Here is a 110,951-nt window from a genome sequence, read left to right as displayed (position 1 = left end):
GATCGGATGCCCGTCCTCCGCACCTGTCCGGTGTCAGCCGGAGATCTCCTTGTGGCCGGATGATCCGACGCCGATGGAGATCTTGCGGGGCTTGGCGCGCTCCGCGATCGGGATGAGCAGGGTCAGCACGCCCGCGTCGTAGTCGGCCTTGATGTGCTCCGTGTCGAGGGTGTCGGCGAGCACGACCTGGCGGGAGAACACGCCCAGCGGCCGCTCGGACAGCTCCATCTGCACGTCGTCGCCCTTCGCCACCGGCCTGCGCTCGGCCTTGACGGTGAGCATGTTCCGCTCGACGTCGATGTCGATCGCGTCCGCGCTCACGCCGGGCAGGTCGAAGGCCACCACGAACTCGTCGCCCTCGCGGTAGGCGTCCATCGGCATCGCCGACGGCTTCGACCAGGTACCCGGCCCCATCAGCTGCTGAGCGATCCGGTCCATCTCACGGAAGGGGTCAGTGCGCATCAACATCGTGAAACACCTCCAGCGGGTTCGGGCAGTTGCTGCCAATGCGCTGCACTGACACTGTTGTAGCATGTCATCCAATGGATGACAAACATGAAGTCGTCCATTGGATGACAAGGAGGAGGAGGTGTCGTGACCACAGCCGACCAGCCGTCCACGCCCAGCACCGGCGCCCACCGCCCGGCGACATTCCTCGCCGCCGCGGCCGCCCTGAAAGCCATAGAAGACGCCCTGCACACCGCCCGGGACGAGGCTCCCGACACCACCGGCTCTCCCGTTCCCGGACCGGAGGCGGCCCTGGCCTCCCTGATGCTGCTCCGGCAGGTCCGCGAGCAGCTCGCCGGATGGGAGACCGGGCTGATCGAAACGGCCCGCGACGCGGGCGCCAGCTGGGCCGACCTCGCCCAACCCCTGGGCGTAGCCAGCCGCCAGGCCGCCGAACGCCGCTACCTGCGCGGCCGCCCCGGACCCGTCGGCACCACCGGCGAACAACGCGTCCAGGCCACCCGCGAACGCCGCGCCGCCGACCGCACCGTCGCCGCCTGGGCCCGCCACAACGTGGCCGACCTGCGCCGCCTCGCCGGCCAGATCACCGCCCTCACCGACCTTCCGCCCGCCGCCCGCCGCCCGCTCGGCGCGCTTCACGCCGCCCTCGCCCACGACGACCCCGCCGACCTCATCGCTCCCCTTGCCGCCACCCGCCCGTACCTGGCCGCCGCCCACCCCGACCTCACTGCCCGGCTCGACACCCTCACACCCCCCTGACCCCACCCCACGCACCGCGACAGCAGCCCGGTCACGTCCGCCCCTGGGAAGACGAGGAGAGACCTGAAGACCGACGCGGCCGGCCTGCGGGCCAACCTGCGTGGTCAGCCCCTCCCGGCCCGACACCTCACCAACGATTCCGCCGCCCCACGGCGAGGCCGGGGGATGGGTCCTCAGACTCCTGAACCGGCCGCGCTCACCGCGGGACTGTCAAACGTTCGGTGTAACTCCCGATCATGGAAGATGCATCGATGAACAGCGACAACGTGACCGAGGGCAAGTCTGATGAGCCGTCTGAGGCGGTGCCGTCGAAGCTTGTGGACGACCGGCTGATTGACGAGTTGGTGGGCCGGGCTCAGGCCGAGGGCTTGCAGCTGACCGGTGAGGGCGGGCTGCTCCAGCTGCTGACCAAGCGGCTGCTGGAGTCCGCTCTCGAGGGCGAGATCACTGACCACCTCGGCTATGACAAACATGATCCCGCCGGGAAGAACGGCGGGAACTCACGCAACGGCACCCGGGCCAAGACCGTGCTCACCGATGTCGGCCCGGTGGAGATAACCGTGCCTCGCGACCGCGAAGGCTCCTTCGAGCCGAAGATCGTCAAGAAGCGGCAGAAGCGCCTGACCGGCGTGGACGAGATGGTCATCTCCCTGTCTGCGAAGGGCCTGGCCACCGGCGAGGTCCAGGCTCACCTCGCCGAGGTCTACGGCGCCGACGTGTCCCGCCAGACCATCTCCACGATCACCGACAAGGTCCTCGAGGGCATGGCCGAATGGCAGAACCGGCCCCTGGACGCCGTCTACCCGGTGGTCTTCATCGACGCCATCCACGTGAAGATCCGCGACGGCGCGGTCGCCAACCGGCCCATCTACGTGGCCTTGGCGGTCACGACCGAGGGCCGGCGCGACATCCTCGGGCTGTGGGCCGGCGACGGCGGCGAGGGCGCCAAGCACTGGATGCACATCCTCACCGAGATCAAGAACCGCGGCGTGAACGACGTCCTCATGCTGGTCTGCGACGGACTCAGGGGCCTGCCCGACGCGGTCGAGGCCGTCTGGCCGAAGACGATCGTCCAGACCTGCGTGGTGCACCTGCTGCGGAACTCCTTCCGCTATGCCGCCCGCCAGGACTGGGACAAGATCGCGAAGGTGCTCAAGCCCGTCTACACCGCTGCGACCGAGGAGGCCGCACTCGAGCGGTTCGCCGAGTTCGCCGGGGCATGGGGCCGGAAGTATCCGGCGATCGTGAAGCTGTGGGAGAACGCCTGGGTGGGGGTACCCCCGGACGGAGTCTGGGGGAGAGTTCACCCCGTTCCTGCGGTTCGACACCGAGATCCGCCGCATCGTCTGCACGACGAACGCGATCGAGTCGGTGAACGCGCGGATCCGTCGGGCGGTCAAGGCCCGCGGACACTTCCCCAACGAGCAGGCCGCCCTGAAGTGCGTCTACATGGCGGTCATGTCCCTCGACCCCACGGGCAATGGACAGGCCCGCTGGACCATGCGCTGGAAAACAGCGCTGAACGCGTTCGACATCACCTTCGACGGCCGCCTGTCAGCCGCCCACCAGTAACCTCAACAACCCTAGTTACACCACTCGTTTGACAGTCCCGGATCGGATCGATCCGAACAACGCTCCAGCGAGACTCCGTCGGCTCTCGTACTCATGGGAAGTCGTCTATACGATCCGACCAGCGGAAGGTTCTTGCAGCCCGGCCCGGTGATTGACGGTTCGCCGAATCATTACGGATACCCTGTGGACTCGCTGGCCGCGTACGATCTGGACGGCCACAGCTGGCTCAGCAAGCTCCGAAAAGCATGGAAGATTGCGAAGTGCGCGGCTGCGATCGTCCAGGTGGTTGCATCCCTCTGGCTTCCAGCATCCAAGCTTCTGCGCATCAGACGTGAAATTCGTGAACTCGGAGGCTTCAAAGATGCGGCGCGCTTGGTCGTTGGCGCGACCAACAGAAGCGAGAAACTCACGCGCTAGCTAAGATGGGACTCACGCTGTCACTCAGTGTGTCGGGCGTTGACCAGATTCTTGGCAACTGCAAGTAGTCCCTGAGCGGGTGGGTGGGGCGATAAGCTCGCCCCATCCACCCGTCCATCCACCATGAAAAGGGGAAATATATGGCCAAAACTAAGCCCGGATTCGTTGTCATCGACAACCTCGCCATGGCGCTCGCGGCGATAGAGCGACTCGCCGCTATGGCGGACGGAGCCGACCTTCCCGGCCTGCAGAAGGCATGCCGCAAGATTTCCGAAATGGTGGCTGCGTCTCCCGATCCGCGAGTCCAATGGGCATTGGAGACTCTAAAAGAAGAAAAAGTCAACGCTCAATCGGACAAGATTGCTGCTGTCCGAGCGCTACGGTCGCGTGCTTCTGGACTGGGAGTCCTGGAAGCTGGAATCATAGTCAACAAGGTAGTCGAATCGTATGCAGTGGGCGATAATTCAGAGATGTGATCTGCCCTGGTTCGATGCGTAGAACGATTCTACTTTCCCTGGGGGTCGAGAGCCCTGAGCGGGCGAGGCGCCGGGCGCTCTACGCTGGTCGAGGTCATATTCGCGTGTGGCGGCTTGGAATGATTATCCGGCTCATGTCGCGGAAATTCCCAGCGATTCGAACCGGATCGGCTCCCGGGTGCCGCTTTTCCGCCGGCCCGGGGGACCCGCCAGAACATGCTCTTCGAGCCGGTTCGGGACTGTAAGACGTTTGGCAGACCCGCTCGAAGTTGGGAGGTCCGCCGTCGGGTCCTGTGGACCAAGGCGGCAAACACGGTCCGGAACTCAGGGCACCGAGTATGATCTCCATTGATTTTCCCTCCGTGAGTTCAGCGGGATGAGCGCCTTGGCATCCATGAACTCACGGACCTTTGTCTCCATTGCCGCGAGTTCGTAGCGCGCAAGCACGTCCCGCTGACCTACGTCCAGCTCGGACGGGGTTCACTCGGCTTGATGAAGATTCTGGTGTTTCGTCGGGATTCTCGAAGCCGTGGCGGTATCCCTGACGCATGCGCCAGTTGTGTGAACCGAGCGGCCGATGACGCTGGTGTGGTCCGCAATCTGTCGTCTGCGCGGGCGTTGCGGACGGCGGAGGAGGTCGAGGACTTCGAGCAGGAGATCGTCGACCAGTACGCCTTGTCGATGGCTGCTGCCGGGCTGACGGACGGGCACATCGGGAACGCCCGTACCTCGGTCGTGGAGTTTCTGCGGTCGTTTCCGGGCCCGTTGTGGACGGCGTCGTGTGATGATGCGGACCGGTTCCTGGCCGAACTGCGCCGCTTGGGCCGGTCTACCAGGACCCGTGCGGGCAAGGCCGGCATGGTGGCTCAGTTCTACGACTTCGTGATCAGCCGCTATCAGGGCGACGTCCATGCGCTGGTCGGCTGTGTCGTCGACCAGCCGATCGACGAGTACAACCGGCCGTCGGGGACGGCGCCTGGAGATGTGCGGGTGCCCCCGTCCGACGCGGAGGTGGGCCGGCTCTTCGACCAGTGGCGCGGGACGATCCCCGGGGCGCGCAAGTACCTGCCTGCAGCGCGGAACTACTTCGCCGCATCGTTGTGGCGTCGGCTGGGCCTGCGGATCAACGAGACGGGCATGCTTGATATTCGCGACTGGCGGCCTGACCTGGGCACGTTCGGGAAACTGCACGTCCGCCACGGCAAGGGCAGCAGGGGACGCGGGGCGAAACCGCGACTGGTGCCGGCGATCAACGGCGCCGACCGGCTGATCGACTGGTGGCTCGCCGAGGTCCGTCACCAGTTCGAACCTGACTGGGCTGACCCGGATGCTCCGATGCTGCCCAGCGAGCGGCACGTCTGGTGATGAACCGCTGCGGCCGGGTCGGTGACGATTCCCTGCGGCAGGCCCTGAAAGACCAGGCCGGCCTTTGGTTGCCGGCCTGGTCGGGGCGGCTGACTCCGCACGTGCTGCGGCACTACTGCGCCTCCTCGCTGTACGGCGACGGGATGGACCTCAAGGCCCTGCAGGAACTGCTCGGGCACGAGTGGCTGTCGACCACGACCCGCTACATCCACGTCCGCAGCGACCACGTCGAACGGGCCTGGACCCAGGCCAACCAGCGCCTTACCTCGCGCTTCGGACTGGAGGGATGACCCGGTGCGCTGGAACCTGCGCATGACGGCCGCCGAGCACGGCATCTGGAAGTCCACCGAGATGCGCCGCCAACTCGCGGCCGCGGGACTGGAGATCAGCGCCGGGAAGATGTCGGCACTGTGGACCGGCACCCCGACCACGATCCGCCTGGACGACCTGGACGTGATCTGCGCGGTCCTCGATTGCGATCCCACCGCGCTGCTGATCCGCGAACCCGACAAGGTCGAGGCCCGCAGGCCCACCGTGCAACAGGCCGCCTCCGCCACGTCCGACGCGGCGGTGATCGTCACGCCCCGGTTCGGACAACACCGATCGGAGCCACCGCTGTGACCAGCCCACCTCCCAAGTGCCTGCGCTGCCAGATCAACCGCATCGCCTGGAGCAAGCCGCGCGTGGAGGTCTGCTACCAGTGCCTGCCCGGCGGCCCATTCACGCCGCCGCCGTGCGCGGGCTGCGGCTCCACCGACGACTACTTCAGCCAGGGCCTGTGCTCCTCCTGCCACCCGGGCGGACCGACCCATCCGGGGTCCTGCCGCGGATGCCTTGCCTGGGGCGTTCAACGCTCCAACAGCTGGAACTGCTGGAGCTGCCGCTGGTGGGCACAGCACTATCCGGCCGCCGCATGCATGGTCTGCGGCCAGACAACGCCGATCGGCGAGGGCGGCGCCTGCCGTCTGTGCAGTGTGGAAGGCCGCCGGCTCAAAGAGCTCGGTCGGGCCGTCGACTACGCCGCGGTCAGCCGGAGTGGCCAACAGCTCTACCTGGCCAACCTGCACCACGCCTACGCGCCGCGGCGCCAACGTGACGCCCTCAAAGGAACTCCGGTGCCCGCCCAGCACGACCCACAACCCGGCCGAGGAGGGGAGTTCACTCTGGCGCGTCACCGGCAGCTGCTCCTGTTCCGCATGCCGCCCCACCAGGGCGCGCTCAAACGCCGTATCGCCGTCCCCGACACCGAGATGCTGGTCTACTGCGACGGCATCCTCCGCGAGCACGCCGCCCGGCACGGCTGGAGCAAGAAGGTCACCAACGAGGTCAAACGCTCGCTGAAACTCCTCCAGGCCCTCCAGGACACCCCCGGCGCCAAGATCCACGCCAGCGACGTCCTCGAACTGCCTCGGATCGGCGGGACCGCCCTGTCGACCCTGGAGATCCTCGCCGCGGCCGATCTCCTCATCGACGACCGCACGCTGGCCGTACGCCACTACTTCACCAAGCACACCGTCGAACTCCCGCAGCCCATGACCGACCAGCTGCAGGTATGGCTCGACATCATGATTGAGGGAAGCCGGCAGGTACCTCGCCGGCGCCCCCGGCACCCGCAGACCGCACACCTGCACATCCTGGGAATGGCCCCCATCCTGCGCAGCTGGGCCGAAGCCGGCCACCATTCCCTTGCCGAGATCAGCCGAGAACAACTCACCGACTCGCTGCCCGCGCGAGGCGCCCATCGCCACTTCGCCGAGCACGGCTTCCGGTCCCTGTTCTCCCTCCTCAAATCCCGGAAGCTCATCTTCACCAACCCCACCCGGGGCATGCCCATCACCCCGGTCAACGCCACCATCCCCGTCCCCCTGGACACCGAAGCGATCCGCAAAGCCCTCAACTCGCCCGACCCGGCAATCGCGCTCGCCGTCGCCCTCGTCGGCTTCCACGCACTGACCAGCCCACAACTCGCAGCCATGCAGCACACCGACATCCACGACGGCCGCCTCACCTTGGCCGAGCGGACCATCCCCCTGGGCGGCCCCGTCCGAACCCGGCTGACCGCCTACCTCGACCACCGGCAGCGCACGTGGCCCACCACCGGCAACACCCACCTGTTCATCAATCGCAAGACCGCGCCGCGCACCACCCCGGTCAGCCGGAACTTCCCCTGGTCCGCAGCCGACCTCAAACCCCAAGCCCTGCGGGAGGACCGAATCCTTCAGGAAATCCACGCCACCGGCGGAGACGTACGCCGCATCTGCGACCTGTTCGGCCTGTCCCTCGACGCCGCACTGTGCTACGCCAACACCCTTGAACACCCAGACCTGACCGCTCCACGCGGGAAGCTGAACGCCGAAAAAGGTGGAGACAAGCACGCGGTTGAAACGTAGGGTGCGGGCGTGGATCCAGCTGATTTTTACACCGGCATAGTCGCCGAGATATACGGGCCACTGAAGGCGGTCACCCAAGACCCGGAACCCTACGCGGCCTTTGTGCAAGAGGCCGGTTCTCCAGCCCTGGAACTCGGGTGCGGGGACGGCGATCCGCTGCTCGACCTGCGTCGGCGCGGCTTGGACGTCGAGGGCGTCGACTCCTCGGCGGACATGCTGGACCGGTGCCTGCAACGGGCACGGCAGCAAGGCGTCGACGTCGTCGTCCATCATCAGCGTATGGAGACGCTCGATCTGGCACGCCGCTATAGTGCGATCTTCCTTGCCGGGCCGACTTTCAACCTCCTTCCCGACGACTCCACCGCGCTGGCAGCCCTCCGCGGCGTCCGCGATCACTTTGGGGAGGGAGGCACCGCCCTGGTTCCTCTGTTCGTCCCCTCTCCTACACCTGCTGAACAGATCGGTCGAGTGCGCACCGCTACGACAGACGACGGCGCCGAGTTGCGTGTGTCGGTAGTGTCCGAGGAACGGAGCGACGCCGCGCGGACGCAGACGACGTTGTTGCGGTACGAGCGGCTCCGTGACGGTGAGAGCACTGTCGCCGACCGCCCCTGGGTGATCCACTGGTACACCCGCGCCGGGTTCGAGAGCCTCGCCGCGAGGGCTGGCCTGAGCGTGGTCTCCGTCCAGAACACGCCAGGCTCCGCCCTTCAGCACTTCCGGCTGCAGAACACTGGTTGAGTCGAAACGACGACTTACGCACCCAAGTAGGTTCGTCACAGGGCTTTCCCCCGTGAGTTCATCGGGATCAGCACGTCGGTATTCGTGAACTCACGGACCTTTCAGCGCATCCGGGCGTCGGTGTCGAACAGCGCCCGTTCGGCCGGGTGGAGCAGGTGCTGCGTGATAAAGCTGCGGCCTGCGACTTTCCATAGGCCCCGGCCCTTGGTGAGGGCGGAGACGGCCTGGGTTTCGACGCCGGTCAGCCCGAGCAGGGAGGCTGCGGCGGCGAGCTGGTCGGGTTCCTGGCGGTAGATGATGCGTGTGGAGCAGTCGGCGAGCAGCCCCTCGGCGAGCACCCGGCCGCGCGAGCCGGCATCACCCGCGGAGAGCAAGTCGGACAGCCGGTGGATGACCATGAGGTTGGCGATGCCGAGCCCCCGGGAGAGTTTCCACTGGGACTGCATCCGCTCCAGCAGGCCGACGTGCCGCATCACGCGCCATGCCTCGTCGTAGATCACCCAGCGCCTGCCGCCGTCCGGATCTGCCAACGCGGCCTCCATCCACGCCGAGGCGCAGGTCATGGCGAGGACGAGGGCGGTGTCGTCGCCGGAGCCGCCGAGGCGCGACAGGTCGATCGACAGCATCGGTGTGGCTGGGTCGAAGGCCACCGTTGAGGGCGCGTCGAACATGCCGCTGAGGTCGCCGTGGACGAGTCGGCGCAGGGCGTGGGCGAGGTCCTGGGCTGCGGTGCCCATGTGTCCGGCTTGGTCGCCGAGCGCGTGGTTGAGGCGGTCCGGGGAGCCGAGGGCGTGGGCGATTTCGCCGAGCAGCGGCACTGTGCCGGTCGCCTCGGCCTGGGCGACGACCAGGTCGAGGGCGAGGTCGAGGGCGGTGTGCTCCATCGGCTGCAGATCGCGGGCCAGGCCCGCCAGCAGGAGCAGACGGCGTTTGCGGGTCTCGGTGGCCCAGTCCGCCTCGCTCACCGCAGTAGGCCGGGCCGGGGCGTCCAGCGGGTTCAACCGGCCGGGCAGACCGGGTCCGAGGGCGATGGTGTAGCCGCCCAATGCCTCGGCGACGGGGCTCCATTCGCCCTTGGGGTCGCAGGGGACGTAGACCTTGTATCCGTGGGCGACGGCCCGGGTGGCGATGGACTTGGCCAGCGCACTCTTGCCCATGCCGATGATCCCGGCGAGCACCGCGTTGGGGTTGGTGAAGCCCTCGATTCGGCCGCTGGAGTACAGCGAGAACGGGTCGTAGCAGAACGCGGCCTCGGCGTGGACGTCCCGGCCGATGAAGATCCCTTCCGCCCCGAGTCCGCCCTCGGCGAGGAAGGGGTAGGCGCCGGAGACGGTGGCGGTGGTCATGCGGTGGGCGGGCAGGCGGAGTTTCCCGCCGCGGGCGGATGCCGGACCGGGGCGCCCCGAGGGCGGGTAGGTCGGCCGCAGCTCCGGATCGAGGCCGTCCTCGCCCTGTTGCCGGGGCGGGGTTTGGGCGCGGCGGGCTTGGCGACGGGCTTCGGCGTATCCGGCGCGGGCGGCGCGCTGCTGGGCGCGGGAGGCTTTGCGGGGGACGAACAGGTGGGAGGCGCTGGCGCGGGTGCGGGGCATGAACGGTTCTCCAGACAGACGGCGGAATCAGTGGCGGACGAGGCCGGTGAACGGCGCGTGCAGGTCGGCCGGGGTGCTGCGGCGCCGGACCTGCCGGGCGGCGAGCTGGTGCCGGTGGCAGACGGTCAGCTCGGGGGCGCCTTCGGGCAGCCCGGCCCTGCACGCCTCGCGGTCGGGAACCTCCCCGGTGCCTGGCCGGGGAGCTGCGTGGTAGGCGGCGTGCACGTGGTCGGCGGCCTGCCAGATCCGGGTGCGCGCGGCGCTCAGGAAGTCGCCTTCGACGGGGACGAGCGTTCCGGTGCGCAGGGCGTGCGCGTCGAGCAGTTCGTAGAGGGCGACCAGGTGCTCGTGCAGCGCGTCGAGTTCCACCCGGGAGGCGGCGAGCGGGGCGGCGGGGAGGTTGAGGGCGCGGTGGAAGTCGAGGGCGGCGGTGGCGAAGGGCACGAAGTCCTGCGCGGTCGGCGTGCTGGCGGTGCGGGACATGGGGGTGCTCTTTCGACGGGAAGGGGCGGGGCCGGCATCAGGAAGCGAGGGCGAGAGGCAGGGCCGCGGCGGTGAACGCCTCGGCCTGCTGCCAACTCAGGGCCCGCAGGTCGAGCTGAGCGCCGACGGCCGCGGTCTCCACGACCGCGCACGCGGAGCGCAGCTCGTCCTCGGTGTCCGCGCTGACGGTCAGCAGGCCGGTCAGGGCGACATCGGCGTGTCCGGCGATGAGCTGGCGCTCGCGGGCCTTGATGTCCTGGTACTCGATCGAGTCGGCTTCGGACGTTCCCCGGCGAGAACCGCGACCAGCGCAGCTACCGCTCCTGGCTGACCGAACTGCTCACCGAGGCGTACCGGGCCGCGGTCGAGCACGCGGTGGCCGTGGTGTTCTCCGACTGGCGGCAGGAACCGACCACCAGTGACGCGTTGCAGATAGCGGGCTGGACCTGGTCGGGCACGATCCCGTGGATCAAGCCCGCCAGCCGGCCGAGGAAGGGCGGCTTCAAACAGGCGTCGGAGTTCATCACCTGGGGTGTGAAGGGCAGCCTCGACCGCAGCCGGGACCTGTACCTTCCCGGCTACTTCATCGCCTCCCAGCCCCGCAAGGACCGGGTCCACATCACCCAGAAGCCGGTCGAGGTCATGCGGCAGCTCGTGCGCATCTGCCCCGCCGGCGGCACCGTCCTCGACCCGTTCACCGGCAGCGGCTCCACCGGAGTCGCCGCCCTGCGCGAAGGCCGCCACTTCATCGGCGTCGAACTGTCCGACCACTACGCCGTTGTCGCTGAGCGCAGGCTCCAGGCCGAGCTGACGCAGGACGACTTCGTCCTGGCCGGACCCGAGGAGTGACCGAAGCGAGAACGCCGCTGAGACCGACGAAGCACTTCAGCCTCCCAATGGCGGCCGGGGCCCCGCACTTCCCGCGCGCCGGCCGCCCGTCGGATTGGCTGATGCGTAGCGCCCTTCATCGGAGCGATGCGGACCCTGTGGGGTCCTGGACCAAGCCCCGATCGAGGCGTTGATCCCCCGTAGGGGCGATGAGGACGCCGGTTTTCTGTCGGCCTGCCACCGACCAACATCAAGTTGTCACCCATCGGAGGGCCGGTAAGGACCGCCGGCGTCCTTGTGCTGGACGAAGCGGCGATGGTGTTGTTACTCCTCGCACGAGCGACAAGGACCCGGTATCAAGCCCGCCGCCGGCGGCCTGCCCGGCCTGTTGCTACCCCTCGCAGGGGCGATGAGGCCCCTGTGGACGGTCACGTAATTCCCCATGGGCCGTGGTCACGTAATTCCCCAGGTCCTCGGACCTTGCGTCCGTATCCTGTGATTCCGATGCCGCCCTTCGGCCGGCACTCGGGTTCGTCGGCGCCGAGGAGGGATGAGACTGCTGTGACCGGTCTGGAGGCCACTCGTGCCGCGTTGCGCGAGCTGGAGGGACGGCCGTTTACGGCCATCGGCCGGGCCGCGACGCTTGTGTGGCTCACGTTCGGTGACGACGTGCCATGGGTGGACCACCGTGGCGAGCACACAGTCCACCCGGAGATGTCACTGCACTTGCAGTGCCGCTGGCGGCTGCTCAACGGCGTCTCCACGATGGTCCAGGAGGGCGATCTCTATGTTCCGGGCGCGCGGGCCGGAGCTGGGTTCGAGGCTGGGGGCGAGATCGGGACGAGCCGGTTCGACGACCGCGTCGAAACCGTCACGCAGCTCGTCGCAGCAGATGCTCCCGTCGTCGACCATGTGTGCGTCGGCGACGAGTTCGACCTTCAGCTGATGCTCTCGTCCGGCATGTCCTTGGAGGTGTTCCCGGCAGGGCGCCCGGAGTGGGAAGACTGGCGGTTCCTCAGCTCGGGCGAAGGGCGTCCGCACTATGTGGTGGAGAGCGGTTCGGTGTTCAAGGCGTGAGCTCGGCGCGTGCGGGCCCCGTCGCCGGGACCCGCGATGGCCAACGGGAACTACTTGGTCAGGACGTTCTCATCCTTCGTGGCAGATCCCTTCGGGCGCTTGTTGGGTCGGTAGCTGGGTCCGTTCATGATGACCTGGTGGCTGGTGTTGATCAGTCGGTTCAGGAGCGACTCGGCGACGACGGGGTTGGGGAAGAGCGGATACCAGTCGCTGGGAGCCCGGTTGCTGGTGATGATCAGCGAGCGTCCCTGCCTCTCGGAGACCAGTTCGTAGAGGTCGTCGGCCTGGGCCGCGCTGAGCTGCCGCATGGCGAAGTCGTCCATGATGAGGACGTCGGGTCGGATCAGCTCGCGGATGCGCTTGTCCCAGGTGCGGTCCGCGTGGCCGCCGGCGAGTTCGGCCAGGACCCGGCTGGTTTTCGTGAAGCGGACGTTCGTGCCCTGGCGGACGGCGAGTGTCGGCGTACTCCTGTGAGTGCTCCACAAAGTACGCAGATCTGTGCACCAGTCTTGGGAGTTGAGGCGGGTGGTTGGTGGTGTGGGGATGGGGCCGGGCTGACAGGCTGCACTCGTGGCCCTCAACATGCCTGGACGCCGGTTGGGCCGAAACCACCCCCGCGCAGACCAGGGAGGCTGCCGTTCTCCGGTGCTGGCGGCCTCGGAACCGGCCCCATCCAGTTCGACCCTATGCGCCGGGTCTGACAGCGTGGCGGAACACTCAGGCCACGTCGGTGTCCCTCTCGATGGCTTGAAGGCGGTTCTTGAGTCGGTAGCTGTTGCCGTTGATCGAGACGACCTCGCAGTGGTGTAGGAGGCGGTCGAGGATCGCCGTGGCCAGGACCTCGTCGCCGAAGACCTGGCCCCATTCATCTGGGGCTGGTACTTGTTCCCTCGCGGGAGTTGCCGCTGCCACCTGGCCGTTTCCTCCTCCTGCGGTCCTCGTTGGATCTCGTGGTGGTGCTCAGGTTTTCCAGGTGCTGCCTTGAGAGTTCAGGCGCGAGGAAGGTGTGCCGGTGGCCGAGGCGAGGTTGCAGGTCATCGCGGGCGGTGGTGTTCCGAAGGGGCCGCTGGTCACGGACCCTTGGCTCTTCCAGGCGGCGTGCGTGGACGCGTTCGTCGCCTCCTGGCGGGCCCGCGGGTTCAGCCCGGTGACCGTCGAGAACGACATCGGCCTGCTGGAGCGGACGCTCGCCGCGCTGGGGCGGCCGGCGTGGGATGTGAGGCCCGAGGACGTCGACCGGGTGGTCGGCGACCTCGCGGTGAAGGGCAGGGCGAGGTCGACGCGCCGCGAGTATGTGCAGATCTTCAAGGGGTTCCACCGGTTCCTGCAGGCCCGCAAGGCCGCTGAGATCGAGGCCGCGTTCGGCGTCCGGTTGGTCTGCTCGGTCGATGAGTTCAACGCCTCCCGGCATGTCGGTGACGACTCCCCGGCCTTGGTGCCGCCGCCGACCCCGGAGCGGGTGGCGGAGTTCTTCGACTTCATGAAGCAGCGGATCGCGACCGCGAGGAAGTACGGCCCGGCCGCCCGGGACTATGCGATGTTCCGGACCCTGTATCACGCCGGCCTCCGCTCGGAGGAGGCATCGCTGTTGGAGAAGCCGGATGTGCACTTCAGCCGCGGCCCGTTCGGCAAGCCCCACGTCCGCTTCGGCAAAGGTGCTCACACCTCCGGGCCCCGGCCCCGCTGGGTACCCATGCTCGACGGCCTGGACCTGGTGCTGCGATGGTTCCTGAACGACGTGCGCCCCACCAGCAGATGCTCGGTCACTGGACGGTCAGCTCGACCATGCGTTATGTCCGGCCCTCCGCGACGTTCATCGAGGACGCCTATCAGCGGGCGGTCGCTGGCACTCTGGCCGAGCTGACCGGGAAGGACACCACGGCATGAAGATCCGATGGCGGCTGCGGATGGCCGCCGCCCAGCGCGAGGTGTGGACCGGGACCGAACTGCGGCGGCTGCTGGCCGAGAAGGCCGGCCTGGAGCTTTCCTCGGCGTCGGTGTCCGCGCTGTTCACCAAGGAACCCTCGCAGGTGAAGATGGCCACCCTGGCCGCGTTGTGCACCGCGCTGGAGTGCACCCCCAACGACCTGATCGAGATCGACACCACCCCCGTCGAGCGGCCTGTGGCTTCGCTCCGGCCCGTCGCCGACGTCCCGAAGGTCGCCGGCTCCGCCCGGGGCCGGTCGATGCCGCCTCTGTGACCTGCGGACCTCTCCATGAGCAAGAAACAGCGGGACTGCGTCACCTGCGGCGGGCCGGTCGGCTATCGCGACCGCCAACACTGCTGCCGGTGCTGGAGCCGGATGAAAGAACACGCAGCGAAGGCGGTATGTCCGTCCTGCGGCAAGGACCGTGCCCTCCAGGAGGACACCGGCCGGTGCATCACCTGCTCGCGCGTCTGCGACCAGTGCGGCCAACCCGTCCGCGCGGCCCATAACCGGCTCTGCGGAGCCTGCCGGCGAAGGGCCGACCGGCTCGCGGGCCAGCAGCCCTGCCCACGCTGCGGCAAGCACGGATATTTCCGCGAGGAGACCGGCTGGTGCGGACATTGCTCCCGGCCCCGACAGGACAAGCAGCCCCCGCGGACCTGCCGCGAGTGCGGGCAACTGCGACGGCATGCCGGCCTTGGCCTGTGTTCAGCCTGCTGGCAGAAACATCCGGGCCGGCCCTTCATCCGCGGCGAACACCTCCGCGACCAACTCGTTAACCCGCCGGCGTGGCTGGACGACTTCGTCGGGCATGTCGCGTCCCGTTTCTGCGTCTCCCGGGCCTGCGGTCTGATCACCGGCCTCGGCCGCCTCCTGCAGGACGAGCACCCCAACTCGCCTCAGGCACTTCTGGAACGGTCCCGACGACCTGGACGATCGATGGGCACCTTCGCCCGCGTGCTTGAGGACATCTTCACCCATCGCGGCATGGCCCTGCCCACCGATCAGGCCGAACGGCTCGCCGCCGGGCGGCGCAAGCGCCGCATCGATGCAGTCCCCGGGCCCCTCACGCCAGCCGTTGTCGCCTTCGACGCCTCCCGCATGTGGGCCCAGGACCGGGCCCGCCGGGCTGGCACTCGCCCCCGCAGCAACCACACCCTGGAAACCGCCCTGTCCATCCTGCGGGACCTGGCCGGCTTCCTCACCGAGCACTGTGGCAAGGACGACTGGGCCCTGGTCGACGTGCACGACATCGAAGCCTTCCTGGCCACCTCACCCAAGGCCCGCAAGCGCCGACTGGTGGTGCTGCGGCAGTTCTTCCGCTTCGCTCGCTCCCAGCACATCGTGCTGATCGACCCGACCCGCACTCTGATCGTGAAGGAACGCAGCAGCTTCCGCGGCCACGCCCTCACCCTCGACCAGCAGCGCGAGCTCTTCCGTCGATGGACGACCGACGACCAGGTTCACCGGCATGAGGCCCTGCTCGGCATCCTCGCTCTGCTGCACGGAGCCTCCAGCGCAGAGGTCCGGACATTGAAGATCACCGGCATCGACGCTGCGGCCCAGACTGTCCGGCTCGGCAAGCGACCTCATCCCGTCCCGCTGGATCCCGCCTCCTGGACCGTGCTGGAACGCTGCCTGGACCACCGCGCAAAGTGGCCGACGGCCAACCCGCATGTGATGGTCACCAAAGGAACCAAGGCCGGGCGGAGCCCGGCCTCAACTGCCTACGTTTCCCATGTACTTGACGACTGCGGATACCCACCCCGGATGATCCGCAGCACCCGCCTCATCGACCTGGTGAACACCATGGACCCCAAGCTCGTCGCCGCCGCCTTCGGCATGGACCCACAGGCCACCCTCATCTACCTTGCTGATCACATCGACTCAGGACGCCTGTCCGACCAGCACCAGTAGAGGAACTTGCATGCGGCACCTCATTCCCTCTTTCGCTCTCGCCGCCCTCCAGCGCGGACGGCAGATCGAGCAGTTCCTCGGCAGAGTCGAACACGACGGTTACCAAGGGCTTCGCTGGATCGCCCTCAGCCCCGGCCCTTCCGGCGTGACGATCTATGTGAGTGACGTCGAAGACGTCGGCACTGACAACTTCTTCGATATCACCGAGTTCCCGCCCCTGGACCCCGAGGAGGAGACGTGGGGACGGGAGATCGCGGTCCTGCCCACCCCCGAGGAAGCCTTGCACCTTGCCGAGCGTGGCTTCGCCGCAGACCCCGAACGCTGGGTCAACCAGGGCATCGTCTGTGACGAGTACCAGGACTTCCGCAAGATGAACCGGTGATGTTTCGGCACCGACTGGCACGTGTTCGCCGGAACATGTGCGCTTTGCTGAAGGTCTTGTTGGAGGTCAGGATGATGGAGCCCTTCTCGTAGCGCTTGGAGATGACCTGGAAGACCAGGTTGGCTTCCGCGCGTTCGAGGGGCTGGTAGCCGACCTCATCGACGACCAGGACGCTGGGCCGCAGGTAGGTGCCGAGCTTGCTGATCAGCCGGCCTTGCTCCTCGGCGGCTTTGAGGTGGCGGACCATGTCGTCGAGGCTCGTGGAGTAGATCGAGTGGCCGGCCCGGCAGGCGGCGGCCGCGAGGGCGACCGCGATGTGGGTCTTGCCGACTTCGGGCGGCCCGAGCAGGGCGACGTTGGCCTTGTCCTCAAGGAAGGACAAGGTGGCCAGGTCCTTGATCTTGCGCGGGTCGAGGTCGGGTTGGAAGGAGAAGTCGTAGTCGTCCAGCGTCTTGTATTGCCGGGCTGCCGTCAGTACGCGTAGTACCCCGTGCCCGTCTTCCGGCCGAGGCGGCCGGCGTCGACCATGCGCTGGAGGTTCGGAGGGGCCGCGTGCAGAGGCTCCTTGTGCTGCGCGTACATGACGGCTGGCTCCTTGACGCGGTGAGGTGTTGTGGCAGGGGTGGTGGGGTGGAGAGCCGGCTGCCGGAAGGGGCGAGCGGATTGTTATCACCGATGTGCGGATGCTCCAAGCAGGGGAGCGGGGTGATCGTGGTGGGTCGCTGTCCGTGAGCTGATGGGCGAGGTGATTCGCGGTGCGTAGGTGTCAAAGGGATGAAAGCGTCGGGGCCGTGGACGGGTCCGGGGCCAACCCGGAGGCGGGGGAGGCCCTGGATGCAGGTGAGCAGGAGTGGGTGCAGGAGTTCTTGCGGGAAGCTCCGGTGGTGGGGGAGTCCGAGGTGGTGTGGTTGTGCAAGGTGCTGTTCCGGTTGACGGCGTGAGGTTGATGCGTGTGGGCTCCCGGGAGGGCTCGGGAGCTCACCCGTTCACGTTCAGGTGGTGAGTTTCTCGGCGGTCCGCCAGTGGGGTTGGAGGCGTTCGCGGACGAGGTGGGTGCGGTTGAAGACGTGGGCTTTACCGGCTGGTTGGACGGTGATGCCGTGGAGGTGGCGGCGGATGAGGGTCCGGCGCTGGTTGATCGTTCCGTGCAGCCAGGTGGCTGCGTCGGGGACGGGGGCTGTTGTGTGGGTGGCTGCTTCTGCTGCGGCGAGGGTGTCCTGGAGCGTGGAGATCTTCGTGTTGATGGCGTGGACGAGGGTGAAGAAGTCGTCCTCGGTAAGAGCGGTTTGGGCGAGAGCGTCGTCGGCCCACCGTCGCATCAGGTCGTTCTTGCGGGCTTGCTCGGTGGCGAGGGCGTTGCGCGTGTCCATGAGGCGCGCGTCGTCGTGAGCACCGTTTCCGTGCTGGCGTATGGCCGCGACAAGCCGTTCGAAGTACGTGGTGAGGGCTTGCTCGACGGCCCTCTCGGCGGTGTCGGCGGCGATGTGGATGCCGCCGCAGCCGCCGTGGGCGGAGGGAGGGCAGCGGTAGGTGCGGTAGTTCTTCCTGCGCTCCTGGTTGCCGACGAGCCCGCGGCCGCACTTGCCGCAGCGCAGGATGCCGGACAGCAGGTACTTGGGGGTGACGGGTGGGCGGCTGGTGCGGGTGGGGATGCCGGAGGCTTGGCGGCGGAGTTGGAGTTCGAATTGGACGCGGGACCAGTCCTTGGGGTCGATGATCGGGTCCCAGGTGCCGAGCAGGGGGTGGCCGTCGTCGTCGAAGAGGACGTGTGACCAGCCGTCCCAGTCGAGGCGGGTTCGATGCGGTGTTTGCCGCCGTAGGAGGCCATGCCGGCGTAGCGGGGGTTGCGGAGCATCTTGTTGACGGTGGTGGAGGACCAGCGGGCGGCCTGTGGGGCGAGGATGCCGCGTGAGTTGAGTCCGGTGGCGAGGGAGTAGGCGGTCTCCCCGAGGAGGCAGCCGGTGAAGAGGGCCCGCACGACGGCGGCTTCGTCGGGGAGGTGCCGGCCCTTGTGAGGGCCGGAGCGGACCCATCCGTAGGCGATTCGGCCTTGGATCTTGCCTTGTTGGGCGGCGGCGAGGTGCATGCGGGCGACGCGGCGAGCGGTGTCCTCGGAGGATTTCAGCGCCATCACGCACATCATGCGCGCCATGTGGCGGTCGCTGTCGTTGATCAGGTTCATGCGGCCGCCGGTGGCGCCTATGACCGGGTGCTGGACGTACTCGACGATGTCGATGAGGTCTTCGAGGTCGCGGGGCTGGCGCACGAGGCGGTCGAGGTCGTAGAAGATGACGCCGTCGATGACTCCGGTGGACAGGTCGGCCAGGAGTTGGCGGAACTTCGGGCGCATGACGACCCAGTCGATGGTCCCGTCGGGGCGGATGACCTTGCGCTTCTTGAAGGCCGAGGTGTCGTTCTCGCGGTAGGTCTTCGCGAACGGCGCCCAGCCGAGGCGGGGCGGGTGTCTTCGGCGTCGTCGTTCTGGCGTTCCACGCCTGTTTCCGGGCTGAGGCGGTGGCTGGAGATCCGCAGGCAGGCGCCGGGGCGTTGGGGGGGTGGATGATGCCGCGCGTGCGGGCGTGCGGGGGGATGGTGAGGTCGTCCCACGGGGAGTGGTCGGTGGTGGTCTTGGGGCTTGGCTTTCGGTGCGCGGTCGTCCGATACCGGGCGCCTTCCGGAGAAGCGCAGGTTGGGTCAGGCCGCGATCCCCAGACATGGGGGAGGGCGGGCGCGTGGATACTGGCCCCATGCGTATCGACTTCGATCCCGCCCAGCAGGACCGCAACGCGTTCTACCGGCTTCTGACCTCGGTGGTCGTGCCCCGGCCGATCGCCTGGGTGTCGACGACGAACAAGGACGGCTCGGCGGACAATCTGGCGCCGCACAGCTTCTTCACGGTGTCGTGTGTGAGCCCGCCGATCGTGCAGTTCACGTCGGTGGGGCGGAAGGACTCGGTGCGGAATGTGGAGGAGACCGGGCAGTTCGTGGTGAACCTGGCGCCGGAGCACCTGTTCGAGCAGATCAACGCGACGGCGACGGACTTTCCGCACGGGGTGAGCGAGTTCGACGAGGTGGGGATCGCCCGGGAGCCCAGTGCGCGGGTGAAGCCGCCGCGGGTGGCGGCGTCGCCGGTGGCGCTGGAGTGCGAGCTGCACAGCACGCTCCGGCTGGGGGACTCGACCGTGGTGTTCGGGCGGGTGGTGTACGCGGTGGTGTCGGGGGCCGTGATGGTGGACGGGCTGCCGGACGTCCACGCGCTGCGGCCGTTGGCGCGGCTGGGGAAGGACGAGTGGGGCACGCTCGGCGAGGTGCTGGAGATCAAGCGGATTCCGCTGGCGGAGTGGCCGAACCCGCTGGGTCGTTGACGGCGGAGGGCGTGCCGGCCGCACCGGTCGTATCGGCCGCACCGGTCGTATCGGGCGCGGGAGGTACACCGGCCCCGCCGCCTTCGGCGCGTACGACCGCCGCGCCGGGGCCGGCCGCCGCCCTGCGGGTACGGCGCCGGGCGTAGGCCGTCGCCGCCACCCCGGTCACCCCGAGGAACCCGAGCGCCAGCAGGAACGTCGGCGAGGTCGGCGACGCGGCGCGGGCGCCCGCGACCACGTACGCGGCGGTGTTGGCGGCGCTGCCCGCGGCCGTGGCGGTCAGGAAGGGCGTCAGGCGGATACGGGACAGCGCCGCCGCGTAGTTCGCGGCGGCGAACGGCACGCCAGGGAAGAGCCGCAGCGCGAGAGTGCTCCGGAAACCGTGCTTGCTGAGCTGGCGGTCCAGCGACAGCACGAACCGCCCGCGCAGCAACGGCCGTACGGCGTCGCGCCCGAGGAAACGGCCGAGCAGGAAGGCCAGTCCGGCGCCGAGCACGGTGCCGCCGATCGCCGCGGGCAGCCCGGCGTGGATGCCGTAGAGCGCGCCTGCGGCGGCGTTGAGCAAAGGGCGCGGGACGAAGACGACCGTGGCGACACCGTAGGCCAGCGCGAAGACCAGCACCGCGGAGGTGCCCGAGGTCTGAGGCGGCCAGCCCCTGGTCAGCAGCCGCTGCGGCTGCCACGCGACGGCCAGCGCGATCCCGACGGCCAGCACCGCGACCAGCACGCCGAACCGCGCCCAGGGCGAGAGCATCAGCCGCGAGCAGCGCACCACGGCCCGCGCCGCGGCTCTCCGTACACCCCGCCCACCCCGCCCACCCCGCACATCGCGGGCGTCGCGGACCCCTGGTCCGGACGGTGCGGGCGTGAAGTCCGGCTCGGCTTCTGCCATTTGCCGAGCCTAACCGAGGTGGGGGCCGGCCATCGCCCCCGGAGTGCCGGGTCACGCCGGCTCCTCCACCTCCCGCAGCGCCCGCGGCCCCCCTTCCGCGATCACCTCCGACGCCGTCACCTGCGCACGGCGGTCCAGCAGACCCGCGGTCACGGCGATACCGAGCCCGGCCACCGCGAGGACGGCGCCGACCAGGGTGGGCGACGTCCAGCCCCAGCCGGCCGAGATGGCCACGCCGCCGAGCCAGGCGCCGCCGGCGTTCGCGAGGTTGAACGCGGAGTGGTTGGAGGCGGACGCGATGGTCGGGGCGTGCCGGGCCTTGTTCATGACCAGCATCTGCAGCGGCGTGGTGGTCATGAAGCCGACCGCGCCGAGGACGACGACCGCGATCGGCGCGGCGACCTTGGAGTGCGCCGCGAAGTGGAAGCCGACCAGGACGACGGCGAGGGCGGCGAGCGAACCGTAGAGGGTGGGGCGCAGCGCGCGGTCGGTGAGCGGGCCTGCGGCGAGGGCACCGAGCGTCATGCCTATGCCGAACAGCGCGAGCAGGAGGGTGACGGAGGAGTCGGCGAACCCGGTGACCTCGGTCATCATCGAGGCGAGGTAGCTGTAGACGGCGAACACCCCGGCGAACCCGAACACCGCGGTGAGCAGGCCGAGTACGACCTGGGGTTCGCGCAGCGCCCGGATCTCCTGGCCCACGCCGACGTGCTCCTCGGCGGGCAGCCGCGGGACCAGCAGCGCGAGCGAGGCGAGCCCGACAAGGCCGATGGCGGAGACCACGACGAAGGTCGCGCGCCAGCCGAGGTGCTGGCCGAGCGCGGTCGCGGCGGGCACGCCGACGATGTTGGCGACGGTCAGCCCGAGGAACATCGCGGCCACCGCGCGGGCCCGGCGCTCCTCGGCGACCATCCGCGAGGCGACGACCGCGCCGACCCCGAAGAACGCGCCGTGCGGCAGCCCGGCGAGGAACCGGCCGCCGAGCAGCGTCCAGTAGCCCGGCGCGACGGCGGAGGCGAGGTTGCCGACGGTGAACAGCCCCATCAGCAGGAGCAGCATGCGCTTGCGCGGGATACGGGAGCCGAGCGCGGTGAGCAGCGGGGCGCCGACGACGACGCCGAGCGCGTAGGCGGAGACGAGGTAACCGGCGGTGGGCACGGAGGTACCGAGGTCGCCCGCGACGTTGGGCAGCAGGCCCATCATCACGAACTCCGTGGTGCCGATGCCGAAGGCGCTCACCGCGAGGGCGAGGATGGCCAGGGGCATGGAGGGGTCCTTTACGGGAGCGGAACGGTGTGGGGCAGGACGGGGCTCGACGGAACGGGGTGGAGCGGGGACGGGTGGAGCGGGGACGCACGTTAAGTTCATCAACGGAACAAAGTGTCCCACGCCGCGAATTCCCGTACGTCACCAGCGGATGAAGAACCGTTGACGGTTGCGTCACCCGGCGGTTCACGCAGGTGGGAGGAGGCTCAGCCGTCGGCGCCGGGACGGGCGGCCCAACAGGCGGGCGCGGGGCGGAAAACCGTTCGACGGAGGGCGGTCCCGCGGCGCATGATCGTCGCATGTTCCGGCCCGCCTTCCTCGCAGACGCCACCGCAGCAGCGGTCGCGCTGGAGGCTGCCCGGAACGCATCGGTCGCAGCGGTCGCACAGGCCGCGGTCGCCGCACGGCCGGCACTCCTCGACGGCGCATTCGACGGCGCACGAAGCTGACCCTCCCCGGTACGACGTATCCGGCGGACCCCGCAGGGGGAGGGTCGGTACGGCCCGGGGTCCGTGAGGCGGCTCACCGCCTTCCCCCTTCCGGTCACCGCGTGGCACGCGGCGACCGTCGAGGAAGAGTCTTCCCATGCCCAAGCAGGCGTACATCCGCACCAAGCCGCACCTGAACATCGGCACCATGGGTCATGTCGACCACGGCAAGACCACGCTGACCGCCGCCATCACCAAGGTGCTCGCCGACGACGGCAACGGCACCTTCGTGCCGTTCGACCGGATCGACCGGGCCCCGGAGGAGGCGCGGCGCGGCATCACCATCACCATCGCGCACGTCGAGTACGAGACCGGCACGCGGCACTACGCGCACGTCGACATGCCGGGTCACGCCGACTACGTCAAGAACATGATCACCGGCGCGGCCCAGCTGGACGGGGCGATCCTCGTCGTCTCGGCGCTCGACGGCGTCATGCCGCAGACCGCCGAGCACGTGCTGCTCGCCCGCCAGGTGGGCGTGCGGCACATCGTGGTGGCCCTCAACAAGGCCGACGCGGCCGACGACGAGCTGGCCGACCTGGTCGAGCTGGAGGTGCGCGAACTGCTCAGCGCGCACGGCTTCCCGGGCGACACGCTCCCGGTGGTCCGCGTCTCCGGGCTGGGCGCGCTGGCCGGCGAGCCGCGCTGGACCGCCGCGATCCGCGCGCTGCTCGACGCCGTCGACACCTACGTGCCGGTGCCCGAGCGGTACGTCGACGCGCCGTTCCTGCTCTCGGTGGAGAACGTGCTCACCATCACCGGGCGCGGCACCGTCGTCACCGGCGCGGTCGAGCGCGGGGTGGTACGGCCCGGCGACCGGGTCGGCGTGCACGGCGTCGACGACGAGGCGCTCACCAGCGTCGTCACCGGCCTGGAGACGTTCGGCAAGCCGATGGAGTCCGCGCAGGCGGGTGACAACGTGGCGTTGCTGCTGCGCGGGGTGCAGCGCGGTCAGGTGCGGCGCGGCGACATCGTCGCGGCGCCGGACAGCGTGACGACGCACCGCCGCTTCACCGCGCACGTGTACTTCGTGCCGGCGGCGGAGGGCGGGCGGCACACGCCGGTGGCCACCGGGTACCGGCCGCAGTTCTACATCCGCACCGCGGACGTGGTCGGCGACGTGTCCCTCGGGTCCGAGGGGATGGCGCTGCCGGGCGACACCGCCGACATCGCCGTCGAGTTGGGGCGTGCGCTGCCGCTGGAGCCCGGGCTCGGCTTCGCGATCCGCGAGGGCGGTCGCACGGTCGGTGCGGGCACGGTGACGTCCCTGGGTTGACCGGTCCCCGGACGGGGCCGGGCGGGTCCGCCCGCCCGGCCCTGTCCTGCCCTGTCCGGTCGGCGGGGGCTGCCGCGCGCTTCCCCGCGTCCCCGCGCGTCCCGGGGGTGGGGGAGGATGGGCCGGTGGAAGGTGAAGCGATTCCGGTGCTGCGGGCCGTGGACTTCGGGGAGGCGAAGCTGCTGCCGGATGTGGACCGCGCGCGGGCGTGGCTGCTGACGGTGGACGGCGCGCCGCAGTCGTACGTCGACCTGGCGGACCCGGAGCACCTGGAGTTCGAGTACGTACGGCGTGTCGCGTATGTCGTGGAGGCGGTGTGCGACACGCGGGAGGCGCCGGTGGGGATCGTGCACCTCGGCGGTGGGGCGCTGACGCTGCCGCGCAGGTTCGCGCGGACCGTGCCGGGGGCGGTGCAGGACGTGGTGGAGGCGGACCGCGGCCTTGCCGGGCTGGTCGCGGAGTACCTGCCGTGGGACGCGCCGGAGATCCGTACCCATGTCGCGGACGCCCGGGAGTGGCTGACCGGGCGGGCGGACGCGAGCGCCGACGTGCTGGTGGTGGACGTGTTCGGCGGGTCGCGGGTCCCCGCGCACCTGACCACCGTCGAGTGCGCGACGGAGGCGGCACGGGTGCTGCGCCCGGGCGGCCTGTACGTGGCGAACCTCGCCGACGCCGCGCCGTTCGCCTTCCTCGGCTCGCAACTGGCCACCGTTCGCGCGGCGTTCGGCCCGGACGCGGAGGTGTGCGTGCTGGTCGAGCCGGGGGTGCTGCGCGGGCGCCGGTACGGCAACGCGGTGCTCGCGGTCTCCCGCGGCCCGCTGCCGGCGGACGTGGTCGCACGGCGCTGCGCCGCGGACCCGTTCCCGGCACGGGTGCTGGGGACGGCGGAGGCGGTACGGGCGTTTCCGGGCGCGCCGGTGCATGACGCGGAGGCGGCCGACTCGCCCGAGCCGCCCCGCGGCGCCTTCACGATCGGCTGACCCGGGAGCGTGTTCCGCCCGCGAAGGCCGGCTCGGGCGTGGCGGGGCGGGAGGGCCGCACGGCGCGGTGCGCGGTGCTGTCGTGGACGGATCAGGTCGCGTCGGGGAGCCCGTCCACGCTCTCCGCGACGGGCTTGGCGCCGGCCGGAAGCGGGAGCGGAAGCGGCTCGGCTGCGGGCAGGTCGTCGACGGAATGGTCGGCCGGTGCCGGCGCGACCTTCGTACGCCGTTCCAGCCGACGTACGTCCGGCAGCAGCAGGACCGCGCCGGTGAGCAGCACGATCAGCGCGGAGGAGCCCCACAGCGACTGGGTCCGGCCGAAGGTGATCGCGGCCGGGCCGGCGAGCGCGGTGGCGACGGGGGTCAGGGAGACCGAGCCGAGCCAGTCGTAGGCCGACACGCGCGACATCTTGTCCTCGGGGATCTCCTGGTGCAGGGCCAGCATCCAGCCGACCGCGAAGACCTCCACCGCGAGACCGGCAGTGAAGGTGGCGGCCGACAGCAGCGGGAGCGGTGCGGCGATCGCGAGGGCGGCGGCGGGCAGCGCCAGCGGGAAGACGCCGAGGGTACCGGCGAGCAGCATCCGGCGCGGGCGCCAGCGGATCATCAGCACGCCGCCGCAGACCGTGCCGACACCGCCCGCGGCGATCGCGAGTCCCCAGGGTCCGGCGCCGCCGAGGTGCTCGCGGGCGACCAGCGGACCGTAGACCGACTCGGCGGCGGTTTCCAAGCCGTTGACGACCCCGAACTGGATCACGATGCCCCACAGCCAGGGGCGGGAGGCGAACTCGTGCCAGCCCTCGCGCAGTTCACGGACGATGCCGCCGGACGCGGCGGGCCGTTCCACCACGGGGGTGCGCAGCTTCGCGCGCATGGCCGCGGCGATCGCGAAGCCGGTGGCATCGACGGCGAGCACCCAGCCGGGGCCGACCGCCGCCACCAGCGCGCCGCCGAGGGCCGCGCCGCCGATGCTCGCGCCGTTCATCGACAGCCGGAAGACCGAGAACGCCTTGCCCGCGTGCGCGGGGTCCACCGTGGACAGGAGCATGCCCTCGGAAGCCGGCGAGAAGAACGCCTGGCCGGTGCCGCCCACGGCGGCCAGCGCGGCCATCACCCACAGCGACGGCGACCCGGTGAGCACCAGTACCGCGAACGCGGCCTGGGACGTGGCGTTGACCAGGTTCGCGCTGACCATCACCCGGTGCCGGGGCAGCCGGTCCGCGATGGCGCCGCCGACCAGCAGGAAGACGACCAGGGCCAGCGTGCGGGCGGCGATCACCAGGCCGACGTCGGTGGCGCTGCCGCCCTGCACGATGACCGCGTAGGCGGCGGCGATGGTGGCGCCGGAGTTGCCGAGGTTGGCGATGAACGACGCGCCGACCAGCAGCCGGAAGTCCCGGCCGGCCCAGGAGGGCGGTTGCGGGAGTGCCGGCAGCCTGCCGAGCAGGGCACGGGGAGTGCCGGGGCGGGGGCGGGGGCCGGTGCGCTTCACCCGGGCACTATCCAGGAACGCCCGGGTGGCGCGCCAGCGGTTATCGCCGGCGGGCGCTCCCGTGCCGCGCCCGCCCCGGAGGCCGTGCCGCCGCGGCTCCTCCGCCCCTGGTGCCGCTCCACCCTGCCGCTGCCGCTGCCGCTGCCGCTGCCGCTGCCGCTGCCGCTGCCGCGCCGGGCCGATTTCGCCTGCTCCCGTCTCCTCCGTCTTCTCCGTCTTCTCTTGCTTCTACTGCTTCAGCGGGCGGATGGTGCTCTTGATCTTGTCCACGATGGACTGCGAGAGCTGGTCGGGGACGCCGGTGTCCGCGTAGAGCACCCACACCACCGGTGTCGGGGTCTTCTGCGAGGGGTCCAGCCAGGCGACGGTGTAGGCGATGCCGCTGGGCGGCGTGCACTTGTCGGCCTTGACCACGTTGGTGGCCGTGGCCTCGGACTGCCAGCCGGTGATGCCGTGGTCGTTCTTGAACGCCTTGCTGTCCTTCGCCTTGGAGAAGGTGCCCTTGCCCTTGGTCTGGTAGACCCAGTACGCCCACGCCTCGGCCTCGTTGTCGGCGGCGTTCTTCAGGCTCTTCGCACCGTTGCCGCCCTTGGTGCCGACGGTCGCGCGGTCGGCGTGGTCGTGGCCCGAGGTGCACCACTCGTACTTGTAGTGGGCGGGCGCCCCCATCGCTTCCTGCGCGGCGCCCTTGTCGTCGGTGAAGATCAGGCTCATGCCCTGGGTGTCGACCTTCCAGTCCGGCGGCACGTCGAAGGCGACGTTGCGCTGGTCGCGGCGGACCACCTTCCAGCCGGGTATGACGGGCTTCACCTCGGCGCCGCCGTTGCGCGGGTTGTCCTCGTCGGTGCCGTCGGTCGCGCTGCCGGAGGGGCTGGGGGTGGCGGTGGGTTTCGCCGGCGTCGTCGCGGTGGGCGTGGCGGGCCCCTTCGCGTCGTCCTTCTTGTCGTGCTTGTTGGTGAGGTAGACGGCGCCGACCGTCACGGCCGCGATGACCGCGAGCGAGGCGGTGATGGCGATGCCTATGGTCAGCTTCCGGTTGTCCTTCTCCGGCGGCTGCCCGCCGGGCCCGCCCGGGCCTCCGGGGCCGGCCGGGCCCCACGTCTGCGGCGTCGGGTAGCCGCCGGCCGGCGGCTGTCCGGGCTGCTGGGGCTGCGGGTAGCCGGGCTGCGCATACGGGTTCGGGGGAGTGGGCTGACCGTACGGCGGGGCCGGCGGCGGCTGCTGGTAGCCGGGCTGCGGGGGTTGCTGGGAGGGCTGCTGCGGAGGTTGCTGGGGCTGCTGGTAACCCGGCTGCTGGTACCCGGGCTGCGCGTACGGGTTGGGTGGTTGCCCGTACGGTCCCTGCGAGGGCTGCTGGGGCTGCGGTTGCTGCGGATTCTGAGGGGGGTTGCCCTGCGGGTACTGCTGTCCCCCGTGCTGCTGGTCTCCTGGCCACATGGCTGGAAACACTAGGGGAGCGGGCCCGCGGGTTCCACGGCGGACCGCGATACTGGCTGGTAACATCGGTCCATGTCCGACACGTTGCCCAACATAGGCGAACTCCTCACGTCCACCGTGCCGATGGTCCGCACCCTGGACCTCCGGTACATCGAGACCACGGCCGAGCGCGCCGTCGTGTCGCTGCCCGACCACCCCGACTACCGCAACCACGTCGGCGGGCCGCACGCGGGCGCGATGTTCACCGTCGGCGAGTCCGCGTCCGGCGCCGTCGTGATCGGCGCGTTCGGCGACCAACTCGGCCGCGCCGTCCCGCTCCCGGTGCGGGTCGAGGTCACCTACGCCAAGATCGCCCGGGGCGAGGTGCGCGCGACCGCCACGCTCGGCCGGCCCGCCGCCGAGGTCGTCGCCGAACTCGACGCCGGACAGCGCCCCGAGTTCCCGGTCGAGGTCGTGCTCACCCGCGAGGACGGCGCCGAGACCGGCCGGATGACCGTCATCTGGACCCTGCGCCCCAACCGCTGAGAGCCGCCGGCCCGGGGGCCGGTGGGGTGGCCCGGGCCCGGCGGAGGCGGTTCGCCGAGGAGTACGTCCACGGGTCCGGGGGTCGGAGTACGGGTTCGGCCACGGGGCCGGCGGTGCGGAGCACGGGTGTTCGGTGGCCCGGGGGCGGGGCCGGCGGGGCCGAGCGGCCGGTGATCGGTGGCCGGGGGCACACCGCTGAGCGGACAGCATGTCCTTTCGGTCGGTTACGCTTCACAGGAGCGCGCTGCGGGCGCGCGTTCGACCGTCACCCCGGGGAGGGACCTGCTGTGCACGTGCAGGACTGGCTGGACGGCATTCCGCCGATCGCCGTCTATCTGATGGTCGGTCTCGTGGTGGGGGTGGAGAGCCTCGGCATCCCGCTGCCCGGCGAGATCGTACTGATGACGGCGGCGCTGCTGTCCTCGCAGGGCCACGTCAGCCCCTGGGTGGTCGGCGCCTGCGCGATCTTCGGCGCGGTCGTCGGCGACTCCATCGGCTACGCCATCGGGCACAAGGGCGGCAGACCGCTGCTGGACTGGCTCGGCCGCCGCTTCCCGAGCCATTTCTCGCCGGCCAACATCGCCACCGCCGAACGCTCCTTCCACCGCTGGGGTATGTGGGCGGTCTTCTTCGGCCGTTTCGTGGCCCTGCTGCGGATCTTCGCCGGGCCGCTCGCCGGCGTCCTGAAGATGCCGTACCACAAGTTCCTCATCGCCAACGCCCTCGGCGGCATCGTCTGGGCCGGCGGCATCACCGCGATCATCTACTACGTCGGCGTGGTCGCGGAGCCCTGGCTCACCCGCTTCGGCTACGTCGGCCTCGGCATCGCGGTCCTCTTCGGCATCGGCTCCTTCCTCTACGTCCGGCGCCGCGCCGCCAAGGCGCACGCCGAGCAGGAGACGGACACCGAACGCGAGGTCGCCGTCGCCCAGTCCGGCGAGTAGCCGCCTGCGCGGTGGGCGGCGCCATACGGGGAGCGCCGGGTCCCGACCGGGAGCCGAGCGGCTCCGACCGGGACCCGACCGGGACCCGCGTCCGGGGGCGCCGCTCAGCCCAGGGCCTCGCGATGCGCCTCGGCGAGCGCCACATAGTGCTCCGCGCTCATCCGCAGCGCCTCCTGCTCCTCCCCGGTCAGCTCCCGCTTGACCCTCGCGGGCACCCCGGCCACCAGCGAGTGCGGCGGCACCTGCATGCCCTGCGGTACCAGAGCGGCAGCCGCCACCAGCGAACCCGTGCCGATCCGCGCCCCGTTGAGCACTGTCGCGCCCATCCCCACCAGTACGCCGTCCTCGACCACGCACCCGTGCAGCACCGCGTTGTGCCCCACCGTGACCCCCTCGCCGACGACCGCCGGGAAGCCGGGATCGGCGTGCACCGTGCAGTTGTCCTGGATGTTGGAGCCGGCGCCGATCCGGATCTCCTCGGCGTCGCCACGCAGCACCGCGTGGTACCAGATGCTCGCCCGCGCGCCCAGCGTCACATCGCCCAGCACCACCGAGGTCGGCGCGGTGTACGCGGTCGGGTCCAGCCGCGGCTCCCGGCCGAGAACGCCCGCGACCAGCGCTCCGGCACCGCCGGCCGGCCCGCCCTCGCCCGGCCCGCCGGCCGTTCCACCCTTACCGCCCGCCGCACCGCCTGAATCCGCCGCGCCCGCCTGCTCCACCGTCTCGCTCATCCCCGCTCCGTCCGATCCCGCGCCGCTCCACCACTGTCCAGCGGCACCGTATACGGTGGCCGTGTGCCCGAGAACGAGAACGTGTTCTTCTCCCTGCTGTCCGGTGCCGCCGCCTGGCGCCGGCGCGCCACCACACGGCTGGTGCACCGTGCCTGGCACCGCGTGCAGAACGCGGGCGCGGTCACCGCGGAGCGCCCCGGGCTGCTGCGCTTCGGCCGGATCGGCTGGGGCACCCGGCTCGCCTTTCCGCAGGGCACCGTCTTCGGCGAACCCTGGATTCACCTCGGCGCGTGCTGCATCATCGGCGAGCAGGTCACCCTCACCGTCGGCCTGGCCCCCGCCGACATCGACTACGGCCCGGACCCGGTCATCCGCATCGGCGACGGTGTCGTCATCGGCCGTGACAGCCACATCGTCGCGATGGCCCCGATCGTCATCGGCGACAAGGTCTACTGCGGCCCCAACGTCTACGTGACCAGCACCAACCACTCCTACCACGACCCCGACCAGGCGATCGGCGAGCAGTGGCCCAGCTCCGCGCCGGTCGAGATCGGCTCCGGCAGCTGGCTCGGCGTGGACAGCGTGGTGCTGCCCGGCGCCCGGCTCGGCCGCAACGTCGTCGTGGCCGCCGGCTCCGTCGTCCGCGGCGAGATCCCCGACCACGCGGTGGTGGCAGGCGCCCCGGCCAGGATCGTCCGGCGCTGGGCACCCGACACGGGCTGGCAACCGCCCTTGCGCACCCCCGCACCGTCACCGCTCCCGGACGGGGTGCCGCCCGAGCAACGCCTCGACCTCCCCGGCCTCGAAGCCCCCGCCGGTACCTGAACGTCAGCTCGGCGACCGGCCGGCACGTACCGTCGCCCAGCGGCCGGCCGGCCCCCGAGCCCTCGCCCGCGCCTGACCGCCTGCCCACGCACCCACTGGACCCGACACATCGGAACGCACCGCCACCCGTTGCCCGCCGGTAGCCGGTAGCCGACGCTGCCGCCCGCCGCCTGCCCATGGCCGACGGCACCGCTTGCCGCCGCCCACGGTCTGCCCGCTCGCAACGCCCGCGGCCCGCCCATCGGCGACCGCACCGCCCGAGGCCCGTTGCGCACCGCCCGAGCCGTGGCCGACCCCACCGCCCGCCGCTACCGCCCGCCCTCCGCCCGTGAACACGCGCCCACGACCGTCGCGCGGACCTTGCTAGATTGCCCGTATGCGCGCACCGATCGGCTCATTCGAGGACGCCCACCCCGCCACGGAGCGACGGGAGTTGCTGCCCCCGCCGGTCGCCGCGGCGGTGACCGCGGAGATGGTGCACGTGGACACCGACCCCGACAAGGCCGACACCGCGGACTTCGTCGCCGCCTATGGACAGGACCTGCTGGACCAGTCCGCCAACTGCGTGGTGGTCGCGGGCAAGCGCGGCACCGAGCTGACGCTGGCCGCGTGCGTGGTGCTCTCCACCACCAGGGTCGATGTCAACGGCACGGTCCGCCGCCACCTTGGCGCCCGCAAGGCGTCCTTCGCCCCGATGGACACCGCCGTGAGCGAGACGGGCATGGAGTACGGCGGGATCACCCCGGTCGGGCTGCCCGCGCACTGGCCGCTGCTGATCGACTCCGCCGTCGCGGAGGCGCCCTATCTGGTGATCGGCAGCGGGGCCAGGCGCGGCAAGCTCATCGTGCCCGGCAAGGTGCTGGCGTCGCTGCCCGGCGCGGTGGTGCTCGACGGCCTGGGCGGCTGAACCGGGCCAGGGGTCGCGGTCTCAGGTCCTCTCACCGAGGGCCTGTCACAACTGCGGTATCTCGATCGCCGGGCATCGGTCCATGACCATGTCGAGGCCCGCGGCCCGCACCCGTTCGTACGCCTTCTCGTCGATCACGTCGAGCTGGAACCAGACCGCCTTCGCGCCGACCGCCACCGCCTCGTCGGCCACCGCACCGGCCCACGCGGAGTGCACGAAGACGTCCACCACGTCGACGGGGAAGGGGATGTCCGCCAGCTTGGCGTACCCCTGCTCGCCGTGCACCGTCTCGGCCTTCGGATGCACCGGCACCACCCGCTTGCCGAACCGCTGCAGCACCGCCGCCACGCCGTACGCCGCGCGCGACGTGTTGTTCGACAGCCCGACCACCGCCCAGGTGTCACCGCTGTCGGTCAGGATCTTCCGCACCGTCTCCGCGTCCCCGTACATCCCCGCTCACCAACCCCTCGCCTCAGCCCGCCCGCACGCTTCCCCGCGCGTTCTGCCAGATCAACGCCCCACCCGGCGCCATGATTCCCCCCGCACTAGGCTGAACGGGTGGTAGATCGGTATCTGACGGTGGCGCGCCCGGGCGTGTACGAAAGTGAGATCAAACGCTCGCGGTTCCGCTGCGCGCTGGCCCCGGCCGGCAGCCAGGAGGCCGCCGAGGAGTTCGTCCGGGCCGTCCGCAAGGAGCACCCGGGCGCCACGCACAACTGCTTCGCGTACGTCATCGGCCCCGACGGCCGCCTGCACCGGGCGAGCGACGACGGAGAGCCCGGCGGCACCGCGGGCACCCCGATGCTCCAGGTGCTGCTCGGCCGCGAGGTCCGCGACACCGTCGCGGTCGTGACCCGCTACTACGGCGGCGTCCAGCTCGGCGCCGGCGGCCTGGCCCGGGCGTACGGCGGCGCGGTCTCCGCGGCGCTGGACGCGACCGGCACCGTCGAACGGCGCCTGCTCGCGCTGCTCACCGTCACCGCCGACCACCAGCGTGCCGGGCGGCTGGAGAACGAGCTGCGCGCCGCCGGCCACGCGGTGCGCGAGGTCGTCTACGGCGCCGCCGTCACCTTCCACCTCGGCGTCCCCGAACCCGACGTCGCCGCCTTCCGCTCCTGGCTGGCCGACGCCACGTCCGGCACCGCCACCTGCGCCACCGAGGGCAGCGCCTACGTGGACGTCCGCTGACCGGAGGGGCGGAAGCAGGCGGGGCGAAGCGTCGGCGCGGCGCGATCCGGGCCGTTCGGGGTGTGCCGTCCGGGGGCGGGAGTGATCGGTAGTACGGTGCTGGTCTGCGGGCGGACGCCCGGGACGGTGAGGGGGACGGGTGCGGTTCGGAGCGGTGGCGTGAGATTCCTGCACACCTCGGACTGGCACCTCGGCCGGTCCTTCCACCGGGTGAGCATGCTCGACGCTCAGCGGACCTTCCTCGACCACCTGGTGGCCACCGCGCGCGCCGAGCAGGTCGACGCCGTGATCGTGGCCGGTGACGTCTACGACCGGGCCGTGCCGCCGCTGGCCGCGATCGAGCTGTACGACGAGGCCCTGCACGCCCTCGCCGACCTGGGCGTGCCGACGGTACTGACCTCGGGCAACCACGACTCGGCCCGGCGTCTCGGCGTCGGCGCCGGGCTGATCGACCGCGCCGGCGTCCACCTGCGCACCGACCCCGCGACCTGCCACCACCCGGTGCTGCTGCCCGACCCGCCACACGGCGACGTGGCGGTCTACGGCCTGCCCTACCTCGAACCCGCCCTGGTCCGTGCCGAGTTCGGCGCCGAGCGGGCCGACCACACCGCGGTGCTCGGCGCCGCCATGGACCGGGTGCGGGCCGACCTCGCCACCCGCCCGGCCGGCACCCGCGCCGTCGTCGTCGCGCACGCCTTCGTCACCGGCGCCGCCCCCTGCGACAGCGAGCGCGACATCACCGCCGGCGGCGTCGAGGCGGTGCCCGCCGAGCTGTTCGACGGCGCGCACTACGTCGCCCTCGGCCACCTGCACGGCTGCCAGACGATCAACGACCGCGTGCGGTACTCCGGTTCGCCGCTCGCCTACTCCTTCTCCGAGCAGCACCACCGCAAGAGCATGTGGCTGGTCGACCTCGATCCCGACGGCGCCGTCACCGCGCGGCGCCTCGACACTCCGGTGCCGCGCCCGCTCGCCCGCCTGCGCGGCCGCCTGGACGACCTGCTCGCGGACCCCGCGCTCGAACCGCACACCGGGTCCTGGGTCGAGGCCACCCTCACCGACGCGTACCGCCCGCACGAGCCGATGGCCGCGCTCGCCAAGCGCTTCCCGCACATCCTCGCGCTCGCCTTCGACCCCGACCGCGACACCGAAGACCCGCTCGCCTCCTACGCCCGCAGGCTGCGCGGGCGCACCGACCAGCAGATCGCCCAGGACTTCGTCGCACATGTCCGCGGCACCGCCCCCGACCGGGCCGAACGCGGCGTGCTGCGGGCCGCGTTCGACGCGGTACGGGCCGACGCCGTACAGACGGAGCGCGACTGATGCGCCTGCACCGCCTCGAACTGACCGCGTTCGGCCCCTTCGCCGGCACCCAGCGGGTCGACTTCGACGAACTGTCCGCCGCCGGGCTGTTCCTGCTGCACGGCCCCACCGGCGCGGGCAAGACCTCCGTCCTGGACGCCGTCTGCTACGCGCTGTACGGGCAGGTGCCTGGTGCCCGGCCCGCGAACCGGCTGCGCAGCGACCACGCCGCTTCCGGCACCGCGACCGAGGTGGTGCTCGAACTCACGCTCGGCGAACGCCGGTTGGAGATCACCCGGCGACCGGAGCAGGCGCGGGCGAAGAAGCGCGGCACCGGCACCACCGTCGACAAGGCGGTCACGCTGCTGCGCGAGCACATCGGCGGCGCGTGGCAGGGCGTCTCCAAGTCGCACCAGGAGATCGGCGAGGAGGTGCGCCAACTCGTCGGGATGAGCTGCGAGCAGTTCTGCCAGGTGGTGCTGCTGCCGCAGGGCGAGTTCGCGACGTTCCTGCGGGCGGGCGCGGTGGAGCGGGCCGCGCTGCTCGGACGGCTCTTCGACACCCGCCGGTTCAAGGCGGTCGAGCAGTGGCTGCGCGACCGCAGGAACGAAGCGGACCGGCGGCTCGCCGCCGGCGACGACGGACTGCGGGAACTCGCCGCGCGGATGCGGCAGGCGGCGGGGTACGGCGACGCCGAACCCGGGCCCGGTGCGGACCTCGGCTCCGAACCCGATCTCGACGCGGGGGTGTTGACCGACGCCGCCCTCGCGCGGTGCGACGCCCGCGAGCGGCACGCCATCGCGCGCACGGCCGTACTCCTCAGCGAGGACGCGCACCGCTCCGCCGCCGAAGCGGCCACCGCGGCACGTGAGTTGGCCGCCCTGCAACGCCGCCACCGGGAAGCCCTCGACAACGCGTCGGCCGCCGCCAGTCAGCGGCCGGTCCGCACCGCTGTCCGCGGCCGCCTCGACCGCGCCCGGCGCGCCCTCACCGTCGACCCCGCACTCGGGCTCCACGACAAGGCCGCCGCCCAGTACGACGAGGCCCTCGCGGCGGAACGCGTGGCCGCCGCCGAACTCGCCGCCGCGGGTGAGCTCCTGGCCGGGCCCGTGGACGCCTCGTCGGCGGAGCCGGACGCTGAGCTGCCCCGGGCCGGCGGCTCGGACGCCTTTCCGGCCCAGCGGGGCGGTGCCGCGCCCGTTCGGCCCGGTGGCCCGGGGGAGTCGGGGCCGGGCGTCGATCGGGTCGGTGCGGGGGCGCGAGGCAGCTCGGGGACAAGTGGGCGGACATCGGCCGCTGATGAGGGGTTCAGGTCCGAGCCGGTCCGGCACGGCGGCGGCGTGGGGGAGCAGCGGCCTGGCGGGACGCTTGGCGCCCAGGCCGCGCCGGCGGGCGCACGGCTTTCGGTCGAGGTCATGACCCGCAGGGTGGGGGAGTTGCGGGAGGAGCTGGGCGGGCTGGCCGGAGCGGGGGAGGCCGAGACCCGTTTGGAGGAGATCGGGCGGCGCCGGGAGGTGCTGGCGCGGGAGGAGCGGGCGGACGAGGGGGCCGTGCGCGAGGCGCAGGCATGGCTGGAGCGTTGGGCGGCGGAGCGTGGCGGGCTCCAGGCGCGGGTGGAGACGGCGGCGGAGGCGGCCGCGCGGGCGGAAGGGCTGGCGGGGAGGGTCGAGGCGGCGCGGGTGCGCCGGGACGCCGCATCCGAACGGGACCGGCTGGCACGGGAGTCGGCCCTTGCCGAGGAGGCCGCGCGCGAGGCACGGGACCGGGCCGCCGAGGCCCGCGAGGCGTGGCAGGACGCGCGGGAGGCGCGGATCGCCGGTATCGCGGCCGAGTTGGCCGACAGCCTGGTCGACGGGGAGCCCTGCCGGGTGTGCGGCGCCCAGGAGCACCCCGCCCCGGCGCGGCCCGAAGCGGGGTCGCGGGTCACCTCGGCCGACGAGGACGCCGCGAACGCGGCCTACGAGCGGCGCCGTTCGGCGTATGCGGCGGCCGGCGAGGCAACGGCCCGGCTGCGTGCGGCACTCGACGCGGCCGACGCCGCCGCCGGAGCCGCGCCGTACGCCGAACTCGCCGCAGCCTACGCGGAGTCGGCGGCCGAGCACGCCGCGGCGGTGCGCGCTGCCGGTGACCTCGCGGAGGCGCGACGCGCGCTCGCCCGCGCGGAGGAGGAGCGCGACCGGCGGACCGCGCAGCGCGAGGAGGCGCTCAGCCGCACCGCGGCCCGCACCTCCCGGCGCGAGGAACTCGACGAGCAGCACCGGCGGTTGACCGCCGAGCTGGCCAAGGCCCGGGCCGGCCACGCCACCGTACGGGCCCGGCACGCGCGGCTGAGCGCGCGGATCGCCGTACTGGACCGGGCCGTCGACGCGGCGAGGGAGCGCGCCGACGGCGAGCGGCGGCTGGCCGAGGCGCAGTCCGCGGTGGCCGAGGCCGCTGCCGCGGCCGGGTTCGGGTCGCCCGCGGAGGCCGCCTCGGCGCTCCTCGCGCCGGCCGAACTGGCCCGTACCGAGCGGGATGTGGCCGCCTGGCAGCGGGAGGAGGCCGCGATCGAGGCGGCCCTGGCGGCGCCCGAACCGGCCGCGGCCGCGGCACTGCCGGCCGCCGACCCCGAGCGCGCGCAGCGGATCGCGGACGAGGCACACAGCCGGCTGCGGGACGCCTCGTCCGCGGAGTCCGCCGCCGCCACCCGGTGCCGGGAGCTCGACCGGCTGACCGGGATCGTCACCGCGCGGGTCCGCGAACTCGCCCCGGCCCGGGCGGAGTTCGACCGGCTCAAGCGGTTGGCGGACCTCGCGGCGGGCAACTCGGCGGAGAACCGGTACCGGATGGAGCTGGAGACCTACGTCCTGGCGGCGCGGCTGGAGCAGGTCGCCGCCGCCGCGGGCGTACGGCTCCAGCGGATGTCGGCGGGCCGCTACACGCTCGCGCACAGCGACGCCCGCGCGGGCAACCGGGCCAAGTCCGGCCTCGGGCTGATGGTGGTGGACGCCTGGACCGGCACCGAGCGGGACACCGCGACGCTCTCCGGCGGCGAGACCTTCTTCGCGTCGCTGGCGCTGGCGCTGGGCCTGGCCGACGTCGTCACCGACGAGGCGGGCGGCATGCGGCTGGACACCCTCTTCATCGACGAGGGATTCGGCAGCCTCGACGAGCAGACCCTCGACGAGGTCCTGGACGTGCTGGACGGGCTGCGCGAACGGGACCGGGCCGTCGGCATCGTCAGCCATGTGGCCGACCTGCGGCACCGAATCCCCGTCCAGCTCCGGGTGGTCAAGGACCGCGACGGCTCCAGCGTCCGGCTGCGCACCACCGCGAGCTGACCCGGGCCGCCGGGCCGCCCGTGTGAACGCCCAGCGGGCCGACGGCAGCGATGGCAGGCCGCCTTGGTCGCGTGGCCTACCGGGCCGGCCGTGCGGTCAGCCGGCCCCTCCCTCATCCGGCCCGTCCCGGCGGTTGAGGAGGAGATGCCGTGCGACGGTGCCGAGGCGCGGGCCTGGGCGGGCGGCCCGCCGCGCGGAGCGGGCGGGCCGCCTGGGGGTGCGCCGGGTGCGGGCTACGCGAGGAACCCGCCGTCGACCGCGAGGTGGGCGCCGGTGATGTAGGACGCGTCGTCGGAGAGCAGGAAGGCGACGGCGGTGGCGATCTCCTCGCCGCGCCCTACGCGCCGCATGGGGATGCCGCGCTCGGCCACCTGCTGGGTGCCGTCCGGGTCGGCCTGGGTCATCTCGGTGTCGATGACGCCGGGCTGGAGTTCGTTGATGCGTACTCCCCGGGCCGCGTACTCCTGGGCCGCGGTGCGGGTCAGGCCACGGATGGCGTGCTTGGCGGCGGAGTACTCGACGGTCGGGCCGCCGCGGTCGGCGAACACGCTGGAGACGTTGACGATCGCGCCGCCGCCGGCGTCGAGGATCGCCGGAATCTGGTACTTGAGGCCGTAGAAGAGGCCGTCCAGGTTGATCGCGACGACCTTGTGCCAGGCGTCCAGGGGCATGTCGGCGGTGGGGGTGAAATTGCCGGTCACCCCGGCGTTGTTGACGGCGTAGTGCAGCGCGCCGAACGAGTCCACGGTCCGGGCGACCGCGCGCTCGACGTCCTCGGCGTCGCTGACGTCGCCGGTGACGGGGAGCGCCTGTCCGCCGTCCTCCTTGATCTGCCGGGCGACGTCCTCGAGCTTGTCGGCGCGCCGGCCGACGAGGGTGACGGCCGCGCCGCGGGCGGCGAGCAGCCGTGCCGTCGCCGCGCCCATGCCGGTTCCGGCGCCGGTGACGAGTGCGACCTTGCCCGGGAACCGCGTCATGACCGGTTCTCCGTCTCCTGGGCGGGGGCGGGCAGTTCGACCGGGTCCTGGTCGAAGTCGGCCGACCGGCTCGCCGCTTCCCACGTGGCGACCTCCTCCAACTGCCCGCGGGAGTAGGCCTGTGCCATCTGGACGGCAGTGGCGCCGAGGACGAGGTGGGAGGGCGGGGTGGGGTGCTTGACGACGCGGACCAGGAGCTCGCCGGCGCGCTTGGGGTCGCCCTGCTGGGCCACGGGACCGCTGAACAGGCGCACCATCTCGCCCACGGTCGCGTCGTACTCCGGTGGGACGTCCGGGACCTGCATCGAGGCCCCGGCCCAGTCGGTCGCGAACCCGCCGGGCTCCACCACGAGGTACCTGATGCCGAACGGCGCGGTCTCCGCCGCGAGCACCCGGGTGAAGCCGTCCACGGCGAACTTGGCCGCCTGGTAGGACCCGAGGCCGGGCGTGCTGCCGACCCGGCCGCCGATGGAGGAGAACTGCACGACCGTGCCGCCTCCTTGCGCCCGCAGCAGCGGCAGCGCGGCGGTGGAGACGTTGTAGACGCCCCAGAAGTTGGTGTCGAACTGACGGCGGAAGTCGTCCTCGGGCGTGGTCTCGACCGCCGAGGTGTTGGCGTATCCGGCGTTGTTCACGACGACGTCGACCCTGCCGAACCGGTCGACCGCCGCCCGCAGGCCGGCCACGGCGGCCGACCGGTCGGTGACGTCGAGCGCGACGGGCAGCACGCGGTCGCCGTACTGCCGTACGAGATCGTCCAGTTGCTCCGGCCTGCGGGCCGTGGCGACGACATTGTCGCCGGCGGCCAGCGCGGCGAGCGCGAGCTGACGGCCGAAGCCGCGCGAGGAGCCGGTGATGAACCAGGTGTCGGTGTGTGTATCCATACCTCTACCGAAACACGGTTGCGCTATTAGTGCAACTTGGTTGTGGTAATTCTCCCGAGGTCGTCGTCCAGGCCGCCCGGTCTCGGAAGTGTGATATTACTGAAACCTGGTTTCGTTACGATGGGGCCATGGCCACGAGGAGGGATTCATGACCAGAGCCGACTTCCTGCGCGCGCGCAGCCCCGAGGCCAAGGCCGCCCGCGAGACCGAGATCCTGGCCGCTGCGTCGCGCCTCGCCCTGCTCAAGGGCGTCAGGGAGGTGACCATGACCGCCATCGCCGACGAGGTCGGCATGCACAAGTCCGCGATGCTCCGCTACTTCGAGACGCGCGAGGACATCTTCCTGCGGCTGGCGGGCACCGCCTGGCGCGACTGGTCGGCCGCGGTGCGCGACCTCCTCGACGCCATCGCGCCCTGTCCCGACGCCGGCGCGCCGCAGTGGGACGAGACGGCCCGCTCGATCGCCGGCACGCTGGCCGGTTCGCTGGTGGCCCGCCCGCTCTTCTGCGACCTGCTGGCCCACACCCCGCTCAACCTGGAGCGCAACGTCTCCACCGACACCGTCCGGACGTTCAAGACGCGTGCCGTGGCGGAGGTCGAGAACGTCGGCGCCGGGCTCCGCGCCCTCGCACCGCTCGACGCGGACCAGGCGCGCGGCGTGGTGACGACCGCCACCTCGATGGCCGGAGCCCTGTGGCAGATGGCCGCCCCCGGCACCCGGCTGCGCGCCTTCTACGAGACCGACCCCGAGCTGTCCCACTCCATCGTCGACGTCGAACCGAGGCTGACCGACATCCTGACCGCCCTGCTCACCGGCTACGCCCTCCGCCCGTCCGGACCCGGCGGACCCGACCACGGGTGAGCCGAACCCCTCGGACCCGACCACGGGTGAGCCGAACACAGATGAGCCCACCACGGGTTGAGCCGCGCCGCCCCGCACGGACCCGGCGCCGTCACAGCACCAGTGGACGGCGGGCCAGCGGCGAGGAGTACACCACGCTCGTGGTGATCGCGCCGAGCCCGGAGATCCGCCCGGTCACCTCCTCCAGGTGACGCATCGACCGCGCCGCGACCTTCATCACGAAGCAGTCGTCGCCGGTGACGTGGTGCGCCTCCAGCACCTCGGGGGTGGTGTCGAGCAGGTCGTGGAACGGCTTGTAGTTGCCGGTCGGGTAGCGCAGCCGGACCAACGCCAGCACCGGCAGCCCGACCCGCTCGGGGTCGACGACCGCGGCGTACCCGGAGATCACCCCGACCTCCTCCAGCCGCCGCACCCGCTCGGTGACCGCGCTCGGCGACATCGAGACGATACGGGCCAGCTCCGCGTAAGTCGCCCGGCCGTCCTGCTGCAGGGCCGCCAGCAGCCGCCAGTCCGTCGCGTCCAGGGAAATCGTGGCCATGCCCCCAGAAGTACCAGGGAAAGCCCGGCCGATCAACGAGAGCGCCGGGGAATCCGCCTTCAGCGGGCAGGCCGCGGACCGTAGATTTCCCGGCATGACCGCAACCACGGACCCCACCGCTCCCGCCACCGCCCCTGCCCTCGCCCCCGCCGCAAGTCCTGTGCTGGGTGTGACCCCGGCCGCGCCCGCGGACGCCGCCGCCCACTTCGCCGCGAGCCTCGCCTTCCACACGGACGTCTCCGACGTCGCCGCCGCGCTCACCGCCGGCGGCGACCCCGGCTTCACCCTCGTCGACACCCGCGGCACCGAGGCATGGGACCAGGGCCGTGTACCCGGCGCCGTGCACCTGCCTACCGCGCAGATCCCGCGGCTCGCCGCGGACCTCCTCGACCCGGCCCGGCCCGTCGTCGTGTACTGCTGGGGCCCGGGCTGCAACGGCGCCGCCCGCGCCGCGCTCGCGCTGGCCCGACTCGGCTACCAGGTCAAGGAGATGCTCGGCGGCATGGAGTACTGGACCCGCGAGGGCCTTGGCTACGAGACCGCCGCCGGCCCCGCCCGCCGCGACGCCGATCCGCTCACCGCGCCCTTGGCCGCCGGCGCCTGCGGCTGCTGAGCCCGTCCGGCCGCACCGGCCCCGTCACATTGGCGCCGTCACGCCAGCGCCGTCACACCGGCATCAACCTGAGTTCGTACGCCCACAGGTCCCCGCGGTTCGCGACCCGGACGAACCCGATGCGTTCCAGGACCGCCTGCGAGGCCCGGTTGCCGGGCTCGGTGGTGGCCACCACGAGCACCACGTCCGGCTGTCCGAGCGCCCACTGGCACAGGGCGCGGGCCGCGTCCGTGGCCCATCCCTGGCCCCGGCCGGACTCCGACAGGTCGTAGCCGATCTCGACCGAGCCGCGGTCCGGCGGGCCGTGGAAGCCGACACCGCCGACCGCGATCAGGTCGTCGGCGCGCTGGATCGCGAACAGCCCCCAGCCGGGCCGGTAGACCCCCGCGCTCGCCGCGGCGACCGTCATCGAGGCCGCGCTCATCGTGCCCTCGCCCGGCACCCCGTCGATCCAGGTGAGCGTGCCGGGCTTGCCGTCGGCCAGCAGCGCGGCCTCCCCGGGAAGCTGCTCGCGCAGGATGAGCCGGCCCTGGGTGAGCACCAGGCTGCCGGCGTCGTGGGAAGCGTGCAAAGTCATCGGGCCGAACCGCCTTGTCGCCAACGGAAGGAAGCGGGAGCCGGCACCCGCGCACACGGACCGCGGAAGGTGTGCGCGAGGAACGTGATGACCCCCTCCAGGCACCCTACGCCCTGGTCACCCGCCCCGGCAGGGCCTCCCGCGCAACTGTGCCGGCACCCCGGCGGGGCGGGTGCGGCGGGCCCGCCGATCATGGACCGCCGCACCCGCCCGCACCTGCCCGCACCTGCCCCCGCCGTACGGGCTCAGAGCACGGACAGCTCCGCGAGGAGGTCGTCCAGGCCCAGCGAACCGAGCGAAAGCGCGGCCATGTGCCATGCCTTGAGGTCGAACGCGTCGCCGCGGGCGGCCCGGGCGGCGGCCCGTCCGGCCAGCCAGGTGCGCTCGCCCATCTTGTAGCCGATCGCCTGCGCGGGCATGCCGAGGTAGCGGATCACCTCGCTGTCGATCATCTCCGCGGGGCTGCCGTTGTGGGCGGCGAAGAAGGCGTGGCCGAGCTCCGGCGTCCAGCGCCCGCCGGGGTGGAAGGGCGAGTCGTCGGGGATGGCCAGCTCCAGGTGCATGCCGATGTCGATGATCACCCGCACCGCCCGCATCATCTGCTTGTCGAGGTAGCCCAGCCGCCGCTCCGGGTCGGTGAGGAAGCCGAGTTCGTCCATCAGCCGCTCCGCGTACAGCGCCCAGCCCTCGGCGTTCGCGCTGACGATGCCGATGGTGGCCTGGTAGCGGGAGAGGCTGTCGGCGATGTGCGCCCACTGGGCCAGCTGGAGATGGTGGCCCGGCACGCCCTCGTGGTACCAGGTGGAGACCAGGTCGTAGATCGGGAAGCGGGTGTGGCCCATCGTCGGCAGCCAGGTGCGGCCCGGGCGGCTGAAGTCCTCGGTGGGCGCGGTGTAGTAGGGCGCCGAGGCGCCGCCGGGCGGGGCGATGTGCGCCTCCACCCGCTTGACCCGCTCGGCGAGTTCGAAGTGGGTGCCGTCCAGCGCGCGGATCGCCTCGTCCATCAGGCCCTGAAGCCACTCGCGCACCTCCTCCACGCCCTCGATGACGGTGCCGTGCGTGTCGAGGTGGCGCATCACCTGCCACGGGTCGGTGTCCGGCAGGATCTTGCCCGCCTCCGCGCGCATCTCGGCGATCAGCCGGTGGAACTCCGACCAGCCGTACGCGTACGCCTCTTCCAGGTCCAGGTCGGCGCCGTTCCAGTAGCGGGACCAGCGGGCGTAGCGCTCGCGGCCCACCGTGTCGGAGGCGCCCTGGACGGCCGGCGCGTACGTGTCGCGCAGCCAGTCGCGGATCTGCGTGAAGGCGGCCGTGGCCTCGCCCGCCGCGGCGTCCGACTCGGCCCGCAGTTCGGCCGGGCTGTCGGCGGTGAGCTGGGCGAACCAGCTTCCCGCCGCGCCGTCGCCGACCCACGTGCCGAGCTGCTCGATGACGGTCTCCACCTGCTTGGGACCGCCGTGCAGGCCGCGGGCCAGCCCCTCCTCCAGCGAGGCGCGGTAGCCGGCCACCGAGGCGGGCACCGCGCGCAGCCGCGCGGCGAGGTCGGCGTGGTCCTCCGCCGTCGCGGTCGGCATCAAGGTGAAGGTCTCGCGGATGGAGTGCAGCGGGGAGTTGATGTTGCTGACCGCGCGCAGGTGCTCACCGGCCTCGTGGATCTCGATGTCGGCGGAGAGCCGGTCCCGGAGCAGGCGCGCGCAGCGCCGCTCCTGCGGGCTGTCGCCGCCGGGCCGCGCCTCGGCCTCGGCCAGCCGGGCCAGCGTCTCCCGCGCCAGGTCGGCCAGCGCCTGCGAGCCGGCGGGCGAGTGGTCGGGCAGCCGGCGGGCGCTGCCCGGCGCGCCGATGTACGTACCGAGGGACGGGTCGAGGGCGACCAGGTCGTCGACGTAGGCGTCGGCGACCTGGCGGGGCAGTGGGCTGCTGGTGAGAGTCGACATGCGGCCATCTTCGTATGACGGGTGGCGCGGCGTCACCTCGGTTGATCGCGCGGTGCCGGGGCGCCGTCGCTTCGCCCGCTCATGGCGGCAGGTGATCCGCCCGGCGGCAGGTCGGATTCACCGACTCCCCGCCGCCCGGCGGCTCCTGGCGCGCGCACGGTCTCGCCGCGGCCACCGGCCGCCTCGTACGCGGGTGTCCGCTCTCGCGGTACGCCGTCACACCGGGCGGTCGATCGCCGTCCAGGGCAGCGGCGCGGGCGTGCCGTCGGGCGAGGCGGGCAGCGTGGCGGTGATCACGAGGGTGCCGTCCTCGACCTGGTAGTCCAGCGGCAGGTCCAGCTCCCGCATCGCCGCGGTCATCCCGGTGTTGGTGGAGCGGGTGACCGCGTAGACGCTCTCGCGGCCCGCGTGCGCGGCGAGTTCGACGAGCCTGCGCAGCAGCGCGGCGCCGATGCCGCGGCGCTGCCAGGTGTCCTCGACGAGCAGCGCCACCTCGCTCTCGTCGCCGTCCCACAGCAGATGGCCGAGGGCGACCAGCCGGCCGGCGGCGGTCTCGACCGCGAGCGACTGGCCGAAGCGCGGGCTGAGCAGGTGGGTGAGATAGCGGTCCGCGTCGCCGACGGGGCCGTGGTAGCGCTGGGTGAGGGTGCCGGGCGAGCAGCGTTCGTGCATCGCGAGCGCCGCGTCCAGGTCCTCGGGGTGGGCCCGGCGCAGGCTGATCTCCTGGCCCGCGGGGAGGGTGAGGACGTCGCGGTGGTGCGGCACGCGCACGCCGAGCCGGGCGTCCAGCTCCACCAGGGCGCGCGCCCGGGCGAATTCGGTGGGCGTGAACGGCAGGTGCTCGCGGCGCACGGTGATCACGCCACCGGACGGGTCGCGCAGCCGCATCACCGTCGGCGCGTCCGCACCGGAGCGGGCGGCCGCGGTCCGTCCGTCCTGCTCCACCGGCTCCTCGCGCCCTTCCTGCCAGCCGATGCGCGCGTCGATGCTCGCGTCGATGTCCTCGTCGAGCTGCCCGGCGGGCGTCGAGCTGATCGTGCAGCGGCCGAAGAGCTGGCGCAGCGCCAGCGGCAGTTCGGCCGCGTCCAGCGCGGTGCGGGTGGCCAGGGTGAGCATCCGGGTCGGCGTGTCCACCAGGTCGTGGGCGTCGGCCCGCTCCAGCCAGGTGTCGGTGCCGCCGGCGTCCGCGACGGATGCGGCGAGGGCGGCCGCCGGGAGCGCGGCCGGCGCCCGCAGCAGGAACTCGTCCACGGTGCCGTCGGCCAGCGGGTGTGTCTGGAGGGTGACGATGTCCACCCGGTGGCCGGCCAGGGCCGTGCACACCGCGCCGAGCGTGCCGGGGGTGTCGCGTACGGTCGTGCGCATCCGCCACAGCGTGGTCGCGGCCGGGGCGGAGTCCGAGGCAGGGTCCGACGCTGTGTCCGGGACGGGGGAGGCGCCGGCCGGGGCGGGCGCGCCGGGCGCGAGCCGTACGGAGCCGCGGCCGCGCCACCACGTGCCCAGACCGGCGGCGACCAGCAGCCCGCCCGCCGAGACGATCGCCAGCGCTCTCCCCTCCGGGTCGGCGCCCACCATGTCGGCCACGGGGCCCGAGGCGGCAGTCACGGCCGACAACGCGGCCACGAAAGCGAGTTCACGGCCCCTGTGACGGCGCCGTGCGGAGGCAGAGGAGGTCGGATGCGGCATACGGCAACCATGCCGAACGCGTGTTGCGCGATCACGAACACACCGTGACCGGACGGTAAAGGGGTGCTCTTTTCGGTTAACTCATCGTATGAGCCGCTTCGCCGCCTTCGGGTTCCCGCGCCGGGCGCCGTCGCCCCGGTTGCCGGCGCCCCGGCCGCCGTCGCAGGCGCCCAGCGCCCGCACCGCCCGGCCGATCGCCTCCGGTGCCAGGTGCGCGTAGCCGACCACGAGGGCGACCTCGTCCGGGGCCGGCGCGTCCGCCGTGGCCGCGTCCCGGGCGGGCGCCGCGCGGTAGTCCGACAGCGGGCGCAGCCGGATACCGGCCGCCGCGGCCCGCGCGAGGAAGCTCTCCTGCGGCCCGTAAACGGCCGGCAGCGTGACGATCGCGTGCAGCCCGGCGGCGATGCCGCTGACCCGGGCGCCCGGCAGGTGCTCGGCCAGGGCGGTGACGAGGGCGTCCCGCCGCAGCCGGTAGAGCCGCTGGCAGCGGCGCAACTGCCGGTCGTACTGCCCGGTGGTGAGGAAGTGCGCGAGGACGGCCTGCTCGGTGACGGGGTTGCCCAGGTCCATGGTCCGCTTGCGCGCCGCGGCCTCCGCGACCACGTCCGGCGGTGCCACCAGCCACCCCAACCGCAGCCCCGGCGCGAGGGACTTGCTCACCGACCCGGTGTACGCGACACGGCCGGGCGCGAGTCCCTGGAGCGCGCCGACCGGCGCCCGGTCGTAGCGGAAGTCCCCGTCGTAGTCGTCCTCGACCACCAGGCCGTCCACCGACCGCGCCCAGCCGGCCAGTTCGGCGCGCCGGGGCGCGGAGTACGCCACCCCGGAGGGGAACTGGTGGCAGGGCGTCACGATCGCGGCGCGCACACCCGTGGCGGCCAGCGCGTCGACCCGCAGCCCGTCGGGATCGACCGGTACCGGCACCGCCGACAGGCCGACCGCGGCCAGCAGTTCGCGCAGTTCCGGGCTGCCCGGGTCCTCCACCGCGACCGCCCGGTGGCCACGGGCCCGCAGCACCATGCCGAGCAGGGTGTGCGCCTGCGCCACCCCGGAGACCACCATCACCTGGTCCGGCTCCGCGGCCACGCACCGGCGCCGTACGAGCAGTTCGGCCAGCGCCTGGCGCAGCTCCGGCAGGCCGCGCGGGTCGGGGTAGCCGAACGCGGTGTGCGGCAGCCGGGCCACGATCCTGCGGTGCGCGGCCGACCACGCCGCCCGCGGGAAGAGCGAGAGGTCCGGCAGGCCCGGCCGCAGGTCCGCGGGGCCGCCCCGGTCGTCCTCGGCGAAGCCGCTCGCCACGGGCACCGCGGGGCCGGCGGAGGTCCGCGCCACCCAGGTGCCCGACCCCTGCCGGCCGGTCAGATAGCCCTCGGCGGTCAACTGCTCGTAGGCGTCGGTCACCACGCCCCGCGACACGCCCAGATCGGCGGCCAGCGCCCGGCTCGACGGCATCCGCACCCCGGCCGCCAGGCGCCCGGAGCGCACCTCCTCCCGCAGCGCCGACCGGAGCGCCCGGCCGCGCCCGCGCGGGGCGACGTCCAGCGACGGCAGCAGCACCTCCCACGCGGCCATGCCCCCGGGACGCGCGCCCGGCGGATCGGCCGGCGCGTCGCCCGACTCGCCGCCCGCCGCTGAAGTGGTTCCCCTACTTCCCATGAAAGTGGACCTTAAAGCAGACCGCCTCGCGTCCGTACGGTCCGGGTATGAACTCCTCCTCCCGCAGCGGCGCGCTCTTCGCCGCGGTCGCCTGCGTCCTGGTGGGCGCGTCCTTCACCGCCGGCGGCGCGCTCGTCCACTACCCGCACGCCGGCGGCCAGGCACTGCGCTACGGCGCCGCGTTCCTGCTGCTGGCCGGTCCGGCGTGCCGCGGTGGGAGCGGCCGGCTGCGCGCGCTCGGCGTACGGCGGTGGGCGCTGGTCGCGGCCGTCGCCGCGGTCGGCATGGTCGGCTTCAACCTGTCGGTGCTCGCGGCGGAGCGCACCGCGCAACCCGCGGTGCCCGGCGTGCTGGTGGGCTGCGCGCCCGTGGTGGTGGCCGTGCTGGTCCCGCTGGCCGCGGGACGCCGGCCGGGCAGGGCCGTCACCGGGGGAGCGGTGCTGGTGGCGGCGGGCGCGTTCGCCGTGCAGGGCTGGGGCGGCACGGACAGCCGGGGCCTGACCTGGTCGGTGGCGGCGCTGGGCGGCGAGGTGGGCTTCGCGTTGCTGGCTGCGCCGCTGGTACGGCCGCTGGGCCCGCTGCTGCTGTCCACCTGCGTCTGCGGGTTCGCCGCGGTGGAGGCCGCGGTGCTCGCCGCGGTCGGCGACGGGTTCCGTACCCCGACCGGACCCGAGGCGCTGGCGCTGGGCTGGCAGGCGGTCGTCGCGACCGTGATCGGGTTCGTGTGCTGGTATGCCGGGTTCCAGCGGCTGGGCACCGAGCGGGCCACGCTCTTCTCCGGGCTGATCCCGGTCTCGGCGGCGCTGACCGCGCCGGTGGTCTCGGTCGGGACGCTGGGGGCGGGCCAGTTGGCCGGCAGCGCGCTGGTCGCGGCGGGCGTGGCGGTCGGCTCGGGCGCGCTGCGCGGGGTACGCGGGCGGGCGTACGGTTCCGGCGGCGGCTCGGCGCTGCGGGAGGCCCCCGGTACGGCGGTGGGCGGCCCGGCGGGCGGGGAGGAACCGGTGCCGGCGGCGCGTCGGCGCTGAGCGGGGGCGGGCCGGGGCGGCTCGGGAGGGCCGGTCGCGGGTGCGGCGGAGCGGTGCGGGAACGGCGGGGGAGCGGTGCGGGAACGGCGGGGGAGCGGTGCGGGAACGGCGGGGGAACGGCAGGGCGCACAGGTCGGAAACCCCGTTCGCATTTATGCGCGCGGGGCGGGAACTCCGCCGGGATGGGGGGAGTTGTCTCAGTACGGGCCGGTGCGCGCACCGGCTCGGCCAGCGGCTCCGACCGGGCGCCCCCGTCCCGGTCGGAGCTTCGAAGCCCGTCCGCGTGTCTGCCGGCCCCCTCCTCCGGCGGACCGCGGACGGCGCGGGGGAGGGCACGGGCCCGGCGGGCACGCCGGTTCCGTACGGCCGTCGGGCCGCTCGTCCGCGGGACCGCGGTCCCGGCCGGACCGCCCGCCGGGGCCGGGCTACTTGACGCCGAACGCCTGCTGGAGCGGGTCGATCGCGAAGTAGGCGAGGAAGAAGAGCGACACGCACCACACCAGCGGGTGCACCTCGCGGATCTTGCCGAGCGCCGTCTTGAGCACGACGTAGGACAGGAAGCCGGCGCCGATGCCGTTGGTGATGCTGTAGGTGAAGGGCATCACCGCGATGGTCAGGAACGCCGGGATGGCGGTGTCGTACTCGGTCCAGTCGATGGTGCGCACCTGCGCCATCAGCAGGAAGCCGACCGCGACCAGCGCCGGCGCCGCCGCCTGCGAGGGCACCACCCCGGCCAGCGGCGACAGGAAGAGCGCCAGCGCGAACAGCACGCCGGTCACCACGCTCGCCAGCCCGGTGCGGGCCCCCTCGCCGACGCCCGCCGCCGACTCCACGTACGCGGTGTTGGAGGACGACGACGCCATGCCCCCGGCGACCGCCGCCGCGCCGTCGATGAACAGCACCCGGCCGATGTTCGGCACCCGGCCCTCCTCGTCGAGCAGGCCCGCCTCGCTGGAGATGCCGACGATCGTGCCCATCGCGTCGAAGAAGTCCGACAGCACCAGCGTGAACACCGACAGGACGCAGGTCACCACACCGGCGTCGCGGAACCCGCCGAACAGGCTGAACTGGCCGACCAGTCCGAAGTCCGGGGTGGAGACGGCCTTGTGCGGAACGCTCGGCGGGTTGAGCCCCCAGGCCAGGTCGGGGATGTCCGCGATCTTGTTGACGACGAGCGCCACGATCGTCATGACCACGATGCTGATCAGGATCGCGCCGCGCATCCGGCGCGCGACCAGGGAGATGGTGAGCAGGACGCCGACGCAGAAGACCAGGACCGGCCAGCCGGTGAGGGTGCCGGTCCCGCCGAGCTGCACCGGGGTGGTGGTATTGGCCGCGTCCGGGATACGGCTGACGAACCCGGCGTCGACCAGGCCGATGAAGGCGATGAACATGCCGATGCCGACGGCGATCGCCTTCTTGATCGCCTGCGGGATGGCTTCCATGATCGCCTGCCGCAGGCCGGTGACGACCAGCACGCAGATCAGCAGGCCCTCCAGGACGACCAGGCCCATCGCGTCCGGCCAGCTCATCTTGGGCGCCAGCTGGTAGGCGACCACGGCGTTGAGGCCGAGCCCGGTGGCGATGGCCAGCGGCAGGTTGCCGCCCACGCCCATGATCACCGTCATCACCGCGGCCACGAGCGCGGTGACGGTCAGCACCTGCGCCGGGGAGAGGCTGGTGCCGTACTTGTCCAGCACCGGGTGGGCTTTGCTGCCGCTGAGGATGAGCGGGTTGAGCACCAGGATGTAGGCCATCGCGAAGAAGGTCGCGAGCCCGCCCCGCACCTCCCGCCCGGGCGTGGAACCCCGCTGGGATATCCGGAACCAGCGTTCCAGCAGGTGGCCGGCCGGCGGCGGCGCGGGTGCGGGCTTCACGGCGTCGTCGGCGACGGAACCGGGCATGGTGCTCCTCTGAAGTTGTCCGAAGTCGGTTGCGGGGCAACCGGATTGTGCCCCCGCAAGGCGCCGCGCGGGTTACCCCCGGGTTACCCCGTATCACCGTCGGGTTTCGGCCATGCTCAGGTCAACACTTGTGCCGCGGAAAGATCACCGCGGATGCGGCTCGACGCGGTGGGGGAGGCGTGCGGAGCGGGTGGGCTGCCCCGCCGCCCGGTCCGTACGCCGCCCGATACGCCGCCGCCCGGTCCGCCCGGTCCGCCTGGGACGCCCGCCGCCGGTGCCGCCCGCCCGGTCCGCCGCCCGCCGGTGGCTACAGCCCGCCGGTCACCCGCAGGACCGCACCCGTGGTGTACGACGCGTCGGGCGAGAGCAGCCACGCCACCGCGCCGGCCACCTCCTCCGGCTGCCCGGGGCGCCGCATCGGGATGCGGTCGCTCTTGCGCCACGGCCGCTGCGCGTCACCCATCGCCGCGTGGATGTCGGTCACGATCATCCCGGGCTGCACGGAGTTGACCCGCACGCCCTCCTCGGCCAGTTCCTTCGACAGGCCGACCGTCATCGCGTCGACCGCCGACTTGCTCGCCGCGTAGTGCACGTACTCGCCGGGGCTGCCCAGCGTGGCCCCGCCCGAGGAGATGTTCACGATCGCGCCGCCCTCCCCGCCGTACCGCGTGGACATGTCCAGCACCGCGCGGCGGGCGCAGATCAGCGCGCCCATCACGTTGACGTCGACGACCCGGCGCATCACCTCGACCGGGGTCTCCGCGAACCGGCCGAGCGGGCCGGTGATGCCCGCGTTGTTCACCAGGCCGGTGGCGGGGCCGAGTTCGTCGCGCACCGCGCCGAAGAACGTGTCGACCTGCTGCTCGTCGCTGGTGTCGACCTGGTGCACCGGGCAGGTGCCGCCGCCCGCGCGGATCTGCCGGGCCACGTCCTCCGCGGCGTCCTTCGCCCGCTCGTAGCCGATCGCGACCTGGTGGCCGGCGGCGGCCAGCCGCAGCGCCACCGCCGCCCCGATGCCGCGGCTGCCGCCCGTGACCACGGTGACCTGCTCCATCGCCCTGCTCCTCGCTGTGCCGTTCGCCATGTCGCGCTGTGTTCGTGCCGTGTCCGTGCCGTGCGGCGTGGTGCCCTCGGCGCCTGCTCGGCCCGGCCGTGCTCCGTCCCCGCTCTGTCCCGCGGAGATCACGAACGCTATTGCAGCACACCGTCAACATCGTATGAACGTCACATGTATCCGGTTCCGCCACGCATGGGTGGGTTCGAGGATTGGTCTTGACCAAGTTTGCGACGCGCCTCTATCGTCCTAGTAGTGCAAGGACCTTTAATAAACACTGGTTCGGAAACAAGGCTTAACAAGGTGTGACCCCGGCAGGGTCCGGCGGCCACGACCACGGCGATTGCGAGGACAGGGTGGGGACCACGCAGCTCGAAGCGGTGCAGGAGCCGAAGTACTGGCACCTCAAGACCGTGCTGAACGACGCCCTCGACTCGGAGTTCGAGGTCGGCGAGATCCTGCCCAACGAGCGTGACCTCGCCGCGCGCTTCGGCGTCGCGCGGGCCACGCTCCGCCAGGCGCTCGAACAGCTCGAGCTGGAAGGCCGGCTCCAGCGCAGGCGCGGCGTGGGCACCACCGTGGCGCCGCCCAGGATCGGCGTGGCCGTCGGCCCGTCGGCGAACGTGTGGCCAGGTGCCGTGCGCGACGCCTGGAACACCGTGGGCTGCGTCGAGGCCGCCGCCCCCGCCCCGATCGCCGCGCTGCTCGGCACCGACCGCGAGGAGGCGGTGCACACCGTCCGGCGCGAGCGGGTCACCCAGGGCCAGCCGGTCGCCACCGAACTGCTCTACGTGCCGGCCGCGTCCGTGCCCGGGCTGTCGACGCTGCTCACCCCGGCCGAGCACGGCCCCGCGGTGCTGCGCGAACTGCACGTCCTGGAGCTGGAGGGCGAGGACCGCTCCGTCGAGCTGGGCTCGGCCCGCGCCGAGGACGCCAAGCAGCTCGACCGGCTGCCCGGCGCGCCCGTCCTGGTGGTCACCACCCGCTACTACGCGGCCGGCCGCGTCGCCGCCGCCTCCGTCGCGACGTACCGCGCCGACACCTGCCGGCTCACCTTCGGCGACTCCGGCGCGCTGGAAGTGCTGCACGACCAGCCCGGCAGCCGCCGCCAGGCGTCCTGACGGCCGGGCCCGAACCCGGCCCGCCCGCGCTCCACCCCCGGCCCGCTTCCGTGAACCACGGGAGCGGGCCGCGGTCGTGCGCGTACGGCGCCGCGCGTCCCGGGCCGGTACCGGCGCCGTGCGCGGTACGCCGCACGCGGTACGCCGTACCCGACCGCCCCGACCGGCCGAGTCCGCTCAGTGCCGGGGCAGCGATGTCTGCTCGACCGCGAACAACTGCTCCTCCACGTGGTCCAGCGCCAGCCGCAGCGCCCCCGTGGCGATCGCCTCCTGGCCCAGCGCGGACAGCACCACGTTCGGCGGCCGCAGGCAGTAACGCGCCAACTCCGCGCGTAGCGGCTCCAGTACGCCGTCGAGACCCGCCGCCCAGCCGCCGACCACCACCAGTTCCGGGTCGATCGCCAGCACCAGCGCGGCCACGTCGTGCACCAGCCGGCGCAGGAACCGGTCCAGCGCGTCCTTCGCCTGCACGTCGCCCTCGCGGGCCAGCGCGAACACCCGCTCCACGGCGGGCTCGTCCAGCGGGTGCAGCGGGGTCCCGGTGGTCGACAGCAGGTGCTCGGGGGTCACCTCGCGCCCCAGCAGGTGCAGCGCGCCGATCTCCCCGGCCGCGCCGCCGAAACCGCGGTGCAGCCGCCCCCCGATCAGCGAACCGGCGCCCGGGCTCAGCCCGGCCAGCACGAACACCACGTCGTCCGTGCCGACCGCGGCGCCCTTCCAGTGCTCGGCGACCGCGGCCAGGTTCGCGTCGTTCTCCACCAGCACCGGGCAGCGGAAGGAGCGTTGCAGCCGCTCGCCGAGCGCCAGCCCGGTCCAGCCCGGCAGCGCCGTGCCCAGCCGCACCTCGCCGCCCGCCTCCACGATGCCGGGGCTGCCCACCCCCACCGCCCACAGCGTGCTGCGCGCCACGCCGGCCTTGCGCAGCAGGTCGGCGACGGTGCCGCGGACCCGGTCGATCCGGTCGTCGGCGCCGGCCGCCTCCGCCACGTCGTGGCCGAGCGTGTCCAGCACCTGGCCGCTGAGGTCGGACAGGACCGCCCGTACCTGGTGCGCGCCGATCTCGACGCCCAGCAGGTGCCCGGCCTCGGCGTGGAAGCGGAACCGGCGGGCCGGCCGGCCCTGCTTGCGGGTGTCGCCCGGCTCCGGGGCGACCTCGACCACCAGGTCCGACTCGGTCAGTCCCTCGATGACGCCCTCGACCGTCGGGCGGGACAGCCCGGTGGTGTGCACCAGCTCGGTGAGCGTGGGGGTCTGCGCTCCGCGCAACGCGTGGAGGACGACCGCGGAGTTGATCCGCCGGAGCAGGGACGGGTCCCCACCGGTGAGGCGCTCCAAGGTGTGTCCTCCCAGCCTGTACCTGTGTGTGGCGGATCGTACCCGGCGCGGAGCCACCCGGCGAGTGCCACCGGGCACCCTTCCGCCCGACTGCGCCCGACCACGCCCGGCGAGCCCCGCAGCGGCCTGCCGCGTGCCACCGCCGCACACCGTACGACCTGCTGGGACGCCGGCGCAGCGGAGCCCGGATGCCGGCCGGCATCGGGTCGCGTCGGTGTCCGCGCGGCGAAGTTATCAGGGTTGCGACGAGGCGCGCGCGGGGCGGGGTCCGCTGGACCACCGCAGGAGGAAGTCCAGCGCGTCGCGGGACTTCGCGTCGTGGGCGGTGTACGCGGCCAGCAACTGGTCGGCGTCGGTGTCGACGGACAACTGCTGGACGTCCAGGGTCAGCTCGCCGGCGGTGGGGTGGCGCATGCGCTTGGTCAACTGCCGGGGACCGGCCACGCGGTAGTCGGCCCACCAGGCGCGGAAGTCCGCGTCCTTCTCGTTCAGCTCGGCGATCAGGGCGCCGAGGTCCGGGTCGTCGGGATGCCGGCCGGACTCCATGCGCAGCACCGCGACGCACTCGCGGGCCACCACCGGCCAGTCCACGTACTGCGCGCGGAAGGCGTCGTCGAGGAAGGTCAGGCGGATGATGTTGCGCCGGGCCGGGGGCAGCGCGGCGAAGTCGGTGAGCAGGGCGGCCGCCGCGCGGTTCCAGGCCAGGACGTCCATCCGCCGGTGGACGACCATCGCCGGGACGTCGTGCATGTCGTCCAGGAGCTGCCGCAGGCGCGGTGCCACGTCCGGCAGCCCCGGGGCGCGGGCGGCCTTGCGCGGGGAGAGGTCGGCGAGGCCGAAGAGGTAGTCGCGCTCGTCCGGCGTCATCCGCAGCGCGTCCGCCAGGGCGTCCAGGACGGCGCGGGAGACCTTGCGGGTACGCCCCTGTTCGAGCCGGACGACGTAGTCGAAGCTCACGTGGGCGAGCTGCGCCAGCTCCTCCCGGCGCAGCCCCGGCACGCGGCGCAGCCCGCCGTGGTGCGGCAGCCCGGCCCGGCGCGGATCGAGGGCGGCACGGCGGGCGCGCAGGAACTCGCCCAGCTCGTTGCCGTCTCCGCGTTCGTGGTGGCGGTCCATACCGCCAGTCTCCTCCCGGACGCGGCGGGGTGCCTGGTACCGGATTCCCTAGGCACACCCCTCCCTGGCACCGGGCATCCCGCGGCGTGACGGTGGAGCGTGTGGCCACGACGGCCACCGGGCTCCGCGGTCGCCGCGGTCCCGTTGCGCCGAGGGATGCGGAGCACCACCCCATGCGTATCGATGTGACGTTCGACAGCGCCGGTCTCACCCTGGCCGGACATCTCCACACACCCGACACCCCCGCCGCCGGGCCGCGTCCGGCGATCGTCGTGTCGCACCCGATGACCGGCGTGAAGGAGCAGACCGCCGGCCTCTACGCGGCGCGGCTGGCCCGGGCCGGCTTCGTGGCCCTCGCCTTCGACGCGGCCCACTGGGGCGACAGCCAGGGCCTGCCCCGCTTCCTGGAGGACCCCGCGCAGCGGGTCGAGGACATCAAGAGCGCCGTCACCTTCCTCAGCGTCCGCGACGAGGTCGACCCCGAGCGGATCGGCGCGCTCGGCATCTGCGCCTCGGGCGGGTACGTCGCCGCGGCGGCCGCGACCGATCACCGGATCAGGGCCGTCGGCACGGTCAGCGCGGCCGACGAGGGGAGCTGGTTCCGCGACGGACTCGGCGGCACCCAGACGCCCGGCGAACTCGCGGCGATGCTGGACCTGTCCGCCGCCGCCCGTACCGGCGAGGCACGCGACGGCGAGGTCCGCAGGCAGCAGATCCACCCCGAGGACGAGCCCGAGCGCGGCGCGGTGAAGAAGAGCATCACCCGCCACATCCACGAGGGCTGGGACTACTACCGCACCGGGCGGGCCCATCACCCCCGCACCGAGAACTGGTTCGCGGCGCGCAGCCTGGACCTGCTCACCCAGTTCGACGCGTTCCGGCTGATCGCGCTCATCGCGCCGCGCCCGCTGCTGATGATCGCCGGCACCGAGGCCGTCTCCGACTACTTCACCGTCGGAGCGATCGAGAAGGCGCGCGAGCCCAAGGAGCTGTTCTGGATCGACGGCGCCGACCACGTCGACCTCTACGACCGCGACGAGTACGTCACCCCGGCCGTCGAGAAGCTCACCGGGTTCTTCGCCGAGGCGCTCAAGGCGCCGGGGACCGTGGCGGCGTGACGGCGCCCCCGGAAGGCGGCGGGGTGCGGGCGTGGAGATCGGTGTGGTGGTCGTGGACGGCGCGGTGTTCGTGCGCGCCTCCCGGGGGCCCTCGTCCCGCTGGTTCCGGGCCACCCAGGAACGGCACCGCGGCGCCGTCCGCGTGGACGGCACCGTACGGCAGGTCGCCTTCGACGTCCCCGCGCGGACGGACGCGCGGCTGACGCGGGCGATCGACGACGCGTACGCGCGCAAGTACGGGGACGTCGGCGCGATGAGCGACCGGATGCGGGCGGCCACCGTCCGGATCGCGCCCCTGGGGGACGGGCGGGCCGGCGCGGACGCGGTAGCCGCGGGCTGACGGGCTGACGGGCTGACGGGCGGTCGGGCGGGAGCGGGCATCGGTCCGCTCCCGCCCGTGGCACGGGCCTCAGAGCTGGGAGCCGCCGCCGTCCACCGCGAGTTCGGCGCCGGTGGTGTACGTGGCGTCGAAGGCGAGGAAGGCGACCGCCCTGGCGACCTCCGCCGGGGTGCCCACGCGCAGCATCGGGATGTCCGCGGCCATCTGGGCCACGGTCGCCTCCACCGCTTCCTTGGGCATCGTCTTCTCCAGGATGCCGGTGTCGATCGGGCCGGGGCTCACCGCGTTGACCCGGACCTTCCGCGGCAGCAGCTCACGGGCCAGGCTGCGGGTCATCGAGCGCAGCGCCGCCTTGCTCGCCGCGTAGGCGCTCAGCGCGGGAAGTCCCAGCACGTTGGCGACGGAGGTGGTCAGCACCACGCCGCTCCCCTCGGCCAGCAGCGGGGCGAGCTTCTGCACCGTGAAGTACGGCCCCTTGGCGTTGATCGTCAGCAACTCGTCGAAGAGCTGCTCGCTCGTCGCCTCGAACGGTGCGAAGCCGCTGACCCCGGCATTGGCGAACAGCGCGTCCACCGTGCCGAGTTCGGCCTTCACGCGGTCGGCCAGCGCGTCGATGTCGGACAGCGACGACGCGTCGCTGCGCACCGCGACCGCGTCGCCGCCGAGCTGCTCGCGGGCCGCGTCCAGGGCGTCCTGGCCGCGTCCGGTGACGAGGACCCGGGCGCCCTCGCCCACCAGGAGGCGGGCGGTGGCCAGCCCCAGCCCGCTGCTGCCCCCGGTGATCACGACGTTCTTTCCTTCGTACCTGCCCATGGCGGACACCCTCTGTTCCAGGAGTCGGTTTCCGGTTCACGTCCCTCCGGGCCGGCCTCGGTGGGGACACGTTCGAGTCAACAGCCGCCCGGGCAGGGGCGTCCAAGACCCGTTTCGCACCACGTCATGCGGAATCCGCATCACGAGTAGGCTGGCGGCATGCCCGACGACGCCCCGCCCGCGGCGGCACCCGGTCCGGACGCCGCCTCCGACCCCGGACCGGACCTCGACCTGCGGCTGGTGCGGTACTTCGTGGTCGTCGCCGAGCATCTGCACTTCGCCAGGGCCGCGCAGGCGCTGCACGTCGCCCAGCCCTCGCTGAGCCGGCAGATCCAGCGGCTGGAGGACACCCTCGGCGTGCGGCTGCTGGACCGCACCACCCAGGGCAGCGCCCTCACCCCGGCCGGAGCGGCCTTCCTGCCGCAGGCGCAGGGGCTCCTCCAGGCCGCGGGCCAGGCGACGCGCACCGCCCGCTCCGCCGCGCGGGCCCACACCATCACCGTCGGATACGTCGAGGACCTCGTCGTCACCGCCGCGGTGCGCGAACTGCGCCGCCGCTACCCCGAGGCCCACGTCCGCACCCGGCACCTGGACTGGAACGAGACGCGAGCCCTGCCCGACCGCAAGGTCGACGTGCTCGTCGCCCGCACCCCGCTGCCCATCCCGGACGACGGCCTGCGCGTGAGCGTGCTCTACGACGAGCCGCGCGCGCTGCTGGTGCCCGCGGACCACCGCCTGGCCGGCAAGGAGTCGGTCGGCCCGGACGACTTCGCGGGAGAGCCCCTCATCGCCTGCGCCGGAATGGCCGCGGTCTGGACCGCGTTCTGGCGGCTGAACCCGCATCCGGACGGCGGTTCCGCCCCGCTCGGCCCGCTGCTCGCCGAGACCTTCGAGGACAAGCTCGAAGGCGTCGCGGACGGGCGCTCCATCGCCCTGGTGCCCGCCTACGACCGCCGCTGCGCCGACCGGGACGACCTCGCCGTGGTGCCGGTCGACGGGATCGAGCCGTGCCAGGTGGTCGTCGCCACCCGGGCCGGCGACCGTAACCCGCTGGTGGCCGGGTTCCGGGAGGCGGCGGGCCGCCTGCTGCGGCCTCCGCGGGGGGAGTTCAGCCGCTCCTGAGCCGGGCGCCGGGCGCCACCGCCGCAGCGGAGCCCGCGTCCGGGTCCGGGGCCGGGTCAGGGGCCGTGCCCGTCCGGTTCTCGGCGAAGGCCGCCACGCGCAGCCGGGCGAACTCCTCGGCCAGGGCCGCCGGCGTCCAGTGCGCGTTCAGGCCGCTGGGGCTGGGCAGCACCCAGACCCGGGTGGTGCCCAGCGTGCGCTCCTGCGGCCCGACCACGGCGCGCTTGTCGGCGAACGCGACCCGGTACGCGGTGACGCCGAGCACCGCGAGCCACCGCGGCCGGTGCCGGGCCACCTTCGCGGTCAGCGCCCGGCCGCCCGCGACCAGTTCCTCCGCGGTCAGCTCGTCGGCCCGCGCGGTCGCCCGCGGCGCCACGTTCGTGAGCCCGAAGCCGAGCGCGAGCACGTCCTCCTGCTCGGCGGGCGCGTACCGGCGCGGGGTGAAACCCGAGGCGTGCAGCGCCGGCCAGAACCGGTTGCCCGGCCGGGCGAAGTGCTCGCCCCGGTACGCCGACATCAACCCCGGGTTGATCCCGCAGAACAGCACGTTGAGCCCCGGCCCGACCACGTCCCGCAGGGTGCGGGTGCGGGCCTGCGCCAGTTCCTCCGGCGTCAGAGGATCGCCCCCGGCCGGTACGCCGCCGCGCGCGGGTACGCCTTGACGACCTCCTCGACCCGGCGCGTGACCTCCGCGACCTGATCGCCCGCGGCGCCGGTGAACGACAGCCGGTCGGCCATCAGCGCGTCCAGCGCGGCCCGGTCCAGCGGGATTCGCGGGTCGGCGGCGAGCCGGTCCAGCAGTTCGTTGCGCTCGGTGCCCTGCTCGCGCATGGCCAGCGCCGACGCGACCGCGTTCTCCTTGATCGCCTCGTGTGCGGCCTCCCGGCCCACCCCGGCCCGCACCGCGCCCATCAGCACCTTCGTGGTGGCCAGGAACGGCAGGTAGCGGTCCAGCTCGCGCGAGACGACCGCCGGGAACGCCCCGAACTCGTCGAGCACCGTCAAGAACGTCTCCAGCAGCCCGTCGAACGCGAAGAACGCGTCCGGCAGCGCCACCCGGCGCACCACCGAGCAGGACACGTCGCCTTCGTTCCACTGGTCGCCGGAGAGCTCACCGGTCATCGAGGCGTAGCCGCGCAGCACCACCATCAGGCCGTTGACCCGCTCGCAGGAGCGGGTGTTCATCTTGTGCGGCATCGCCGAGGAGCCGACCTGCCCGGGCTTGAAGCCCTCGGTGACCAGTTCGTGCCCGGCCATCAGCCGGATCGTCTTGGCCAGCGACGAGGGCGCCGCGGCCAGTTGCACCAGCGCGGTCACCGCCTCGTAGTCCAGCGAGCGCGGGTAGACCTGGCCGACGGAGCTGAACGTCCGCGAGAAGCCCAGGTGTTCGGCGACCCGGTGCTCCAGCTCGGCGAGCTGGCCGCTGTCCCCGCCGAGCAGGTCCAGCATGTCCTGCGCGGTGCCGACCGGGCCCTTCACGCCGCGCAGCGGATACCGCGCCAGCAGCTCCTCGACCCGCCCGAACGCCACCAGCAGCTCGTCGGCCGCGGTGGCGAACCGCTTGCCGAGCGTGGTCGCCTGCGCCGCGACGTTGTGCGAGCGGCCCGCCATCACCAGCTCGCCGTACTGCCCGGCGAGCTGGCCGAGCCGGGCGAGCACCGCGACCGTGCGGTCCCGCGCGTGCTCAAGGGACAGCCGGATCTGCAACTGCTCGACGTTCTCGGTCAGGTCGCGCGAGGTCATGCCCTTGTGCACCTGCTCGTGCCCGGCAAGCGCGTTGAACTCCTCGATCCGGGCCTTCACGTCGTGCCGGGTGACCTTCTCGCGCTCCGCGATCGAGTCGAGGTCGACCTGCTCCAGCACCCGCTCGTAGTCCTCGACGGCCCCCGCCGGCACCTCGATGCCCAGGTCCGCCTGGGCGCGCAGCACCGCCAGCCACAGCCGGCGCTCCAGCACCACTTTCTGCTCGGGCGACCACAGCGCGGCCAGCTCCGCGGAGGCATAGCGACCGGCGAGGACATTCGGGATACGCGGCTTGGCTGTCACGTGGGGAGATTCTACTGGTCGCGCGGGGTGTCCCGTACGGTCAGCCCTCGCCGCTCGGGACCGTGCGCGCGGCACCCCGCGCGTAGGACGGGGTGGACGGCAGGTCGCCGGGCAGGTCGTACGGCAGCAACTCGGCGCGCTTGGGGCTGCGGCCGTCGCCGCTGGACCGCCCGGTCAGGCGGCGGCCGATCCACGGCAGCAGGTGGGCGCGGGTGAAGCGCAGGTCGGACACGCGGCGGGCGGCCCAGCCGGCGCGCACCTCCGGCGGCAGCGGGCTGGTCCACTCCGCCTGCTCGGGCAGGCCGAGCGCCTGCCAGACCGCCTCGGCGACCCGTTCGTGGCCCTCCGCGGTCAGATGCAGCCGGTCCTCAGCCCACATCCGTGCGTCGCCCAGCACCTGTGCCCCGTACAGGTCGACGACGACCGCGCCGTGCGCGGCCGCCAGCGACTCCACGAAGTCGAACAGCTCCACCATCCGCGGCAGGAACCGCGTCGCCACCGGGCCCCGCCTGATCGGGCTGCGCATCAGCACCAGGCGGTCGCAGGCCGGGGCGAGGCGCTGCACGCAGCTCTCCAGCACCTCGCACACCGCCGCCACGTCGCAGCCGGGCCGCAGGACGTCGTTGAGCCCGCCGACCAGCGTGATCACGTCCGGGCGCATCGCGGCCGCCGCGTCCACCTGCTCGTCGGAGATCTGCCGGATCAGCTTGCCGCGCACCGCGAGGTTGGCGTACCGCACGCCCTCGCCGCCCGCTTCCCGGGACGCGGCCGCCAGCCGCGCCGCGAGCAGGTCCGCCCACCCGCGGTACGAACCGTCGGGCAGCAGGTCCGACATGCCCTCGGTGAAGGAGTCCCCGACGGCGACGAGGCTGGAGTACGTGGCTGGCGTCTGCATGGCACGCAGATCCTACCGGCGGGAAACGCGGTGGTGGCGGCGCCCCCGGCGCCGCCGGTGTGTGCCGTCAGCGGGTCAGGTACGCGGCGGCGCCCAGCGCGCCGGCCGTCGCCCCGGCGCCGACCACGGCGGCCGCCACGCAGCGCCTTCTGAGGTACTCGTAGCGCTCGCTGTACTCGCCGCGCAGCTCCGCGGCGCGGTCGATGACGCGCCGCAGCGTCTCGCGGGACAGCCGCACCCGGTCGGCGACATAGACCCGTTCGACCTCCTCGCGCTGCGCGGTGGTCAGCCAGGGCAGATGAGCGGTGAAACCGGCAGCCTCGCGGCGCGCCTGCGCCAGCTCCGCGTTCCACAGCAGGTAGCCCTCGATCCGGTCGAGCCCTGAGTGGTCGTTCCTGTCCGCGCCCACGCGTGGGTCCCGTCCGGTCGTCGGCAGCTACTGGTGGGTGTCGCCCCGCGGCACGGTGATGGAGCGGTCGGGCCGGTGCGAGGCGTCGTCGAGGGTCGAGATCTCCGGGTGGTGCAGGTCGAACGCCGGGGACTCGGACCGAATCCGGGGCAGCGTCACGAAGTTGTGCCGCGGCGGCGGGCAGGAGGTCGCCCACTCCAGCGAACGGCCGTAGCCCCACGGGTCGTCGACCCCGACCTTCTTGCCGTACTTCGCGGTCTTCCACACGTTGTAGAGGAACGGCAGCATCGACATGCCGAGCAGGAAGGAACTGATGGTGGAGACCGTGTTGAGCGTGGTGAAGCCGTCGGCCGCGAGGTAGTCCGGGTAGCGGCGCGGCATTCCGATGACGCCCAGCCAGTGCTGGACCAGGAAAGTCCCGTGGAAGCCGAAGAACAGCGTCCAGAAGGTGATTTTGCCGAGCCGCTCGTCGAGCATCTTGCCGGTCATCTTCGGCCACCAGAAATGGAATCCGGCGAACATCGAGAACACCACGGTGCCGAAGACCACGTAGTGGAAGTGCGCGACCACGAAATAGGAGTCCGAGACGTGGAAGTCCAGCGGTGGCGACGCCAGGATGACACCGGTCAGCCCGCCGAAGAGAAACGTGATCAGGAAGCCGATGGACCACAGCATCGGCGTCTCGAAACTCAGTGAGCCCTTCCACATCGTGCCGATCCAGTTGAAGAACTTCACCCCGGTCGGTACCGCGATCAGGAAGGTCATGAACGAGAAGAACGGCAGCAGCACCGAGTCGGTGACGTACATGTGGTGCGCCCACACCGTCACCGAGAGGCCGGCGATGGCGATCGTCGCCGCGACCAGCCCCAGATATCCGAAGATCGGCTTGCGGGAGAAGACCGGGATGATCTCGGTGATGATCCCGAAGAACGGCAACGCGATGATGTAGACCTCGGGGTGGCCGAAGAACCAGAACAGGTGTTGCCACAGGATCGCGCCGCCGTTGGCCGCGTCGAAGACGTGTGCCCCGAACTTCCGGTCGGCCTCCAGGCACAGCAGCGCGGCGGCCAGCACCGGGAAGGCGAAGAGGACCAGCAGCGAGGTGAGCACCACGTTCCAGCAGAAGATCGGCATCCGGAACATGGTCATGCCGGGGGCGCGCATGCAGATGATCGTGGTGATGAAGTTGACGGCGCCGAAGATCGTGCTGAAGCCCGTCATCACCAGGCCCATGATCCACATGTCGGCGCCGATGCCGGGCGAGTTGATCGCGTTGTTCAGCGGCGAGTACGCGAACCAGCCGAAGTCGGCCGCGCCCTGCGGGGTGAGGAATCCGCCGATCGCGATCAGCGAGCCGAAGAGATAGAGCCAGTAGGCGAGCATGTTCAGCCGCGGGAACGCCACATCGGGCGCGCCGATCTGCAGCGGCATGATCCAGTTGGTGAATCCCGAGAACAGCGGTGTCGCGAACAGCAGCAGCATCACGGTGCCGTGCATCGTGAACGCCTGGTTGTACTGTTCCGCGGACAGGAACTGAAGGCCGGGGCGGGCGAGTTCGGCCCGCATCAGCAGCGCCATGATGCCGCCGATGAGGAAGAAGGCGAACGTCGTCACCAGGTACATCGTGCCGATGGTCTTGTGATCGGTGGTGGTCGCCCAGCTCACGAACACGCTGCCCGGGCGCTTCCGCCTGGCCGGCACCTCGTCCTCGTACGAATCGTCGACGCCGACCGGCTCCGCGGTGCTGCCAGCCGTCACTTCATCACTCCCCGAAATCGACGCCGGCCGGTCATCGGCCGTAGTGGAAGAATGGCAATCCACCAGGTCTTTTCCGAAGCGGCCTCGCCGAGAGGTCAGCCGGGTTGATCAATAATCGGGTAGATCGAAAGTCGGGAATGCGCATTGCGCGGCACGACGGAATTGCCGTGCGCGCCGGTCGGGTGCCCGAGGGTCAGGGCCGGCCCCGCCCCACCAGCTCCTTGAGGACGTCCTCCATGGTGACCAGGCCGACCCCGTGCCCGTCGGCGTCCACGACGGCGGCGAGGTGGGCGCGGCCGGCACGCATCGCGGTGAGGACGTCGTCGAGCGGGGTGGCCGCGCCGACGCGGGTGATCCGGCGCAGCGCCGACCGGGGGAAGGGCGCGTCGCGCGGCTCGGCGTCGAGCGCGTCCTTGACGTGGAGGTAGCCGAGGACGCGCCCGTCGTCGTCGGCGACCGGGAAGCGGGAGAAGCCGGACCGGGCGCTCAGGGCCTCCAGCCCCTCCGCGGTGATGCCGAGCCGGGCGCGTACCACCCGCTCCGGCGGCACCACGATCTCGCCGACCGGCCGCCGCCCCAGCTCCAGCGCGTCCCGCAGCCGCTCGGCGGCCCGTTCGTCCAGCAGCCCGGCGGCGCCCGCGTCCACCACCATCCGCGACAGCTCGTCGTCGGAGAACACCGCGGCGATCTCGGTACGCGGCTCCACCCGTGCCAGCTTCAGCCCCGCGTTGGCGAGCGCGTTGATCGCGAAGATCAGCGGACGCAGCGCCCGGGTGAGCGCGACCAGGGGCGGCCCCAGCAGCAGAGCGGACCGCACCGGGTCGGCGAGCGTGATGTTCTTCGGCACCATCTCCCCGAAGAGCATGTGCAGATAGGTCGCCACCGCCAGCGCGATCACGAACGACACCGGGCGCGCCGCGCCGTCCGGCACGTGCGCGGCATGGAAGAGCGGTTCCAGCAGGTGCTCGATGGCCGGCTCCGCGACGATGCCGAGCACCAGCGTGCAGGCGGTGACGCCGAGCTGGGCGGCGGCCAGCAGCGGCGAGACGTGTTCGAGGCCCCACAGCACCCGCCGCGCCCGCCGGTCGCCCGCCTCGGCGCGCGGCTCGATCTGGTCGCGGCGCACCGAGATCATCGAGAACTCGGCGCCGACGAAGAAGGCGTTCACCACGATGGTGAGCAGGCCCACCACCAGCTGGACGGCGGTCACCGCGCGGCCCCCGTCCCGTCGGCGGCCGTACTGGCGGCGTCGGTGCCGGGCCCGCTCGGCGGGGACACCAGCCGGGCCCGCGCCGCGCGCCGCCCGCTCGCGTCGGTCACCTCGATCCGCCAGCCCTCCACCTCGACCACGTCACCGCGCTCCGGAATCCGCCCGAGCCGCTGCGCGACCAGCCCGGCCAGCGTCTCGTACGGCCCGTCGGGCGCGTGCAGCCCGATCCGCTCCAGCCGGTCCTCGGTGCGGGCCGCGCCGTCCGCGTCGTAGATCCGGCGGCCCAGCGGGTCCTCGCGCAGGAAGAGCAGGTCGGGCGCTTCGAGCGGGTCGTGCTCGTCCCGCACCTCGCCGACCACCTCCTCCACGATGTCCTCCAGCGTGGCGACGCCCGCGGTGCCGCCGTACTCGTCGATCACCACGGCCATCGAGCGGCGGGCGGAGAACCGGTCGAGCAGCCGGTCCACGGCCAGGGAGTGCGGGACCAGCAGCGGCTCGCGGAGTAGCTCGGTGACCGGCACCCGGGGCCTGCGGTCGGCGGGGACCGCCAGCACGTCCTTGATGTGCACGGTGCCGATCACCGCGTCGAGGGTGCCGCGGTAGACCGGGAAGCGGGACAGTCCGGTGGCGCGGGTGGCGTTCGCGACGTCCTCGGCGGTGGCGCGCGCCTCCAGGGCGGTCACCTGGACCCGGGGCGTCATCACGTTCTGGGCGGTCAGGTCGGCCAGGCCGATGGTCCGGACGAACAGCTCGGCGGTGTCCGGCTCCAGCGCGCCCGCCTTCGCGGAGTGCCGGGCCAGCGCGCGCAGCTCCTGCGGGCCGCGTGCGGAGGCCAGCTCCTCGGCCGGCTCCAGGCCCATCCGGCGCAGCACCTGGTTGGCGGTGTTGTTCAGGTGCCGGATCAGCGGCCCGAACGCCGTGCTGAACGCGCGCTGCGGGGTCGCGACCGCCTTCGCCACTTCCAGCGGCCGCGAGATCGCCCAGTTCTTCGGCACCAGCTCGCCGATGACCATCAGCGCCACCGTGGACAGCGCGGTGCCCAGCACCAGCGCCAGCGACGCCGCCCCGGACGCGGGCAGCCCCGCGGCCCGCAGCGGCCCGCGCAGCAGCTTCGCGACCGACGACTCGGCCAGCATGCCGATGATCAGCCCGGTGACGGTGATCCCGAGCTGCGCGCCGGACAGCTGCACGGTCAGCGAACGGACCGCGGCCAGCGCGGCCGCCGCCCCGCGCTCCCCGCCCGCCGCCGCGCGCTCCAGCTCGCCGCGCTCGACGGTCGTCAACGAGAACTCCGCCGCGACGAACACACCGCACACGAACGTGAGCAGCAGCGCCACCGCCACCAGGAGCGTTTCGATCATCGGAACACCTCACCCCCCATGATCAACCAGCCCCCGCCCACCCGCACCCACACGAACCCGGCGAAGTGCGCCCGGGTGCCCGATCAAGGAGCGCGGGGAACCGCGCGACAAGCCCCCCATCGGGGGATCGGTCCGGAACCGACAGTACGGGGCACCCTGGGGGGCCCGCCCACGCCGGGCGCTAGCCCAACCACTTCGTCCAGCGCCGCCACTGCTCCTCCGGCAGGTAGCCGCCGGCCCGCCACGCGTGCTGCGCCCGTTCGTTCGCCTCCAGCACCATCGCGTCGCCGCGCCGCCCCCCGAGCGCGAGGAACCGTTCCTCTGCTGCCTCCAGGAGCGCCCGGGCCACACCCTGCCGGCGGGCATCCGGGTGAACGGCCAGCCGGTACAGATGGCACCGCCACCCGTCGAACCCCGCGATCACCGTCCCCACCAGGGCCCCGTCACGCTCGGCGAGCAGCAGGGCCTCGGGGTCCCGCGTGACCAGCCCGGCCACGCCTGTCTCGTCGTCACTGATGCTGGTGCCCTCCGCGGCCACCTGCCAGAAGGCCAGTACGGCGCCGGCGTCCGCGACCGCTGCCGGCCGTATCCGAAGATCGCTCATGCGCCCCAGCCAACCAGCCCCGCTCGCCGCGCCCCGGAGGATTTCGCGATCCGAGACACGCGGGGGACACGCCGACGACGCGCCACGGGCCGCGCGGCCCGGGCGATCCCGCAGAGCGCTCTTGCCGCTACTAGCACCCGAGCGCTAGCGTGGACGCATGGCGAAAACCCAGTTGAACGTGCGGGTGGAAGAAGCCACCGCGGAGACGGCGCGGGAACGCGCCTCGCAGCGCGGCATCAGCGTGAACCGCTACATCGAGGAACTCGTCCAGCAGGACGAGGGGGAGAACGGCCGGGCCTTCGTCCAGGCCGCGGCCGACTTCATGAAGCGGTACGAAGCGGTCTTCGACGAGGAGTTCGGCAGCACGCCCCCCACCGGTGAAGGCGCCCGTTGACCCTGCGGATCGACCTCGCCTGGCTGCTGATGGTCGCCGAACACAACACGCCGGGGGACCCGCAGGTCACCGACTGGGGCGCGCTCGTCGCCGCCGTGAGCCGGCACCGCGCCGAGATATTCGGCCGCCCCGTCTACGGAGACGAGCACCTGCGGGCGGCCGCGCTGCTCCAGTTGCTGCTGCACGTCCCGGCCCTGGAGCGGTCCAACGCGCTGTTCGCCACCGCCGTGGCCTACGCCTACCTCGTCGCGGAGGGGCTGAAGGTCACCACCTCGCCCGAGCAGGTCCGCGATCTGGCCCGCCTGGTCAAGGACGGCGGGGTCGGCGTCGACCGGATCGCCCGCGAGCTGCGCGCCTGGACCGGCTGAGGGTGTCGCCGGGGGCCGATCCGGACCGGGCCACCAACCCCCGCCCCACCCCTTCCCCTACCCCTGCGCGGCGGGCTGCGGAGGCCCGTAGACGTGCGCGAAGGCGGCAGGGTCCCACACGCCGCCCAGCTGCGGCGCGAGCCAGTCACGGGCCGCGGCGCGGAACGCCGTCGGCGACAGGGACGCGGCAGCCTGCGGCAACGCACCCAGCAGCGGTGCCCCCGCCGACTCCGGCAGGTCCAGCACGTTGCAGCGCTCGGCCAGGCCCGGCTCGCTCGCCCAACTGCCGATGATCACACCGAGGCAGGTGAGCTTGCGGGCCCGCATCGCCTCCGCGGTCAGCGCCGTCGCGTTCAACGTGCCCAGCCCCGCGGGTGCGACCAGCAGCACGCCCGCGTGCAGCAGCGACGCCGTGTCCGCCAGCGTGGAGCCCTTCTCGTCGTACCGCACCAGCAACCCCCCGGCGCCCTCCACCAGCACCACGTCGTGCACGGCCGAGAGCTTCGCCGCGGCCTCGGCGATCTCCTCCGGGGTCACCGCCGGCCGCCCCGACCGCCGCGCCGCCGTGGCCGGCGCCAACGGCTCCGGGTAGCGCGCCAGTTCCACCGCCGTCACCTCACCGGCCAGCCGCGCGACCTCCGCGGCGTCCCCGGGCTCGCCCTCAAGCACCCCCGTCTGCGCGGGTTTCAGCACCGCCACGCTCAGCCCCTGCGCCAGCGAAGCAGCCGCGACCGCCGCCGTCGCCACCGTCTTGCCCACCTCGGTGCCCGTCCCGGTCACCACAACGATCGCCATACCCGCACTCCCCTCGGAAAGCCCCCAGCATGCCCGCCCACCCCCCACCTCGCACAAACCGAGCCCCCGTCCCGGGCCCTGGCGACCGGCGCGACGGCGGCGCGCGCCGGCCCGTAAGCAGCCGGGTGGAGCCGGTCGAGCGGGCCGCGCGCGCTGCTTGCCCGGCAGTTGCGGCTCGTGTTGGATGGCGGCGGTGCGATTCCAAGGTGCGGCGGTGAGAGCCCGCCGGTTCCACCCGTCGCGGTGGGACGAGCCGGTGTGATTCCGGCGCCAAGCGGTGACACCCCGCCACCTCTCGGGCCCGACGCGGGCCCCTGCGCGGTTCTCCCCGCGGCCGGTTGTCGTCCGGCCGCTGACGAGAGGTGGTACGAGTTGTTCACCGGACACATTCACGAGGTCGGCACCGTGGTGGCCGAGGGCCCGGACTTCATCATGGTGCGGGCGCCCGAAGCGGCCAGGTCCGCGACCTGTTCGATCTGCGTGAACGGCGTGGGGCTGACGGTGGCGCCGGTCGCCGGGCAGGACGGTGTCCTGGCGGCGGCCGTGTCGGCCGACACCCGGCGCAGGTCGACGCTCGGCCGTATCCCGCCCCAGACGCGCGTCAACGTCGAGACGCCGTTGCGGCTCGGCGATCCCAGCGGCGGGCACCTGGTCCAGGGCGACGTCGAGGCCGTCGGCAAGGTCGTACGGATCGACGAGGACGGCCCGATGCGGCGGATGTGGATCAAGCCGCCCGAGCGGTTCCACGCGCTGGTCACGGCCAAGGTCCAGGTGGCGGTCGACGGGGTCAGCCTCACCGTCGCCGAGGTGGCCCGGGACCGGTTCGCGGTGGCGCTGGTCCCGTTGACGCTCCAGGCCACCACGCTGGCCGACCTGTCCGTGGGGGACCAGGTCAACCTGGAGCCCGACCTGGTCACCCGACTGGCGCGGCGCTGGCCGCAGGACCCGCATCGGGCGGTGTCCGAGGTGGTCGCGGCGCTGCCGTGGGCGGGGCGGGTCACCGGCGCCCGGGGCGTGCAGCAGGCGGTGGCGCAACTCGCGGCCGGCGGCGGCGTGGTGATCTGGGACCCGGAGCGGGAGTGCGAGGGCGACGTGGTGTTCGCGGGGGCGCGGCTGCGCCCCGAGGCGTTCACCTTCCTGCTCACCCAGGTCTGCGGCCACTCCACGGTGCCGTGCGCGCCCGAGGTGCTCGAACGGCTGGAGCTCGGCCCGGTGCCGGGCCCCGGCGACCGGCACGGCACCCGGCCGCACGTCCCGGTGGACCTGGCGGCGGCGACCGGCACCGGTGTCTCGGCGGCGGAACGTGCCGCGACCGTACGGCGGTTGGCCGATCCGGACGCCCGGCCGGCGGACTTCCTGCGGCCCGGGCACGTCTTCCCCCTGGCCGCTCGCCCGGGCGGCCTCGCGGAGCGTGCCGGCCACACGGAAGCCACCGTCGCGCTGTGCACGGCGGCCGGACTGCCACCGGTGGGCGTCTGCTGCGAGGTCATGAACCACGACGGCACCATGGCCAAGGCGGCCGATCTGGAGATCGCCGCGCTGCGCTGGGGCCTGCCGCTGGTGGACATGGCCGACCTGGCCCGGCACCTGTGAGGCCGGTCAGCGGCCGTGGACTCCACGACGACCCGCGCTTCTTCGCCGGGTGCCGCTCCCTGCGGGAGGCCGGCGCGGGGGCACCCCGGGCGGCCGGGGTGCCCCGGGTTCAGCCGGCGGCGGACGCCGCGACGATGGCCGCACTGATCCGGGCGACGTCCTCGTCCCCGGTGACGTAAGGGGGCATCGCGTAGACGAGGTCGCGGAAGGGCCGCAGCCATACACCCGAGCCGACCGCGGCGCGGGTGGCCGCGTCGATGTCGACGGGGTGGTCGAGCTGGACCACCCCGATCGCGCCGAGCACGCGGACATCGCGCACTCCGGGCAGCTCTGCGGCGGGCGCGAGCCCTTCCCGCAGCCCGGCCTCGATCCGTTTGACCTCGGTCGCCCAGTCCTGGGTGAGCAGGACGTCCAGCGACGCGTTCGCCACGGCCGCGGCGAACGGGTTCCCCATGAACGTGGGGCCGTGCGCGAGCACGGGCACCTCGCCGCGCGAGATCCCCTCGGCCACCCGGGAGGTGCACAGGGCCGCGGCGAGGGAGACGTACCCCCCGGTGAGCGCCTTGCCGACGCACATCACGTCGGGCGCGATCCCCGCGTGCTCGGCCGCGAACAGCCGTCCGGTGCGGCCGAACCCGGTGGCGATCTCGTCGAGGACGAGCAGGACGTCGTACTCGTCGCACGCCTCCCGCAGCACCCGCAGGTACGCGGGGGAGTGGAACGCCATCCCGCCCGCGCCCTGGACGACGGGTTCCACCACGACCGCGGCCAGCTCGTCGGCGTGACGCCCGATCAGCTCGCGCAGGTGGGTGGCGTACGCGGCCGACGGCTCCGCGTCGAACCCGGGCGGCGGCGCGTCCGCGAAGACCTGCTCCTGTAGCACACCGGACCATAGATGGTGCATACCGCCATCCGGGTCACATACCGACATCGGCTGCCAGGTGTCGCCGTGGTACCCGCCGCGCCAGGTGAGCAGCCGCCGCTTGCCCGGCCGCCCCAGCGAACGCCAGTACTGCAGGCACATCTTGAGCGCCACCTCGACCGACACCGAGCCGGAGTCCGCGAGGAAGACGTGCCGCAACGGCTCCGGAGTGATCTCGACCAGCCGCGCGGCCAGCCGCACCGCAGGCTCGTGGGTGAGCCCGCCGAACATGACGTGGCTCATCCGGTCCAGTTGGGCGTGGGCGGCCTCGTCGAGCACCGGGTGCCGGTAGCCGTGGATCGCCGACCACCAGGACGACATGCCGTCCACGAGCTCGGTCCTGCCCTGAGCGGGCGCGGCGAGCCGCAGTCGTACGCCCGAGGCAGACTCCACCACCAGGGGTTCCTGGCGGCCGGGCATCGGGCCGTAAGGGTGCCAGACGTGCCGCCGGTCCAGGTCCAGCAGCACGTCCACCGGCAGCGGTTCAGGCATTGGGCGGCAGGTCCGTCCCCGCGCCTCGCCGGCGCACGGCGACCAGGTCCGTACGGGGACCCGTGCCCGAACCCGACGCCGTGCCGGCAGGCTGGCCCGTAGCCGTAGCCGTAGCCGTAGCCGTAGCCGTAGCCGTAGCCGTAGCCGTAGCCGGCTCGCCGTGCTCGCACGATCCGCACGCCGTGTCGTGGGACCCGCAGCCCGAACCGGCCGCCGTGCGCGCCTCGTCGGACCGCCGGTGCGCGGGCAGCGTGGTGGTGTCGGCGCCCTCCACCTCGAAGCCGGCGTCCGCGATCATGTCGAGGTCGGTCTGCCCGGCCTGCCCCTCGCTCGTCAGGTAGTCGCCGAGGAAGATCGAGTTGACCAGGTGCAGCGCGAGCGGCTGCATGCTGCGCAGGTGCACCTCGCGCCCGCCGGCCAGCCGTACCTCCACGTCCGGGCAGACGAACCGCACCATCGCCAGAATCCGCAGGCACCGCTGCGGGGTGAGGTTCCACTCCTTGGCCAGCGGGGTGCCCTCGAACGGGATCAGGAAGTTGACCGGCACCGAGTCCGGGTCCAGCGCCCGCAGCGAGAACACCACGTCCACCAGGTCCGCGTCGCTCTCGCCCATCCCCGCGATCAGCCCCGAACACGCCGACAGCCCCGCCGCCTGCGCCTGCCGCACCGTGTCCACCCGGTCGGCGTAGGTGTGCGTCGTGGTGATGTCCGCGTAGGTGCCCTCGGACGTGTTGAGGTTGTGGTTGTACGCGTCCGCGCCCGCGGCCCGCAGCCGCTCCGCCTGGTCGCCGGAGAGCAGCCCGAGGCAGGCGCAGACCTCCACGCCCTCGTTGCCGTCCTTGATCGCCTCGATGGTCTTCGAGACCCGGTCCACGTCCCGGTCGGTCGGCCCGCGCCCGCTGGCCACCAGGCACACCCGCTTCGCGCCCCCGGACACCCCCGCCGTGGCCGCCGCGACCGCCTCGTCCGGCTTCAGCCAGGTGTACTTGAGGATGTCGGCCTGCGAGCCGAGCCGCTGCGAGCAGTACGAGCAGTCCTCCGGGCAGAGACCGGACTTGAGGTTCACCAGGTAGTTGAGCTTGACCCGGCGACCGAACCACTGCCGGCGCACCCGGCCCGCCGCGGCCACCACGTCCAGCAGTTCGTCGTCGGAGGTCGCGAGCACCGCCAGCGCCTCGTCCCGCGTCGGCGGCTCGCGCCGCAGACCCTTGCCCACCAGTGCCGTCAGCAGATCCATGCCCGCAATCCTCGCGTACGGCGGCGGGCCCGGCCAATGGCGCACCGCACAACATCAGCGGCCGGGTATGTGTGCATCACCACACCCGGTATCGGGCCGCTCACCCAGTACGTTGCTGGCGTGGACAGCACTTCTCAGCAGCACGGACGCGCCGACGGCCCCTTCGGATGGCTCACCGCCCAGGACCGGGTGCGGCGGGCCGCCGGCCTGCGCCGCGAACTGCGGCCCCGGGCGGCCGACTCGCCGCTGCTGGACCTGGCCGGCAACGACTACCTCGGCCTGACCCGGCACCCGGAGGTGGTCCGGGCCGGCGCCGACGCCTGCCTGCGCTGGGGCGCCGGCTCCACCGGCTCCCGGCTGGTCACCGGCAGCACCGCGCTGCACGCCGAACTCGAGGCGGAGCTCGCCGCGTTCACCGGGTTCGAGGCCGCCCTGGTCTTCGCCTCCGGCTACGCCGCCAACCTCGCCGCCATCACCGCGCTCACCGGCCCCGGCACCCTGCTGGTCTCCGACGCGGCCAACCACGCCTCCCTGATCGACGGCTGCCGGCTGTCCAAGGCCAGGACCGAGGTGGTCCGCCACGCCGACCCCGAAGCGGTCCGCAAGGCGCTCGGCGCGCGCGACAGCGGCGAGCCGCCCGCCGGCGGCGCGGGCGGGAACGCGTTCGTCGTCAGCGACGCGGTCTTCTCCGTCGACGGCGACGCGGCGCCGCTGCCCGAACTGGCCGCCGCCTGCCGCGCGTACGGCGCGGCGCTGCTGCTCGACGACGCGCACGGCCTGGGCGTCATGGGTGACGGCGGCCGGGGCAGCGCCCACGCCGCCGGGCTGGCCGGATCGCCCGACGTGGTGTGCACCGCCACCCTCTCGAAGTCCTTCGGTGCCCAGGGCGGGGTGGTGCTCGGGCCGGCCGCCGTGATCGAGCACCTCGTCAACGCCGCCCGCACCTTCATCTTCGACACCGGACTGGCCCCCGCCGCCGCGGGCGCCGCGCTGGCCGCGCTGCGGCTGCTGCGACGCGAGCCGGACCGGGCCGCCCGCGCCCGCCAGGTGGCCCGGGACTTCCACCGGTTGCTGACCGGGCGCGGCCTGGACGCCACCGCGCCCGACGCGTGCGTGGTGTCCGTGCGCGCGCCCTCGCCCGACGACGCCCTCGCCTGGGCCGCGCGCTGCCGGGAGGAGGGCCTGGCGGTCGGCTGCTTCCGCCCGCCGTCCGTGCCGGACGGGGTCTCCCGGCTGCGGCTGACCGCGCGGTGTGACCTGACCGGCCCTCAGGTCCACCGCGCGGTCGACGTCATCGCCCGGGCCGCTCCACCGCGCTGAGCGGCCCGCCGTCGGCCAGATCCCGGACGAAGTCGCTCCACGCCTGCGGGGCGAAGAGCAGCGCGGGCCCGCGTACGTCCTTGGAGTCACGGACCGCGGTCAGACCCGAGGGGAGCCTGGCGGCCTCCACGCAGTTGTTCGCCGCGGTGCTGTGACTGCTGCGCCGCCAACTAGCGCCGCCGAGCGTCTCGCTGGAGGAAATAAAACGGGGCAGCGTTGTCATGAAACCTCCTTACGAATGCTGTTGATCATTTCAGCCGACTCCTCCCGGTGAAGAGCGCGGCCACTCAATCGGGCGAACGCTGCTCCGTACGCCGCGATGTCCTCTTTCCGATCGACGTAGAGACTACTCGTCAAATGGTCGACAACCACCACGTCGAGATCGGCAATGCGCGGAAATGAGAAGATGACGAAAGAATTCGTCACTCCTTGGTGTCCGCCGGCCGCGAACGGGAGCACTTGCAGACGCACCTGGGGCAGCTCCATCGCCTCGCGCAGCCGCAGCAGTTGCTCGGCCATCACCTCCGGGCCGCCCACCCACCGCCGCAGCACCGACTCGTCGAGCACCGCCCACAGCTCCAGTGGCCGGTCCTGGCGCAGGACCGCCTGCCTGGCTATCCGGACGTCAACGAGCGCGTCCACCTCGCGCTCGGTGAGTTGCGGCATCACGTCGCGGGTCAGCGCGCGGGCGTACGCCGGGGTCTGGAGCAGTCCGGGCACCACGCTGTTCTCCATCGAGCGGGCCCGGCTGGCGCCTGTCTCCAGGGTGATGAAGTCGCGGTACTCCGGCGGCAGCACGTCGCGGAAGTCGTGCCACCAGCCGCGCTGGTAGCCGCGGCCGGCGAGCGTCGCCAGCAGGTCGCGCAGGTCGCCGTCGCGTACCGCGTACACGCTCAGCAGCACCTCCACGTCCTCGGGGCGCACGCTGCTGCGGCCGGTCTCGATCCGGCTGACCTTCGACTGGTGCCAGCCGGCCAGCCGGGCCGCTTCCCCGCTGGTCAGTCCGGCCAGATCGCGCAGCCGGCGCAGCTCCTCGCCGAGCCGGCGCCGGCGTACGGCCGGGACTCGTTCCATGATGTTTCGTGCCTCCTGGGCTGAAGTGGTGCAGTCGTCGTCCGTCGCGAACACTGCGATACGACAGTGTGCCGACCAAATGCGTTCTCACGTAGCAGAGTTCACCGTTTTGAGCGACAGATATATGCATAGCGCGCTCTCCGGTCCTAATGGCGGCACGATGGATGACACTCTGGCGCGAATCAGCCGCATCCGGACCCGGCACGTACGGACTCCTCCGTGCGCGCCGGCGTCCGGACCCGGCGAGAAAGGGAACAGCGTCACCATGGCTGACCTTCAGGAAGCATCCGTCACCCTGCCGAGTGACCCCGTAGCGGTGTCCGCGGCGCGGGCCTACGTGTGCGCACGGCTCGCCGAGTGGGGGCTGCCGCCCGACGCGCCGACCCTGGACTCCGTACGTCTGGTCGTCTCCGAACTCGCCACCAACGCGGTGCTGCACACCTCCGGCCTGTCACCCAACTTCACCGTGGACATCCGTTTGGAGCACAGCGAGCACTTGCACATCGGCGTCACCGATTCGCACCCGCGCTGGCCGCAGCGCCTGCCCGGCGCCGTCCAGCAGGACAACGGGCGCGGCATGGCGATCGTCCGCCACCTCGTCGCCGAGTCCGGCGGCACGCTGCGGATCATCCCGACCTGTGACGGCGGCAAGACGGTCTGGATCATGATCCCCTGGGCGATCCCCGTGCTCTGACCAGCCGCCCCGGGCCGTCGGCGCGCGCCTCACGCGCCGTTCCGGTCCGCGGCCGGCGGGGCCTGCGGGTACGGGTGTGGGTACGGGTTCGGCGGCAGCGGGTCCGGGGCCGGCAGCAGCAGGGCCTCGGCGCCGACCGGGGTGAAACCCGCGGCCAGGAAGGCGCGCAGGCTCGCCGCGTTGCCCGGGGCGATCTGCGCCCACACCGGGGCGCCGTCCGGCACCAGATGGCGCGCGGCCACGGCCAGCGACCGCCCGAGACCCCTGCCGCGGGCCCGGGGTTCGACCTCCACGGCCGCCTCCCAGCGGCCGGCCACACCGCGGCCCAGCAGCAGCGTCGCGCCGGGGACGGTCCAGGCGCGCACGCCGTCACGGTGCCGCAGCGCGCGCACGATCCGGGGGTGCGAGCGGTCGTTGGTCTCCACGAGCGCGGGGCCGGGCGGCGGCCCCGGCAGCGGACCCGCCACGGCGAGGACGTCGATGTTGTTGACCTGGCGGCCGGTGCGGGCCGTGAGCGCGCTCAGGAACGGCGGGTTGAGCGGCGCGGACAGGTCACCGGCCGGCAGCAGTTCCCGCAGGGCAACCCCGGGGTCCTCCCGGTCGTCCGGCTCGGCGTCCACGTCCGCGAACACCACGCTGTGCGCGGTGAACGCGATCACCCCGGCATCCCGGAGCGACGGCTGCGGCACGAACGCGACGGTGCCGTCGGGCGGCGGGAAGGCGCCGCGCGCGACATCGGCGAGCAGGCGGGCGAGTTCGGTGGGGCGGGCCATCCCCGCATTCTCGCCCCCGGCGGGGGAGCGGTCCCCGGCAGGTCCCCGGGCAGGTCCTGGCAGGTCCCTGGCAGGTCCCCGGCGGGGACCGCTCCCGCGCGGCGAGGCGCCGGGGCGTCAATGCCGAGCTGACTTCACGTCAACTCCGTTCTGAAACAGCACCGGTACGGGTTCGCCGACGTGCGGACGCGCCTACGATCGGGTGACGTTCAGCGGTCCCGGCTTCCGTGACCGGCACGCTACGTCCATGATCATGAACCGAGTCCGGTCGCTCGCCGCGGCCGGCGCGCTGACCCTCACCGCCGTTCTCGCCACCCAGACGTCCTCCGGTGCGGCGACGGCGGCTCCGACCCGGGCTCCCGAAGCGCCCGCGGCCGCCGCGGACTTCTGCCCCGTCGTCCACGACCCGCTCTTCGCCGCCGCCGACCGCAGCGTCGACGTCCACCGCATCGTCCCCGACCCGCCGAGCTACCGCCGCACCTGCGGCGAGCTGTACCGCGCGGACGGGCGGGCGCCGGCCGTGGTCTTCCACGAGGGCTTCCAGCCGAAGGCCCCGCAGGACGGGCAGTACGACCTGGCCGCCTACGTCGAGGTCAACCAGCCGTCGCCGTACGTCAGCACCAGCTACGACCACGACCTCTACAAGCAGTGGAAGTCCGCGTACAACTACTACATCGACGCACCCGGCGGGATCGACGTCAACGCCACGATCGGTGACACCCACAAGTGGGCCGGCCAGCACGAAGTGGCCTTCGCCGGCGGCATCGACCGCCGCTTCGTCGTCGGTGCCTGCCCGGTGGACAAGGCGACCAAGAGCGAGGTCCTCTCCGGCTGCGTGCGCAACCCCTTCTACACCCCCTGGCGTCTCGTCCCGGCCCCCGAGCCCCAGGGCCCGGAGCTCCTCCCGGCGAACTGACCGGGGCGCCCGCGCCGTATACCCCGTGTGGGTATACGGTCGGGGTGGCCGCGGCGCGGCGGCCGGGTGGTCCGGCGGCTGCGTGGCGCAGGACGTCGAGCGGGAAGGGAACGGGTGATGGCAGGCGTGGGGGTGGCCGGACGGCGGGATATCGCCCGTCTCCTGCTGGCCTGCGCCGTTCTGGCCGGCCTGTTCCTCATGCACGGCGCCCCGTCAACCGCCGCCGAAGGGTGCCACGGTGACGTGACGTCGCTTGCCGCCATGCACGCGGATGATGGCGGGCCGATGGCGGTTCGCGGACCCGCGACGGCGCCGCGCTCCGGCGGTGCCGTCGACCACGGCGCGCGGGCGGCGGCGCCGGTCGCGGCACACGGGGAGAAGTGCGTGTCCACCCCGGCCCGCGCGCGCGGCCCGCTGCCGGTGAACGCTTCCGCGGCCGTTGGCACGGTGGCCGCCGTACCGGTGTTGGTCGGTCGTGCCGCACCGGTCGGCCGCAGGTGGCGGCGCGGGCCGCCGACGGGCGGGCGCGACCTGCTGCTTCGGGTGGGCGTCGCGCGGACCTGAGCAGGCCGTGCCGGAACGGCGGTTGTGCCGGTTCCGGCGACGCGTCCTGCTCGCTCCGCGCGCCCGTCGTGGCGCGCCCCTCCGGAAAGAACCTCCCGATGTCCTCCTTCCTCCGTCCCTTCGCACACCACCGCGCCCTCTTCGCGGCCGGCGCGGCCGCCGTACTCGCGCTGGCGCTCGCCGGGTGCGGCTCCTCCGGCGACGCCGCCTCGGCCCCGGCCGGATCGACGGCCCCGTCCACGGCTGCCGCGACGCCCTCGTCCGTCGGTTCCGCCCACGACGGCCCGACCATGCCCGGCATGGACCACATGGCCGGCGGCGACGGCCTGTCCGCCGCCATGGACGGCTACCAGCTGACCAGCGCGACCAGGACGCTCCCGGCGGGCCGGCCGGGCGCCTACCGGTTCACGGTCACCGGGCCCGACGGCAGGCCGGTCACCGACTTCGCGGTCGACCAGACCAAGCGCCTGCACTTCTACACCGTCCGCTCGGACCTGACGGGCTTCCAGCACCTCCATCCGGTCATGGCGGCCGACGGGACGTGGACCGCGGACCTGGCCGAGTTGAAGCCCGGCGCCTGGCGGATGTTCGCGTCCTTCACGCCCGGCAGCGGCCCGGGCAAGGGCACGGCGTTCGTCCTGTCCCGCACTGTCGCCGTGCCGGGGCCGGCCACCATGGCGGCGCTGCCCGCGCCCGCGCCGTCGGTACGGGTGGACGGCTACACCGTCGGCGTCGCCGGCGGGTTGATGGCCGGGATGGAGCACCCGCTCACCGTCACGATCACCAAGGCGGGCAAGCCCGTCACCGACCTGCAGCCGTATCTGGACTCGTACGCCCACCTGACCGCCTTCCACCAGGGCGACGGCGCGTTCGCGCACCTGCACCCGACCGCGCGGGTGGACGGTGACCACGGCGGGCCGCAGCTCTCCTTCCACGCGGAACTTCCCTCGGCCGGCGACTGGCGGCTCTTCCTGCAGTTCCGGACCGCCGGCACCCTGCACACCGCCGCACTGACGCTCGACGTCGGCTGAACCGGTGGGGGCCGCCCGGGTGGCGGCCCCCACCCGCGCCTCCGGGCCGCCCCGCGACCTCGCACCGGCCCGCCCTCCAAGGAGCACCCGGCAGGGAAGGTTTCGTCCATGCACGCCGTACTGCACGCGCTGTCCATCACGGGCTCCATGACGTGGGAGATCACCTGGGCACTGATCCTGGGCTTCGCCCTGTCCGCCGTCGTCCAGGCGATCATCCGCAAGTCCACGGTGGTCGCGCTGCTCGGCGACGACCGCCCCCGCACCCTCGCCGTCGCCACCGGCCTGGGAGTCGCCTCCTCGTCCTGCTCCTACGCGGCGGTGGCGCTGGCGCGCTCGCTGTTCCGCAAGGGCGCCGACTTCACCGCCGCGATGGCCTTCGAGATCGCCTCCACCAACCTCGTCGTCGAACTCGGCGTGATCCTCGCGCTGCTGATGGGCTGGCAGTTCACGCTGGCCGAGTTCATCGGCGGCCCCGTCATGATCATCCTGCTCGCCGTGCTGTTCCGGCTGTTCCTGCGCGACCGGCTGCTGCGCCAGGCCCGCGAGCAGGCCGAGCGCGGCGTGGCCGGGTCGATGGAGGGCCACGCCGCGATGGACATGTCCGTACGGACGGAGGGCTCGTTCGCCCGCCGGCTGCTGTCCCGCGAGGGGGTCACCGCCACCGCCCACGTGTTCGTCATGGAATGGGCGGCGATCCTGCGCGACCTGGTCGTGGGGCTGCTCATCGCCGGCGCGATCGCGGCCTGGGTGCCGGACTCCTTCTGGCGGGCCTTCTTCTTCTCCGGCCACCCGCTGGCGTCCAAGCTGTGGGGACCGCTGATCGGGCCGCTCGTCGCGGTCGCGTCGTTCGTCTGCTCCATCGGCAACGTGCCGTTGGCGGTGGTGCTGTGGAAGGGCGGCATCAGCTTCGGCGGGGTGGTCGCGTTCATCTTCGCCGACCTGCTGATCCTGCCGATCCTGAACATCTACCGGAAGTACTACGGCGCACGCATGGCCCTGTTCATCCTCGGCACCTTCTACCTCGCCATGGCCGTCGCGGGATACGTCGTCGAACTCCTCTTCGGCGGCCTCGGCCTGATCCCCGACCAGGCCGACGCGAAGATCCCCACGCAGGGCGTCAGATGGAACTACACCTCCTTCCTCAACATCGCCTTCCTCGTCCTGGCCGCCGCCCTCCTGGTGCGCTTCTTCCGGACCGGCGGCGCCGGGATGCTCCGCATGATGGGCGGCGCCCCCGACGCCGATGACGCCGAGCACGCGGATCACGCCGGGCACGGGTGACGGGGAAGGCGCTCAGAGCGGGTCCGGGCACCCTGCCCGGGTGGGTGCGCGCGTCCGGCCCCGCCTCGCCGGGCTACTGGGGGGCCGACTGCCCGCGGCACGCCGCCGTCGGCGACACCGGCCGTACCCTCACCGGCATTGCGGCCCTCCTCGCCGTGGCCGTGGCCGTGGCCGGGGGAGCGACGCCGGCCTGGCGGGTGTCCCGCGAGTGGGGCCGGGCCACGGCGATGTGACGAGGCGTCAGCGGGTGGAGCCTTAGGCGCGCGGCGGGCAGGGGCGGGCGCGTGGTTCTGGCCTGAGCGCGGACCTGAGCGCGGACCTGGGCTCGGACGGAGCCTCGCGCCGCCGTGGAGGGTGCCCGGGGCCCGGCCCGCGTCGACCGTCGGGGGCGCGGTGCGCGTGCGGTCGAGTGCCCGGCCGCCGGGCGGCGTCAGTTCACCCGTCCGTACCAGACGCCGCTGGTCCAGATGTGTTCGAGCCGGACCGTGCTGCCGGTCTTCGGCGCGTGCCAGATGTTGCCGTCGCCCGCGTAGATCCCCACGTGGTAGACCGAGGCGCCGGACGAGCCGCTGTGGAAGAAGACCAGGTCGCCCGCCCGGCGGGAACCCGCCGAGATGTGCGTGGTGCGGTTGTACTGGGCGGCGGCGGTGCGCGGCAGTTGCTCGCCCGCCTGCTTGAACGAGTACAGCGTCAGCCCCGAGCAGTCGAAGCGGTACGGCCCGGTGGCCCCCCACTGGTAGGGCGAGCCCTTCTTCGACGCGGCGATGCTCAGCGCCCTGGCGGCCATGGTGGCGGCGTCGGCCCGCTGGGCGTTGCCCGGCAGCAGGATCGGGACGGCGACGGCCGCTGCGGTGAGCAGAGAGGCGGCTCCGAGCCGCGAGAGCCGGGAAGTGGCCGGCCGAAAGCAGATGCGGTTGGGCGTGCACATGCGCGACCCTTCGTCATCAGCCTGCGAAGGATGACCTGTCGGGTTCGGGCTGGCGAAGATGCCCGGCCGCATGCAAGCGGCTTCACCCCAAGGGTGCTCCGGCGCCCGCCGGAGACCGGTGGGTGCCGGAGCGACCCGTCGTGCTGGGTCCTCCGCTCCTGCCGTTGCACTCGTGTCGACCTGGCATCCGCGCGTCGGCAGGACTGGGCATCCGCACGGACCGCCCCGCCACGGCGGCGGGGGCTTGTCGTCACCACGGATGGTTACGCACACGACGGGGCGGCGCCGGGACAGAAACGCGCGATGTGACCTTCATCACATTGCATCCAGCCGGGTGAACCGCCACCCCCGCGAGCCGCTCGCGTACCCCCGCCGTACCCCCTGAACTGCGCCGACCGGTACCGGCGAAGTCGCAGTCCAGCCGACACGCGCAATCGCGCACCCGTTTGCCACGAGAACTTCCGATACGCCAATGGGCTGATGAGACCGGCGGTCGTGTCGCGGAAAACGGTGACACGCGGTGACGGCGGGCGGGTTCGGCCGGGTGCGCGCGACCGCGCCTCCGCGGTGCTGCCGCCTCCGTGGCGCCGCCGACGGTACGGCCCGACCACCCGCCGCCGACGGTGCGATGCCGACCACGCGCCGCCGACAGCGCGCTGCCGCGGTCTACGCCGACGGGCCGCCGCTGCCACCCGGGTCCGCCGCCGGCTCGGGCGCCACTGCGACCCGCGCGGCCCGCCGCTCCCCGTCCAGTACCCGCAGGGCGCGGCCGAGGGTGGCGTGGTGCAGGTCCGTCTCGCCGCGCAGGTGCATCACCGTGAGCGCGTCCCGCATCGCCAACGCCCGGCTGACGAGTGCCTGCGCGGCCCGGAGCGCCGAGTAGGTGTCAGTGGTGCGGGAGGGGTTGATCCGGCCGAGCAGGTCGACCAGTTCCAGGTAGCAGTCGATGAGTTCGCCCTCGGAGCGCGTGAGGGCGGGCAGCGGCGGGAGTTCGGGCGCCACGCCGGGCTCACCGCGGGCCGGTGCCGCGCGAACCGTTGCCGCCCTTGCGGCTGGTGGTCAGCGCGTCGGCCAGCCCGTACGCGACCGCCGCATTCGCGTCGAAGATCGTGTCGCGTTCGAGGTCGGCGGAGACCCGCTCGGCCGGCTGACCGGTGTGCCGCACCAGCAGGGCCTCCAACTGGTCGCGGGTGCGCAGCATTTCGTTGGCCTGGATCTCCAGGTCCGAGGTGTCGCCCCGCACCACGTCGCCGAGCGAGGGCTGGTGGATGAGGATGCGGGCCCCCGGTGTGATCATCCGCTTGCCCGGTGCGCCCGCCGCCAGCAGCACCGCGGCCGCCGACGCGGCCTGCCCGATGCAGACCGTCGCCACGTCGCAGGTGACGAACTGCATCGTGTCGTAGATGGCGGTCATCGACGAGAAGGAGCCGCCGGGGGAGTTGATGTAGAGGTTGATGTCCTGGTCGGGCGAGGCGCTCTCCAGATGGATGAGTTGGGCCATCACGTCGTTGGCCGAGGTGTCGTCGACCTGCGTGCCCAGGAAGACGATGCGCTCCTGGAGCAGCTTGGAGTACGGGTCCATCGTGCGGACGCCGTTGCTGCTGCGCTCGGTGAACTCGGGCAGCACGTAACGGGCCGTGGGTGCCAGGGGAGAGGCGGACGCCAGTGGCGTCATGAAGCTCGGGGTCGCGGGCGTCGGGTGGTCGGTCATCGCACACCTCCGTCGGTGCCGCGTCGGCGCCCGCCGGCTCGGCCGCCGGTTCCGGGGTGGGAGCGGGGGCGGGGGCCGACGCGGACATCGGTCGCGGCATCAATCCGTCAGGTCAAAATGTACAGGACGTACATCTCGTTATGATGGGGAGCATGACCCATGACGTCCCGGTGACACAAGCCCGCGCGCAGCTCGCCGAACTGATCAACCGCGTGGTCTACGGCGGCGAGCAGGTGGTGCTGACCCGGCACGGCAAGCCCCTGGTCGGCCTGGTCTCCGCCGCTGACCTGCAACGACTGCGGGAACTCGACGAGCAGGCCGAGGAGCAGGTGATCAGTACGGTCTCCACGCTGGGCGGCCGCGCGTCCGCCACGGGCGAACGCCACCGGTTCGGCATCGCCGCCGAGCACCGCGGCCCCCAGCCGGGCGACCGCCGCCCGTAACAGCTGTTAACGCGTTCGAAACCGCGCCGAACTAGCCTCACGGGCCCGGAGACTGTGAGGTGCGGCTGTGCGGTTGACCCCCCATGAGCAGGAGCGGCTGCTGATCCATGTGGCCGCCGACGTGGCCGAGCGAAGGCGCGCCCGCGGGCTGCGGCTCAACCACCCCGAGGCGGTCGCGCTGATCACCGCGCACATCCTCGAAGGCGCCCGCGACGGGCGGCGGGTGGCCGAGCTGATGGCGTCCGGGCGGACCGTGCTCAGCCGGGCGGACGTCATGGACGGCATCGCCGAGATGATCCCCGAGGTGCAGGTCGAGGCCACCTTCCCCGACGGCACCAAGCTCGTCACCGTCCACCAGCCGATCGTCTGAGGGGCGGCGCCCGTGATCCCCGGAGAGATCCTGACCGCTGCCGGAGCCGTGCCGCTCAACGTCGGCCGCCCGGTCACCCGGCTCACCGTGCTCAACGCCGCCGACCGGCCGGTACAGGTCGGCTCCCACTACCACTTCGCCGAGGCCAACCCGGCGCTGCGCTTCGACCGCGCCGCCGCTCGCGGCCTGCGGCTGAACATCGCGGCGGGCACCGCCGTCCGGTTCGAGCCGGGCATCCCGGTCGAGGTCGAACTGGTGCCCGTCGCCGGGCAGCGCGTCGTGGCCGGACTGCGCGGCGAGACCGCCGGGCCCTTGGACGAGCAGAGCGGAGCCGCCGGTGCCTGAACTGTCCCGGGCCGTATACGCCGACCTCTACGGACCCACTGCCGGCGACCGTATCCGCCTCGCCGACACCGACCTCCTGATCGAGGTCGAACGCGACCTCGCGGGCGGGCCCGGCACATCCGACCACCCCGGCACCGCGGGCGACGAGGCGGTCTTCGGCGGCGGCAAGGTCATCCGCGAGTCGATGGGCCAGGGCCGTGCCACCCGCGCCGAGGGCGCCCCCGACACCGTGATCACCGGCGCCGTCGTGCTGGACCACTGGGGCGTGGTCAAGGCGGACGTCGGCATCCGCGGCGGCCGGATCACCGCGCTCGGCAAGGCGGGCAACCCGGAGACGATGGACGGGGTCCACCCCGACCTGGTCATCGGCCCCGACACCGAGATCATCGCGGGCAACGGCGCCATCCTGACCGCCGGAACCATCGACGCGCACGTCCACTTCATCTCGCCGACCCTGATCGACCAGGCACTCGCCTCCGGCGTCACCACCCTCGTCGGGGGCGGCACCGGCCCGGCCGAGGGCACCAAGGCGACCACCATCACCCCCGGCGGCTGGCACCTGGCCCGGATGTTCGCCGCTCTGGAGGCGTACCCGGTCAACATCGGGCTGCTCGGCAAGGGCAACACCGTCAACCAGCCGGCCATGCACCAGCAGTTGCGGGACGGCGCGGTCGGCTTCAAGATCCACGAGGACTGGGGCGCGACGCCGGCCGCGATCGACGCGTGCCTGCGCGTGTGCGAGCGCAGCGGCGCCCAACTCGCCATCCACACCGACACGTTGAACGAAGCGGGGTTCGTCGAGGACACCCTCGCCGCGATCGCGGGACGCGGCGTGCACGCCTACCACACGGAGGGCGCGGGCGGCGGGCACGCACCCGACATCATCACCGTCGTCTCGCAGCCGCACGTGCTGCCGTCCTCCACCAACCCGACCCGCCCGCACACCGTCAACACCGTCGAGGAGCACCTCGACATGCTGATGGTCTGCCACCACCTCAACCCGGCCGTCCCGGAGGACCTCGCGTTCGCCGAGTCCCGCATCCGACCCTCCACGATCGCCGCCGAGGACGTGCTGCACGACCTCGGCGCCATCAGCATCATCAGCTCCGACTCCCAGGCGATGGGCCGGATCGGCGAGATCGCGACGCGCACCTGGCAGACCGCACACGTGATGAAGCGCCGCCGCGGCGCCCTGCCCGGCGACGGCCCCGCCGACAACCACCGCGCGCGCCGCTACGTCGCCAAGTACACGATCAACCCCGCCATCGCCCAGGGCCTCGACGCGGAGATCGGCTCGGTGGAAGCGGGCAAGCTCGCCGACCTGGTGCTGTGGCAGCCCGCGTTCTTCGGGGTCAAGCCGCAACTGGTCATCAAGGGCGGCCAGATCGCCTACGCGCAGATGGGAGACGCCAACGCGTCGATCCCCACCCCGCAACCCGTGCTGCCCCGGCCGATGTTCGGCGGCGTCGGCGCCGCTCCCGCCGCGAACTCCGTCAACTTCGTCACCCAGGCGGCCATCGACGACGCGCTGCCCGAACGCCTCGGCCTAGCCAAGCCGTTCACCGCCACCCGCGGCACCCGCGCCGTCACCAAGGCCGACCTCCGGGAGAACGACGCGCTGCCCCGGGTCGAGGTCGACGCCGACACGTTCACGGTGCGGATCGACGGGGAGACGGTGGAACCCGCGCCCGCCGTCGAGCTTCCCATGGCCCAGCGGTACTTCCTCTTCTGAGGCATGATGGCGACGGAATCCGCAACCGGCGGCTGTGACGGTCCCGACCGTTCTGACGGTCCGGTCGGCGCTGACGGTCCCGGCGCGCGCGCCGCGCTGCTGCTGCTCGCCGACGGCCGCTTCCCGGCCGGCGGCCACGCCCACTCGGGCGGTGTCGAGGCGGCCGTGGCCGAGGGGAGGGTACGGGACGCGGGTACGCTCGCGGACTTCTGCAGGGGCCGGTTGCACACCACAGGACTGGTCGCCGCCGCACTGGCCGCGGCGGCGACCGCCGGGGCCGATCCGCTCGGCCTCGACGAGGCGGCCGACGCGCGGACGCCCTCCGCGGCGCTGCGGGCGGTCTCCCGGCGGCTGGGGCGCCAACTCCTGCGGGCCGCAAGGGCCGTGTGGCCCGCGCCCGCGCTGGACGAACTCGCCGCGGCGCGCCCGCGCGGCGCGCACCAGCCGGTCGTGCTCGGGCTCGCCGCCGCGGCGGCGGAGCTGCGGCCGGCCGATGCCGCGCAGGCCGCCGCGTACGACTGCGTCAGCACGCCCGCGTTCGCCGCGGTGCGGTTGCTCGGGCTCGATCCGTTTCACGCGGTACGCGTTCTGGGGCGGCTCGGGAACGAGGTGGACGCGGTGGCGGGCGCCGCGGAGGAGGCCGCCCGGCGAGCCTTGCGGGAGGGGCTCGGCGCCCTTCCCGCCGCTTCCTCGCCCCTCCTGGACCTCGGCGCGGAGGCGCATGTCACGTGGCCTGTTCGGCTCTTCGCGTCATGAGAGCGACGGGGGGGCGCCGGGTCCGCACGGGCTGCGCGGTGCCGCGGGTACCCGGACCTTTCGCCGGCGGGTGGCTGGTCGCGCGGTTCCCCGCGCTCCCGTGTCGCCGCACCGCGGGGGCGGATGGGTGTGCGGATGGGTGTGCGGTGGTGCTCGTTCCTCTCGGGGCGGGCCGTTGACGACGAGTGGAGGAGAGGTCGGCATGCACGTGGATCATCCTGAGGTGTTTCCCGAGCGGTATACGGCGTCGGTGGAGGCGGGAGCGGGGGAGCGGGCGCTGCGGGTGGGGTTCGGAGGGCCGGTGGGGTCGGGGAAGACAGCGACCGTGGCGGCGTTGTGCCGGGCACTGCGCGACTTCGTGGCGATCGGGGTGGTGACGAACGACATCTACACCCGGGAGGACGCGGAGTTCCTGGTGCGGGAGGCGGTGCTGCCCGCCGAGCGCATCGTGGCGGTGGAGACGGGGGCGTGTCCGCACACCGCGATCAGAGACGACATCTCGGCGAACCTTGAGGCGGTCGAGGAGTTGGAGGAGGCGGTCGGCCCACTGGATCTGGTGCTGGTGGAGTCGGGCGGCGACAACCTGACGGCGACCTTCTCACGCGGCCTGGTGGACGCGCAGGTGTTCGTGATCGACGTGGCGGGCGGCGACGACATCCCCAGGAAGGGCGGTCCGGGGTTGACCACGGCCGACCTGCTGGTGGTGAACAAGACGGACCTGGCCCCGTACGTCGGCGCGGACCTGGAGCGGATGGCGGCCGACGCGGCGGCGCAACGCGGGGAACTGCCGGTGGTGTTCACCTCCGTGAAGAAGCCCGGCGGCGTGGACCCGATCGCCGCGTGGGTCGGCGAGCGCCTGGCCGCGTGGGCGGCGGTCCGTACGTGACGGCGGCGCCGACGGCGGTGGCGGACCCGGCGGATTCGGCAGCCCCGGCGGGCACGGCCGGCACCACGGATACGGCCGCGCGCGGAGTGACCGCCGTCGCGCGGATGCGGGCGGTGCCGGACGGGCGCGGCGGCACCGTGCTGCCGCTGCTGGCCGGGGACGGGCCGCTGGCGCTGCGCAGGACCGGGCCGCCCGGGGGAACCGGCGCCCACGTCACCGTGGTGGGGGCGATGACGGCTCCGCTCGGCGGCGACCGGCTGCGGATCGAGGCCGAGGCGGCGGCGGGCGCGCGGCTGACCGTCGGCGCGTCGGCGGCCACCGTGTCGCTGCCCGGCCGGGGCGGCGAACAGGCCCGCTACGACGTACGGCTCACGGTCGGCGCGGGCGCCGAACTGCGCTGGCTGCCGGAGCCGTTGATCGCCGCCCGCGGCAGCGACCTGACGATGACCACCCGGGCCCGACTCGCCCCGGGCGCACGGCTGGTGCTGCGGGAGGAACAGGTCATCGGCCGCCACGACGAGCCGAGCGGCCGCCTCGCCGCCCGCCTCACCGTCGAGTACGAAGGGCGCCCGCTGCTCGACCAGGAACTGTCCTTCGGCCCGGGCACCGCACCCGGATGGGACGGCCCCGCCGTGCTCGGCGGCCACCGCGCGGTCGGCCAACTCCTGCTGGTGGCACCGGACCTGGGCGACCGCGCGGCCGAACTCGCCGATGTGCCGGCGGAGTACGGCCGCGCGGCCCTCACCGCGCTGGCCGGACCCGCCCTGCTCGTCACCGCGATCGCCCCGGACGGCCGGCACCTGCGCACCCTGCTCGACGGCTACCTGCGGCGGTTCAGCGCCACGTGAACGCCGGTCGAGCCCCGGTCGACCGCCGGCGGACCGTAGCCGCGCCGCGCGTCGCGACCGTCAGCCCGCGGCGGGCTGCTCGGCCGCCGGCTCCCCCGCGATCGGCTCGGTACGCGGCGCGGCCACCCGGACGTAGTCCTTCGTGCTCAGCGCCAGCGAGCGGTCCAGCCGGGCCGCGTTGAAGTAGATCTCGTCGTGGACCAACAGCCCGGGATCGACGACCAGTTCGAGCTTCTCGTCGAAGGAGAACGGCAGCACGGTGCCGCTCACGCTCCCGGCCAGCCGCTCGGCGATGTCCCGCGACGCGAACGACACGTACGTGCCCGACAGCAGCGCCTTCACCGCGCCCAGGTCCACCCGCCGGTCGCCCGGCACCACGGCGAGGACGTAACGCGTCACCTTCTTGCCCACCTTGACCATCACCACGATGCACTTCGCCGCCTGCGCAAGGGAGTTGCCGCGCAGCGCGCTCACCACCTCGGTGGCGCCCTCCGGTTCGTGGTCGATGGTGCGGTACTGCGCGCCCTGCTCGTCCAGCAGCGCGATCAACCGGCCGTAGGTCTCGTGGGTTTCGTGGGTCCCGGACCCGTCGCCCGCCTCGTGGGTGTCCTGCCGCTGCGTGTCCTGCTCGCTCATGTCCCCGCTCGCTGTGCTCGTGGTGTGGTGGTGCTCGTGATGGTGGTGCGGGCGCGTCGTCACGCGAACTCGGCCGTGAACGCCGCCCGGGTGGGGGAGTCCTCGCGCCGGTCCAGCACGGCGAAGACCGCCTCGTCGACGGAGTCGGCGAACCGCCCGCCCGGACCGAGCAGCGCCGCGAAGGCACCGGCGACCACGGCCGGGTCGTTCCGGAACACCCCGCAGCCCCACGCCCCGAGCACCAGACGCCGGTAGCCGTTCGCGACGGCCACCTCCAGCACCCGCTCGGCACGTGCCGCCAGCACCGGCCCGACCTCCCGCACCCGCTCGGGCATCGTACGCGCGATCACGCCCGCGTTCGGCGCGGGGCAGGTGAGGAAACCCGCGAGGTACGGCCGGGCGAGCAACGCGCCCGAGTCGGCGCGGAAGACCGGCACACCGGGGGAGTGGATGACCCGGTCGCTGTAGAAGGTGTCGCGGACCTCGCGGTGGTGGGCGTAGAACTCCGGGGCGCGCAGCAGGCAGTGGTACAGCGCGGAGGCGCGGCACAGCGCCTCCTCCTGCGCCTGGGCGCCGTTGACGTAGCCGCCGCCGGGGTTGCGGGCGGACGCGAAGTTGAGCACCGCGACCGCGCCGCCGCCCCCGGCCACCAGCCGCCGGGCCGCCTGGGTGCTGCCCTCCGACGTGACCGTGCAGCGGGTGCCGGTGCCGGTGCCGCGGGCCGCCGTGTCCGGCACCTCGACCGGCTCGGGCCCGTACATCCTGGTGCCGTCGGCGGCCCGCGCCACCGGTTCGGCCAGGTCCACCCATCGGCCGTCCGGCCCGGGGTAACCGCCCTCGGTCACGATCCGTTCGTTCTCGTGGGCGATGTTCCGCAGTCGTGCGCTCATGCCCCGGCACGGTACGGTCAAAGCCCGCTCCCGCGCGATCCGTTATCGGGTGTCCCGGGACCAGGGCGAGGACGCGGGGGGCGAGCGTTTCGGCCGTCACGCGATACGGCGGGCCGCCGCCTTGCACCCCCCGCAAGACGCGATATAGCGTGAGTGGTGTTCCGTTCCGTCCCCCAGGAGGTCCCTCGTGTCCGAACGGTCGCCACGGCAGTCGCACGGGTCGGACGGTGCGGCTGACGACGCGCACCTGCGGGTCTCGGACGACGAGCGGGACCACACGGCCGCCCTGCTCGGCGACGCGCTGGCCGCCGGCCGGATCGACGTCGGCGAGCACGCCGAGCGGCTGGAGGCGGTGTACGCCGCGCGCACCCGCGGCGAACTCGTCCCGATCACCGCGGACCTGCCCGCCCTCACGCCCGGCGTGTCCCCGACCGAACCCGGCGACAGCGCGCCCATCGAGGCGCTGTTCGCCAAGGTGCGGCGCTCGGGGCCGTGGCCCGTGCCGCCGTACACCGTCGCCCGCGCCCGCTTCGGCGCGATCGTGATCGACCTGCGGCAGGCGATGTTCACCCGCCGTGAGGTGGTGATCGAGGCCGGGTCGTTCTTCGGCAAGGTCGAGATCCTGGTCCCGGACAACGCCAACGTCTACGACACCGGGTCGGCGCTGTTCGGGAAGCGGTCCCAGGTCGGGAGCCGCGAGGGCAAGGAGGACGACGGTCCGGTGGTGCGGATCACCGGGCGCTCGGTGTTCGGCCATGTCCGGGTGATGCGCGGCTCGAAGTGGGCCTGGTGGATCGGCCACCAGATGGGCGGTCACGTGGAGGAGCGCATGGAGCACATGACCCGGCACATGGAGGCGCGGATGGAGCACATGAGCCGCCATATGGAGCGTATGGGGAACATGGGCCGCCACATGGACGGTCGGAGGGGTCGTGGCAGCGGCCGCGACCGCGACGCGTGAGCGCCTGAACCCGTGAGCGCCTGACCGTGCGGCCGCCGGTGCCCCGGGTGTCCCGGGCCACCGGCCAAGGCGGAGGACCCACCCGCCGCACAGCCTCGCCGCCGCACCACACGACCGCGCCCCACCGATCCCCGCCGCTGACCTACGCGCTCAACTCCGCTGCGCCAGCCAGGCGTTCTCCGCCGCGTAGTCGAACCACTCGTCGCCCTCGTCCGACAGCCGTGCGGGCAGCGGGAACCGCTCCTTCCAGTCGTGCTCCTCCAGCTCCCGCGCGAGCCAGGCCACCGTCTCCGGCAGCGAGTCCTCGTACGTGGTGACGGCGTGGTAGCCCAACTCCCGTTCTGCGGCGGACATGTCCAGCACCATCGGGTGCGGCAGCCCCCACGGGTGGTTGCCCACGGTCGGCGCCGGAGGCGGGCCGTCGACGAGCACCGTCTCGGTGGTACGGCCCAGCACCGCGTCGATCGCGGCACCGATCTCCGCGACCGTCGGCACCCGCGGGTCGCCCGCGTTCAGCACCCGGGAGCCGGGCGTGCGCGCGGCCAGCCGGACCAGCTCGGCGATGTTCGACGCGTGCACCGGGTGGAAGCGGCTGCTGCCCCCGTACGGCAGCACCCGCACCGTGCGCCCGTCCAACGCCCGCTTCACGAAGTACAGTTCGCGCGGCAGCGGGCTGTGGGTGCCGTGGATCGCGCCGGCCCGCAGCAGCGTGCTGGGCAGTTCGCCGCCGGCCGCGAGCAGCGTCTGCTCCAGCTCCACCTTGCGGGTGCCGTACGTCGCCGGACCGCCGTCGACCGTCGTCCACGTCTCGGGCAGCGGCACCGGATAGCGCGGCGAGCCGTCCGGCTCGTCCTGGGTGTCGAAGCTGCGGTCCTGCTCGTCCTTGTACACGGCGGCGCTGGAGATCACCACCGCCGACCCGATCCGGTCGGCGAGGGAGAGCAACTGCCGTGCGTGGTCCGCGTCGTAGGCGACGCAGTCCAGCAGCACGTCGCAGCCGTCACCCAGCGCGGCGGCCAGCGCGGCCGTGTCGGCGCGGTCCACCCGGACCGTGCGGACACCGGGCGGCCACCCCGCGTCGGTGCCGCCGCCGCGTGAGGCCGCCGTCACCTGCCAGCCGTCCGAGGCGAGCGCCTGTACCGCCTGCCGGCCGATCTGCCCTGATGCTCCGAGGACGAACGCAGTTCCTGTCATGCCGCGACGCTACGGCCGCCGGGCCCGGGCGGACCAGGGCGTTTCGCCGTGCGCGGATTCGCCCTCGGCGCAACCCGCCCGCACAGGCCCGCACCGGCCCGCGCCCGCTCGCGCCCGCACGCGACGCACCGGCGGGCGTCCGGTCGGATGCCCGCCCCAGCATCGCCCCGGCATCGGCCCCGGCATCCGCCCCCGCATCCGCGCCGGCGTCCAGGCCGTCACCCGGTCGCGCGCCGTGGAAATCGCGGTGCGCCGGCCCGCTGGGCTGCCTACAGTGGAAAGCGCCGCGAAGCGCAGCACGGGCATACTTCCGCTCATAACGGGGAGGTCGCGGGTTCGACTCCCGCCCGGCCCACCATCCAGGGCCGGTAGCTCAGTGGCAGAGCACCACAGAACGCCCGTGCGACAGGAACTCGCGGCACCCGTCCGGGTCCACCCGCCGGTCCGGCGTACGCCCCCCACCCGCACCGCCCTCGGCGGCTTCGTGCTGCCCGGCCGCGGTCGCGCCGGGGGACCGTCACGACATCACGACACCATGCGATGACACCACGTCAGGAGACGCGCACCATGAGCAAGTTCGCCGCGCGCCGCCGCGCGCCCGCCGGCCCGGTGGCCACCACCAGCCGCACCCGCACGCACGAAGGCGGCGCCGGCTTCACCCGGGACGCCAAGAGCGACCTCTTCCTCCTCGCTGCGGCCAACATGGTCGGCGAGGACAGCTTCTACGAGTCCGCGGGCGACCGCGACGACCGCTTCCGCCGGCTGGTCCATGCCGCCACCAGGACCGACCCCGACTGGGTGGCTCGCTTCGTGCCCTACCTGCGCCGGGAGTTGAACATGCGGTCGGCCGCGGTCGTGGTCGCCGCCGAGTCCGCGCTGGCCCGCCGGGCCGGCACCGACGTCGAACCGACCGTGTCCGTACGGACCTTGGTCGACTCCGCGCTGCTGCGCGCCGACGAGCCCGCCGAGTTCCTCGCGTACTGGAAGGCCCGCACCGGCAAGGTCACCCTGCCCGGCGGTGTGCAGCGCGGTCTCGCCGACGCCGTCGCCCGCCTCTACACCGAGCAGGCCGCCCTGAAGTACGACGGGGTGGCCGCGGCCTGGCGGATGGCCGACGTGGTGGCGCTCGCCAAGCCGAGCCCGGCCGGCCCCTGGCAGGCCGACCTGTTCGACTACCTCGCCGACCGGCGCTGGAAGCGCGACAGCGTCCGGGTCACGGACCGGCTGCCGGTGCTCACCGCCTACGGGGCGGCCATGGCGATGCCGGTGGCCGAGCGGCGCGCGTACTTCCTCGCGGACCCGGCGCGGCTGGGGGCGGCCGGGATGACGTGGGAGCAGCTCTCCTCGCTCGGCGCGATGGACGCCGCCGCCTGGACCGCGATCCTGCCGCGGATGGGGCTGATGGCGCTCACCCGCAACCTGCGCAACCTCGACGAGGCCGGTGTGCCCGACCACGTCGCCGAGCAGGTCGCGGCGCGGCTCGCCGACCCCGTGCAGGTGCGCCGCTCCCGGCAGTTCCCGTACCGCTTCCTGTCCGCGTACCGCACCGCGCCGTCGCTGCGGTGGGGCCCGGCGCTGGAGCGGGCGCTGCTCGCCTCGACCGCGAACGTGCCGGCGCTGCCCGGCCGCACGCTGGTGCTGGTCGACACATCGGCGTCGATGCGGCAGCCGGTCGCGGAACGCAGCCTGGTCCGGCACGTGGACGTGGGCGCGCTGTTCGCGGTCGCGCTCGCCGCGCGGGGTTGCGAGGTCGACCTGGCCGGTTTCGCCACCGGCGTGTTCGGCCACCGGCTGCGGCGCGGAGGCAGCGTGCTGCGGCAGGCCGACGAGTTCTGCGCGCGGGTCGGCGAGGTCGGGCACGGCACCGAGACGGTCACCGCGCTCAAGACCGCGTACCGGCGGCACGACCGGGTGGTGCTCTTCTCGGACATGCAGGCGTTCGCCCATCCCGGCACCGGCGCGTGCGGCGTGACCGTGTCGACGGCGGTGCCCGCCGCGGTGCCCGTGTTCGGCGTGAACACCGCGGGGTACGCCCCCGCGGCGCTGGACACGGCGACGCCGAACCGGTACGAGATCGGGGGGTTCTCGGACAAGCTGTTCACGATGGTCGATCTGCTCAGCCGCGGCCGCGACGCCACGTGGCCGTGGGAGCGGTAAGGAGGGCCCCTGACCCGCCCGGGTGTCCCGTTCCGCCGGTTCAGGGACCACCTGTCCGTGCGGGCTGGTCGCGCGGTTCCCCGCGCCCCTGTGCCGGTGCGGCTCTCTCCGCGGAAGGACGCCGAGTCGGGAGGGTCAGGGGTGCCTTCTCCTGCGGGTCGGGGGGCCATCGGTCGGTTGACGGTTGGTCGCGCAGTTCCCCGCGCCCCTGTTGGAGGTGCGGTTCTCTCCGCGGATGGAGGTCGAGTCGGGAGGGTCAGGGGTGCCTTCTCCTGCGGGTCGGGGGGCCATCGGCCGGTTGACGGTTGGTCGCGCGGTTCCCCGCGCCCCTGTGCCGGTGCGGCTCCCTCCGCGGAAGGAGGCCGAGCCGGGAGGGGCAGGGGTGCCCTGGTTCGTGGGCGGTGCGGCGGGGCGTGAGGATGGCGGCGGCCGGCTACCGCTCCCGGTCCGCCGCCTGCTCCTGCCCGTCCCCGAGGCGAGCGGTCCGCCCCGGGTCGGGCGCCGCCATGTCCGCCGCGTCCGCGTCGTAGTGCTCGAACCACGGCAGTCCCGCCGAGGCGTACGCCGCCCGGTCCACCGGCGAGGCGGGGGCCGGCTCCCCGGTGATCCGCCGCCATTGCGCCGCCGTCGCCAGATGCACGAACACTCGGCCGGAGGGCTCGCGTTCCCAGTCGTCCAGCGGCCGCGGGTCCCGGTAGACCTCCTGCCGCATCCGGCCGCCCGCGCCCAGGCCCGGCGCGGTCACGGCAGGCCCCGCCGGCTCGCCGGGCCCGGCCTCCGCCGCGAGCGGCACCCCCGGCGCCGGCCCGAACCGGCCCGGCCGCGCCCCGCCGACCTCGCCCCACCCCGCCACATCACGCCCGCGCACCGCTCGCGCCCGCTGCGCGGCCTGCCACCGTGCCCGCACCCGGGCCCGTAGCTCGAAGACCTGCAACTGCACGCCGACCCAGTCCTCCGAGGCGGGTCCGCGGGGCGCCGTGACCGTCCCCGGCTCCGGCGGCACCGCGACGAGCTGACGGATCGTGCCCCGCCCGGAGTTGATCCCGTCCAGCCACGGCTGGCGCGGCAGCACCACGTAGTTCTGCGGGTCCTGCGCCAACTGGTCGCTCCACGGCCGCCCCGACACCGCGCACACCTGGCCCACCCCCACCTGGAGGGCGACCGGCGCCGACGCGGAGAAACTCAGCCACACCGCCTCGCGCTGGAAGACCGGCAGCAGCACCCCGCCGTGGCCGAGCCACTGGTCAGGCGCCTGATCCGGGTAGTCCGCGACCCACCGCAGCGGGAAGCCGCCGAGCCCCGGCGGCAGTGGATGGGTACCGGTCTCCGGCAGCCGCAGCGTCCGCATGAACCGTACGGTGGCCCCGCCGGGCAGCTCGAGCGCCCCCTCCGAGACCCGCACCTGTCCGCCCATCCACGGGCCCCCCTTCGGTCAACCGCGACTGCGCGCCTGCAGTGACGCCAGGTAGGCGTTGTACGCGACGAGCTCCGCATCCCCGTTGCGGTCGGCGGCCCGGTCGGTGCGGCGCGCCTGCCGTTTCTCGGAGGTGTACCACTGGAACAGCAGGGCCACCAGCACGACCACCGACGGGATCTCGCTGAACGCCCAGGCGATACCACCAGCGGCGGTCTGGTCGCTGAGCGGGTGCACGCCCAGCGAGGCCGGCGGGTGCTTGAAGGTGGTGACCATCGGCTGGCTCGCCATCATCAGCGCGATCCCGAAGAACGCGTGGAACGGCATCCCCGCGAACAGCTCCAGCATCCGCATCACATAGCCCGGCCGGTGCGGCCCGGGGTCGACACCCATGATCGGCCAGAAGAACACCAGACCGACCGCGAGGAAGTGCACCATCATCGCGATGTGCCCGGCCTGGCTGCGCATCAGGCTGTCGAAGATCGGCGTGAAGTACAGCCCGTACAGGCTCGCCACGAACAGCGGGATGGTGAACGCCGGGTGGGTGACCACCCGCATCAGGCGGCTGTGCAGCAACTTCACCAGTAGCTCGCGCGGGCCGGTGCGGCCGTTCCCGGCGGTCGGCAGCGCCCGCAGCGCCAGGGTCACCGGCGCGCCCAGCAGCAGCAGGATCGGCGAGAGCATGCTGAGCACCATGTGCTGCACCATGTGCACGCTGAACATCGCCATGCCGTAGTCGTTGAGCTTGGTGCACATCGTGAGGCCGACGGTCAGCACGCCGACCACGAAGGAGATCGTACGGCTCGGTGCCCACCGGTCGCCGCGCGCCCGCAGCCGGATCACCCCCCAGCCATACAGCGCGAGCAGCACCACGCACAGCACCAGGAAGAAGGGGTCGCCGCCGAAGGCCAGCCCGCGGCCGAGCGTGAACGGCGGAAGGTCCGCGTCCATGCCCGGCATTCCCGGCATGGCCAGCAAGGCCGAACCGCCGTGATCCATCTGTCACTCCTTCACCCGATGTGCCCGCACCAGACTAGAACCGCCCCCGGTCGTCGATCCGACCGGGGGCGTCAACAGCGGGTCGCGGCGGGCGAGCCGCGGCCTGCTCAGGAGGACAGGCGGGGCGTACGGCTCACAGCACGCACTCGGCCTCGGTGTACCGCTCGGCCGGCACCGTCTTGAGGTGCTCGACCGCCTCCGACAGCGGCACCAGGTTGATGTCGGTGCCGCGCAGCGCCGTCATCATGCCGAACCGGCCGTGGTGCACCGCTTCCACCGCGTGCCAGCCGAAGCGGGTGGCGAGCACCCGGTCGTACGCCGTGGGGGTGCCACCGCGCTGCACGTGGCCGAGGATCACCGGGCGCGCCTCCTTGCCCAGCCGCTCCTCCAGCTCCACCGAGAGCTGGTTGGCCACACCGGTGAACCGCTCGTGTCCGTAGACGTCGGTCGCGCCGGAGGTGAAGTCCATCGTGCCCTCGCGGGGCTTGGCGCCCTCGGAGACCACCACGATCGCGAACTTCTTGCCCGCCTCGAACCGCTTGCCGACCACGTCGGTCAGCTCCTGCACGTCGAACGGCCGCTCCGGCACCACGATCGCGTGCGCGCCGGCCGCCATGCCCGAGTGCAGCGCGATCCACCCGGTGTGCCGGCCCATGACCTCCACGATCAGCACCCGCTGGTGCGACTCCGCGGTGGTCTTCAGCCGGTCCAGCGCCTCGGTGGCGACGGTCACGGCGGTGTCGAAGCCGAAGGTGACGTCGGTGGAGGAGATGTCGTTGTCGATCGTCTTCGGCACGCCCACGATCGGCAGGCCCGCGTCCGACAGCAGCCGGGCCGCCTTGAGGGTGCCCTCACCACCTATCGGGATGATCGCGTCCAGGCCGAGGTCGGCGACATGGCCGCGGGCCTGCTCCACCCCGCCGCGCAGATGCGCCGGCTGCACCCGGGACGAGCCCAGGATGGTGCCGCCGCGGGCCAGGATGCCGCTGACGGCGTCGAGGTCGAGCTTGCGGTAGTCGCATTCGAGCAGGCCCTTCCACCCGTCGTGGAAGCCGATGACCTCGTCACCGTGGTCGACCACGGCGCGGTGCACCACGGACCGGATGACGGCGTTCAGCCCGGGGCAGTCGCCGCCGCTGGTCAGGACACCAATACGCATCGCTCGCTACTCCTGCAACTCAACCGGACGGCCGGACCCCGTCGTCCGGATGGATCGGACCCAGCTTACCGATCGCGCCGTCCACGCCTCCACGGCGACCGCACTTCGGACACCTGACGATTACCCCAACAGCAGGTCACCTCCGCACAGCGTGACGGTGCCGGACCGCTGCCGGCTCCGGCACCGCCCGTGGTACGGGTCAGGCGGGTTGCACGGCCGCGGCGATCCGCTCCTCGCGGAGCGCGTCGTACCACTGGTCGTCGACCGGCGGCAGCGCGTTGACGTCCAGCGCCAGCTTGATCAGCAGATCGGCGATGTGCGGGTTGCGGGCCATCACCGGGCCGTGCATGTACGTGCCGAACACCGTGTCGTTGAACGCCCCTTCGGTGCCGTCGCCGGTGCCGTTGCCGCGGCCGACCCGGGTGCGGGCGAACGGGCGGGCGGCCGGGCCGAGGTGCGTGACGCCCTGGTGGTTCTCGAACCCGGTCAGCGGCGGCAGCCCCAACTGCGGGTCGATGTCCGCCAGCACGTCGCCGACGCAGCGCTCGCCCTCGCCACGCGTGCTCACCACGTCCAGCAGTCCCAGGCCCGCCTCGGGCCGGCCCAGGTCGTTGACGAACTCGTGGCCGAGGATCTGGTAGCCCGCGCACACCGAGAAGACGATCGCGCCGTTGGCCACCGCCCGGTTCAGCCCGCCGTCACGGCGCAGCCGCTCGGCCGCCAGCCGCTGCGGGCGGTCCTCGCCCCCGCCGATCAGGTAGATGTCGCCGGAGGTCGGGATCGGCTGGTCGGAGCGGACGTCGACCCGGGTGACCGGCACCCGGCGCTGCTGCGCGCGCCGCTCCACCACCAGCGCGTTGCCCTGGTCGCCGTAGGTGCTGAGCAGGTCGGGGTAGACCCACACCAGGCGCAGGCTGGAATCACTCATGCGTGCTTCTCCTCGGGTCCGTCGGGATCGGGCCTGGGGCCGGGCCTGCGGCGACCACGGGTCGTCCGCGGGGCCCGCCTGCCCGTTCAGTTTCCGACCTTGCGGCGCAGGTCCTGGAACGCGGTGTAGTTGGCGATCGCCTCGATCCGGCCGGGCGGCGCGTTGCGCACCGCCTCGTCCAGGTCGGCGCAGACCCGGAACTGCAGTCCGGCCACCTCCAGCCGCACCGCCAGGTCCAGCCGGCGGTCACCGAGCACCATGATCGGGTGCCCGGCCAGCCGGGTGTAGTCCACGTCCCACAGCCAGGAGGTGTCGGTGCCGTCGGCGCCGCGCGCGTTCACCGACAGGATCACCGGCGCCGGCGGCTGGTCGATCAGCGAGAACGTCTCCAGCCAGCCCGCCGGGTTCTTCGCCAGCAGCAGCCGCACCTGGCGCTGCTGGTAGGTGACCACGTCGTAGCGCCCGGCGACCGCCTGCACCTTGTACATCCGCTCCAGCGCGACCTTGGGGTCGATGCCGAAGGCCGCGGCGACCGCGGTGGACACCGCCGCGTTGGACTTGTTGGCGCGGCCGGGCAGCTGGAGGTGGATCGGCCACGCGACGCCGTACGGATCGACCACGTGGTCGCCGGACAGCCCCCACGTCGGGGTCGGGCGGCGGAAACCGCACTCGGAGCAGAACCAGTCGTCGGAGGGGCGCTGGAGCACCCCGCCGCAGGACGGGCACGACCAGGCGTCGTCCTTCCACTCCTGGCCGGCGGCCACCCACACCACGGTCGGGCTCGACGACGCGGCCCACACGATCAGCGGGTCGTCGGCGTTGGCGACGACGATCGCCTCGGAACCGGCCAGCCCCTCGCGCCACTTCTCGGCGAGCATCCGGGTCTCGGCGGCCCGGTCCAGCTGGTCCCGGGAGAGGTTGAGCAGCGCGATCGCCTTCGGGGTGGTGTCCCGCGCCACGCCCGCGAGGTACTTCTCGTCCACCTCGATCACGCCGAACCTGGCGTCGGAGCCGCCGGCCAGCGCCGACGTGATGCCGGCGGGCATGTTCGCGCCCAGCGCGTTCGAGACCACGGGGCCGCCCGCGCGCAGCGCCTCGGCGAGCAACCGGGTCGTCGTGGTCTTGCCGTTGGTGGCCGACACCAGTACGACGTCCAGGTGGCGGGCGAGGCGCGCGAGCAGGTCGGGGTCGAACCTCAGCGCGACCTTGCCGCCGATCACCGATCCACTGCCCTTGCCTGCGGCGCGGGAGACCGCCGCCGCGGCCCTGCCCGCCGTCACGGCGAGCTTCGCCCGCGGCGTCAGCGGCTCAGAGTTGCCTGCCATCGTGGGTGCTTCCTCCTCGACTTCGGCCGAGCTGGCCAGGCCCAGCCTATCGACTTCCGGATGGGGGAGACGACCGCCGCGACGGTCGACGCCGCAGCCCGGCCGCGGGCCGGCGGGGGCAGGCCACGGACGGCGTGCACCCGTAAGCGGGCGCTGAGGGCGCCTCCCAGGCGAAGCGTTGGGGGCGGAATCGCGCGCTGACCCACCACCGCGAGGTGGTCCCTGGACGGACGGGACCGGGCGGCCCGGGGGGCAGGGGCGCCCTACAGTCCGCGGCTGCCGGCGCGGTCACCCGCGAGGGTGAGCCGACCCCACAGCAAATCCGCCAGGGTCCGCACGAGTTCGTCCCGGGAGCAGGGCCGCTCGCCCAGCCACCAGTCGCCGGCGGCGTACATCATCCCGACGATCCCGTGCCCCCACACGCGCGCGACCTGCCGGGTGTCGGGCCCGAGGTCGAGCCGCTCGGCGATCACGTCGCCGAGGTCCTCGCCCATCCGCCGCAGCAGCGGCACCTGGTGGCGGCCGACGTCGAACCCCTTCTCTCCGTCGGCCGCGGGCGTCTCCGCCGGGTGCATGAGGAACCGGTAGACCTGCGGCCGGGTCTCGATCGCGGACAGGTACGCGTGCAAGGTGGCCTCGACCCGGTCGCGACGGTCCCCGGGGGAGTCCAGCGCGGTGCGCAGCGTCGCCAGCAGCGCGTCGGTGTGCCGCTTGGCCAGTGCCCGGTACAGCCCGGACTTGTCACCGAAGTGCCGGTAGAGGATCGGCTTGGTGATGCCCGCCTCCGCGGCGATCGCGTTCATCGACGCCTCGGGGCCCTCGCGCAGCACCACGCGTTCGGCGGCCTCCAGCAGTTCGGTACGGCGGCGCTCGGTGGCGGTCCGCTGATCCTGCCGATGCCCGGTGTCCACCGTGCGCCTCCCGGTCGTTCGCCGCGCTCGTGTGTCACCGGGCGCCATGGGTCAACTGCTCGTCTGCACTGCTCGTGTACTGCAGCTTTATGCGCGCAACGTAACACCCCCGGGGCACTCCACGGCTCGGCGCTCGGTGAGTTGACATTCCCTACCGCACGGTAACAGACTGCTGTTACCGCAAGTAACCAGTACGTGGAGGGGACCATGGGCGACTTCACGCTCGAACTCAACGACGAACAGCAGTCCGTGCGCGAATGGATTCACGGTTTCGCCGCCGACGTGATGCGCCCGGCCGCCGCCGAGTGGGACGAGCGCGAGGAGACGCCCTGGCCCATCATCCAGGAGGCCGCCAAGATAGGGCTGTACTCGCTGGATTTCTACGCCCAGCAGTTCTTCGACCCGACCGGCCTGGGCATCCCCATGACCATGGAGGAGCTGTTCTGGGGTGACGCGGGCATCGCGCTGTCCATCGTCGGCACCGGCCTGGCCGCCGTCGGGGTGCTCGCCAACGGCACCGAGGAGCAGATCGGCACCTGGGTGCCGCAGATGTACGGCGACGCCGCCGACGTGAAGGTGGCCGCCTTCTGCTCCTCCGAGCCGGACGCCGGCTCCGACGTCGGCTCGATGCGCACCCGCGCGGTCTACGACCAGGCCACCGACGAGTGGGTGCTCAACGGCACCAAGACCTGGGCCACCAACGGCGGCATCGCCAACGTGCACGTGGTGGTGGCCGTGGTCGACCCGGAACTCGGCACCAAGGGCCACGCCTCCTTCATCGTGCCGCCCGGCACCCCCGGCCTGTCCCAGGGGCAGAAGTTCAAGAAGCACGGCATCCGCGCCTCGCACACCGCCGAGGTCGTACTGGAGGACGTCCGCGTGCCCGGCGACTGCCTGCTCGGCGGCAAGGAGAAGCTCGACGAGCGGCTGGCCCGCGCCCGTCAGCGGGCGAAGTCCGGCGACGGTGCGGAGAGGGTGAAGAACGCGGCGATGGCCACGTTCGAGGCGTCCCGCCCGGCGGTCGGCGCGATGGCGGTCGGCACCGCGCGCGCCGCCTACGACTACGCCCTCGAATACGCCAAGACCCGCGAGCAGTTCGGCCGCCCGATCATCGACAACCAGGGCGTCGCCTTCCAACTCGCCGATATGCGCACGCAGATCGACGCGGCGCGGCTGCTGGTGTGGCGGGCGTCCTGGATGGCCACCGCCGGCCGCCCGTTCACCTCGGCGGAGGGCTCCATGTCCAAGCTGTTCGCCAGCGAGACCGCGAAGAAGGTCACGGCGCAGGCGATCCAGATCCTCGGGGGCAACGGCTACACCCGGGAGTACCCGGTGGAGCGGATGCACCGGGACAGCGCGATCTACACGATTTTCGAGGGGACCAGCGAGATCCAGCGGCTCGTCATAGCCCGCACCCTCGCAGGGGTGCCCATCCGCTGAGGGTGGCCCGTCCTGTGGCTACCCGGACCTTGCGGTCGGTGGGTGGCTGGTCGCGCAGTTCCCCGCGCCCCTGAATCAGGCACTGCTCTTCCGCGGGAGAGCAGCTGCTTCCAAGGGGCCCGGGCGAACTGTCGCGCCGTACTTCCTCAGTCGCGGTAGCCGCGGAGGAGGAACCAGCCCAGGAACGCGGCGCCGACGACCGACACCACGATGAACGTGCGCATCACCGGCCCGGGTCCGGGGGACTGGTTGACCGCCAGGGTGGTGAGCACGTGGTGGATCTGCATGGCGACTCCTTCAGCTCGACGCCTCAGCGTAGCCCCGGGCGGTGCCGCGACCGCCGAGTGGGGTGCGGACGGCGGGGCGTGGCGCCGGGAGCGTGACCGCGGACACGTCGCGGACCCTGCCGGACCCTCACACCGGGGGCGCGGGGTCTGGTTCAATAGGGGCATGGCCAGCATCACTGACCCCGGGACAGGTCGCGACGACCTCGAGCCCTTCTGGCCGTCCCGGCAGGAGCACCACTTCGACCGCTGGTGTTGCCGCGCGATCCCCGCGCGGAACCACGTCGCCCGCTGACCTCGCACCGCTTCCGGCCCCAGCGCCGGTTGCCGTCGGCACCAGCACGTTTCCGGTCCCGCGCACGACGGAGTCCTCCCGACCCATCGCGCGAAAGAGCCGAAACCATGTCGAACGTCTCGCACATCCCGTCCGCACCCGCCGCCGTACCCGCGCCGCCCGCCGCCCGGCAGCGGCTGCGCGCGGTGCGGCCCGACGAGGTCCCGCCCGCCCCCGACTTCCTTCCGCCCGGCGCCACTTGGCTGCCCGCGCCCGGGCATGTGCTGCCCGCGGTGGCCGGTGGTGCCCCGATGGTCGGCTACCTGGTGCTGGTCCCGGCCGACCGGGCCCGCGCCGATCAGCCGGTGCCGGCCGCCGACCCGTACCAGTACGCCGTCGAGCCGGTCGTCGAGACCGTGGTGGAGCAGCAGCGGGGCGGGCCGGCGCTGCCCGTCGCGCCGGTGCTCATAGACGGCGAGCGCCGCACCGCCGCCGTCGACGGCCGCCCGCTGGACCTGACCTACCTGGAGTTCGAGTTGCTCGCCCACCTGGTCGCGCACCCGCACCGGGTGCACTCCCGCGACCAGCTCGTCACCACCGTGTGGGGATACGGCCACGTCGGGGACGGCCGCACCGTGGACGTCCACATCGCCCGGCTGCGGCGGAAGTTGGGCGCCGAGCACCGCGGCAGCATCGTGACCGTCCGCCGGGTCGGCTACAAGTACGCGCCCGCCCAGGCCGCCCGCTGAGGGAGGCCGAGGGGGCGGACCGGGCATGCCGGTCGGGTCCCGGTCGCACGCCCGCGTGCGACCGGGGTCATGGCGAGGGGGCTACGGCACGACCGTGACCGGCCAGCGGCCGGACTTCACCAGGCGCACCGCGACCGAGCCGACCAGCCGGTGCCCGGCCCGCTCCGAGGCGCCGACCACGACCGCGTCGGCGGTGAGCTGGTCGGCGGCCATCGCCAGGCCGTTGTAGGGGTCGCCGCGGAAGGTGTGGAACTCCCAGCGCACCGTGAAGGTCCCGCGCATCCGCTCCACCGAGTCGCGGATGTCGGCGAGGAGCTGCTCCGCGATCCCGGTGTCCGCCTCCGACACCGGCACGCCGAGCGCGGCGCCGCCGGCGATGTAGGGCTGCACGTACACGAGTGCGAGCAGGGCGTGCTGCCGGCGGGCCAGACCACCGGCGTACGCCGCGGCCCGCCAGGAGGAATCCGAGCCGTCGAGCCCGGCGACGATCACTTTCGGTCCGTCGGTGCCGCGCTCGAAACGTGCCGGCAACTTCTGCTCTTCCACCAGGTCAGGCTATCGGTCCTCGGCACCGCTTGATCACCCCCGTGCACGCAGCGTTCTCACTCGATTGGTCCCATTGCCACGACATGGGCGGTTTTGCGGGGCACGCTGTGGAAGAGGAGTGAAGCAGGCGACCGCCCGTCCGGCGCACGAACCGTCCATCGGTCCGCGCCCGCGCACGGCAGCCGCCCACGCCGCTACCGGGGAGGTTTTGCGATGCCTTGCGTGTCCACGAACGTGTTCGTGCGGCGTACACCGACGGAGGTCTTCGACTTTCTCGCCGACGCCCGCAACCTCGCCCTGTGGAGCTCGGGGGTGTCCTCGGTCGCGTCGGCGTACGTACAGCCGGGGGTCAACGCGGTCTACCGCTACCGCTTCCCGGGCCGGCGCCGGTTCCACCGGCTGGTCTGCGCCGACTTCGAGCCCGGTCGCCGGATAGCGTTCCGCGGTCAGCGGATGTGGGGCCCGCTGGGCACCCAGGTCCCGCTCTACGGCTTCGACCTGCTGCCGCACGCCGACGGCACGCTGGTGCGGCTGTCGGTGACCAGCTCGCTGAGTGCGGGGCTCGCCCTGTTCGCGCCCCTGGTCGCGATGGCGTGGCGGCGCGACCTGCCCGCCGACGGCCTGAAGTTCCGGGACCTGCTGGGCGAGGACCGCCCCGCCGCCGAGGCGCTGCCCACGGCCGCGGCCGGAGCGGGTGCGGCCGGAGCGGGCGCGGAGGCCGGTGCGGGCGCCGGGGCCGGTGCGGGCGCCGGGGCCGGTGCGGGCGCCGGGGCCGAGGCGGCCGCCGACGCGCAGGCCGACGACGCCTCGGTGCCGGCCGCGACCCCCATGCGGACCTCGCCGACCCCCCGTGGATTCGACTACGCTCATTGAGTGTTAAACTAAGTTTGTGATCGGGAGCGCCTGACGTGCGCGCCGGATCACCTCGTGACTGCCCCGGCCTGGTCCCCCCGTCCCGGCCGGGGCGCTTTCATGTCCGGCGTTCCACCGGCCGGCCCGCCGCCGTCAGCGCCGTGAACGCCTGCGCGACCACCATCAGCCAGGCCACGTCCCCGTCGATGGTCCCGGTGCGCGGCAGGGCGGCCGCCGTCAACGCCGCCCGCCGCGGCGGCGGTTGGAGCCCCGCGCGGCGCGCCTCCACGGCCGCCGCCAGCGCCGCCGCCTCGGTCACCGCGTCCGACGACGCACAGCCGGGCGGCAGCGCCGCCACCGCGGCCGGACCCGACACGGCGGGCGCCCCGGCCGCGCCCCGCTCGGCCAGCCAGGCCCGGACGTCGGCCGGATAGTACGGCCGCAGCGACAGCCGGCCGTCGTGGATCTCGATCACCCGCCGGTACAGCGCGAACTGCATGTCCCGCAGCGCCGGCTTCCCGGTGCGGCGCCGACCCGCCTTCGACGGCCGCAGCGCGATTCCCGGATGCGCCTCGTACAGCGCCGACCACAGCGGCTCCAGCGCCCGGTACGCACGCGCGGCGCGCACCAGCCGCACCGGCGCGGCCAGCACCCGGCGCCACGTGGTGGCGGTCGCCCCGCCCACCGCGAGCAGCACGCAGGCCACCGCGAGCGCCGCCGACCCGAAGTCCTCCGCGGTGTCCTGCCGGCCCCAGCGCAGGACGTGCGCGGCGTCCGGGAGCAGCAGCAGCGTCCACAGCGCCCCGACCGCGCCGCTCGCCTGCATCAGCCGCAGCCCGGTGCGCAGCGCGCTGGGCGGCATCCGGCGGGCGTGGCGGCCCAGCAGCGTGGTGAACAGCGCCAGGCAGCGCAGCGAGTACACCACGAACAGCAGGTCGTAGCCGGCCAGCAGCCAGCGGTCCGAGGTGCCGTCCACGAACCCGGTGCCGCCCTGGTCGCGCAGGCCCGCCGGGAGGAAGAGCGCGGCCATGGCGACGGCCGTGGCCAGCGCCTGCCAGGTCAGCCGCCGCTGCGTGCCGTGTCCCGGCTCGCCCAGCGCCCGGGCGATCAGCGCCAGCGCGGTCAGCGCGCACATCTTCAGCTCGGCGCCGAGCAGCACCCCCGCCCTCGGCACCGGCGCGAACCGGTCCAGCGCCGCCACCGAGGCCGGCGCCAGCACCAGCAGCGCCGCGCCCATCGACATCGCGAACCAGCCGATGTACCGCATCGCGGGGTCGGGCTCGCCGCGCCGGGCGACCACCATCCGGTAGCAGGCGAACGCGATCAGCAGGCCGCCTGCGCCGTACGTCCCGGTGTCAACCACGCGCCCCGCCCCGGGCGGGCGGCGCGCCGAACATCGACCCCAGCCGGCGCTGCTGGCCCTCCGCGAGCTGCGGCGTGTCCGCCTCGCGCGCGACGCGCGAGCAGATCAGCGACGCCAGTAACTCCGCCTCGTGCTCCTGCGGCTCGCTGTAGACGGTCCGGCCCAGCACCCGGCGGACCAGGGCGTCGGGCAGGTGGGGGAGCAGCGCCCGCGACCCCGGCGGGACATCGCGGCCCCCGGCCCCGGGGACGGGCTCGACCCGGTCGTGCCCGCACACCAGGTGGGCCGCCTCGTGCAGCAGGATGTGCCGCTGGTGCAGCGTGCTGGTGTCCGTGGCGTAGACGATGCAGTCGGCCTGGTCGGTGACCATCAGCAGCCCGCACGGCAAATTCGGCAACGCGTCGACCGGGATCAGCTCGATCGGCCGGCCGCGCCGCGCGGCGAGCCGGGCGATCAGCGCCAGCTCGTCGAACGGTCTGGGCAGCACGGTGTCGCCCATGGCCTGCCGGTACTTGTCCCACAGCACGCCGTGTGTGGTTGCCCGTGCTCTCACGTGCATCACCCCCATCGCCACCGGCGACCGCCGCTCGCGCGACGCCGATGCCCGACGCCGCGCACTGACCGGAACTCCGGGACCCCCGGCGCCGGTGCCGGGACCCCCGCGTCCCGGCACCGAACGGTCCCGCCTGTCCGGAACCCTGCTTCCCTCGGGTCCCGTCTCGCTCGGTTTCCTTCGAACCCCTGTTGCCTCGGGCCCCGGAACCCCCGCGTCCCGGACCCCGCCCGCCGCACTCCCTGACGATGCGGAACGGCCCCGCGCTACGGCGAGTTCCGCTCGGCCTCGCGTTTGGCGATCAGATCGATCATGTCGCTGATGGTGCCCATGCCTTCCGGCGAGAGGTTCACCGCCCGCAGGGCGACACTGCGCACTCCGGCGTCCCGCAGGGCGCCGAGCAGCTCCAGTTCGGCGGCGATCCGCGCGCCCTGCTCGTCGTCGAAGAAGTACGCGACCGGAATCTGGAAGAACTGCGCGAGCGCCTCCAGATGGCGCTTGGTCGGATTGGTCCGCCGCCCGGTGCGCAACTGCCACAGGTAGGTGGTCGAGAAGCTCTCCCCGGTCGCCTCCCGGCAGGCCCGCGCGACTTCCTCGTGGGTGTACGCCTCGCGGTCCGGCCTGCGCACCACGCGGAAGAGCGCGTCGATCTTCTCCGCCAGGGTCGCCGCCCCGGGCGCCGCCCCGTCCCCGTCAACCATGTGTTGATTCCACCGCCCCCGCCGTGAACCGGAACCTCATCGTATAGGTGTGGAGCGGCAGTTGGCACTGCCGAGCGGACTCCTTCCGGAGCCGTGGGACCGGCACCCGTCGGCGCCCGCGCCCGGCTCGGTCAGTACCGCAGTACCGCCGCGATGTGACCGGAGTCCGCGAGGTGCCCGTCGGGGACGAACCGCACCCGCGCCCCGGTGTCCAGCGCCTGCTCGGCGATCTCGTCCACGATGTCGTCGCGCGCGCCGTGCTCCTCCGCAGCGGCCGGCACCAGGTGCTCACCGTCGTCCCTGACCGTGGTCCGGTAGCCGTCCTCGATCGCCACCAGCGAGGCACGGCCCTCGGTCACCGACTGCCACACCTCGTCCACGCCGCCGGCGAACTCCTTGCGGCCACGGGCCCGGTCCAGGTCGTCCAGCACGGCCGCCACCGCCCGCTCGTCGCGCTCCCGGTCGGCGTCGGCGACCGCCCTGGCCAGCGCCTCGCCCGGGCCCTGGGCCAGACCGCCGTGGCCGACGTGCGCCACCGCGTCCCTGGCCACCGGCCCGACCTCGTCCAGCGCGCTGATCGCCTCCGGCTCGCCGACCAGGTACAGCGGCCGCGGGTCGGCCGCCTGCGCCGCCGCCACGGCCTCGGTGACCTCCCGCAGGAAGACCCGGGTGTCCTCGTCGTTGAAGATGCTCGGGGTGTCCCCGATCCGCTCCTGCCGCTCCGGGTCGAAGTCGATCGGGGCCCGCCGCACCGGGAAGGGCCCCTTCTCCTGCCGCGGCGTGTGCTGCCGCCCGCCGCTCCACATCGTGGCCACGTCCGCGGACAGCGCCAGCACCCGGAACGGCTGGTTCGCCGCGTAGGCCGCCACCAGGTTGCGGGTCAGGAACGTCTGCGCCAGCAGCACCCGCTCCGGCACCGACCGCTCCAGCGACCACACGTGGTGCTCGCCGGGCGCGGCGAAGATCGCCAGCCCCTCCTCCGCGTACACCAGGTCCACCTCGGCCAGCGCCTGGTCGAGCTGGCCGATCACGTCGATCCGGTCCGCCCTGGCCACCTCCGGGTCGCTGTGCACCGCGTTCTTCGCCTCCTCCAGGAGGTTGCGCAGCCGTACGGCGTCCTGCGCGTTGTCCGGCTCGCGCCGGTGGGTGGGCAGCAGCACCGAGACCGCCGGGTACTTGCGGGGCCGGCGCAGTTCGGCGAGCGCGGCAGGAGTCAGCGGCTGGTGCATGGAGGGCATGGGCGGACCTTTCCGGCGGCTGGCGAAGACGCGGGCGGCGACGGAGCGCGGGGGACGCGCGCGGGGCCGGAGCGGGCGGACGCGTACGGCTGGGGGCGTGCGGTCGCGCCGTCAGCCGCGGACGCGGCCCCCGAACCGTCTGGTCGTCTTGCGGTTGTCTTCCACTTCTGTCCTTTCCTGGATATATCAATCAGTCGACTTCCGCAGCCCAGCGGACTCGCCGACCAGCCCGTCCTCGGCCCAGGCCACCGCGTCCGCCCGGCTCCCGCGCACCTCCGCGCCCGTCGTCAGCTCGCCGTGCCCGTACGGCTCCGCGCCGGTCACCACGCACACCCGGTGCCCGGCGGCGGTGACCCGCGCCAGCGCCGCCGTCAGCATCGTCCGGGCCGTCGGCCGTACCCACATCACCTCGGCGAGGTCCAGCACCAGCCACCCCGGGCGGTCCGGCGCCACCGACGCCAGCGCGTACAGCACCCGCTCCACCGCCGTGAAGTCCAGCTCGCCGCGCGCGGCCACCAGCGCGATCCGCCGCGCCCCGCGCGCCAGCAGCTCCCGCTCCTGCGGCGGGCGGTCCGCGGCGGGGGGCCAGTGCTCCGCCGTCGTGCACGCCGTGACCGTGGCCGGGCCCGGCGCGGGCGGTTGCATCAGGTGCAGCCCGAGCCGCCGGGACACCTCGCGCAGCGCCGCCACCGCCCGCACCGGGCTGCCGGTGGGGTCCAGCGGCGGGCTGTAGCAGGCGAGCCCGAACCGGCCCGGACTCGCCGCCGCCAGCCCGCCCGACACGCCGCTCTTGGCCGGCAGCCCGACCCGTACCAGCCAGTCGCCGGCCGCGTCGTACATCCCGCAGGTCGCCATCACCGCCAGCACCTGCACCGCGACCCGCTCGGGCACCACGGTCCTTCCGGTCACCGGGTTGACGCCGCCGGTGGCCAGCGTCGCCGCCATCACGGCCAGGTCCACGGTGTTCACCCGGACCGCGCACTGCCGGAAGTACGTCTCCACCGCGGCGCGCGGCTCGGTGCGCAGCGAGCCGGCGGCGTGCATCAGGTAGGCCAGGGCGCGGTTGCGGTCGCCGGTCGCGGACTCCGAGCGGTACACCTCCTCGTCGACCTCCAGCCGGTGCCCGGCGAACGCGCTCAGGCCCTCCAGCACCCGCGCGAACCGCTCCTCCGGGCTGTCCGCCGGGACCAGGTCGGTGGTCGCGATCGCACCCGCGTTGATCATCGGGTTCGCCGGGCGCCCGGTGCCGCGCTCCAGGCTGATCGCGTTGAACGCGTCGCCGCTCGGCTCGTTGCCCACCCAGCGGTGGATCTCGTCGAGCCCCAGCTCCGCCAGCGCCAGCGCGTACACGAAGGGCTTGGCGACCGACTGGATCGAGAACGGCACCTGGGAGCGCCCGGCCTGGTAGCGGTGTCCGTCCATGCTCACCAGCGCCAGCCCGAAGTCGTTCGGATCGGCGAGCGCGAGCTTGGGGATGTACGACGCGACCTCGCCGTCCGTGACCGGCAGGAACTGCCCGTGCACCTCGGCGAGGCCCGCGCTGATCACGTCGAACGGAGCCGTGTCGACCATGCGTCCATGCTTGGCGCGGCGTGGGCGGTCCGCAACGCGGGAGAGCGGGCACCGGGGAGCGGCGGCCGACCCCTGCCCGTGACGCCCACAGCGCGGTGTGCCAAGCTGCCCAGCGCGAGGGGGAGGCGTTGCGATTGACGGGGCGGGAACCGGGAACAGGCGCGAGCGGCACGGGATCGGGCGGGGGCCGAGTGGCCCTGGCCGTCATCGTGGTGGCGGGCATCGGCGTGGCGGCCCTGCTGCTGCGCCCCGACAGCCTGACGGACAGCCGGGGCCGCGGGCCGCTGGGCGGCAACGCAGCCGCGTTCGGCGTCGCGGTCCTGTGGCTGGTGGCCGCGATCGCGGCCAACAGGCGCTACCGCGAGCGGTTCAGCCCGTACGACGAGCACCGCACCGCCACCCAGCAGCGGCTGGCGGACGTCGTCCGCCACACCCTGATGATCGCGCCGGCTGCCGTGCCCGTGCTGCTGCTCGCCTTGCACGACTTCCGGACCGGCCCCGGTCTGGACTACCGGCCCGGGCGGCCGCGCTCGTTCCAGACCGTGCCGCCCCGCACGGTGAAGCCCTCCCACGTCTCGTCCGACAAGGGGTCGCTGCACATCCCGGGCTGGCTGCTGCACCTCGCGGTCGGCCTGCTGATCGCCGTCGCCGTCGCCGCGGTCGCCTATGCCGTCCGGTACCTGCTGCGGATGCTGCGGCGGGTCGAACACACGGCGCCCAGCGGCGTCTTCAGCGTCGTGGCGGACGACGAGGAACTCCTCGCCCAGGCCGTGCGCTCCGGCCGACGCGCGCTGCTCGACAACGACGACGCCCGGGCCGCGGTGATCGCCTGCTACGTGGCGATGGAGACCTCGCTCGCCGCGTCCGGGGTCGCCCGGCGCGCCTCGGACAGCCCGCAGGACCTGCTGGAGCGGGCCGCGGCGGGCGGTCTGCCGGCCGGCCCGGCCGCAGGCGAGCTGACCGAACTGTTCCGCGAGGCCCGCTACTCCACCCACCCCATGGACGACGGCCACCGCCGGAGGGCCTCCGACGCGCTGTCCGAGA

General features: G+C 73.0%; 110 protein-coding genes, 8 pseudogenes and 1 riboswitch (1 of these 119 cut by a window edge). Of the genes and pseudogenes, 56 read left to right on the top strand and 62 right to left on the bottom strand.

Annotation, left to right across the window (positions count from 1 at the left end):
• Window positions 1–33 precede the first annotated feature (33 nt).
• Window positions 34–468 carry an Hsp20/alpha crystallin family protein gene (locus tag AB0399_RS05965; protein WP_366410370.1) on the bottom strand — a complete coding sequence of 145 codons (435 nt, stop codon included), beginning with the start codon at window positions 466–468 and terminating at the stop codon, window positions 34–36.
• A 126-nt stretch (window positions 469–594) separates the two neighbouring features.
• Here AB0399_RS05965 and AB0399_RS05960 point away from each other — a divergent pair, with 126 nt between their 5' ends.
• The 9 genes and pseudogenes from AB0399_RS05960 (at window position 595) to AB0399_RS05920 (ending at window position 8,188) form a co-directional block, all read left to right on the top strand.
• A complete protein-coding gene (locus AB0399_RS05960) occupies window positions 595–1,227 on the top strand; it encodes a type III effector protein (protein WP_329361731.1) in 633 nt (210 codons plus the stop codon).
• 251 nt (window positions 1,228–1,478) lie between these two features.
• Window positions 1,479–2,799, top strand: a pseudogene (locus AB0399_RS05955) (IS256 family transposase).
• Between the two features lie 183 nt (window positions 2,800–2,982).
• Window positions 2,983–3,216: a hypothetical protein gene (locus AB0399_RS05950; RefSeq protein WP_366410369.1), complete on the top strand. Its 234-nt coding sequence runs from the start codon at window positions 2,983–2,985 to the stop codon at window positions 3,214–3,216.
• Between the two features lie 140 nt (window positions 3,217–3,356).
• Complete coding sequence (locus tag AB0399_RS05945; protein WP_366410368.1) at window positions 3,357–3,692, top strand: hypothetical protein; 336 nt, start codon at window positions 3,357–3,359, stop codon at window positions 3,690–3,692.
• Window positions 3,693–4,184: 492 nt separating this feature from the next.
• On the top strand, window positions 4,185–5,057 hold the full coding sequence (locus tag AB0399_RS05940; RefSeq protein ID WP_366410367.1) for a site-specific integrase: 873 nt from the start codon (window positions 4,185–4,187) through the stop codon (window positions 5,055–5,057).
• Entirely contained in the window at window positions 5,057–5,347 is a 291-nt protein-coding gene (locus tag AB0399_RS05935; protein ID WP_366410366.1) for a tyrosine-type recombinase/integrase, read from the top strand. Before AB0399_RS05940 ends, AB0399_RS05935 begins: the two co-directional genes overlap by 1 nt.
• A gap of 4 nt (window positions 5,348–5,351) precedes the next feature.
• On the top strand, window positions 5,352–5,678 hold the full coding sequence (locus AB0399_RS05930) for a helix-turn-helix transcriptional regulator (protein ID WP_366410365.1): 327 nt from the start codon (window positions 5,352–5,354) through the stop codon (window positions 5,676–5,678).
• A complete protein-coding gene (locus AB0399_RS05925) occupies window positions 5,675–7,447 on the top strand; it encodes a hypothetical protein (RefSeq protein ID WP_366410364.1) in 1,773 nt (590 codons plus the stop codon). The genes AB0399_RS05930 and AB0399_RS05925 overlap by 4 nt, the downstream gene beginning before the upstream one ends.
• A 9-nt stretch (window positions 7,448–7,456) precedes the next feature.
• Entirely contained in the window at window positions 7,457–8,188 is a 732-nt protein-coding gene (locus AB0399_RS05920) for a class I SAM-dependent methyltransferase (protein WP_366410363.1), read from the top strand.
• A 101-nt stretch (window positions 8,189–8,289) separates the two neighbouring features.
• On the opposite strand, the gene AB0399_RS05915 is transcribed toward AB0399_RS05920, so the two are convergent.
• From AB0399_RS05915 to AB0399_RS05905, 3 genes and pseudogenes are all read right to left on the bottom strand, one after another.
• Entirely contained in the window at window positions 8,290–9,777 is a 1,488-nt protein-coding gene (locus tag AB0399_RS05915) for an ATP-binding protein (protein ID WP_366410362.1), read from the bottom strand.
• A gap of 27 nt (window positions 9,778–9,804) precedes the next feature.
• The gene (locus AB0399_RS05910) at window positions 9,805–10,260 is read right to left on the bottom strand and encodes a DUF6238 family protein (protein ID WP_366410361.1); all 456 of its coding nucleotides are present in this window, start codon (window positions 10,258–10,260) and stop codon (window positions 9,805–9,807) included.
• A gap of 37 nt (window positions 10,261–10,297) precedes the next feature.
• Window positions 10,298–10,558 (bottom strand): annotated as a pseudogene (locus AB0399_RS05905) (SCO6880 family protein); the annotation flags it as partial.
• On the opposite strand from AB0399_RS05905, the pseudogene AB0399_RS05900 reads away from it, so the two are divergent.
• Both AB0399_RS05900 and AB0399_RS05895 read left to right on the top strand, forming a co-directional pair.
• Window positions 10,546–11,109, top strand: a pseudogene (locus AB0399_RS05900) (site-specific DNA-methyltransferase); the annotation flags it as partial. The pseudogenes AB0399_RS05905 and AB0399_RS05900 overlap by 13 nt on opposite strands.
• A 540-nt stretch (window positions 11,110–11,649) precedes the next feature.
• Window positions 11,650–12,165, top strand: a complete 516-nt coding sequence (locus AB0399_RS05895; protein ID WP_366410360.1) for a hypothetical protein — start codon at window positions 11,650–11,652, stop codon at window positions 12,163–12,165.
• A 50-nt stretch (window positions 12,166–12,215) separates the two neighbouring features.
• On the opposite strand, the gene AB0399_RS05890 is transcribed toward AB0399_RS05895, so the two are convergent.
• Entirely contained in the window at window positions 12,216–12,650 is a 435-nt protein-coding gene (locus AB0399_RS05890) for an ATP-binding protein (protein ID WP_366410359.1), read from the bottom strand.
• 232 nt (window positions 12,651–12,882) lie between these two features.
• Window positions 12,883–13,032 (bottom strand): annotated as a pseudogene (locus tag AB0399_RS05885) (ATP-binding protein); the annotation flags it as partial.
• A 280-nt stretch (window positions 13,033–13,312) separates the two neighbouring features.
• Between AB0399_RS05885 and AB0399_RS05880 the strand changes: the two are divergent.
• Genes AB0399_RS05880 through AB0399_RS05865 form a run of 4 tightly spaced genes read left to right on the top strand, consistent with a single transcriptional unit; the run spans window position 13,313 to window position 16,392 of the window.
• Entirely contained in the window at window positions 13,313–14,029 is a 717-nt protein-coding gene (locus AB0399_RS05880) for a hypothetical protein (RefSeq protein WP_366410358.1), read from the top strand.
• 19 nt (window positions 14,030–14,048) lie between these two features.
• Entirely contained in the window at window positions 14,049–14,366 is a 318-nt protein-coding gene (locus AB0399_RS05875) for a helix-turn-helix transcriptional regulator (protein ID WP_366410357.1), read from the top strand.
• A gap of 15 nt (window positions 14,367–14,381) precedes the next feature.
• On the top strand, window positions 14,382–16,010 hold the full coding sequence (locus AB0399_RS05870; RefSeq protein WP_366410356.1) for a site-specific integrase: 1,629 nt from the start codon (window positions 14,382–14,384) through the stop codon (window positions 16,008–16,010).
• Between the two features lie 10 nt (window positions 16,011–16,020).
• Entirely contained in the window at window positions 16,021–16,392 is a 372-nt protein-coding gene (locus AB0399_RS05865; RefSeq protein ID WP_366410355.1) for a hypothetical protein, read from the top strand.
• Between the two features lie 46 nt (window positions 16,393–16,438).
• Here AB0399_RS05865 and AB0399_RS05860 read toward each other — a convergent pair.
• The 5 genes and pseudogenes from AB0399_RS05860 to AB0399_RS05840 form a co-directional block, all read right to left on the bottom strand.
• Window positions 16,439–16,849 (bottom strand): annotated as a pseudogene (locus AB0399_RS05860) (ATP-binding protein); the annotation flags it as partial.
• Between the two features lie 14 nt (window positions 16,850–16,863).
• A pseudogene (locus AB0399_RS05855) lies at window positions 16,864–16,986 on the bottom strand (3-hydroxyacyl-CoA dehydrogenase family protein); the annotation flags it as partial.
• Window positions 16,987–17,384: 398 nt separating this feature from the next.
• Window positions 17,385–17,762, bottom strand: a complete 378-nt coding sequence (locus tag AB0399_RS05850) for a hypothetical protein (RefSeq protein ID WP_366410381.1) — start codon at window positions 17,760–17,762, stop codon at window positions 17,385–17,387.
• Window positions 17,763–17,894: 132 nt separating this feature from the next.
• A pseudogene (locus tag AB0399_RS05845) lies at window positions 17,895–17,987 on the bottom strand (hypothetical protein); the annotation flags it as partial.
• Between the two features lie 221 nt (window positions 17,988–18,208).
• Window positions 18,209–18,742 (bottom strand): annotated as a pseudogene (locus AB0399_RS05840) (recombinase family protein); the annotation flags it as partial.
• A 397-nt stretch (window positions 18,743–19,139) separates the two neighbouring features.
• Between AB0399_RS05840 and AB0399_RS05835 the strand changes: the two are divergent.
• On the top strand, window positions 19,140–19,757 hold the full coding sequence (locus AB0399_RS05835) for a flavin reductase family protein (protein ID WP_366410354.1): 618 nt from the start codon (window positions 19,140–19,142) through the stop codon (window positions 19,755–19,757).
• Here AB0399_RS05835 and AB0399_RS05830 read toward each other — a convergent pair.
• Both AB0399_RS05830 and AB0399_RS05825 read right to left on the bottom strand, forming a co-directional pair.
• Window positions 19,711–20,511, bottom strand: coding sequence for a VTT domain-containing protein (locus AB0399_RS05830; protein WP_366410380.1), 801 nt, complete (start codon window positions 20,509–20,511; stop codon window positions 19,711–19,713). The genes AB0399_RS05835 and AB0399_RS05830 overlap by 47 nt on opposite strands.
• 189 nt (window positions 20,512–20,700) lie before the next feature.
• A complete protein-coding gene (locus tag AB0399_RS05825; RefSeq protein WP_366410353.1) occupies window positions 20,701–21,915 on the bottom strand; it encodes an MFS transporter in 1,215 nt (404 codons plus the stop codon).
• A 585-nt stretch (window positions 21,916–22,500) separates the two neighbouring features.
• Between AB0399_RS05825 and tuf the strand changes: the two genes are divergently transcribed.
• The gene (gene tuf, locus AB0399_RS05820) at window positions 22,501–23,679 is read left to right on the top strand and encodes an elongation factor Tu (protein ID WP_329372957.1); all 1,179 of its coding nucleotides are present in this window, start codon (window positions 22,501–22,503) and stop codon (window positions 23,677–23,679) included.
• 125 nt (window positions 23,680–23,804) lie between these two features.
• Window positions 23,805–24,659 (top strand): fused MFS/spermidine synthase, encoded by an 855-nt coding sequence (locus tag AB0399_RS05815; protein ID WP_366410352.1) that lies wholly within the window; start codon window positions 23,805–23,807, stop codon window positions 24,657–24,659.
• A 91-nt stretch (window positions 24,660–24,750) separates the two neighbouring features.
• Here AB0399_RS05815 and AB0399_RS05810 read toward each other — a convergent pair whose 3' ends face one another.
• Both AB0399_RS05810 and AB0399_RS05805 read right to left on the bottom strand, forming a co-directional pair.
• On the bottom strand, window positions 24,751–26,106 hold the full coding sequence (locus tag AB0399_RS05810) for an MFS transporter (RefSeq protein ID WP_366410379.1): 1,356 nt from the start codon (window positions 26,104–26,106) through the stop codon (window positions 24,751–24,753).
• A 273-nt stretch (window positions 26,107–26,379) separates the two neighbouring features.
• The gene (locus tag AB0399_RS05805; protein WP_366410351.1) at window positions 26,380–27,588 is read right to left on the bottom strand and encodes a hypothetical protein; all 1,209 of its coding nucleotides are present in this window, start codon (window positions 27,586–27,588) and stop codon (window positions 26,380–26,382) included.
• Between the two features lie 72 nt (window positions 27,589–27,660).
• Here AB0399_RS05805 and AB0399_RS05800 point away from each other — a divergent pair, with 72 nt between their 5' ends.
• Window positions 27,661–28,113 carry a DUF4442 domain-containing protein gene (locus tag AB0399_RS05800; RefSeq protein ID WP_328459995.1) on the top strand — a complete coding sequence of 151 codons (453 nt, stop codon included), beginning with the start codon at window positions 27,661–27,663 and terminating at the stop codon, window positions 28,111–28,113.
• Window positions 28,114–28,400: 287 nt separating this feature from the next.
• Window positions 28,401–29,057, top strand: a complete 657-nt coding sequence (locus AB0399_RS05795) for a DedA family protein (protein ID WP_328459993.1) — start codon at window positions 28,401–28,403, stop codon at window positions 29,055–29,057.
• A 104-nt stretch (window positions 29,058–29,161) separates the two neighbouring features.
• Here AB0399_RS05795 and AB0399_RS05790 read toward each other — a convergent pair whose 3' ends face one another.
• Window positions 29,162–29,674: a gamma carbonic anhydrase family protein gene (locus AB0399_RS05790; RefSeq protein WP_329374554.1), complete on the bottom strand. Its 513-nt coding sequence runs from the start codon at window positions 29,672–29,674 to the stop codon at window positions 29,162–29,164.
• A 177-nt stretch (window positions 29,675–29,851) separates the two neighbouring features.
• Between AB0399_RS05790 and AB0399_RS05785 the strand changes: the two genes are divergently transcribed.
• Together AB0399_RS05785 and AB0399_RS05780 are read left to right on the top strand one after the other, a co-directional pair.
• Window positions 29,852–30,613, top strand: coding sequence for an acyltransferase (locus AB0399_RS05785; protein ID WP_366410350.1), 762 nt, complete (start codon window positions 29,852–29,854; stop codon window positions 30,611–30,613).
• A gap of 376 nt (window positions 30,614–30,989) precedes the next feature.
• Window positions 30,990–31,520, top strand: coding sequence for a YbaK/EbsC family protein (locus tag AB0399_RS05780; RefSeq protein WP_329372969.1), 531 nt, complete (start codon window positions 30,990–30,992; stop codon window positions 31,518–31,520).
• 45 nt (window positions 31,521–31,565) lie between these two features.
• On the opposite strand, the gene AB0399_RS05775 is transcribed toward AB0399_RS05780, so the two are convergent.
• Window positions 31,566–31,970: a CoA-binding protein gene (locus tag AB0399_RS05775; RefSeq protein ID WP_329372970.1), complete on the bottom strand. Its 405-nt coding sequence runs from the start codon at window positions 31,968–31,970 to the stop codon at window positions 31,566–31,568.
• Between the two features lie 108 nt (window positions 31,971–32,078).
• Between AB0399_RS05775 and AB0399_RS05770 the strand changes: the two genes are divergently transcribed.
• From AB0399_RS05770 to AB0399_RS05760, 3 genes are all read left to right on the top strand, one after another.
• Window positions 32,079–32,708, top strand: a complete 630-nt coding sequence (locus AB0399_RS05770; protein ID WP_366410349.1) for a YigZ family protein — start codon at window positions 32,079–32,081, stop codon at window positions 32,706–32,708.
• Window positions 32,709–32,867: 159 nt separating this feature from the next.
• Window positions 32,868–34,031 (top strand): exonuclease SbcCD subunit D, encoded by a 1,164-nt coding sequence (locus AB0399_RS05765; RefSeq protein WP_366410348.1) that lies wholly within the window; start codon window positions 32,868–32,870, stop codon window positions 34,029–34,031.
• Entirely contained in the window at window positions 34,031–37,330 is a 3,300-nt protein-coding gene (locus AB0399_RS05760; RefSeq protein WP_366410347.1) for an AAA family ATPase, read from the top strand. The genes AB0399_RS05765 and AB0399_RS05760 overlap by 1 nt, the downstream gene beginning before the upstream one ends.
• 233 nt (window positions 37,331–37,563) lie before the next feature.
• Here AB0399_RS05760 and AB0399_RS05755 read toward each other — a convergent pair whose 3' ends face one another.
• Together AB0399_RS05755 and AB0399_RS05750 are read right to left on the bottom strand one after the other, a co-directional pair.
• Window positions 37,564–38,307, bottom strand: coding sequence for an SDR family NAD(P)-dependent oxidoreductase (locus AB0399_RS05755; protein ID WP_366410346.1), 744 nt, complete (start codon window positions 38,305–38,307; stop codon window positions 37,564–37,566).
• The gene (locus AB0399_RS05750) at window positions 38,304–39,191 is read right to left on the bottom strand and encodes an SDR family NAD(P)-dependent oxidoreductase (RefSeq protein WP_366410345.1); all 888 of its coding nucleotides are present in this window, start codon (window positions 39,189–39,191) and stop codon (window positions 38,304–38,306) included. Before AB0399_RS05750 ends, AB0399_RS05755 begins: the two co-directional genes overlap by 4 nt.
• Window positions 39,192–39,339: 148 nt before the next feature.
• Here AB0399_RS05750 and AB0399_RS05745 point away from each other — a divergent pair, with 148 nt between their 5' ends.
• Window positions 39,340–40,053 carry a TetR family transcriptional regulator gene (locus AB0399_RS05745; RefSeq protein ID WP_366410344.1) on the top strand — a complete coding sequence of 238 codons (714 nt, stop codon included), beginning with the start codon at window positions 39,340–39,342 and terminating at the stop codon, window positions 40,051–40,053.
• Between the two features lie 91 nt (window positions 40,054–40,144).
• On the opposite strand, the gene AB0399_RS05740 is transcribed toward AB0399_RS05745, so the two are convergent.
• Window positions 40,145–40,591 (bottom strand): Lrp/AsnC family transcriptional regulator, encoded by a 447-nt coding sequence (locus AB0399_RS05740; protein WP_366410343.1) that lies wholly within the window; start codon window positions 40,589–40,591, stop codon window positions 40,145–40,147.
• Window positions 40,592–40,685: 94 nt separating this feature from the next.
• On the opposite strand from AB0399_RS05740, the gene AB0399_RS05735 reads away from it, so the two are divergent.
• A complete protein-coding gene (locus AB0399_RS05735; RefSeq protein WP_366410342.1) occupies window positions 40,686–41,204 on the top strand; it encodes a rhodanese-like domain-containing protein in 519 nt (172 codons plus the stop codon).
• A gap of 52 nt (window positions 41,205–41,256) precedes the next feature.
• On the opposite strand, the gene AB0399_RS05730 is transcribed toward AB0399_RS05735, so the two are convergent.
• The 4 genes from AB0399_RS05730 to AB0399_RS05715 form a co-directional block, all read right to left on the bottom strand.
• Window positions 41,257–41,781 (bottom strand): GNAT family protein, encoded by a 525-nt coding sequence (locus AB0399_RS05730; protein WP_329372986.1) that lies wholly within the window; start codon window positions 41,779–41,781, stop codon window positions 41,257–41,259.
• Between the two features lie 245 nt (window positions 41,782–42,026).
• Window positions 42,027–43,715 carry a DUF885 domain-containing protein gene (locus AB0399_RS05725; protein ID WP_366410341.1) on the bottom strand — a complete coding sequence of 563 codons (1,689 nt, stop codon included), beginning with the start codon at window positions 43,713–43,715 and terminating at the stop codon, window positions 42,027–42,029.
• 216 nt (window positions 43,716–43,931) lie between these two features.
• Complete coding sequence (locus AB0399_RS05720) at window positions 43,932–45,401, bottom strand: GNAT family N-acetyltransferase (protein ID WP_366410340.1); 1,470 nt, start codon at window positions 45,399–45,401, stop codon at window positions 43,932–43,934.
• 81 nt (window positions 45,402–45,482) lie between these two features.
• Entirely contained in the window at window positions 45,483–46,973 is a 1,491-nt protein-coding gene (locus AB0399_RS05715) for a PLP-dependent aminotransferase family protein (protein ID WP_366410378.1), read from the bottom strand.
• A 131-nt stretch (window positions 46,974–47,104) separates the two neighbouring features.
• Here AB0399_RS05715 and AB0399_RS05710 point away from each other — a divergent pair, with 131 nt between their 5' ends.
• The gene (locus tag AB0399_RS05710) at window positions 47,105–48,082 is read left to right on the top strand and encodes a DMT family transporter (protein WP_366410339.1); all 978 of its coding nucleotides are present in this window, start codon (window positions 47,105–47,107) and stop codon (window positions 48,080–48,082) included.
• Window positions 48,083–48,507: 425 nt separating this feature from the next.
• Here AB0399_RS05710 and AB0399_RS05705 read toward each other — a convergent pair whose 3' ends face one another.
• Window positions 48,508–49,986, bottom strand: coding sequence for an NCS2 family permease (locus AB0399_RS05705; protein WP_329372994.1), 1,479 nt, complete (start codon window positions 49,984–49,986; stop codon window positions 48,508–48,510).
• A 307-nt stretch (window positions 49,987–50,293) separates the two neighbouring features.
• A complete protein-coding gene (locus tag AB0399_RS05700) occupies window positions 50,294–51,040 on the bottom strand; it encodes an SDR family oxidoreductase (RefSeq protein WP_366410338.1) in 747 nt (248 codons plus the stop codon).
• A gap of 356 nt (window positions 51,041–51,396) precedes the next feature.
• Here AB0399_RS05700 and AB0399_RS05695 point away from each other — a divergent pair, with 356 nt between their 5' ends.
• Complete coding sequence (locus AB0399_RS05695) at window positions 51,397–52,161, top strand: GntR family transcriptional regulator (protein WP_329372998.1); 765 nt, start codon at window positions 51,397–51,399, stop codon at window positions 52,159–52,161.
• 177 nt (window positions 52,162–52,338) lie between these two features.
• Here the strand turns inward: AB0399_RS05695 and AB0399_RS05690 are convergent, their stop codons facing one another.
• Both AB0399_RS05690 and AB0399_RS05685 read right to left on the bottom strand, forming a co-directional pair.
• Window positions 52,339–53,496 carry an ROK family protein gene (locus tag AB0399_RS05690; RefSeq protein WP_328459958.1) on the bottom strand — a complete coding sequence of 386 codons (1,158 nt, stop codon included), beginning with the start codon at window positions 53,494–53,496 and terminating at the stop codon, window positions 52,339–52,341.
• Between the two features lie 234 nt (window positions 53,497–53,730).
• Window positions 53,731–54,612 (bottom strand): helix-turn-helix transcriptional regulator, encoded by an 882-nt coding sequence (locus AB0399_RS05685; protein ID WP_366410337.1) that lies wholly within the window; start codon window positions 54,610–54,612, stop codon window positions 53,731–53,733.
• Between the two features lie 173 nt (window positions 54,613–54,785).
• On the opposite strand from AB0399_RS05685, the gene AB0399_RS05680 reads away from it, so the two are divergent.
• A complete protein-coding gene (locus tag AB0399_RS05680; RefSeq protein WP_366410336.1) occupies window positions 54,786–55,730 on the top strand; it encodes an alpha/beta hydrolase in 945 nt (314 codons plus the stop codon).
• A 31-nt stretch (window positions 55,731–55,761) separates the two neighbouring features.
• The gene (locus AB0399_RS05675; RefSeq protein ID WP_366410335.1) at window positions 55,762–56,070 is read left to right on the top strand and encodes a DUF2255 family protein; all 309 of its coding nucleotides are present in this window, start codon (window positions 55,762–55,764) and stop codon (window positions 56,068–56,070) included.
• A gap of 69 nt (window positions 56,071–56,139) precedes the next feature.
• Here AB0399_RS05675 and AB0399_RS05670 read toward each other — a convergent pair whose 3' ends face one another.
• Window positions 56,140–56,883, bottom strand: coding sequence for an SDR family oxidoreductase (locus AB0399_RS05670; RefSeq protein ID WP_366410334.1), 744 nt, complete (start codon window positions 56,881–56,883; stop codon window positions 56,140–56,142).
• 159 nt (window positions 56,884–57,042) lie between these two features.
• Between AB0399_RS05670 and AB0399_RS05665 the strand changes: the two genes are divergently transcribed.
• Window positions 57,043–58,005 (top strand): LysR family transcriptional regulator, encoded by a 963-nt coding sequence (locus tag AB0399_RS05665; protein WP_366410333.1) that lies wholly within the window; start codon window positions 57,043–57,045, stop codon window positions 58,003–58,005.
• Here the strand turns inward: AB0399_RS05665 and mug are convergent.
• From mug to AB0399_RS05625, 8 genes are all read right to left on the bottom strand, one after another.
• Window positions 57,992–58,621, bottom strand: coding sequence for a G/U mismatch-specific DNA glycosylase (gene mug, locus AB0399_RS05660; protein ID WP_366410377.1), 630 nt, complete (start codon window positions 58,619–58,621; stop codon window positions 57,992–57,994). The two genes, AB0399_RS05665 and mug, sit on opposite strands and share 14 nt — an antisense overlap.
• Complete coding sequence (purB, locus tag AB0399_RS05655; RefSeq protein ID WP_366410332.1) at window positions 58,618–60,051, bottom strand: adenylosuccinate lyase; 1,434 nt, start codon at window positions 60,049–60,051, stop codon at window positions 58,618–58,620. The genes mug and purB overlap by 4 nt, the downstream gene beginning before the upstream one ends.
• Before the next feature lie 40 nt (window positions 60,052–60,091).
• The gene (locus AB0399_RS05650; RefSeq protein ID WP_366410331.1) at window positions 60,092–60,946 is read right to left on the bottom strand and encodes an SGNH/GDSL hydrolase family protein; all 855 of its coding nucleotides are present in this window, start codon (window positions 60,944–60,946) and stop codon (window positions 60,092–60,094) included.
• A 67-nt stretch (window positions 60,947–61,013) separates the two neighbouring features.
• Window positions 61,014–61,355: a hypothetical protein gene (locus AB0399_RS05645; protein WP_366410330.1), complete on the bottom strand. Its 342-nt coding sequence runs from the start codon at window positions 61,353–61,355 to the stop codon at window positions 61,014–61,016.
• Between the two features lie 27 nt (window positions 61,356–61,382).
• Window positions 61,383–63,113 carry a cytochrome c oxidase subunit I gene (gene ctaD, locus AB0399_RS05640; protein ID WP_366410329.1) on the bottom strand — a complete coding sequence of 577 codons (1,731 nt, stop codon included), beginning with the start codon at window positions 63,111–63,113 and terminating at the stop codon, window positions 61,383–61,385.
• A gap of 193 nt (window positions 63,114–63,306) precedes the next feature.
• A complete protein-coding gene (locus AB0399_RS05635) occupies window positions 63,307–64,323 on the bottom strand; it encodes a hemolysin family protein (RefSeq protein WP_329373016.1) in 1,017 nt (338 codons plus the stop codon).
• Window positions 64,320–65,684: a hemolysin family protein gene (locus AB0399_RS05630; RefSeq protein WP_366410328.1), complete on the bottom strand. Its 1,365-nt coding sequence runs from the start codon at window positions 65,682–65,684 to the stop codon at window positions 64,320–64,322. Before AB0399_RS05630 ends, AB0399_RS05635 begins: the two co-directional genes overlap by 4 nt.
• Window positions 65,685–65,865: 181 nt before the next feature.
• Entirely contained in the window at window positions 65,866–66,288 is a 423-nt protein-coding gene (locus AB0399_RS05625) for a GNAT family N-acetyltransferase (RefSeq protein ID WP_329373020.1), read from the bottom strand.
• A gap of 157 nt (window positions 66,289–66,445) precedes the next feature.
• On the opposite strand from AB0399_RS05625, the gene AB0399_RS05620 reads away from it, so the two are divergent.
• Together AB0399_RS05620 and AB0399_RS05615 are read left to right on the top strand one after the other, a co-directional pair.
• A complete protein-coding gene (locus AB0399_RS05620; protein WP_328459941.1) occupies window positions 66,446–66,682 on the top strand; it encodes an antitoxin in 237 nt (78 codons plus the stop codon).
• Entirely contained in the window at window positions 66,679–67,050 is a 372-nt protein-coding gene (locus tag AB0399_RS05615) for a fic family toxin-antitoxin system, toxin component (RefSeq protein ID WP_328459940.1), read from the top strand. The genes AB0399_RS05620 and AB0399_RS05615 overlap by 4 nt, the downstream gene beginning before the upstream one ends.
• Window positions 67,051–67,107: 57 nt before the next feature.
• Here AB0399_RS05615 and bioD read toward each other — a convergent pair whose 3' ends face one another.
• Complete coding sequence (bioD, locus tag AB0399_RS05610) at window positions 67,108–67,845, bottom strand: dethiobiotin synthase (protein WP_366410327.1); 738 nt, start codon at window positions 67,843–67,845, stop codon at window positions 67,108–67,110.
• A 372-nt stretch (window positions 67,846–68,217) separates the two neighbouring features.
• Between bioD and AB0399_RS05605 the strand changes: the two genes are divergently transcribed.
• A complete protein-coding gene (locus AB0399_RS05605; protein ID WP_366410326.1) occupies window positions 68,218–69,438 on the top strand; it encodes a 3,4-dihydroxy-2-butanone-4-phosphate synthase in 1,221 nt (406 codons plus the stop codon).
• Between the two features lie 109 nt (window positions 69,439–69,547).
• On the opposite strand, the gene AB0399_RS05600 is transcribed toward AB0399_RS05605, so the two are convergent.
• Together AB0399_RS05600 and bioB are read right to left on the bottom strand one after the other, a co-directional pair.
• Window positions 69,548–70,852, bottom strand: a complete 1,305-nt coding sequence (locus AB0399_RS05600) for an adenosylmethionine--8-amino-7-oxononanoate transaminase (protein ID WP_366410325.1) — start codon at window positions 70,850–70,852, stop codon at window positions 69,548–69,550.
• Window positions 70,845–72,089: a biotin synthase BioB gene (gene bioB / locus AB0399_RS05595; RefSeq protein ID WP_366410324.1), complete on the bottom strand. Its 1,245-nt coding sequence runs from the start codon at window positions 72,087–72,089 to the stop codon at window positions 70,845–70,847. Before bioB ends, AB0399_RS05600 begins: the two co-directional genes overlap by 8 nt.
• Window positions 72,090–72,209: 120 nt before the next feature.
• Between bioB and AB0399_RS05590 the strand changes: the two genes are divergently transcribed.
• On the top strand, window positions 72,210–73,409 hold the full coding sequence (locus tag AB0399_RS05590; RefSeq protein WP_366410323.1) for an 8-amino-7-oxononanoate synthase: 1,200 nt from the start codon (window positions 72,210–72,212) through the stop codon (window positions 73,407–73,409).
• Here the strand turns inward: AB0399_RS05590 and AB0399_RS05585 are convergent.
• Both AB0399_RS05585 and AB0399_RS05580 read right to left on the bottom strand, forming a co-directional pair.
• The gene (locus AB0399_RS05585; protein ID WP_328459929.1) at window positions 73,381–73,632 is read right to left on the bottom strand and encodes a DUF397 domain-containing protein; all 252 of its coding nucleotides are present in this window, start codon (window positions 73,630–73,632) and stop codon (window positions 73,381–73,383) included. The genes AB0399_RS05590 and AB0399_RS05585 overlap by 29 nt on opposite strands.
• Window positions 73,629–74,483, bottom strand: a complete 855-nt coding sequence (locus AB0399_RS05580; protein WP_329373034.1) for a helix-turn-helix transcriptional regulator — start codon at window positions 74,481–74,483, stop codon at window positions 73,629–73,631. The genes AB0399_RS05585 and AB0399_RS05580 overlap by 4 nt, the downstream gene beginning before the upstream one ends.
• Before the next feature lie 265 nt (window positions 74,484–74,748).
• On the opposite strand from AB0399_RS05580, the gene AB0399_RS05575 reads away from it, so the two are divergent.
• Window positions 74,749–75,177 (top strand): ATP-binding protein, encoded by a 429-nt coding sequence (locus tag AB0399_RS05575; RefSeq protein ID WP_329373036.1) that lies wholly within the window; start codon window positions 74,749–74,751, stop codon window positions 75,175–75,177.
• Window positions 75,178–75,206: 29 nt separating this feature from the next.
• On the opposite strand, the gene AB0399_RS05570 is transcribed toward AB0399_RS05575, so the two are convergent.
• A complete protein-coding gene (locus AB0399_RS05570; RefSeq protein WP_366410322.1) occupies window positions 75,207–75,950 on the bottom strand; it encodes a GNAT family N-acetyltransferase in 744 nt (247 codons plus the stop codon).
• A gap of 247 nt (window positions 75,951–76,197) precedes the next feature.
• Here AB0399_RS05570 and AB0399_RS05565 point away from each other — a divergent pair, with 247 nt between their 5' ends.
• From AB0399_RS05565 to AB0399_RS05545, 5 genes are all read left to right on the top strand, one after another.
• Window positions 76,198–76,866 (top strand): ADP-ribosyltransferase, encoded by a 669-nt coding sequence (locus AB0399_RS05565; protein WP_366410321.1) that lies wholly within the window; start codon window positions 76,198–76,200, stop codon window positions 76,864–76,866.
• A gap of 132 nt (window positions 76,867–76,998) precedes the next feature.
• The gene (locus AB0399_RS05560; RefSeq protein ID WP_366410320.1) at window positions 76,999–77,430 is read left to right on the top strand and encodes a hypothetical protein; all 432 of its coding nucleotides are present in this window, start codon (window positions 76,999–77,001) and stop codon (window positions 77,428–77,430) included.
• 98 nt (window positions 77,431–77,528) lie between these two features.
• On the top strand, window positions 77,529–78,461 hold the full coding sequence (locus tag AB0399_RS05555) for a hypothetical protein (RefSeq protein WP_366410319.1): 933 nt from the start codon (window positions 77,529–77,531) through the stop codon (window positions 78,459–78,461).
• 108 nt (window positions 78,462–78,569) lie between these two features.
• Window positions 78,570–79,742: a permease gene (locus AB0399_RS05550; protein ID WP_329373046.1), complete on the top strand. Its 1,173-nt coding sequence runs from the start codon at window positions 78,570–78,572 to the stop codon at window positions 79,740–79,742.
• Window positions 79,743–79,786: 44 nt separating this feature from the next.
• Window positions 79,787–79,975, top strand: coding sequence for a hypothetical protein (locus AB0399_RS05545; protein WP_366410318.1), 189 nt, complete (start codon window positions 79,787–79,789; stop codon window positions 79,973–79,975).
• Between the two features lie 197 nt (window positions 79,976–80,172).
• Here AB0399_RS05545 and AB0399_RS05540 read toward each other — a convergent pair whose 3' ends face one another.
• From AB0399_RS05540 to AB0399_RS05530, 3 genes are all read right to left on the bottom strand, one after another.
• Complete coding sequence (locus AB0399_RS05540; protein WP_329373049.1) at window positions 80,173–80,670, bottom strand: NlpC/P60 family protein; 498 nt, start codon at window positions 80,668–80,670, stop codon at window positions 80,173–80,175.
• A gap of 3 nt (window positions 80,671–80,673) precedes the next feature.
• A riboswitch (cyclic di-AMP (ydaO/yuaA leader) is annotated at window positions 80,674–80,856 on the bottom strand.
• Between the two features lie 480 nt (window positions 80,857–81,336).
• Complete coding sequence (locus AB0399_RS05535) at window positions 81,337–81,672, bottom strand: hypothetical protein (RefSeq protein WP_328459909.1); 336 nt, start codon at window positions 81,670–81,672, stop codon at window positions 81,337–81,339.
• Window positions 81,673–81,679: 7 nt separating this feature from the next.
• Window positions 81,680–82,345 (bottom strand): ATP-dependent Clp protease proteolytic subunit, encoded by a 666-nt coding sequence (locus tag AB0399_RS05530; protein WP_366410376.1) that lies wholly within the window; start codon window positions 82,343–82,345, stop codon window positions 81,680–81,682.
• Window positions 82,346–82,533: 188 nt separating this feature from the next.
• On the opposite strand from AB0399_RS05530, the gene AB0399_RS05525 reads away from it, so the two are divergent.
• The 7 genes from AB0399_RS05525 (at window position 82,534) to AB0399_RS05495 (ending at window position 87,761) form a co-directional block, all read left to right on the top strand.
• Window positions 82,534–82,824, top strand: coding sequence for a type II toxin-antitoxin system Phd/YefM family antitoxin (locus AB0399_RS05525; protein ID WP_329373053.1), 291 nt, complete (start codon window positions 82,534–82,536; stop codon window positions 82,822–82,824).
• Between the two features lie 67 nt (window positions 82,825–82,891).
• On the top strand, window positions 82,892–83,194 hold the full coding sequence (locus tag AB0399_RS05520; RefSeq protein WP_329373055.1) for an urease subunit gamma: 303 nt from the start codon (window positions 82,892–82,894) through the stop codon (window positions 83,192–83,194).
• Between the two features lie 12 nt (window positions 83,195–83,206).
• Window positions 83,207–83,539, top strand: a complete 333-nt coding sequence (locus tag AB0399_RS05515; RefSeq protein WP_329373056.1) for an urease subunit beta — start codon at window positions 83,207–83,209, stop codon at window positions 83,537–83,539.
• The gene (locus AB0399_RS05510; RefSeq protein WP_329373058.1) at window positions 83,532–85,271 is read left to right on the top strand and encodes an urease subunit alpha; all 1,740 of its coding nucleotides are present in this window, start codon (window positions 83,532–83,534) and stop codon (window positions 85,269–85,271) included. The genes AB0399_RS05515 and AB0399_RS05510 overlap by 8 nt, the downstream gene beginning before the upstream one ends.
• 3 nt (window positions 85,272–85,274) lie before the next feature.
• Window positions 85,275–86,027 carry an urease accessory UreF family protein gene (locus AB0399_RS05505; protein ID WP_366410317.1) on the top strand — a complete coding sequence of 251 codons (753 nt, stop codon included), beginning with the start codon at window positions 85,275–85,277 and terminating at the stop codon, window positions 86,025–86,027.
• 202 nt (window positions 86,028–86,229) lie between these two features.
• Window positions 86,230–86,913, top strand: coding sequence for an urease accessory protein UreG (ureG, locus tag AB0399_RS05500; RefSeq protein ID WP_329373062.1), 684 nt, complete (start codon window positions 86,230–86,232; stop codon window positions 86,911–86,913).
• A 104-nt stretch (window positions 86,914–87,017) separates the two neighbouring features.
• Window positions 87,018–87,761 (top strand): urease accessory protein UreD, encoded by a 744-nt coding sequence (locus AB0399_RS05495; RefSeq protein WP_366410375.1) that lies wholly within the window; start codon window positions 87,018–87,020, stop codon window positions 87,759–87,761.
• 60 nt (window positions 87,762–87,821) lie between these two features.
• On the opposite strand, the gene AB0399_RS05490 is transcribed toward AB0399_RS05495, so the two are convergent.
• On the bottom strand, window positions 87,822–88,397 hold the full coding sequence (locus AB0399_RS05490) for a YbaK/EbsC family protein (RefSeq protein ID WP_366410316.1): 576 nt from the start codon (window positions 88,395–88,397) through the stop codon (window positions 87,822–87,824).
• Between the two features lie 59 nt (window positions 88,398–88,456).
• Window positions 88,457–89,287 carry a TIGR02452 family protein gene (locus AB0399_RS05485; RefSeq protein WP_366410315.1) on the bottom strand — a complete coding sequence of 277 codons (831 nt, stop codon included), beginning with the start codon at window positions 89,285–89,287 and terminating at the stop codon, window positions 88,457–88,459.
• A 187-nt stretch (window positions 89,288–89,474) separates the two neighbouring features.
• Between AB0399_RS05485 and AB0399_RS05480 the strand changes: the two genes are divergently transcribed.
• The gene (locus tag AB0399_RS05480) at window positions 89,475–90,248 is read left to right on the top strand and encodes a DUF1707 domain-containing protein (protein WP_329373068.1); all 774 of its coding nucleotides are present in this window, start codon (window positions 89,475–89,477) and stop codon (window positions 90,246–90,248) included.
• A 150-nt stretch (window positions 90,249–90,398) separates the two neighbouring features.
• Here AB0399_RS05480 and AB0399_RS05475 read toward each other — a convergent pair whose 3' ends face one another.
• Entirely contained in the window at window positions 90,399–91,442 is a 1,044-nt protein-coding gene (locus AB0399_RS05475; RefSeq protein WP_366410314.1) for an NAD-dependent epimerase/dehydratase family protein, read from the bottom strand.
• Window positions 91,443–92,009: 567 nt separating this feature from the next.
• Here AB0399_RS05475 and AB0399_RS05470 point away from each other — a divergent pair.
• Complete coding sequence (locus tag AB0399_RS05470) at window positions 92,010–93,599, top strand: TROVE domain-containing protein (protein ID WP_366410313.1); 1,590 nt, start codon at window positions 92,010–92,012, stop codon at window positions 93,597–93,599.
• A 433-nt stretch (window positions 93,600–94,032) separates the two neighbouring features.
• On the opposite strand, the gene AB0399_RS05465 is transcribed toward AB0399_RS05470, so the two are convergent.
• The 6 genes from AB0399_RS05465 to AB0399_RS05440 form a co-directional block, all read right to left on the bottom strand.
• On the bottom strand, window positions 94,033–95,013 hold the full coding sequence (locus AB0399_RS05465) for a hypothetical protein (protein ID WP_366410312.1): 981 nt from the start codon (window positions 95,011–95,013) through the stop codon (window positions 94,033–94,035).
• An 18-nt stretch (window positions 95,014–95,031) separates the two neighbouring features.
• The gene (locus tag AB0399_RS05460; protein ID WP_329373076.1) at window positions 95,032–96,012 is read right to left on the bottom strand and encodes a cytochrome c oxidase assembly protein; all 981 of its coding nucleotides are present in this window, start codon (window positions 96,010–96,012) and stop codon (window positions 95,032–95,034) included.
• Window positions 96,013–96,145: 133 nt separating this feature from the next.
• Window positions 96,146–97,171 carry a 6-phosphofructokinase gene (locus AB0399_RS05455; RefSeq protein ID WP_328459880.1) on the bottom strand — a complete coding sequence of 342 codons (1,026 nt, stop codon included), beginning with the start codon at window positions 97,169–97,171 and terminating at the stop codon, window positions 96,146–96,148.
• 199 nt (window positions 97,172–97,370) lie between these two features.
• Window positions 97,371–98,099 carry a glutamine amidotransferase gene (locus tag AB0399_RS05450; protein ID WP_329373079.1) on the bottom strand — a complete coding sequence of 243 codons (729 nt, stop codon included), beginning with the start codon at window positions 98,097–98,099 and terminating at the stop codon, window positions 97,371–97,373.
• A gap of 86 nt (window positions 98,100–98,185) precedes the next feature.
• Complete coding sequence (locus AB0399_RS05445; RefSeq protein WP_328459876.1) at window positions 98,186–99,424, bottom strand: MurT ligase domain-containing protein; 1,239 nt, start codon at window positions 99,422–99,424, stop codon at window positions 98,186–98,188.
• 263 nt (window positions 99,425–99,687) lie between these two features.
• Window positions 99,688–100,335 carry a TetR family transcriptional regulator gene (locus tag AB0399_RS05440; protein WP_328459874.1) on the bottom strand — a complete coding sequence of 216 codons (648 nt, stop codon included), beginning with the start codon at window positions 100,333–100,335 and terminating at the stop codon, window positions 99,688–99,690.
• 207 nt (window positions 100,336–100,542) lie between these two features.
• Here AB0399_RS05440 and AB0399_RS05435 point away from each other — a divergent pair, with 207 nt between their 5' ends.
• Complete coding sequence (locus AB0399_RS05435) at window positions 100,543–101,775, top strand: acyl-CoA dehydrogenase family protein (RefSeq protein WP_329373081.1); 1,233 nt, start codon at window positions 100,543–100,545, stop codon at window positions 101,773–101,775.
• A 146-nt stretch (window positions 101,776–101,921) separates the two neighbouring features.
• Here AB0399_RS05435 and AB0399_RS05430 read toward each other — a convergent pair whose 3' ends face one another.
• Window positions 101,922–102,062, bottom strand: a complete 141-nt coding sequence (locus AB0399_RS05430) for a hypothetical protein (RefSeq protein ID WP_328459869.1) — start codon at window positions 102,060–102,062, stop codon at window positions 101,922–101,924.
• Between the two features lie 163 nt (window positions 102,063–102,225).
• Between AB0399_RS05430 and AB0399_RS05425 the strand changes: the two genes are divergently transcribed.
• Window positions 102,226–102,354 (top strand): hypothetical protein, encoded by a 129-nt coding sequence (locus tag AB0399_RS05425; RefSeq protein ID WP_328459867.1) that lies wholly within the window; start codon window positions 102,226–102,228, stop codon window positions 102,352–102,354.
• Window positions 102,355–102,461: 107 nt separating this feature from the next.
• Window positions 102,462–103,082 carry a winged helix-turn-helix domain-containing protein gene (locus AB0399_RS05420; RefSeq protein ID WP_329373084.1) on the top strand — a complete coding sequence of 207 codons (621 nt, stop codon included), beginning with the start codon at window positions 102,462–102,464 and terminating at the stop codon, window positions 103,080–103,082.
• 81 nt (window positions 103,083–103,163) lie between these two features.
• On the opposite strand, the gene AB0399_RS05415 is transcribed toward AB0399_RS05420, so the two are convergent.
• On the bottom strand, window positions 103,164–103,628 hold the full coding sequence (locus AB0399_RS05415; RefSeq protein ID WP_328459863.1) for a universal stress protein: 465 nt from the start codon (window positions 103,626–103,628) through the stop codon (window positions 103,164–103,166).
• 222 nt (window positions 103,629–103,850) lie between these two features.
• Here AB0399_RS05415 and AB0399_RS05410 point away from each other — a divergent pair, with 222 nt between their 5' ends.
• A complete protein-coding gene (locus AB0399_RS05410; protein WP_366410311.1) occupies window positions 103,851–104,501 on the top strand; it encodes an SRPBCC family protein in 651 nt (216 codons plus the stop codon).
• Window positions 104,502–104,598: 97 nt separating this feature from the next.
• On the opposite strand, the gene AB0399_RS05405 is transcribed toward AB0399_RS05410, so the two are convergent.
• From AB0399_RS05405 to glsA, 5 genes are all read right to left on the bottom strand, one after another.
• Window positions 104,599–105,843, bottom strand: coding sequence for an MAB_1171c family putative transporter (locus AB0399_RS05405; RefSeq protein WP_366410310.1), 1,245 nt, complete (start codon window positions 105,841–105,843; stop codon window positions 104,599–104,601).
• A complete protein-coding gene (locus tag AB0399_RS05400) occupies window positions 105,836–106,396 on the bottom strand; it encodes a ParH-like protein (protein WP_329373091.1) in 561 nt (186 codons plus the stop codon). The genes AB0399_RS05405 and AB0399_RS05400 overlap by 8 nt, the downstream gene beginning before the upstream one ends.
• Window positions 106,397–106,662: 266 nt before the next feature.
• Window positions 106,663–107,097, bottom strand: coding sequence for an XRE family transcriptional regulator (locus tag AB0399_RS05395; RefSeq protein WP_328459855.1), 435 nt, complete (start codon window positions 107,095–107,097; stop codon window positions 106,663–106,665).
• Window positions 107,098–107,228: 131 nt separating this feature from the next.
• A complete protein-coding gene (locus AB0399_RS05390) occupies window positions 107,229–108,326 on the bottom strand; it encodes a chemotaxis protein (protein ID WP_329374564.1) in 1,098 nt (365 codons plus the stop codon).
• Between the two features lie 195 nt (window positions 108,327–108,521).
• Window positions 108,522–109,907, bottom strand: coding sequence for a glutaminase A (gene glsA / locus AB0399_RS05385; RefSeq protein WP_366410309.1), 1,386 nt, complete (start codon window positions 109,905–109,907; stop codon window positions 108,522–108,524).
• Between the two features lie 191 nt (window positions 109,908–110,098).
• Here glsA and AB0399_RS05380 point away from each other — a divergent pair, with 191 nt between their 5' ends.
• A protein-coding gene (locus AB0399_RS05380; RefSeq protein WP_329373095.1) for a DUF4129 domain-containing protein crosses the window boundary here: on the top strand, window positions 110,099–110,951 show its 5' portion. It continues 86 nt past the right edge of the window; only the first 853 of its 939 coding nucleotides appear in the window; it begins with the start codon at window positions 110,099–110,101; its stop codon lies beyond the right edge, outside the window.

This window comes from Streptomyces sp. NPDC088194 (assembly GCF_040702025.1).
GTDB lineage: Bacteria > Actinomycetota > Actinomycetes > Streptomycetales > Streptomycetaceae > Actinacidiphila.
This window is presented reverse-complemented; position numbering and strand designations above follow the sequence as displayed.

Coding starts and splice junctions, on each gene's coding strand:
- AB0399_RS05965 (WP_366410370.1), bottom strand. CDS start 468: ATGTTGATGCGCACTGACCCCTTCCGTGAGATGGACCGGATCGCTCAG.
- AB0399_RS05945 (WP_366410368.1), top strand. CDS start 3,357: ATGGCCAAAACTAAGCCCGGATTCGTTGTCATCGACAACCTCGCCATG.
- AB0399_RS05940 (WP_366410367.1), top strand. CDS start 4,185: ATGAAGATTCTGGTGTTTCGTCGGGATTCTCGAAGCCGTGGCGGTATC.
- AB0399_RS05935 (WP_366410366.1), top strand. CDS start 5,057: ATGAACCGCTGCGGCCGGGTCGGTGACGATTCCCTGCGGCAGGCCCTG.
- AB0399_RS05915 (WP_366410362.1), bottom strand. CDS start 9,777: ATGCCCCGCACCCGCGCCAGCGCCTCCCACCTGTTCGTCCCCCGCAAA.
- AB0399_RS05910 (WP_366410361.1), bottom strand. CDS start 10,260: ATGTCCCGCACCGCCAGCACGCCGACCGCGCAGGACTTCGTGCCCTTC.
- AB0399_RS05875 (WP_366410357.1), top strand. CDS start 14,049: ATGAAGATCCGATGGCGGCTGCGGATGGCCGCCGCCCAGCGCGAGGTG.
- AB0399_RS05870 (WP_366410356.1), top strand. CDS start 14,382: ATGAGCAAGAAACAGCGGGACTGCGTCACCTGCGGCGGGCCGGTCGGC.
- AB0399_RS05865 (WP_366410355.1), top strand. CDS start 16,021: ATGCGGCACCTCATTCCCTCTTTCGCTCTCGCCGCCCTCCAGCGCGGA.
- AB0399_RS05850 (WP_366410381.1), bottom strand. CDS start 17,762: ATGGACACGCGCAACGCCCTCGCCACCGAGCAAGCCCGCAAGAACGAC.
- AB0399_RS05835 (WP_366410354.1), top strand. CDS start 19,140: ATGCGTATCGACTTCGATCCCGCCCAGCAGGACCGCAACGCGTTCTAC.
- AB0399_RS05830 (WP_366410380.1), bottom strand. CDS start 20,511: ATGCTCTCGCCCTGGGCGCGGTTCGGCGTGCTGGTCGCGGTGCTGGCC.
- AB0399_RS05825 (WP_366410353.1), bottom strand. CDS start 21,915: ATGCCCCTGGCCATCCTCGCCCTCGCGGTGAGCGCCTTCGGCATCGGC.
- tuf (WP_329372957.1), top strand. CDS start 22,501: ATGCCCAAGCAGGCGTACATCCGCACCAAGCCGCACCTGAACATCGGC.
- AB0399_RS05805 (WP_366410351.1), bottom strand. CDS start 27,588: ATGTGGCCAGGAGACCAGCAGCACGGGGGACAGCAGTACCCGCAGGGC.
- AB0399_RS05800 (WP_328459995.1), top strand. CDS start 27,661: ATGTCCGACACGTTGCCCAACATAGGCGAACTCCTCACGTCCACCGTG.
- AB0399_RS05780 (WP_329372969.1), top strand. CDS start 30,990: ATGCGCGCACCGATCGGCTCATTCGAGGACGCCCACCCCGCCACGGAG.
- AB0399_RS05775 (WP_329372970.1), bottom strand. CDS start 31,970: ATGTACGGGGACGCGGAGACGGTGCGGAAGATCCTGACCGACAGCGGT.
- AB0399_RS05760 (WP_366410347.1), top strand. CDS start 34,031: ATGCGCCTGCACCGCCTCGAACTGACCGCGTTCGGCCCCTTCGCCGGC.
- AB0399_RS05755 (WP_366410346.1), bottom strand. CDS start 38,307: ATGACGCGGTTCCCGGGCAAGGTCGCACTCGTCACCGGCGCCGGAACC.
- AB0399_RS05750 (WP_366410345.1), bottom strand. CDS start 39,191: ATGGATACACACACCGACACCTGGTTCATCACCGGCTCCTCGCGCGGC.
- AB0399_RS05745 (WP_366410344.1), top strand. CDS start 39,340: ATGACCAGAGCCGACTTCCTGCGCGCGCGCAGCCCCGAGGCCAAGGCC.
- AB0399_RS05740 (WP_366410343.1), bottom strand. CDS start 40,591: ATGGCCACGATTTCCCTGGACGCGACGGACTGGCGGCTGCTGGCGGCC.
- AB0399_RS05735 (WP_366410342.1), top strand. CDS start 40,686: ATGACCGCAACCACGGACCCCACCGCTCCCGCCACCGCCCCTGCCCTC.
- AB0399_RS05730 (WP_329372986.1), bottom strand. CDS start 41,781: ATGACTTTGCACGCTTCCCACGACGCCGGCAGCCTGGTGCTCACCCAG.
- AB0399_RS05725 (WP_366410341.1), bottom strand. CDS start 43,715: ATGTCGACTCTCACCAGCAGCCCACTGCCCCGCCAGGTCGCCGACGCC.
- AB0399_RS05720 (WP_366410340.1), bottom strand. CDS start 45,401: ATGCCGCATCCGACCTCCTCTGCCTCCGCACGGCGCCGTCACAGGGGC.
- AB0399_RS05715 (WP_366410378.1), bottom strand. CDS start 46,973: ATGGCCGCGTGGGAGGTGCTGCTGCCGTCGCTGGACGTCGCCCCGCGC.
- AB0399_RS05710 (WP_366410339.1), top strand. CDS start 47,105: ATGAACTCCTCCTCCCGCAGCGGCGCGCTCTTCGCCGCGGTCGCCTGC.
- AB0399_RS05705 (WP_329372994.1), bottom strand. CDS start 49,986: ATGCCCGGTTCCGTCGCCGACGACGCCGTGAAGCCCGCACCCGCGCCG.
- AB0399_RS05700 (WP_366410338.1), bottom strand. CDS start 51,040: ATGGAGCAGGTCACCGTGGTCACGGGCGGCAGCCGCGGCATCGGGGCG.
- AB0399_RS05685 (WP_366410337.1), bottom strand. CDS start 54,612: ATGGACCGCCACCACGAACGCGGAGACGGCAACGAGCTGGGCGAGTTC.
- AB0399_RS05680 (WP_366410336.1), top strand. CDS start 54,786: ATGCGTATCGATGTGACGTTCGACAGCGCCGGTCTCACCCTGGCCGGA.
- AB0399_RS05670 (WP_366410334.1), bottom strand. CDS start 56,883: ATGGGCAGGTACGAAGGAAAGAACGTCGTGATCACCGGGGGCAGCAGC.
- AB0399_RS05665 (WP_366410333.1), top strand. CDS start 57,043: ATGCCCGACGACGCCCCGCCCGCGGCGGCACCCGGTCCGGACGCCGCC.
- AB0399_RS05650 (WP_366410331.1), bottom strand. CDS start 60,946: ATGCAGACGCCAGCCACGTACTCCAGCCTCGTCGCCGTCGGGGACTCC.
- AB0399_RS05630 (WP_366410328.1), bottom strand. CDS start 65,684: ATGATCGAAACGCTCCTGGTGGCGGTGGCGCTGCTGCTCACGTTCGTG.
- AB0399_RS05625 (WP_329373020.1), bottom strand. CDS start 66,288: ATGAGCGATCTTCGGATACGGCCGGCAGCGGTCGCGGACGCCGGCGCC.
- AB0399_RS05620 (WP_328459941.1), top strand. CDS start 66,446: ATGGCGAAAACCCAGTTGAACGTGCGGGTGGAAGAAGCCACCGCGGAG.
- bioD (WP_366410327.1), bottom strand. CDS start 67,845: ATGGCGATCGTTGTGGTGACCGGGACGGGCACCGAGGTGGGCAAGACG.
- AB0399_RS05600 (WP_366410325.1), bottom strand. CDS start 70,852: ATGCCTGAACCGCTGCCGGTGGACGTGCTGCTGGACCTGGACCGGCGG.
- bioB (WP_366410324.1), bottom strand. CDS start 72,089: ATGGATCTGCTGACGGCACTGGTGGGCAAGGGTCTGCGGCGCGAGCCG.
- AB0399_RS05585 (WP_328459929.1), bottom strand. CDS start 73,632: ATGACAACGCTGCCCCGTTTTATTTCCTCCAGCGAGACGCTCGGCGGC.
- AB0399_RS05580 (WP_329373034.1), bottom strand. CDS start 74,483: ATGGAACGAGTCCCGGCCGTACGCCGGCGCCGGCTCGGCGAGGAGCTG.
- AB0399_RS05575 (WP_329373036.1), top strand. CDS start 74,749: ATGGCTGACCTTCAGGAAGCATCCGTCACCCTGCCGAGTGACCCCGTA.
- AB0399_RS05570 (WP_366410322.1), bottom strand. CDS start 75,950: ATGGCCCGCCCCACCGAACTCGCCCGCCTGCTCGCCGATGTCGCGCGC.
- AB0399_RS05565 (WP_366410321.1), top strand. CDS start 76,198: ATGATCATGAACCGAGTCCGGTCGCTCGCCGCGGCCGGCGCGCTGACC.
- AB0399_RS05555 (WP_366410319.1), top strand. CDS start 77,529: ATGTCCTCCTTCCTCCGTCCCTTCGCACACCACCGCGCCCTCTTCGCG.
- AB0399_RS05550 (WP_329373046.1), top strand. CDS start 78,570: ATGCACGCCGTACTGCACGCGCTGTCCATCACGGGCTCCATGACGTGG.
- AB0399_RS05540 (WP_329373049.1), bottom strand. CDS start 80,670: ATGTGCACGCCCAACCGCATCTGCTTTCGGCCGGCCACTTCCCGGCTC.
- AB0399_RS05530 (WP_366410376.1), bottom strand. CDS start 82,345: ATGACGCCACTGGCGTCCGCCTCTCCCCTGGCACCCACGGCCCGTTAC.
- AB0399_RS05525 (WP_329373053.1), top strand. CDS start 82,534: ATGACCCATGACGTCCCGGTGACACAAGCCCGCGCGCAGCTCGCCGAA.
- AB0399_RS05505 (WP_366410317.1), top strand. CDS start 85,275: ATGATGGCGACGGAATCCGCAACCGGCGGCTGTGACGGTCCCGACCGT.
- ureG (WP_329373062.1), top strand. CDS start 86,230: ATGCACGTGGATCATCCTGAGGTGTTTCCCGAGCGGTATACGGCGTCG.
- AB0399_RS05495 (WP_366410375.1), top strand. CDS start 87,018: ATGCGGGCGGTGCCGGACGGGCGCGGCGGCACCGTGCTGCCGCTGCTG.
- AB0399_RS05490 (WP_366410316.1), bottom strand. CDS start 88,397: ATGAGCGAGCAGGACACGCAGCGGCAGGACACCCACGAGGCGGGCGAC.
- AB0399_RS05485 (WP_366410315.1), bottom strand. CDS start 89,287: ATGAGCGCACGACTGCGGAACATCGCCCACGAGAACGAACGGATCGTG.
- AB0399_RS05475 (WP_366410314.1), bottom strand. CDS start 91,442: ATGACAGGAACTGCGTTCGTCCTCGGAGCATCAGGGCAGATCGGCCGG.
- AB0399_RS05470 (WP_366410313.1), top strand. CDS start 92,010: ATGAGCAAGTTCGCCGCGCGCCGCCGCGCGCCCGCCGGCCCGGTGGCC.
- AB0399_RS05465 (WP_366410312.1), bottom strand. CDS start 95,013: ATGGGCGGACAGGTGCGGGTCTCGGAGGGGGCGCTCGAGCTGCCCGGC.
- AB0399_RS05460 (WP_329373076.1), bottom strand. CDS start 96,012: ATGGATCACGGCGGTTCGGCCTTGCTGGCCATGCCGGGAATGCCGGGC.
- AB0399_RS05455 (WP_328459880.1), bottom strand. CDS start 97,171: ATGCGTATTGGTGTCCTGACCAGCGGCGGCGACTGCCCCGGGCTGAAC.
- AB0399_RS05450 (WP_329373079.1), bottom strand. CDS start 98,099: ATGAGTGATTCCAGCCTGCGCCTGGTGTGGGTCTACCCCGACCTGCTC.
- AB0399_RS05445 (WP_328459876.1), bottom strand. CDS start 99,424: ATGGCAGGCAACTCTGAGCCGCTGACGCCGCGGGCGAAGCTCGCCGTG.
- AB0399_RS05435 (WP_329373081.1), top strand. CDS start 100,543: ATGGGCGACTTCACGCTCGAACTCAACGACGAACAGCAGTCCGTGCGC.
- AB0399_RS05430 (WP_328459869.1), bottom strand. CDS start 102,062: ATGCAGATCCACCACGTGCTCACCACCCTGGCGGTCAACCAGTCCCCC.
- AB0399_RS05425 (WP_328459867.1), top strand. CDS start 102,226: ATGGCCAGCATCACTGACCCCGGGACAGGTCGCGACGACCTCGAGCCC.
- AB0399_RS05420 (WP_329373084.1), top strand. CDS start 102,462: ATGTCGAACGTCTCGCACATCCCGTCCGCACCCGCCGCCGTACCCGCG.
- AB0399_RS05395 (WP_328459855.1), bottom strand. CDS start 107,097: ATGGTTGACGGGGACGGGGCGGCGCCCGGGGCGGCGACCCTGGCGGAG.
- AB0399_RS05390 (WP_329374564.1), bottom strand. CDS start 108,326: ATGCACCAGCCGCTGACTCCTGCCGCGCTCGCCGAACTGCGCCGGCCC.
- glsA (WP_366410309.1), bottom strand. CDS start 109,907: ATGGTCGACACGGCTCCGTTCGACGTGATCAGCGCGGGCCTCGCCGAG.